Genomic DNA, 115343 nt, shown 5'->3' with positions numbered 1-115343 from the left:
CGTCCCGTTCGCCGGCCACCGCCGACACGATCGCCACCGATGTGGGCAGCAACAGGGCGCCGCCGACGCCTTGGATGGCGCGCGTCGCCACCAGGAATTCGAATGTGGGGCCAGCCCGGCGGCCAGCGATGCGGCTGCGAAAACGATGGAACCGAGGGTGAACACCCGTCGAAGGCCGAAGAGGTCGCCGAGTCTGCCGCCGAGGACCATGAGCCCGGCGAGCGGCAACAGACTCGCGGTCGGGACCCACTGCACACTGCTGGAACCGACACCGAACTCGTCCATGATCGCCGGCAGGGCGAGGGGAACGGCCGTCTGGCTGACCAGGATGACCGCGTTGCCGACCGTCATGGCGAGGATGACGAGCCCGAGTCGCGATGTGGCGTCCGGCGACGGCGTGCCGACCGTGCTCATGTCGCCTCCTCCGCGCGGCGCTCGGAGCGCCCGGGCCGCGACGCGTCCAAAGATCGCACGATCGCCGGCGGAGTGCCCGAATACGGGAGAATCTCGATCGATCGGGCTAACGCAGATCGCCGGTGCACACAGCACGACGCCCCGGATGACAAGTCATCCGGGGCGTCGGTTGGGGCTGGGACTCGGAGTCGTCAGGCGACCCGGAACCCCTTGTAGGCGTCGAGCGACCCGATCCGGTTGAGGATCGGCTTGATGTTGGTGCCGGTCTCCGGCCCGATGCATCCCAGGAAGTAGTAGGCGTTGACCATGCCGACGAGGCGATCACCGACGACCACCGGACTGCCGGAGTCGCCTTCGATCACGCACATCTGACTGACGTGGATGTCGCCGTCGGAGAACCACGCGATGCCGCAGGTGTTGCCGGTGGTCCGGCCTTCCTTGCAGGCGATGGTCGGGAACGCGAGCGGACGGGGATCGACCGAGCGGATCGTCACTCCGCGCACCGTGCGCAGCGGCACCACCCGCGACTGGTTGAACTCGATGACCGCCATGTCGAGGTCGGGTGCCGAGTAGGTGATGGTGCCGGCCTGACCGCGGTCCTGGAAGGTCTCCGAGTAGACCTTCTGGCCGGGGTTGCCACAGTGCCCGGCGGTGACGCCGATGAGCTTGTTGGTCTTCGACCGGCCGATTGTGGTGAGCGTGCACGCCGCCGCGGAGTTGCCACCCTTGAGCACCAGGATTCCCGAACCACCCCCGAGGAAGATCTTCGCCGGTGCGGCGACCGCGACGCCCCCTCCCCAGCCGGCCAGCACCGTCGCAGCCAAAACCGCCAACAGTACTGTCAGCTTCTTCGTCATCCGCACTCCACTTCTCAGTTCAGGGCACCGAAATGCCTGCCGGGCCATATCGGCAGTCGGCCAAGCACACCGTACCGGGCGCCATCGCCATTCGCGCCGGCGTGGGATCGACCCGGGGTCGCTTTGCAACACTTCTGTGATGCTCAGGGCAACCTATCCGTAATGCCCGTCACACTCTACCCAGCAACGCGGACTCGCCTGGGGTTTCGGGGTAGACCGCCTCCTCGACGGCGTGTACCACACCTCTAAGCTGTCGTCAGGAGACGTCGACGACCTCTCCGCACCGTCGTTGGTGAAAAATCGTATGCCCCGAACCTGGAGAAAAGACTGTGAGCTCTGCTGGCCGACCGGTTGTACTCATCGCCGACAAGCTGGCGCCGTCCACCGTGGAAGCACTCGGTGACGGTGTCGAGGTGCGATGGGTCGACGGCCCAGATCGTCCCAAGCTGCTCGAGGCGGTCGCCGACGCCGACGCGATCCTCGTGCGTTCCGCGACGACCGTCGACGCGGAGGTGCTCGACGCGGGCAAGAAGCTGAAGATCATCGCACGCGCCGGAGTCGGTCTCGACAACGTCGACGTTCCCGCGGCCACCGAGCGCGGCGTCATGGTGGTCAACGCGCCCACCTCCAACATCCACACCGCCGCCGAGCATGCGGTCGCCCTGCTGATGTCGGCGGCGCGCCAGATCCCGGCCGCCGATGCGACCCTGCGTGAGAAGACCTGGAAGCGTTCGTCGTTCAACGGCGTCGAGATCTTCGACAAGACCGTCGGCGTCGTCGGGCTCGGCCGGATCGGTCAGCTCGTGGCGGCTCGTCTGGCCGCTTTCGAGACCCACGTCATCGCCTACGACCCCTACGTCTCGCCCGCGCGTGCGGCGCAGCTGGGCATCGAGCTGGTGTCGCTCGACGAGCTCCTCGAGCGCGCCGACTTCATCACCGTGCACCTGCCCAAGACCCCGGAGACGCTCGGCCTGATCGGCGCCGAGCAGCTCGCCCGCACCAAGAAGGGCGTGGTCATCGTCAACGCCGCCCGCGGCGGGCTCATCGACGAGCAGGCGCTGGCCGACGCCATCAAGTCCGGACAGGTCCGTGCCGCAGGCCTCGACGTCTTCGCCACCGAGCCGTGCACCGACTCGCCGCTGTTCGACCTCCCGCAGGTCGTGGTGACCCCGCACCTGGGGGCCTCGACGAGTGAGGCCCAGGACCGCGCCGGCACAGACGTCGCCAAGAGCGTGCGTCTGGCACTGGCCGGTCACTTCGTGCCCGACGCCGTCAACATCACCGGCGGTGCCGTGGACGAAGAGGTCGCGCCCTGGCTCGAGGTGGCCCGCAAGGCCGGTGTCCTCGTCGGCGCCATCAGCAAGGAGCCGCCGACCTCGCTGGTGGTCGACGTGCGCGGCGAGCTCGCCGCCAACAATGTCGAGGTACTCGGACTCTCGGCGCTGCGCGGCCTGTTCTCGGCCGTGCTCGACGAGCCGGTCACCTTCGTCAACGCCCCGGCCGTCGCCGAGGGACGCGGCGTCACCAGCGAGGTGACCACCGCACCGGAGAGCCCCAACCACCGCAGCGTCGTCGACGTGAAGGCAGTCTTCGCCGACGGCTCGGTGCACAACGTCTCGGGCACCCTGTCCGGGCCGCGCCAGGTGGAGAAGATCGTCAACATCAACGGACGCAACTTCGATCTCCGCGCCGAGGGTCACAACCTCGTCGTCAGCTACGACGATCAGCCGGGTTCGCTCGGCAAGATCGGCACCCTGCTCGGCGAGGCCGGGATCGACATCCTCGCAGCAGGCCTGTCGCAGGACGCCGAGGGTGGTGGTGCCACGATGATGCTGCGGGTCAGCAGTGCGCTCGACGACGATGTCGTCACCGCGATCGGCGACGCCGTCTCGGCCACCCTGATCGAACAGGTCGACCTGTCGTGAAACTCGCAGTCATCGCCGGCGACGGCATCGGACCCGAGGTCATCACCGAGGCGCTGGGCGTCCTCGAGGCGGTCGTACCGGCGGTGAGCACCACCGAGTTCGATCTCGGTGCGCGCCGCTATCACCGCAACGGAGAGCTGCTGACCGAGGACGACCTCGAATCGCTTCGCCGCCACGATGCGATCCTGCTCGGCGCCATCGGCGATCCGTCGGTGCCCTCGGGAGTCCTGGAGCGCGGCCTGCTGCTCACCATGCGGTTCGCGCTGGATCATCACGTCAACCTGCGGCCGTCGCGCCGATTCCCCGGTGTCTCCTCGCCTCTCGCCGGTGACCCCGACATCGACTTCGTCGTCGTGCGCGAGGGCACCGAGGGTCCGTACACCGGCAACGGTGGAGCGATCCGCGTCGGCACCCCGCACGAGGTGGCCACCGAGGTGAGCGTCAACACCCGCTTCGGCGTGGAACGAGTGGTGCGCAACGCATTCCAGCGTGCGCAGCAACGCCGTAAGAAGCTGACGTTGGTCCACAAGACCAACGTGCTGACCTTCGCCGGGTCGATGTGGAGTCGCGCGGTCGCCGAGATCGGCGCCGAGTTCCCCGACGTGTCCACCGATTACTGCCACGTCGACGCGGCCACCATCTATCTGGTCACCGATCCCGGCCGCTTCGACGTGATCGTCACCGACAACCTGTTCGGCGACATCATCACCGACATCGCGGCCGCGGTGAGCGGCGGCATCGGGCTGGCCGCATCGGGCAACATCGACGCCACCGGCGCCAACCCGTCCATGTTCGAGCCCGTGCACGGTTCGGCCCCCGACATCGCGGGTCAGGGCAAGGCCGATCCGACCGCCGCGATCCTGTCGGTCGCGTTGCTTCTCGAGCACCTCGGCGAGCGGGACGCCGCCGCGCGGATCGAGAAGGCGGTCACCGAGGACCTCGCCGACCGGAGCGGAACGTTCAGCACCGCCGAGATCGGCACGCGAATCCGCAAACGCCTGAGCTGAGAGTTCCGCTACGCGGATCCACCACTGATGGCGGAACCCACCACCCCGAATCGGGCGGTGGGTTCCGCCATCAGTGCATGGGTGGTGCACCGGCGGTCGCCGGCGGGTTTGCGTCGGATTCAGGCGTCGACGGGTTCGCCGGCTCGCAGCGGCGGATCGCGGGGCACCAGGGGCGCGGCGATCAGTGGCGCGAGAGCGGTCACGGCGAAGGCGACCGGGAACCCGATCGCGGCGATCAGCGCCCCCAGCGCCGGGGTGGTGGCCGCGGTCACCAGATACTGGCCGGTGTTCTGTACGGCCAGTCCGCGTCCGCTCCACTCGGGTCCGGCGAACTCGGCGATCGCCGTGAACGCCAGGCCGTTGTCGGCGACAGAGATCACGCACGCCACCGTCATCAGTGCCGGCGCGAGCGGACTGTCGAACCAATCTGCAAGTGCGAGAGCGCACATGGAGGCCACCCCGGCCACGGCGATCACCCGGACCGGACGCATCCGCGACAGCCACGCGTCCGACCATCTGCCCGCGACGATCCGGCCGAGCGCCCCGGTCACCTGCGACACCGTGATCAGGATTCCGGCACCGGCGGGAGACCACTCGTGTGCCACGATCAGCCAGGTCGGTATGAAGGTCCACATCATCGACTGCGGTATCACCAGCAGCATGCTGACGGTGTGCACGCGCGCGAGGAACAGGCTGCCGCGGTAGGGGTTCGACGGTGCGTGGGCGGGCTCGTCGGATGCCGCACGGTGCTGTGGCCGTGGTGGGTCGGTGATGCCGACCATCACTGCGATGAGGCCTGCGGCGGTCACGATCGCCGGGATCGCCAGTGCGGCAGCAGGTCCCTTGCCTGCCGCGATGACCGGCATGGTGAGCGCGCACACGCCGATCCCCAGTGGCTGCGCCATCTGCCGGATGCCCATGGCGGTCCCACGCTGGTGGGCGGGGAACCAGCCGACCACGATCCGGCCACTCGCCCCGTTGGCGGCTCCGGAGCCGATTCCTCCCACCAGCAGTGCGGCGCCCACGACGACATAGGACGCGCAGACGGCTGCGGCGACGGCTGCGCCGGTCGCCCCGATCAGTGAGATGGACAGCGACAGCAGCAGGATGCGTCGTTCGCCGTAGCGGTCCAACAGGATTCCCCACCCGATGGTGGCCGCCGTCAACCCGATGACCGGGACCGCGGCGAGCGTCGACGCGGCGGTCAGCGTGAGTCCGGCGTCGGTGTGCAGGGCCGGAATCAGATATGCGATACCACTGACGACACACGTGGTGGTCAGCGCGGCGAGTAGGGAGCAGCCGAGGATGACCCACCTTCTGGCGGTGGAGATATCGGCGGTGACACCCATGCGAAACCCCCCTCGAAGACTCGCTCACGGCGGCACGCGGTCTCATGATGTGGAACAGGCTGCCCATATTCTAGAACCGGGTGTGTCATGCCCCAACTCGGCTCCCAACGGGTGGGATCGGCGGTGCGCTAATGTCTGCACATGCGCTTAGGTCGAATTGCGAGTCCCGACGGAGTGGCTTTCGTGTCCGTCGAAGGGGTCGGCGACGACGCCGTCGCCAAGGAGATCGCCGAGCATCCGTTCGGCACCCCGACGTTCACCGGACGCTCCTGGAAGATGGCCGACGTCCGAGTACTGGCCCCGATCCTTGCGAGCAAGGTCATCTGTATCGGCAAGAACTACGCGGCCCACGCGGCGGAGATGGGCGGTGAGGCACCGGACACTCCGGTCATCTTCCTCAAACCCAACACCTCGATCATCGGACCCGAGGTCCCGATCGTGCGCCCGCCGTCGTCGGAACGGGTCGACTACGAGGGCGAGCTCGCCATCGTCATCGGCCGACCGTGCAAGGACGTGAAGGCTGCGCAGGCCAAAGATGTGATCCTCGGCTACACCGTCGCCAACGACGTCACCGCACGGGATCAGCAGAAGGCCGACGGTCAGTGGACGCGCGCCAAGGGATACGACACGTTCTGCCCGCTCGGCCCCTGGATCGAGACCGACTTCGACCCCACCGACGCCGAACTCGTCACCGAACTCGACGGTGAGGTCAAACAACGCACCCGAACGTCGTTGATGCTCCACGACATCGGCGCGATCGTGGAATGGATCACGCGGGTGATGACCTTGCTCCCCGGCGATGTCATCCTCACGGGCACCCCGGAAGGCGTGGGACCCATGGTCGCCGGCCAACGCGTGTCGGTGACGGTCGACGGCATCGGCACCCTCTCCAATCCGGTGGTCGACAAGTGACCGCGCCCAACACTGCGCACGTCAACGGCATCGACATCTCCTACAGCCTGGTCGGCAGCGGCCCGCTGGTGGTCATGGTCATGGGGACGGGAAGCCCCGGACGCGTGTGGAAGGCCCATCAGGAACCGGCACTCGTCAAGGCCGGATTCACCGTTGTCACCTTCGACAACCGCGGCATCGCCCCGTCGTCGGAGTGTGCGGAGGGTTTCACCCTCGACGACATGGTCGCCGACACCGCGGCCCTGATCGAGCACCTCGGTCGCGGCCCCGCGATCGTCATCGGGACCTCGCTGGGGGGCCGCATCACCCAGGAGCTGGCCCTGGCGCGTCCCGACGTCGTCAAGGCTGCGGTGCTCCTCGCGACCTACGGACGCAACACCCCTATGCAAGAAGCGATCTCGGCAGGCGAGCGCGCTCTGTACGACAACAAGATCAAGCTCCCGCCGGAGTACGAGGCCGCGATCACCGCCCACCTCAACCTCTCTCCGCACACGCTCGACGACGACCGCGCCGCACGGGACTGGCTCGACATCATCGGCTTCTCGCCGCAGGTGGTCACCCCGGGCGTGCGGGCCCAACTCGAACTGCACAACCACGAGGCGGACCGGCTCGCGAAGTACCGCGGCATCAGCAGGCCCACGCTGGTCGTCGGGTTCGCCGATGACCGGACGCTGCCGCCGAAACTGGCCAGGGAGGTCGCCGAGGCGATTCCGGGGGCCGAGTACCTCGAGATCGAGCGCGCGGGCCACTTCGGGTATCTCGAGCAGCCCGCCGAGGTGAACAGGGTTCTCGTCGACTTCTGCGGTCGCCACCGCGCCTGACGAAGGCAGCCGCCCTCGACGCGGTGCCGGGCGGTGAAGCGGCTTCGATACGCTGAGCCTCATGACCAGTAGTGAGGCTGTACGAGTCCGATTCTGCCCATCTCCGACGGGGACGCCCCACGTGGGACTCGTGCGGACCGCGCTGTTCAATTTCGCCCAGGCCCGCCACGACGGCGGCACCTTCGTGTTCCGCATCGAGGACACCGACGCCTCGCGGGACAGCGAGGAGTCCTATGAGGCCATCCTCGACGCCCTGCGCTGGCTCGGTCTCGACTGGGACGAGGGCCCCGAGGTGGGCGGTCCCTACGGTCCGTACCGCCAGTCGCAGCGTCGCGACCTGCATGCCGACGTCGTCGCACGACTGCTCGAGGCGGGGGAGGCCTACGAGGCGTTCTCCACACCGGAGGAGGTCGAGGCGCGTCATCGCGCGGCCGGACGCGACCCCAAGCTCGGTTACGACAACTTCGATCGTGACCTGACCGCCGAGCAGCGTGCGGCCTACCTGGCTGAGGGACGCAAACCCGTTGTGCGCCTGCGTATGCCGGACACCGATCTCACCTGGGACGACCTCGTACGCGGTACGACGACGATCAAGGCGGGCACCGTGCCGGACTTCGCCCTCACCCGGGCGTCGGGCGATCCGCTCTACACGCTGGTCAACCCGGTGGACGACGCCACGATGAAGATCACGCACGTGCTGCGCGGCGAGGACCTGTTCTCCTCGACCCCCCGCCAGCTCGCCCTGTACGACGCGCTGATCCGCATCGGCGTCGCTGATGCCGTGCCGGCCTTCGGGCATCTCCCGTTCGTGATGGGGGAGGGCAACAAGAAACTCTCCAAGCGCGACCCGCAGTCCAACCTCTTCCACCACCGCGACCGCGGTTTCATCCCCGAGGGCCTGCTCAACTATCTCGCGCTGCTCGGGTGGGGCTACTCCGGTGACGTCGACGTGTTCAGCCTCGACGAGATGATCGCGGCTTTCGATGTGCGGCAGGTGAATTCGAATCCGGCGCGGTTCGATCAGAAGAAGGCCGACGCCATCAACGCCGAACACATCCGCAGGCTCGAGGTCGGCGACTTCACCGCGCGGCTGAAGTCCTACCTGATCACGCAGGGCAAGCTCGCCGAGCCGATCGACGACGTGGTCTTCGCCGCGCTGGCCGAACTCGTGCAGACACGAATCCAGGTGCTCGGTGACGCCTGGGACCTCATCGCGTTCGTCTACGTGCCCGATGGCGAGTTCACGATCGACGAGAAGGCGGCGAGCAAGAACCTGGGCGCCGATGCGGTGCCCGTTCTCGACGCCACGATCGCCGCTGTGGAGTCTCTGGACTCCTTCACCACCTCTGCCCTGCAGGACGCTCTGAACGCCGCTCTGGTGGACGATCTGGGGCTCAAACCACGCAAGGCGTTCGGTCCGGTGCGAGTCGCTGTCACCGGCTCGCAGATCAGTCCTCCGCTGTTCGAGTCGATGGAGATCCTTGGCCGCGACAAGACCCTCGCGCGGTTGGCCGCAGCACGGGAGATGGCGGCCAAATAGCGGCTCTGACCTGCACGTTTGTGGACTTCCGGTAACCCTTTGATACTCTCTTTCTCGGCAGTTTTCCCCGGGGAAAACCAAGCCAATGGGGTATGGTGTAATTGGCAACACAGCGGTTTCTGGTACCGCCATTCTAGGTTCGAGTCCTGGTACCCCAGCGGACAGAAAGAGATCGAGACCGTGCTAAGGTCTTGATCGCCGGAAGTTCCATGGCCCCGTCGTCTAGCGGCCTAGGACGCCGCCCTCTCAAGGCGGTAGCGCGGGTTCGAATCCCGTCGGGGCTACAACAAACACCCTCCCTCTGCAGCGCAGAGGGAGGGTGTTTTGCTGTGCGGGACATGGGTTGTCGGGCATGTCGCGAAGGTCACACGCGACATGCCCGGTCGGCGGGCAGGTATGGCTCAGGGCATGGGGCTCACAAGAATTCGGCGGTGCTGCCCGACGCCGGCATCTCGGGAATGCCGAGTTTGCGATGATCCCAGGAGCGCGTCCGCGACGGTACGACACGGACGGCCACGCGCTTGTGCATCATCTGCTCGACGAACGGCCGCGACTCCTCGGTGTAGGGGGCCGTGTAGCGCTCCCAGACGCTGATGCCGACCCGCAGGCACGAGTCCGGGTCGTCGAGGATCTCGGCGGTCCCCTCGAAGGCGACGCCGCGGAGTGTGTCGTAGGTGTCGCCGTCCTCGATCATGACCGAGCAGCGATTGTTGCGGCGGAGGTTGACCGCCTTCTGTGACTTGGCCTTGGTCTCGAACCAGATCTCGCCGTCGATGATCCCGTACCACATCGCGACGAGGTGGATGCCGCCGTCGGGGCCCGTGGTGGCGAGGGTGGCCGTGCGGCTGCGGGTGACGAACTCGTCGATCTCCGTCTCGGACATGACGATCTGATTGCGTTGATTGACTCCCATTCCTCGACGCTAGCCGACGGCGCGGACGGGTGGAACCGTAAGTGCCTCAGGCGCGGGAGGTCTGCAGTCGCTTGTGGATCGCGTCCGCGGCGGCGAGCAGATCGGCTGCCCACCGCGCGCCGGGGCGGCGACCCATCCGGTCGATGGGGCCGGAGACCGAGATCGCGGCGACCACATCGCCGTTGCCGTCGCGGACCGGTGCGGAGACGCTCGCCACGCCTGCGGCTCGCTCACCGGCGCTCTGCGCCCAACCGCGCCGCCGGATCTCGTGCAGGGTGCGCTCGCTGAAGACGGTGTCGTGCAGCAGCGCGCGCTGGGTGCTCGGCTCGGCCCAGGCGAGCAGGACCTTGGCCGCCGAGCCCGCGCTCATCGGAAACCGGGTGCCGACCGGGACCGTGTCCCGAAGTCCGGTGGGCGGTTCCATGGCGGCGACGCACACCCGCTCGGCGCCCTCGCGGCGATAGACCTGAACGGACTCGCCGGTGATGTCGCGCAGTCGGGGAAGGACCATCAGTGCCGATTCGGTCACCGAATCGTGTGCCGAGGAGGCGAGTTCGCCGAGGACGGGGCCGGGCTGCCAGCGCCCGGTGACGTCGCGGGTGAGGAAGCGGTGGGTCTCGAGGCCGACGGCGAGTCGATGTGCGGTCGCGCGGGGGAGGCCGGTGCGTTCGCACAGCTCCGAGAGGTTGCGCGGAGCTTCGGCGATCGCGTGCAATACAGCCACGGACTTGTCGAGCACACCGATTCCGCTGCTGATCTCGGATGCGCTATCCTTTCCCATAGGACGATACTAGCTGTCCAAATAGTGAGATGCACGTCGATCGCCAGCCGAGAGCGTGCGCCGTCCGTGGAACCCGAGAAGATATCGAGTGCAGCCATGAGCAACAGCCCAGCCCAGCCGCTTACTCTCGCCGAGAAGGTGTGGCGTGACCACGTCGTCGTACCCGGCGATGCCGATGCGTCCGGGAACACCGATCCCGACCTGATCTACATCGACCTCCATCTCGTGCACGAGGTCACCAGTCCGCAGGCGTTCGAAGGCCTCCGCCTGGCGGGTCGGCCGGTCCGACGCCCCGACCTGACCATCGCGACCGAGGACCACAACGTCCCGACCGTCGACATCGACAAACCCATCGCCGATCCCGTGTCCCGCACGCAGGTCGACACGCTCCGCAGCAACTGCGCGGAGTTCGGAATCCGCCTGCACCCCATGGGCGACGCCGAGCAGGGCATCGTCCACGTGGTCGGCCCGCAGCTGGGTCTGACCCAGCCCGGGATGACGGTTGTGTGCGGCGACAGTCACACCGCGACCCACGGTGCCTTCGGGGCGATCGCGATGGGTATCGGTACGAGTGAGGTCGAACATGTGCTTGCGACCCAGACCCTGTCGCTGCGCCCGTTCAAGACGATGGCGATCAATGTCGACGGCGAACTGCCGCCGGGGGTCACGAGCAAGGATCTGATCCTGGCGATCATCGCGAAGATCGGCACGGGCGGAGGCCAGGGCTACGTGCTCGAGTACCGCGGCGAGGCGATCCGGAAACTGTCGATGGAGGCCCGGATGACGGTCTGCAACATGTCGATCGAGGCCGGTGCCCGTGCCGGGATGATCGCGCCCGACGAGGTGACCTACGAATTCCTCAAGGGTCGGCCGCATGCCCCGCAGGGTGCCGATTGGGATGCTGCTGTTGCCTATTGGGACAGTCTGCGCACCGATCCGGATGCCACGTTCGATGCCGAGGTCCACATCGACGCCACGGAACTGACCCCGTTCGTCACCTGGGGTACCAACCCGGGTCAGGGTGCGCCGCTGGGTGCGACGGTGCCGAACCCGGCCGACTACGGCGACGAGGTCAAGGCGAGCGCCGCGGCGAAGGCGCTCGAGTACATGGATCTGGAGCCGGGAACTCCGCTGCGCGACATCAGGGTCGACACCGTGTTCGTCGGTTCGTGCACCAACGGCCGCATCGAGGATCTGCGTGCCGTCGCCGGCATCCTGAAGGGCCGCAAGGTCGCGGACGGGATGCGGATGCTCATCGTGCCCGGCTCGATGAGGGTGCGCGCGCAGGCCGAAGAGGAAGGGCTGGGCGAGATCTTCCTCGGCGCCGGTGCCGAATGGCGTCAGGCCGGGTGTTCGATGTGCCTGGGGATGAACCCCGACCAGCTCGCCCCCGGCGAGCGCTGCGCGTCGACATCGAACCGCAATTTCGAAGGGCGACAGGGCAAGGGTGGGCGAACACACCTCGTCTCCCCGGAGGTGGCGGCCGCCACTGCCGTTCGCGGCACGCTGTCCGCCCCCGCCGATCTCGGTTGAGTCACGGAACCGAGACAGTTTCGCCTTGCAACCAATGGCTCGGTGCGACAACGGCCAGGGCGGCCAATGTCGCTGACTGCCAACGTGTTGCCTCGACCGTCGCCGGGTATCGCGGCGGCACGCACCACGAACCTCCATCCCAGACAGATCATTCGAACAGGGACTTGAACAATGCAACCGTTCACCGAACACACCGGCATCGGCGTCCCGCTGCGACGCAGCAACGTCGACACCGACCAGATCATCCCGGCCGTCTACCTGAAGCGGGTGACGCGCACCGGCTTTGAGGACGGTCTGTTCGCCGGGTGGCGCACCGATCCCGACTTCATCCTGAACAACGAACCCTGGAGCCGCGGGTCTGTCCTGGTGGCCGGGCCCGACTTCGGGACCGGCTCCTCGCGGGAGCACGCCGTGTGGGCCCTGTCCGATTTCGGCTTCCGCGTGGTGATCTCGTCGCGCTTCGCCGACATCTTCCGCGGCAACGCGGGCAAGGCCGGCCTGGTGGCCGCCCAGGTCGAGCAGTCCGACGTCGAGCTGCTCTGGAAGCGTCTCGAGGAGAGTCCCGGTCTGGAAGTGACGGTGAGCCTTGTCGATAAGACCGTCACTGCCGGAGACCTCGTGGTGCCGTTGGCAATTGATGACTACACGCGGTGGCGTCTGCTGGAGGGTCTGGACGACATCGGCCTGACGTTGCGCCAGGTAGAGAGCATTTCCGAGTATGAGGCGTCACGTCCGTCGTTCAAGCCGCGCACCCTCTCCGACTGATCGACGCGCCGCGCGGCGGGCGGTCTCGTAGCGGTCGGGACCGGCGTGAGCTCCCATGCGATTTCGCAACACGGCGTCTTAATTGGCGTGGAAGATGGACGTTTTCAAATTCGACGTTTACCGTGTGTGGATAGCTGGCCGAAAACTCGGTCAGATCAGCTTGCGGAGGTACTCATGAACAAGGCGGAGCTCATTGATGAGCTGACCAAGAAGCTCGACGCGGATCGCAAGACTGCGACAGAAGCCGTCGAGCTCGTCGTCGACACGATCGTGCGCGCGGTCAACAAGGGCGAGAGCGTGACGATCACCGGCTTCGGCGTATTCGAAAAGCGGAAGCGCGCACCGCGCGTCGCTCGCAACCCGCGCACCGGCGAGACCGTGAAGGTCCGCGCCACGTCGGTCCCGGCGTTCCGTCCGGGCGCGCAGTTCAAGGCCGTCGTGGCCGGCAAGCAGAAGCTCGCCGCGACCGGTCCGGCTGTGAAGCGCGGTAGCGGCACGACCACCACGGCGGCGAAGAAGGCTGCACCGGCCAAGAAGACCGCGGCCAAGAAGGCCACCCCGGCCAAGAAGACCGCGGCCAAGAAGGCTCCGGCGAAGACCACCGCGGCCAAGAAGGCCACGCCGGCCAAGAAGACCACGGCGGCCAAGAAGGCCACCCCGGCCAAGAAGACCACGGCGGCAAAGAAGGCCACCCCGGCCAAGAAGGCGGCTCCGGCAAAGAAGGCCACCGCGGCAAAGAAGGCTCCGGCCAAGAAGACTGCGGCAAAGAAGGCTCCGGCCAAGAAGGCCACTCGCCGCTGACCCACCCGCTCACGCGGCCAGCACGTTCGTTCAACCCCTGGTGTACTTCCCCCGCCAGGGGTTGAACTGTATGTGGGGGTGGGCGAATCCGGGGGCGGGGAGCGCCGGGTGAGCACGGTTCAGTCGGTCGGCAGCGGACTGGCGATGTGATCGGCGGCCACCAGTCGGCCGTCGTCCAGGGACAGAACCCACACGCTGCCCTTGCGATTCGATGCCTTGGGCAACGAGATTCCGTCCTGTTCCGCCCACCAGTCCATGAGCGGCGGGATCACCTTGCCCTGGCTGCAGACAGCCAGGGTTTCCGGCATTTCGGACGCGAGCTCGCGGATTCGACGTTGCGTCGCTGTCGGATTCGTGCGGTAGGCCTCTTCGGACAGGTCGGGCTCGATGTGCAGTTCGGTGTCCAACCGCGCGCGCAACGGCTCCAGGGTCTGTTCGCATCGCACCCGGTCGGCGGCATGGATGCGCGCCGCCCCGAAAGCGAGCAGGAGCGGAACCAGCGCCGCCGCCTGGGCACGGCCGACCTTGTCCAGGGGCCGCAGGCGGTCGTCGCCCTTGTACCTCGACCGCCGCCCGGCCTTCGCATGCCGCACCAACAAGAAGGTGTGCAGGTCCGCCGGCAACCGCGTGAACTCCTGCAGGATCGCCCGGTCGAGAGGGTAGCTCAGCAACTTTCGTGCCTTGTCCACCGAGACCCAGCGGAGGTCGTCGACCTCGTGACCGGCGGTGAACGTCCCCCCGGTGGCACGCGCCGACCAGTAGCGCACGTGCTTGCGCGTGCTGCCGAGGTCGTAGTGGACGTCGTCGAGGTACCGGCCCAGGACGACGTGTTGCCCGGTCTCCTCGGCGATCTCACGTACCGCGGTGTCGATCAGCGTCTCGCCCGACTCGCCCTTGCCCTTGGGCAGGGTCCAGTCGTCGTACCGGGGCCGGTGGACCACGGCGAGCTCGAGATCCGCGGCCGCAGTGGAACCCGACATTCCCGGCCGCCAGACCACTCCGCCAGCGGCCCACACACTCTTCGTTGTCTTCGCCATCGTGGGTGATGTTAGGCGTCGAAGGTTACAGACCGGTGCGGGTCACGAGTTGGTGTCCGGCCGACGACGATTGCGGCGCATCATCTGTCGCTGATGATCGCGGACCTCTTCACCTTCGGCGGGTGAGGCCACCCAACTGCCGTCGGAGTGCAGGACCCAGCAGCGCGTACGCGGGTCCAGCGCCGAGGCGAAGATCTCGCCGAGTTCGCCGGCGAGCCGGTCGTCGCGAACGTTCACCATCACCTCCACGCGCCGGTCGAGGTTGCGGTGCATCATGTCGGCGCTGCCGAACCAATACTCGTTCTGCGCACCGAAATGCAGGATTCGCGAGTGCTCGAGGAACTGGCCGAGAATCGATCGCACGTGAATGTTGTCACTGACCCCCTCCATGCCCGGCCGCAGCGCGCAGATGCCACGAACGACGACGTCCACGGGCACGCCGCTCTGCGAGGCGCGATACAACGCGTCGATGACCTGCTCGTCGACGAGAGCATTCGCCTTCAGCTGGATTCGCGCGCGTGTGTCACCCTCACGGAAGAGTTCGATCTCACGATTGATCCGGGCGATGATGCCGGCGCGGATGCCGTGGGGCGCAACGAGGATGTTGCGGTACTCCCGTTTACGCGAGTATCCGGTGAGGGTGTTGAACAGGTCGGTCAGGTCGGCGCCGATGTCGGGCGCGGCCGTCAGCAGGCCCACGTCCTCGTAGAGTCGTGCGGTCTTCGGGTTGTAGTTGCCGGTGCCGATGTGGCAGTACCGCTTGATGGTCGAACCCTCGCGGCGCACCACCAGACAGGTCTTGCAGTGAGTCTTGAGCCCGACGAGCCCGTAGACGACGTGGACGCCCGCCTGCTCGAGTTTGCGCGCCCACTTGATGTTCGCCTGTTCGTCGAACCGCGCTTTGATCTCCACCAGGGCGACGACCTGTTTGCCGGCCTCCGCGGCGTCGATGAGCGAGTTGACGATCGGGGAGTCGCCGGAGGTGCGGTACAGCGTCTGTTTGATGGCCAGTACCTGAGGATCTGCTGCGGCCTGTTCGACGAACCGTTGCACGCTGGTCGAGAACGAGTCGTAGGGGTGATGGACCAGGACGTCGCCGTCGCGCAGCGTCGAGAAGACACTCTTGGGCGTCTCGCGCTCACCGAAGGCCGGATGGGTCGCGGGGACGAACGGGCGGTCCTTGAGGTGGGGCCGGTCCAGGCCGTAGATCTCGAAAAGCGATGACAGATCGAGGAGTCCGGGGACCTGGATGACGTCGGCGGGGTTGACCTCGAGCTCGCGCAGGAGCAACTCGAGCATGTGCTCGCTCATGTCGTCGGCGACCTCGAGCCGGACCGGCGAACCGAAACGACGTCGCGCGAGTTCTCGTTCGAGGGCCTGGAGGAGGTCCTCGTCGCGGTCCTCCTCGACTTCGAAGTCGGCGTTCCGGGTGATCCGGAACGCGTGGTGCTCAACGACTTCCATGCCGGGGAAGAGAGTGCCGAGGTTGGCCGCGATGAGGCTCTCCATCGGCAGATACACCGCACGCTTCTTGGTGTCGTCGGGGCCGCGATACGGCGCGTGCCGGTCCACGCGGATGAAACGGTTGACGTTGTCGGGGACCTTGACTCGGGCGAAGTGCTCGCCGGTCTCGTTGATGTCGCGCACGGTCACCGCGAGGTTCAGGGACAGCCCGCTGATGTAGGGGAAGGGGTGTGCGGGGTCGACCGCCAGCGGGGTGAGGACCGGGAAGACCTCGTCGGAGAAGTAGTCGACCATCCGGGCGCGCTGCTCTTCGGTGAGCTGCGACCACGTCACCACGTAGATGTCGTTGTCGGCCAACGCGGGGCGGACCGAATTGAGGAAGACCCGGGCGTGGCGATCGGCGATGGTCTGGGTACGCCCGGCGATGCGCATCAGCTGTTCGCGCGGCGACAATCCGTCGGCGGACCGCACCGACAGTCCGGTCTCGTCGCGTCGTTTCAGGCCGGCGACCCTCACCATGAAGAACTCGTCGAGGTTCGAGGCGAAGATCGCGAGGAACTTCGCGCGTTCGAGCAGTGGCAGCGAGGTGTCCTCGGCGAGTGCCAGCACGCGCGAGTTGAAGTCCAGCCAGCTCAATTCCCGATTGAGGTACCGATCCTCGGGGAGGTCTGCGGACTCGTCGGGCAGCAGGGTCGCGGCGGGCGGTGCGTTGGGGATCGGTGTCGTGGTGACCACGGGGGTCTGCGAAGCGTTGTCGTCAGCGGGGCTCACCCGACAATCATGACCCATCGTCAGGACCGGCGTGCATGGTCAGGGGTCGACTGAGGTCCGGGGCGTGCGGGTCGACGGATTCGCCGGGTCTGCCCGGCGTCGCTCACTCAGAGGTGACGCAACGCCTCGATGGTGTGTGCCCCGAGACCCAATTCGTGCGCCGCGGCGAGATCCGTTGCGGTGTCGACATCGGTGCGCAGGTCGGCCCAGCGCCGCCGGCCCGGATCGAGTTCGACCGCGCCCGCCGCCCGGTGTGCCGCCGCGGAGTCCGGACCGAACCGCGGCGTCCAGTCGAGAACGGGCGACCCGTGCGGATCGGCGGCCCCCTGCAGTAGAGACTTGTGGAGTAGAGACCCGTGGAGCAGAACCGTGCCGGTGCCGTCCCGGTCGGTGACGAAACCGGACCGGTGGTGCGGTGTCTCGCGCAGCACCTCGATGAACGAGGCGCTCGTCGCCGCGGGCAGGTCGGCCTGGACGAACAGGAGGTCGGTGGACTCCTGCCAGGTCTCGTGGGCCCAGCGTGCGCCGTAGCCGAAGGCGGCGTTCAGCCCGGACGTCGTCGACGAGCCTGCCGGCGCCTCGGGTAGACCGTGGATGTCCGACCGGCGTGCGGTTGCCAGAACCTCGTCGTCGGGGCTGACGACGACGATCCGTGTGACACCCGCGCCACGCAGGGCGGCCACGGTGTCGAGGAACATGGCCAGCACCAGGGATCCCCGGGTGGTGGGGTCATCGCCCTCGGACGCGGTCGACAGCGTGGCGGCCAGCCGCGATTTCGCGCGGTGCAGATTCTTGACCGCGAGCACCGCCGCGACCGTCGTCGCCGCGGGTGGGGCGGCGCCGCGGTTGATGTCCACCGGGTGGATGTCCACCGGGTCGACCTCGACAGCGCTGTGTTCCATGCAGACCATCATGGAGCACCGGGCGGTGGTGGGTGACATTCCGGGTAGGTCCTCGGGTGCGGGGCATTAGGGTGAGCAGGGATCAGACGGTCTGCGGAGACCGCGAGTGGCATTCGGAGTGGTTGGACCCCATGAGGAGGTTGCGGTGCGCGCGGCGGTGATGGGAGCGGGTTCCTGGGGGACTTCGGTGGCGAAGGTCCTCGTCGACGCCGGGACCGACACGGTCATCTGGGCACGACGCCCCGAGCTGGCCGAGGCGATCAATACCGAGCACACCAACGCCGACTATCTCCCCGGCATCGAGTTGCCGCCGGAACTGACCGCGACGAGCTCGCCGGTGGACGCACTCATGGGCGCAGACATCGTCGTGTGTGGTGTGCCGTCGCAGTCGCTGCGCGACAATCTCGTGCAGTGGACTCCGTACATCGGGTCGGAGGCGTCGCTGGTGTCCTTGGCCAAGGGCATCGAATCCGGCAGCTTGCTGCGGATGAGCGAGGTCATCGCCGAGGTGACCGGGGTCGCCGACGACCGGATCGCGGTGCTGACCGGCCCGAATCTCGCGCGCGAGATCGCCGAGGAGCAGCCGGCGGCCACGGTCATTGCGTGCGTGGACGAGTCCCGCGCGGTCACCCTGCAGAGCGCGTTCAGCACCCGCTACTTCCGGCCGTACACCAACACCGACGTGATCGGCTGCGAGATCGGCGGCTCGGCCAAGAACGTGATCGCGCTGGCGTGCGGGATGGCCAGCGGTGTGGGTTTCGGGCAGAACACGCTCGCCACCATCATCACGCGCGGGCTGGCCGAGACCATCCGGCTCGGTGTCGCGGTGGGCGCGCAGATCGAGACCCTGGCAGGGCTAGCGGGGATCGGCGATCTCGTGGCGACGTGTTCGTCACCGCTGTCGCGCAATCGCTCGTTCGGGGCTCGTCTGGGGGAGGGGGCGACGATGGCCGAGGCCCAGGAAGCCACCAACGGGCAGGTCGCCGAGGGGGTGAAGTCGTGTTCGTCGGTGCGTGCCCTCGCGGAGAAGCATCAGGTGCCGATGCCGTTGACGGATGCGGTTCACGGGGTCTGTCACGACGGGACGTCGGTCGCCGACGCCATCAGCTCGTTGCTCGGCCGTAGCACCAAGCCGGAGATCTACCGAGACTGAGACTCCGGGCTGTCGCGAGAGAGGCCCCTCAGCCGAAGTCCAGCGGCCCGCGATCGAGGACGCGGGCGATCAGGCCGGAGATGTCGGTGATCGGTCCGTTGCCGGCCGTCGCGGGCACCCACATCGCGACGTACGGGCGATGGTCGACGCAGACATACGCCTGACCGGCGCCGTCGATGGTGTCGGTGATGAACCACTGCACGCCTGGCTGCCCGGACGCGTGGATCTCCTGCAAGTTGCTGGTCGGTGCCAGCTCGGCGGGCCGCGCCACTCCGCATCGCAACGTCATGTTGTCGCCGGCGCCCGCTGCGGGCCAGGTCGCGCGGTCACCGGAGATCTCCTTGGCGCCGAAACCCTCGAAGGTCTCCGGCGCTTCGGCGAGCAGCCGCGTGCACTCCGCGGACACCGGGCCCTGCGAGGCATACGACTCGATGGGGGTCGCCGGGTCGGGCCGGAGCGCGGCGAAGGTGATGAAGCCCGCGATGACCATGATCGGGACGGCCACCAGGGTCGCCACCAGTGCGGGGCTCAGCCGGCCGCGAGCGTCGTGGACATCGCCGTCGTCGGGGTCATGGCTGTCGTGGGGGTCATGGCTGTCGGGATCATCGTTATCCGGGCCCTTGGGGGTGTCATCGGAACCTGCTGACATCACGCCACCACACTAGGAGCAGCCGGACTCGGCGTGTTCGCCGGGATCTGCGGTGGCCGGGTCGGCCGGGGACGATCAGCGAGTCTTGGTCACGATCGGGCAGGTCAGGGTGCGGGTGATCCCGTCGACCTTCTGGATCTGCGGAACCACGTTCTCGGTGAGGTGTGTGACATCGGCGGCATCCACCCGGACGATCACGTCATACGGTCCGCTGACCTCTTCGGATGAGGCGACCCCGGAGATCTCCGCGATGGTCGCCGCCGCCAGCGCGGCCCTTCCGACCTCGGTCTGGATCAGTATGTATGCCTGAACCACGGACATCCTCTCAGTCTGTGCCGCATTGCCGACACGGGCTGTCGGATCCGTCGGTGCAGCGCGTGCGCGATCGTGTGGCAGTGCATGCGCCGCGCCGGACCTGGTCCGCCGCGAGCCCCATACACTGTGGCACACATTGTCACCGACAACCCCGTGCGCGCGCGACCGGAGAGAGTGAGGCCGGACAAGTGACCTTCGCCGACGACGTCGCCCCGAGCGGGGGGATCGACGGTCCCGGAACGGTCGGGTTGAACCGTTCCGCCACGGTGGGGGCGATCGGGGAGCGTGCGGTGATCGCCGCGCTGACCGCAGCCGCGACGTCGGGAGAGCCTGCCGACGACATAGTCATCGGATCGGGCGACGACGCAGCGGTTCTCGACATCGGCGGGTCCGCGGTGATCAGCACCGACACGATCGTGGAGGGACGGCACTTCCGGTTCGACTGGTCGACACCGCGACAGGTCGGGGCCCGGGCGGTGGTGCAGAGCGCCGCCGACGTCGCCGCCATGGGTGGGCGCACAACGGGTCTCGTCGTCTCGATCGCCTGCCCGGCGGACACCGCCGTGGGGGTCATCCTCGATCTCAACGACGGTGTGGTCGGCGCCGCGCACGCGCTCGGCGCCCGGGTGCTCGGCGGCGACCTCGTCGCCGCGGGTCAGGTGGTGGTGAGCGTGACCGCGGTCGGTGCGCTCGAGGGTCGCCCACCGGTGTCGCTGGGTGGGGCGCGCAGCGGCGACGTCCTGGCGGTGAGTGGTCCACTCGGTGCCAGCGCTGCCGGCCTCGCGGTGCTGTCGGCACCGGCGGTCGACGCCGATCGGTGGTCCGAAGTGGTTGCTGCGCATCGTGTTCCGTCGCCGGACCTGAGTCAGGGGCCGGTCGCCGCGGCGGCCGGGGCGCATGCCATGACAGACATCTCCGACGGGCTTGTGGAAGAACTGATCACGATGTCTCGGGCCACGAACGTGGCGATGTCCGTCGAGGCCGAGGCCGTGCCACGACGGCCCGACCTCGCAGTGCTCGCAGGTGAACTCGGGGCCGATGTGAACGAGTGGGTGCTGGCCGGCGGGGAAGACCATGAGCTGCTCGCCGCGTTCGAGGCCGCATCGGTGCCCGACGGGTGGACCGTGATCGGCTCGGTGGGCGAGCGCACGTCGTCGGCTCCCGAGGTGTGGGTCGACGGCAGCCGCGTCGGCGGACCCCACGGGCTCGACCTGCACGGGTGGCAGTCCTTCGCCGACCCGTCCGGTGTCTAGAGTCGTCCTATGGCGATTTACGCACTCGATGATCGGGAGCCCGTCCTGGGCGAGAACTGTTACGTGCATCCGGATGCCGTGGTGATCGGAGCCGTCACCCTCGGCGACGGCGTCTCGGTGTGGCCGGGGGCCGTCCTGCGGGCCGACTACGGAACCATCACCGTGGGCGCGCGTTCCAACATCCAGGACGGAACCGTCATCCACTGCACCATCTCCGACGCGACCGTCATCGGTGAGCGATGCGTGGTGGGACACAATGCGCACATCGAGGGCGCGACGATCGGCGACGACTGTCTCATCGCGTCGGGCTCGGTGGTCCTCAACGGTTCGACCGTCGGCAACGGCGCGATCGTCGGCGCCGGCGCCGTGGTCCCGTTCAAGTTCGACGTGCCCCCGCGGCGTATGGCACTGGGCGTGCCCGCCCGCCTGCGCGAGGGCTACGAGGTCCCCGAGGGCCACACCGAGCTCAATTGCGAGATGTACTTCCACAACGCCCAGCACTACCGCGAGTCGCTGCGCAGGCTCGATTGAGGAACATGCGCACCGGATCGCCAGACCAGACACACATCGGGGGACCAGCGTGACCGCACCACAGAAGCCGCTCGCCGAGATCATCGACCCCGGTTGGGCGGAGGCGCTCGCGCCGGTCGAGCCGATCATCACCGAGATGGGCCGGTTCCTGCGCAACGAGGTTGCCCAGGGGCGCCGCTATCTGCCTGCGGGACAGAACATCTTGCGGGCGTTCACCCGCCCCTTCGACGACGTCCGTGTCCTGATCGTCGGACAGGATCCGTACCCGACTCCCGGACATGCCGTCGGACTGAGCTTTTCGGTGGCGCCGGATGTACGGCCGATCCCGCGGTCGTTGACCAACATCTACACCGAGTACTGCAGCGACCTCGGATATCCGATGCCCGGCAACGGGGATCTGACGCCGTGGGCCGACAACGGTGTACTCCTGCTCAACAGGGTGCTCACCGTGGCCCCGGGTGAGCCCGCCTCGCATCGCGGGAAGGGGTGGGAAGAGGTCACCGAGTGCGCGATCAAGGCGCTGGCGTACCGCGACGAGCCACTGGTCGCGATCCTGTGGGGCCGGGATGCGGCGGGACTGGAGAAGTGGCTGCCGGATGTGCCGACCATCGTCTCGGCACATCCGTCACCGCTGTCCGCGTCGCGGGGCTTCTTCGGCTCGAAACCGTTCAGCCGCGCCAACGAGGAGCTCCTCGATCTCGGCGCCGAACCGGTGGACTGGCGCCTGCCCTGAGTGCGCAGGGGCGCCGTTGCGCTCCTCGGTGAGCGGGTCAGCGACCCCGCGTGAAGTCGGGGGCGCGCTTCTCGGTGAACGCGTCGACGCCTTCGACGCCCTCGGGGAGTCCGGCTCGTTCGGAGATGGAGCGGGCCTCGAGGGTGAGCTGTTCGAGCAGTGAGTTCCCGGCCGAGACCGAGAGCAGGTGCTTGGTGGCGGCGTCGGCGTGGCGCGGACCCGCGGCGATCTTCTCGGCGGTGGCGCGCGCGGTGGCCTCCACGTCGTCGTCGGCGACGATCTCGGACAGGATGCCCCACTGCAGGGCCTCGTCCGCGGAGATGATCCGGTCGGTCAGGATGATCTGGCGCGCGCGGGCGGCCCCGACAACCCGCGGCAGGGTCCAGGTCAGCCCGCCGTCGGGGGTCAGGCCGATTCCGCGGTAGGCGGGTCGGAGCCGGGTGGAGGAACCGCCGATGGCGACGTCGGCGTGGAGGACCAGTGACATGCCGGCTCCGGCGGCCCAGCCCTTGGCCGCGACCACGACGGGGCGGTCGGCCTCATGCAGTGCACTGACGAGCAGATGGAAGTTGTCGGCGATCTCACGCAGATAGGTGGGCCGGTCGTCGGCGGCGGCGAAGGCACGCACGTTGCCGCCGGCACAGAAGTTCTTGCCGAGGCCGGTGAGCAGGATCGCGCCCACGTCGCGTCGGCCGCGGGCCACCTCGCGCAATGCCTGCCGGCCTGCGGCGACAGCGGCGTCGTCGAGCGAATTGCCGGCGCCGGCGGTCGAGACCGCGACGGTGAGGACGCCGTTCTCCTCGGTGACGAGTGCGGCGTCCGGGCTTGCTTCGGTGGTGGGTGATGAGGTCATGCGCGAAACAGTATCCCGCGCACACCAAAGACCCGACGCCGGGGAGCTCTCGCTCGTGGCATCGGGTCTTGTGCTCTCGGACTCCACACCCGCAGGGCGGGTGAGGGATCAGACAGCTGCGGTCTTGCCGGCCTTCAGGCAGGAGGTGCAGACGTTCTTACGCTTGCGGTTGCCGGGGGCGACCTCCACGCGAACGGACTGGATGTTCGGGTTCCAGCGGCGGTTGGTACGCCGGTGTGAGTGAGACACCGACTTGCCGAAGCCCGGGCCCTTGCTGCAGATATCGCAGACGGCAGCCATCGTCGAACTCCCTTGATAGATGAATATGGTCTGTGTTCAGCCTCTCGGATCGATCGGCACCACCAACAGGTGTGCGCGTTGAGCGAAAGGCAACCCTGCAAGGATAACCAGGTCTGCCGGATGCCACCAAATCCGGGCCGTCTCGGCACGCGAAGGGCGCGCTCCGACCAGGCGGTCGTACACCCCGAGTAGCCTTGCCACATCCTCCCAGCCGGTCCTCCTCGCGCGCGACATCCCCTCGTCGCGCGCGCGGCACAGCGAGAAAGAGTCACCGTGATCGCCCGCACCGTCCACCCGCAGTTGCTGCGCGACTGGGCCCGTGTCTCGGTCGAGCAGCTCGAGATCCTGCGCGGCGAGATCAACGACCTCAACGTCTTCCCGATACCCGACTCCGACACCGGCAGCAACATGCTCTTCACGATGCGTGCCGCGGCCGAGGCGGCGGAGGCGACGCCGCCGGATGCCTCGCTCCCGGAGGTGGGGCGCGCACTCGCCGACGGTGCGGTGTCGGCGGCCCGCGGGAATTCCGGGATCATCCTGTCCCAGGTTCTCGTCGGCCTCGCCGACGGCGCGGAGATCCTCGGCGACACCCCGTCCCTGACCTTCGCCGAGCTGGCGACACTCGGCCTACGACTCGGTTCGCTCGCCGCGACCCGTGCCGTCAGCGAACCCCGCGAGGGCACCGTCCTCACCCTGGTCCGGGTGGCCGCGGAATCGGCGGCCGCGCACGAGAGCGAATCGGCCGCCGACCTCGTCCGTGCGATCGCCGACGACTGCGCCGAAGCTCTTGAGCGCACCCCGGAGCAACTCTCGGTACTCGCCGACGCCGGCGTCGTCGATGCCGGTGGTCGCGGCTTCCTCGCGCTCCTGGACTCGATGGTGCGGGTGATCACCGGGGTGTCGCACCGCCGGCGCCGCTACCGCGGCATCCTCACCGACAGCGCGACGCTCGGTCACGGCGTCGACGACACCTGCGCGGACGGCAGCGACCAGGACTTCGAGGTCATGTACCTGCTCGACGGCGCGGCCGGTGAGCAGATCGCCGAACTGCGCGAAAGCCTCAACCGCCTGGGCGACGCCGTGGTCATCGTCGGCGACAGTTCCAACGGCGAGGGCGAACGCTTCTCGGTGCACGTCCACACCTGCGAGCCCGGTGCGGCGGTGGAGGCCGGTGCCGGACTCGGTCGGCTCTCCGAGATCAGGATCAGTTGCTTTGCCCTCGATGCCATTCGCGCACAGGTCGATTCGTCCGAACCGCCACCGCGGCGCAAGCGAGCGGTGATGGCCGTAGTCCTCGGAGACGGCGCGGCCGAACTCTTCGGCGAGGCGGGGGCGACCGTGCTCCGCGCCGACGACGGACTCTCCGCCCAGGCGCTCGGACAGGCGATCCGCGACACCGACAGCGCCCACGTCGTGGTGATGGCCAACGGCGCGTTGGCATCTCAGGAACTCGTCACGGTGGCCACCGAAGTGCGGTCCACCCAGCGGTCGGTGCTGATGCTCCCGACGTCGTCGATGACGCAGTGCCTCGCGGCGCTCGCGGTCCATGATCCCAGCGAGGTGCCCGACGCGGACGCCTATGCGATGGCCGAGGCCGCCGCCGGGGCGCGTTGGGGATCGCTCCAGCTCGCCACCACCAAGATGATGACGCTGGCCGGTATGTCCGATGTCGGCGACATACTCGGCCTCATCGGCGACGATGTCCTCGTCGTGGCGCCCGACCAGACCTCCGCGGGAACGGCACTGATCGACCTCATGCTCGCAACCGGCGGTGAACTGGTCACCGTGCTCGCCGGCATCGACGTCGACGATGCGGCTCTCGCGGCCATAGCCGAGCAGATGCGACGCTCCTACCCGGGAATCGAGCTGGCGGTCTACCGCACCGGGCAGCGCAGCGACCTTCTCCAGGTGGGTGTGGAGTGAGCGGTTTCGCATTGTCGGACTCACTCGCCGACGTACTCGGGTCGAGGCCGGCCGAGATGCTGGCCACGCTCGGGGTGCACACCGTCGGAGAATTGTTGCGCTACACGCCCCGTCGCTACGTGCGTCGCGGGCACGTCGCCGATCAGGAGCGGCCGGAGACCGGGGAGTGGCTGACCATCGTCGGTCGGGTCACCAAGTCCGATCTCGTCCAGATGCGGAGCCGTAAGGGGGCGTTCCTGAAGGTCAAGGTGACCGACGACAACGACGTCTACGAGGCCAGCTTCTTCAATCCCTACAAGATCAAGGGACAGCTGCGGCCCGGCGCGCGCGTGATGATGGCCGGCACGGTCAAGTACTTCCGCGACCAGATCCAGCTGTCGCATCCGGAGTGGATGATCCTGCCCGACGGCGCACCGGAGATCGACCAGATCGTCGGCTCCAAGATGCTCAAAGAGATGTACGCCATCGAGGAGCAGGTCACCCGGGAGGTCGGGGGCAGCGCAACCGGCGACGGTCTCATCGCGATGTTCGATCGCGAGATCCTGCCGATGTACCCGGCCAACAAGAACGTTCAGACCTGGGACATCCTCGGCGCCGTCCGGCAGGTGCTGAACCAGAGCGCACCGATCCCGGACGCGCTGACCGAGGCGCAACGCCGAGACCGCGGACTCATCTCCACCGACGAGGCGATCCGCAAGATCCATCTGCCCGACTCCGACGACGATGTGAAGATCGCCTCGTACCGGCTGAAATTCGACGAGGCGATGGCCATCCAGACCGTGCTCGCCCAGCGACGGCTGGCCGGCCGCAGTGAGTCGGCGCCACCGTGTCCGCGGGTGCCCGGTGGACTCGAGGACAAGCTGCGCGAACGTCTTCCGTTCACGCTCACCGACGGCCAGCTCGACGTCGGCGAGGAGCTTGCCGAGGATCTGGCCCGCGCGCAACCGATGTCGCGGCTGCTCCAGGGCGAGGTCGGTTCCGGTAAGACCCTCGTGTCGTTGCTGGCGATGCTACGGGTGGTCGACAACGGCTACCAGTGCGCGATCCTCGCGCCGACGGAAGTGCTTGCCGCCCAGCACTACCGGACCATGAAGACGATGCTCGGCGATCTGGCTGAGGCCGGCGAGCTGACCGCCGCGGAGGGGGCCACCCGGATCGCGCTGCTGACGGGATCGATGAAGACCAAGGGCCGTCGCGAGACGCTGCTCGACGTGGTGACGGGGACGGCGGGGATCGTCATCGGTACCCACGCGCTGCTCGAGGAGAGGGTCGAGTTCTTCGACCTCGGACTCGTGGTCATCGACGAGCAGCACCGCTTCGGCGTCGAACAGCGGGATGTGTTGCGAGGCAAAGGCCGTGATGGTCGCGTGCCGCATTTCCTGGTGATGACCGCGACGCCGATCCCACGCACGGTCGCGATGACCGCCTTCGGCGATCTCGAGACATCGGTGCTGCGGGAGCTGCCGCGCGGCCGGCAGCCGATCAGTACATCGGTGGTGCCGGTGGGTCTGGCGTCGTGGGTCGAGCGGGTGTGGTCACGTGCCAACGAGGAGATCGACGCGGGGCGTCAGGTCTACGTGGTGTGCTCGCGCATCGGCGACGGACCCGAACCCGAGCCCGATCCGGACGGCGACGCCGACAAGGCGCCGAAGACCACATCGGTGCTCGAGCAGTACGAGGCGCTCGTCTCGGGTCCCTTCGCGCACCGCCGGGTGGAGATGCTGCACGGGCGGCTGCCCGCGGACGAGAAGAACGCCGTCATGGACGAATTCGGGCGCGGCGAGATCGACGTGCTGGTGTCCACCACCGTCATCGAGGTGGGTGTGGACGTACCCAACGCGACCACCATGGTCATCGTCGACGCCGAGCGATTCGGCGTGAGCCAGCTGCATCAGCTGCGCGGCCGCGTGGGTCGTGGGCAGCACGCCGGGTTGTGCCTGTTGATGACGCAGAGTCGCGACGGCTCACCGTCGATGCAACGACTCCGCGCGGTGGCCGCCTCCAACGACGGTTTCGAACTCGCGCGGGTCGACCTCGAGCAGCGTCGCGAAGGTGACCTGCTGGGGTCGCTGCAGTCCGGTGTCAACACCTCGCTCCGCTTCCTGTCGCTGCTCGACGACATCGAGGTCATCGAGGACGCCCGCGGGCTCGCCGAAGATGTGGTGAGCGAGGACATCACACTCCTGGAACACCGGGCGCTGGCCGACCTGGTCGACGGAATCCTGGTGCCACAGAAGATCGCATACCTCGACAAGTCCTGAGTTCAGCAGGCGGAACCGGAATCGGCCCGCGCGCGTCTGAATCAGCATGGTGCTGCGCGATGTGATCCTGCGGTCGCCGGCTTTGCGGCGCATTCGGATGCGGGTGCGCTGGATTCGATGGAGCCACCCGAGTGCGGTCACCTGGTCGGCCCGGCAGTGGTGGGTGCTCATCGTCGCGGTGGTGACCGCGGTCGTGGTGGCCGTCGGGGCCGGTGGGGTCGGCTCGGGTCCCGAGGTCGATCAGCGCGTTCGTGCGCTTGCTCATCAGGCCCTGTCGGGTCTGGGATCGATTCCGGTGGCCGGTGTCCGAGCCGACCGAGGAGATTACGACCGCAGCGCCTTCGGTTCGGCCTGGACCGACGCGGTGACGGTTCCCGGCGGCGGCAACGGCTGTGACACCCGCAACGACGTGCTGGCACGAGACCTACACGATGTGCGCGCAGGCCCGGTGTCGAGTTGCCCGCGAGCGGTGCTGGCGGGGGAGTTGCGCAGTCCGTACACCGGTGACTTCGTGGTGTTCCGTCGTGACCGCGGTGCGTCGAGCATTCAGATCGACCACATCGTGCCGCTGGCCTACGCATGGGACATGGGTGCCTGGTCGTGGCCGCCGGACAAGCGCCAGAACTTCGCCAACGATCCGGCCAATCTCGTTGCGGTCGACGGCCACTCGAACCAGGACAAGGGCGACTCCGAACCGGCGCGCTGGATGCCGCCGGCCCGCGGGTTCTGGTGTCAGTATGCGATCCAGTTCGTAACCGTCAGTGCGACATACGGTTTGATGCTCGACGCCGCGTCGCGCGAGGTGCTTGTGGATGCGCTGCGGCAGGCCCGCTGAGGGAACGTCCTCGTGGACAGTTGCCCATTGCGTCCTCGGCTGCTTGCGGAGGATGCTTGATGTCGAGCGCGGCTGCGCTGGAACTCGAGTCTTCGGAGGTCGCCATGACCCAACTGCCCGACCCGGTCGACACCGCTGTCAGAGCGTTGACCGCCATGGGGAGCGGGACGCGGGCCGACGTGGAGGCGGTCACGCATCCCGAGAACGTCAACAGGGAGGCGAAGGACGAGCCGCCTGCGTGCAGGGGCCTGGGGCCCGATGCGACGTGGGCCACCGCGATCTGGCTCCGCACGGCGTTCATCAACCTCCGGCACACTCCACACGACGTCGTCGCCGACGGGGATCTCGTCGTGGTCCACGCGACGATGTCGGGGACCCAGACCGGCCCGTTCGTCGCCTACGGCGAGAATGCCGCGATCACCCAGGTATTCGCGCCGACCGGACGCGATTTCGCGGTGACACAGACGCATTGGTTCCGGTTACGTGACGGTCTGTGTATCGAGCACTGGGCGAATCGTGACGACCTGGGTATGGCGCAGCAACTCGGCTGGGTGCCGCCGACACCGCTGTACCTGTTTCGGTGCGCGAGAGCCAAGCGCACGGCGATGCGAGCAGAGCGGGCGTGACCCGGCGCCGATCAGTCCGAGAAACTCGGCGGCCCACCGGCCGGCCGCTTGATCTGTGAGAAGACCGACGTGCCCGCCAGTGTGACGAGCGAGGTGTAGAGCGCGGCGGCGTCCTCTCCGGTTGGGAATCCGGAGAGGACCGGACCGAAGAAATGCGTGCCGTCGATGCCGATGAGCGGGCTGCCGCCGGTCTCTCCCAGTGCATCCTGGCTGCGTTGATGCGATGTGCGTAGCGGCTCGTCGAACGTCTCGTCGTCCATCGCCTCGGCCAACTCCGCGGGGAGCCCGGCCTCGGTCAGGATCTCGGCGACGACGTCTGGGGTCATCTCATCGCCCGCGTGGTGGAGACGTCGGCCGGTCGCCGAGTACAGGGGCCCGATCGATTCGGTGCCGTTCTTCGCGACGGCGGCCATGAAGACTCGTCCGAGTCGCCGCGACGTGTCGAGTTGGCGGCGCTGGCCCTCCGAGTCCGGCTGCTGGTCCTCGTTCAGAACGGCCAGGCTCATCACGTGCCAATCGACGGAGGCGCCGTGGGTGCCGGCCTGGTCGATGAGCCAGCGGGATGCGGCCCAGGCGAACGGGCACACCGGGTCGAAGTGGAAATCGAAGTGGGTCATGGAGCTCCTGTGTTCGTGGGTGTTCTGTTCGTCCGGGTGTCTCCGCGGGTCAGGACTGCTTCGACAACGCGTCGATCGCGGCGCGCAGCTTCTCCGCGGCGTCACGCGCGACCGGCTCGAGGTCGGCCTCACCCGAAACCTGAACCATCAGATCGGGATTCATCGCCTCCACGAGAGTCGTGCCGGGGTTGTCGGGGTCCGATCGGACGACGACGTTGCACGGCAACAGCAGTCCGATCTGGCGCTGGACGCCGAGCGCACGGTGCGCCAACGGCGGATTGCAGGCGCCGAGGATCAGATACGGTTCCATGTCCTCGTCGAGCTTGGTCTTCAGCGTCGCCTGGACGTCGATCTCGGTGAGGACGCCGAAACCCTGGTCTGCGAGTGCGGCGCGGGTTTTCTCGACCGCCTCGGCGAAGGGGACCGCCAGCGTGGTGGCCAGTGCGAGTGTCATGGTGTTCCTTTCTTTTCGACTCGACTCGACTCGACTCGACTCGGTCGGGTCTGAGTCCCTGTGTACCCGGTTGTGCAGATCTCAATGCGAGAAGCTGATCGAGGGCAGGATTCGGCGCAACCAGCCCGGTGTCCACCACGCCGCGCGCCCGGTGATGCGTAGCAGCGCGGGCAGAAGCGTCAGCCGGATCAGGACAGCGTCGAGCAGGACCGCCACGCCGAGGATGATCCCCATCTCCTTCGGAGGTAGCGGTTCGGCCAGTGCGAAGGTGAAGAACACCGCCACCATGACCGCGGCCGCGGCGAAGATGATGCGGCCGGAGTGTGCCATTCCGTCGATCTGTGCGGTGGCGGCGTCACCGGACCGCTCGAAATGCTCCTTGGCTGTGGCGAGGAGGAAGACGGTGTAGTCCATCGCGATCGCGAAGATCATGGCGAAGAAGAACACCGGCGCCCACCCGTCGAGGAAGCCCTGCGGGCTGAAACCCAACAGGTCCGCGAGGAACCCGTCCTGGAAGATCAGCTTCGCGACGCCGAAAGCGGCTGCCGTGGACAACAGGCTCACCACCGTGCCGATCAGGGCGATCAACGGTGCCTGCAGGGACACCAGGAGCAGCAGGAAGCCGAGGATGAGGATGACGGAGACGATCAGGGGGAAATAGTCGTTCAGCGTCTGCTGAAGGTCGAGGTTCTCGGTGGGCGCCCCGCCGACCACTGCGCCGTCGGGCAGGGTGTTCCGGAGATCGCCGACGATGGTGCTCATCTGTCCATCGGACGGGTCGACCGACGGAAGGGCCTGCATGAGAACGTATTCCGAGCCGTCCACGGCAGGCATCGGGGGAGTGACCATCTCGATGCCAGGGGCCTGTGCCGCGATCTCGGCGGTCTCGCGCGCCTCGTCGGCGGGTGCGACGATCTGCAGCATTCCCGGTGCGCCCTCACCCATCTGGGATTGGACGAGTTCGTAGCCCTGGCGGACCGGGGCGTCGGACGGGACGACGCCGATCGACGGCATCGCAACCTTCAGCCCGAAGACCGGGATCGAGAGTGCGATGAGAACGACCAGGGAGCCGGCGGCAACGGTCCACGGGTGGCGGTGCAGGAAGCCTCCCCAGCGCGCGAACATCGGCGACCGGTGCTGCTGGCGGCGCGCGTACGGCATCGAGACCGCGTTGACCTTGCCGCCCAGCTTGCCCAGCGCAGCGGGTAGGAGGGTCAGCGTGGCCGCCAGGACGAAGAACACCGCCAGCATGATGCCCACCGCCATGGTGCGCACCGCCGGTGCGGGGACGAGCAGCACGGCCGACAGGCTCACCAGAACCGTGATGCCGGAGAGCAACACGGCCTTTCCTGCGGTGTCCATGGTCTCGGCGACCGCGGCGCGCATGTTCTCGCCGCGTTCCCGGATGGAGTCGCGGAAGCGAGACACGATGAAGAGTGCGTAGTCGATGCCCAGCGCCAGCGCGAACATCATGGCGAAGTTGATCGCCCACACCGAGATCGGCGTCACCTGGTTCAGCAGGACCAGGCCCCCTGCGGACGCGACGAGTCCTGCGATGGTCAGCAGCAGGGGCAGTCCGGCCGCGACCAGGGACCCGAAGGCGAGCACCATGATCGTCAGCGTGACCGGCCAGGAGAACAGCTCTGCCTTGATCATGGCGTCGTGGTTGGCCTTGTTGAAGTCGCTCCACAGAGCCGAGGCCCCGGTCGGGTAGACCTCGACCCCGTTTCCGGACATCCCGGTCAGCGCGTCTTTGTGCTCGTCGACGGCGCGAACCATGTCGTCGGTGTTGGCCGCTGCGCCCATGATGACGATCCCGGTGTGGCCGTCGGGACTGATGGACATGCCGGGTTGCGGGGGTAGGACCTGGGCGAACCGGTCATCGGTTGCGGCGAGCTCGGTGATCTGTGCGACCACGGCCTGGACTTCAGGGCTCTCGACGCGAGTGTCATCGGAGTGGACGACCACCTGCACGGCAGCCGAGGAGTTCCCGCCGAAATGTTGCTGCGTCAGGTCTCGGACCTGGACGGACTCGGACCCGTTGGCTTGCCAGCCCGCGCCCGCGAGCGAGGAGAACACCGACGGTGCTGCGGCGCCCAGGACCAGCAGGGCCAGTAGCCAGAGACCGAAGACCCAGCGGGCGTGGCCGGCCATGGCCGCACCCCATCGGCCGAGTAGGCCGGCCGATGGACTCGATGAGTCTGGTGTTGCTTCGTGTTCGGACAGGGCCGACTTCGGCGCCATGGTTTCCTTCCTTAGATACCCCATGGGGTATATGTCTGGTCGCGAACATACCCAAGGGGGTATGTTGTCGTCAAGAACCAGCGGTCGCGCTTCCGGGAATCTGCCGGTGGCCGCACACCCGGTGGTCGATGACGAGGAGAGTCGCGATGACAGTTGAAGCGAGGCCCCACATGGCCGTTGGTGACGAGGCGATGGGTGCCGTCCTGAATCGGTTGCGACGTGCTCAAGGGCAGCTCGCGGGTGTGATCGCGATGATCGAGGCCGGTCGTGACTGCAAGGATGTGGTCACCCAGCTCGCCGCGGTGTCACGCGCGCTCGACCGCGCAGGCTTCAAGATCGTCGCCTCCGGGATGCGGCAGTGCATCGAGACCGCCGACGGTGAACAGCCGCCGTTGTCCGAGGCGGAGCTGGAGAAATTGTTCCTCGCGCTCGCGTGAGCACCGGGTCTGTCGGTGTCTGTTGGGCGACGAGGTGGCGAGAAACCGACCTCGTCGCCGGCTCAGGCGTATCTCTTTGGGGGCGCGTCCGGGCCGGCGCTACTCTTGGGGACGGCACATCTCCCGGGCGGTCTCGTCTCGGGACCACCGCGAAGTCGAGGATGTAGATGAGCGCACCCACCGCAGAGCAGGCCGTCGCCGAGGGCGGTTCCGACACCGAGATGGTCGTCCTCGGACTCGCCCGGGCGGCCAAGTCGGCGTCCCGGTCGTTGAGTGCGCTGACCACCGCGGGCAAGAACGAGGTGTTGCTCGCTGCGGCCGATGCGATCGAGGCCGCGTCGGAGACGATCCTCGCCGCGAACGCCGAGGACATCGCGCGCGCGGAGGAGGCCGACACCGAGGCCAGTCTTCTCGATCGGCTGCGGCTCGACGAGTCGCGTGTGGTCGGGATCGCCAACGGACTTCGGCAGGTGGCTGTCCTGCCCGACCCGATCGGTGAGATCGTGGCGGGCAAGACCCTGCCCAACGGCTTGCAGCTCCGCCAGCTCCGCGTCCCGCTCGGCGTTGTCGGCATCGTCTACGAGGCGCGTCCCAACGTGACGGTCGATGCGTTCGGGATCGCCTTCAAATCGGGTAACGCGGTGTTGCTGCGCGGCTCGTCTTCGGCGGCGTCGTCGAACGCCGAACTGGTGCGGGTGCTGCGGGAAACGTTGTCGTCGAAGGGGATCAGCGCCGACGCCGTGGCGCTGCTGCCCAGTGAGGACCGCTCGAGCGTGACCGCGCTCATCCGCGCACGCGGCCTCGTCGACGTGGTCATCCCGCGTGGTGGGGCGGGTCTCATCGAGGCCGTCGTCTCCAACGCGACCGTGCCGACCATCGAGACCGGCGTCGGTAACTGCCACGTCTATGTCCATGCCCTCGCCGACCTCGACGTCGCGGCGCGGGTGATCCTCAATTCCAAGACCCGCCGGCCCAGCGTCTGCAACACCGCCGAGACCGTCCTGATCGACAAGGCTGTCGCGGCCGACGCCCTGCCCCGCATCACCTCGGTGCTGCAGACCCAGGGTGTGGTGATCCACGGCGACGAACCGGGCATGGAGCCGGCCACCGAGGACGACTGGTCCAAGGAATATCTGACCATGGACATCGCGATGAAGGTCGTCGACGGCCTCGACGCCGCGATCGCCCACATCGACACCTACGGGACCGGGCACACCGAGGCGATCATCACCACCGACCTCGCGGCCGCCGACGAATTCACCCGCCGCGTCGACGCCGCTGCGGTCATGGTCAACGCCTCGACCGCCTTCACCGACGGTGAGCAGTTCGGCTTCGGCGCCGAGATCGGCATCTCCACCCAGAAGCTGCACGCCCGCGGCCCCATGGGACTGCCCGAACTGACCTCGACCAAATGGCTGGTCTGGGGCAACGGCCACGTTCGGCCGGCGTGATGACGGGCGCCACGGACCACACCGGGGCGGGCCCCCAGGTGGTCCCCTCGTTCACTGCTGTCGACGACGTCGTCTCACGGCTCCGCGAGACCGGATACCTCGCCGACGACGCCACCGCGACGTCGACCTTCCTCGCCGACCGACTCGGCAAGCCGCTGCTCGTGGAGGGCCCGGCCGGGGTCGGCAAGACCGAACTGGCCCGGTCGATCGCGGCGGCGACCGACGCCGAACTCATCCGGCTGCAGTGTTATGAGGGCATCGACGAGGCGCGCGCGCTCTACGAGTGGAACCACGCCAAGCAGATCCTGCACATCCAGGCCACGGGCACCCGGGCGTGGGACGAGGCCAAGACAGACATCTTCTCCGATGAGTTCCTGCTGCCGCGCCCGCTGCTGAAGGCGATCTCCCGTGAGGGCGCCACCGTGCTGCTCATCGACGAGGTCGACAAGGCCGACGTCGACATGGAGGGCTTGCTGCTGGAAGTGCTCAGCGACTTCGCGATCACCATCCCGGAGATGGGAACTGTTGTCGCGCAGCGTCGTCCGATCGTGCTGCTCACCTCCAACGCCACCCGTGAACTGTCCGAGGCGCTCAAGCGTCGCTGTCTGTACCTCTACATCGACTTCCCGGATGCCGAGCGTGAGAAGGAGATCCTGGCATCGCGGGTGCCGAACCTGTCGGATTCGCTCAGCGCCGAACTGGTCCGGATCGTCGGTGTCCTGCGCACCCTCGACATCCGCAAGAAGCCGTCGGTGGCCGAGACGATCGACTGGGCCAACACGCTGCTCGCACTCGGAGCCGGTGAGCAGGGCGCGGCGAAGGGCGGTGGCCTTGACGACGGTCTCATCGCGCGGACCCTGGGCGTCGTGCTCAAACATCGCCCGGACCTGAAGACGGCCCTCAAAGAACTCAAGCTGGGCTGATGACCGTTCCGCTCGTCGCGCACCTCACCGACTTCGTCGATGAGCTGCGCCGACGCGGGATCGTCGTGGGTCCGTCGTCGCTGATCGACGCGGCGAGCGCGATGGAGGTCCTCGATCTGCTCGAGCGCTCGCGACTTCGCGAGGGACTCGCCACGACGCTGCTCGTCGACCACGCCCACCGCGGGGTGTTCGACCGTGTCTTCGACCTGTGGTTCCCGGTCGGCGCCGGGATGCGCACGGTCACCGAGGATCTGCCGCGTACGCCGGAGGGCTCCCTCGATATCGAGGCGGTGCGGGATGCGCTCGCCGAGATGCTCGCCGACGACGCCGCGGCCAATGATGGTCGGCTCGAGCAGGCGATCGCGATGATCGTCGACGAGTTGGGGCGTTACGGCTCGACCAAAGGTGAGGCGTTCTCGGCCTACCAGGCGATCTCGGCGGTCAGCCCCCAGACGCTGATCGCGAAGATAGCGGCGGCCATGGACACCGGTGAGCCCGATGGCGGGCGCGCCGGCACCGATCCGCTCTACCGCCAGGCCGCACGGAAGAAGGCCAGCGACCTGCGTGCCGCGATCGAGCGGGAGACGCAGCGCCGGATGGCCGACCGCAACGGTCGCGACAAGGTCGGTGCCTACGCCGTGCCGCCGCTGCCGGAGAACGTCAATTTCCTCTCCGCCGGCGCGAAGGAACAGGTGGAGATCCGCAAGACCATCGAACCGCTGGCGCGGTTGCTCGCCGCGAAGCTGGAGACGCGCCGGCGGCGTGCGCATCGCGGAGCGGTCGACGTCCGCAAGACCCTGCGGGCGTCGATGTCGACCGGCGGCGTGCCCATCGAGCTCAGCCACCGCAAGCCGCGTCCGGGGCGTCCTGAACTCATCATCATCTGTGACGTCTCGGGGTCGGTCGCCGGGTTCAGCCAGTTCACGCTGCGGCTGGTCTACGCCCTGCGTCAGCAGTTCTCGAAGGTCCGGGTGTTCGCCTTCGTCGACACCGTCGACGAGGTGACCGACTACTTCGACCACGGCGAAGAGGATTTCGGCGCGGCGATGCACCACATGATCTCCACCGCCCGGATCTCCACCCGCGACGGTCACTCCGATTACGGCAACATGCTCGCCGGTTTCGTCAGCGACTACGGCGACTCGCTGACCCATCGCGGGGCCCTGCTGATTCTCGGCGATGCGCGCAACAACTACCACGATCAGCACGCCGACGCGCTGGCCGAGCTCGTCGAGCGCGCCCGGCATGCGTACTGGCTCAATCCCGAGGCCAAGCAGCACTGGGGGACGGGCGACTCGGTCGCCACCGACTATGCCGGGGTGATCGACATGTTCGAATGCCGCAACGCGACGCAGCTCGGGACCGTGATCGCCGACCTGTTGCCCATCTGACCAGCGCCCGACTCTGTTCGCCGACCCCCACGCGTAGACTGACCGTCCATGTCACCCGACCGCCCTCGTGCGCGCCGTATCGGCGTCATGGGTGGCACATTCGATCCGATCCACAACGGTCACCTCGTCGCGGCGAGTGAGGTGGCCCACCGCTTCTCGCTCGATGAGGTCATCTTCGTCCCGACGGGCAGGCCGTGGCAGAAGTTCGGCGAGCATGCGACGGTGAGCCCACCCGAGGACCGCTATCTCATGACGGTCATCGCGACGGCATCGAATCCGCAGTTCAGTGTGAGCCGCGTCGACATCGACCGCGACGGCGACACCTACACCGTCGACACGCTGCGAGATCTGCGTGCGCTCCTTCCGGATGCGCAGCTGTACTTCATCACCGGCGCCGATGCGTTGGAGTCGATCCTGTCGTGGCAGGACTGGGAGGAGCTGTTCGAGCTCGCCCGGTTCGTCGGTGTGAGCCGGCCGGGCTACGTACTCGACGCGAAGCATCTGGCCCACCGCCTCGACGCGATGCCCGAGGACACCCTGCATCTGCTGGAGATCCCGGCGCTGGCGATCTCGTCCACCGAATGCCGTACGCGCGCCGTGCAGGGTCGCCCGGTCTGGTACCTGGTGCCCGACGGCGTCGTGCAGTACATCGCCAAGCGCAAGCTGTATCGTGCGCCTCGTGCGTCGTCGCCCGGGACGACCGCGCCGGGAGCGCAGCGAGCGGGCGAAGAGGGTGCCGCGCCGGGAGCGCAGCGAGCGGGCGAAGAGGGTGCCGCGCCGGGAGCGCAGCGAGCGGGCGAAGAGGGTGCCGCGCCGGGAGCGCAGCGAGCGGGCGGAGAAAATACCGCGCCGGGAGCGCTGCGAGCGGGCGGAGAAAATGCCGCGCCGGGAGCGCTGCGAGCGGGCGGAGAAGATACCGCGCCGCCCGGCGAGAGTGTGCGGCGGGCCGAGGATCAGGTGGTAAGCGAATGAGAGGACTTGTGTGACTGCGTCAGCTGAAGCGTTGGAGATGGCCAAGGTGGCCGCTCTGGCGGCCGCGGAGAAGCTCGCCCATGAGGTGACCGTGATCGATGTGTCGGAGCAGCTGGTGATCACCGATCTGTTCGTGATCGCCTCGGCGGACAATGAACGACAGGTGAACTCGATCGTCGACGAGGTCGAGGAGAAGCTGCGGGAGGCCGGTCACAAGCCGCTGCGGCGTGAGGGAACTCGTGAGGGGCGTTGGGCGCTGCTGGATTACGCCGACATCGTGGTGCACATTCAGCACACCGATGAGCGACGTTTCTACGCGCTGGAGAGCTTGTGGAAGGACTGCCCGGTGGTCGAGGTGGAAGGGCTGTCGTGAGTGGTGGTCCCGACTCACACGACACCGCTGTCGAGCGGCTGACCCCGGTTGTGCGTCGTCTGATCCTGTTGCGGCACGGTCAGACCGAGTACAACGCGGGCAGTCGCATGCAGGGCCAACTCGACACTGATCTCTCCGAACTCGGTGTGCGCCAAGCCGCTTCGGCGGCGGTGGAACTGGCCAAGCGGCAACCGCTGGCGATCTGGTCGTCGGATCTGAGGCGCGCCCGCGACACCGCGGAGGCCTTGGCGCAGCGGACCGGTCTGCCGGTGACAACCGATGTGCGGCTCCGCGAGACGCATCTGGGTGAATGGCAGGGTCTGACCCATCTCGATGTCGACAAGGTCGCGCCGGGTGCGCGTGCGGTGTGGCGTGACGACGCGACCTGGACGCCGCCCGGCGGGGAGAGTCGTGTCGACGTCGCCGGGCGTGCGACGCCTCTCGTCGACGAGCTCATCGAGCAGTTGCCGGAGTGGGGCACCGGGGACAGTGCGGAGTCGCCGGTCGTGCTGGTGGCCCATGGTGGGGTCATTGCGGCGATGACGGCGGCGTTGCTCGGCCTGCCGGTGGAGAACTGGCCTTCCTTCGGGGGTCTCGCGAACACCAGCTGGGTGCAGCTGTCGGGTCACGGCAAGCCGGGTGTGCTCCCGCGGTGGCGCCTCGACGTGTGGAATGCCTCCGCGGAGGACTCCGACCCCGCGATTCAGTGACGGAACGGGCTCCGGCGGACGGTCGGACGTCGGATCGGTGTGTGCTGGTCCTGTCGGATTCGCTGGCGTATTACGGGCCGAAAGGCGGTCTGCCGGCGGACCACCCGGAGATCTGGCCGTCGATGGTCGGGGCCGATGTGGGCCTTGGAGTGCGCCTGTTCGGGCGGATCGGCTGGACGAGCCGCGATGTGTGGTGGGCGCTGACCCAGGATCCGAACATCTGGGCCACGGTGCCGCACGCCGATGTCGTCGTGCTCGCCTTCGGCGGGATGGACACGTTGCCGTCGCCGTTGCCGACCGCATTCCGTGAGCAGATCCGCTATGTGCGGCCGAATAGGTTGCGGCAGTGGGTTCGTGAGATCTATTCGTGGGTGCAGCCTCGCGGCTCTCGCCTCGGGTGGCCGCTGGCGCTGCCGCCTCGTGTGACGATCGAGTATCTCGAGAAGGTGCGTGAGGCACTCACCCAGCTCCGTCCGGACCTGCCCATCGTCGTCTGTCTGCCGCCGACGCATCGCAGTCCTTACTACGGCTACGTGCATGCGGGACGGATCCCGACGACGGCGGCGATGTCGAGGTGGGCGGCCCGTCACGGATTGCGTTGTGTCGACTTCTATCCCGTGACCCGCGACGCGTTCGACGACCCGGCCGCGGAGATGAACCCCGACGGCATCCACTGGGGTTTCTCGTGCCACCGGCAGATCGCCGATCTGGTGGCGCCGGCCGTCGAGGAGAGCCGGCGTGCGTGACGCCGGCGTGAACGGGTTAACGTAGACGCGTGCCTGTCGTCGTCGTCACAGACTCCTCCTCTCGGTTGCCTCGCTCGGTGACCGAGCATTACCGGATCCGGCAGGTTCCGTTGCATGTCAATGTCGAGGGCTCTGATTACCGCGAGGGTGTCGACGACATCCCCGACGACGTCGTGTCGACGCCCGGGGTGACCACGTCCGGCGCCAATCCGAACGAACTGTCCGAGGTCTTCTCAGCTGCCCTCGACGACAGTGAGGGCCACGGAGTCGTTGCCGTGCACATGTCGCGCCGCCTGTCGGGGACGTGGAGTTCGGCGCGGATGGCGGCCGAGAAGTTCTCCGGTCAGGTCCGCGTCGTCGACTCCCGGTCTGTCGGTCTCGCAGTCGGTTTCACCGCCATCGCGGCGGCTCAGGCCGCTGCCGGCGGTGCCGATCGTGATCGTGTGTACGAGTCCGCGATCCGTCAGGCCGCGACGGTCGATTCGCTGCTGTGTGTGCAGCAACTCGACAACCTGCGTCACAGTGGGCGGATCAGCGCGGCAGGCAAACTCTTCGGTTCGGCGTTGTCGATCAAGCCGATCCTGCACATGGTCGACGGCACGCTCCAGCTCAAGGAACGCCACCGCACCTTCTCCAAGGCGCTCGACAAGATGGTCGACGCCGCGGTCGAGTCGGCGGGCGGCCGTGCGGTCACGGTCGGCATCCAGCACTGCCAGAGCCCCGACGTCGCCGAGGAGCTGCGGGCGACCGTCAACGGTCGGCTGCGCGTGGTGACCTCCGAACTGACCGTCGACCTCGGCCCGATCCTCGGCAGCCACGTCGGCCCGGGCGCCGTCGGCGTCGTGATCGCCGCTCACCTGGACCCGATCGAGGGGATCGAGCCGGCCGAAGGCTTCTGACCGGTCGGGACGAGATCCCCTGGGCTCGCTGTTCATCCACAGGCCCGGTCGCGCTCCACAGATTCCGCGATTCGACGCCGCGACCGCGCAGCAGTGGTGGTGAACGGGCCTAGCGTGTTGTCCCATGAGCGCATCAGGACGGCGGAATCCGCTGGACCGTCTGGGGCCGGTCGTCGAGATGCCGGCGCGCCGCGGGGAGATGTCTCCGGCGTCCGCCCAACCCGATCCGCCTCCGGAAGCGGCCGACCCCGACGACTTCGTCGGACCGGTCGAAGAACCCGAACACCCGGGATGGGGGATCGCCGGGATGCCGACGTGGCTCGACTCGCCACCCCCCACGCGCACGCCCGACCCTCGGGAACGGGCCGGATTCCTCGACGATCACCCGCACGACGACGACCCCCTGTACGACGACGACCCCATCCCGCGACGCCGCTTCGCGGTCGCCCCGCCGGCGGCGATTGCCTTGATCGCCGTAGGCGTGATCGCCTGTGTGATAGCCGGATTCGGCCTGTTCGGTGATTCCGGTTCCGCGCCTGTGGTCGATTTCGGGTCCGTTGCGGGATCGTCGGCGGCGCCCGGCATGTCGGTACCCCCGTCGACACCTCCTTCGGCTCCCGGTCCGACGCCGACGCCGACGCACATGGTGGTCAGCGTGGTCGGACTCGTGCACAAACCGGGTCTGGTGCGGTTGACGCCCGGTGCTCGCGTGGCCGAGGCGATCGATCATGCCGGCGGTGCACGCAAAGGGGCCGATCTGCTCACACTGAATCTCGCGCAGGTATTGCGCGACGGCGATCAGATTCTCGTCGGCTATGCCGGCGGCGGCCAGATGTCGTTGCGCAGTGCGGTGGTGTCGGCCGGCGGGCCCGGCGTGTCGGGGGCCCCGCCGGCCTCCGGTTCCTCCGGTGCCTCCGGGGGCGAGCCGGGGAGCCCGGCGCCCGCCGGGGGTTCGGATGGGCTCGTGAATCTGAACACTGCGACCGAGGCGGATCTCGACGAGCTGCCGGGTGTCGGGCCGGTGACGGCGAAGGCGATCCTGGCCTGGCGAGAACGCAACGGCCGCTTCACTTCCGTGGATCAGCTGGCCGAGGTCGACGGGATCGGGCCGGCCCGGCTTGCGCGGTTACGCGACCTGGTGACGGTCTGACCGCGCGTGGACTTCCGGCTTCTGCTGCCGGCTGCGGTGGTGTGGTCGACCACCGCAACGGGGCTTGCGGCCCCGGTCGGTGTCACCATCGGGCTCGCGATCATGTCGGCTCTGATCGCACTGTCCGGGGCCGCACTGTCCGGGGCCGCACTGTGCGGGGTCGCGGCGTGCGGCACACGTCGACTCGGATGGGATGCAGTCGGTCTCGTCGTCGTCGCTGCCGGACTTGCCGCGGTCTGTGCGACGTCCCTCGCGGTGCGGCAGGAGATACGCGCTGACCATCCGTTGACCGACGGGACGTCCAAGGCGACCGTCGTGATGACCTTGCGCAGCGATCCGACGGTCATCGGGAGGCCCGGCCAGGGCCGGGTCCGCGTGCAGGCGGACACCGAACAGGTTGGGGATCGGGGGGTTTCACCCGCTCGGGTCGAGGTCATGGGTGATGCGCAGGCGTGGGCGGGGTTGCTGCCGGGACAGCGGGTGATCGCGGTGGTGCGGGTGCGGCCCCCGCCGCCGCGGTCACTTCTGGTAGCGACCCTGACGGCCCAGACGCCGAAGCTCGTCGGCGGTCCGCCGGCGTATCAGCGTGGTGCGGGGGCGGTCCGGGAACGGTTGCGGTTGCTGGCGGCGCGCGGTCTGAATCCGGAGTCGGCCGGTCTGCTGCCGGGTCTCGTACTCGGCGACGAGAGCATGTTCGACGAGGACCTGCGCGAAGACTTCCGCGATGCGGGTCTCTCTCACCTGACGGCTGTCAGCGGCGCCAACTTCGCGATCGTGTGCGGGGCAGCACTTCTGATCGTCCGCAGCGTGGGTGTGCCGCCCCGCGCAGCGGCAGTGGTCGGGCTGGTGGTGATCGTCGGGTTCGTGGCTTTGGTGCGTCCGTCGCCGAGTGTGCTGCGAGCCGCGCTGATGGGTGCTGTCGGAGTGTTCGCGTTGTTCGCTTCGCGGCGATCCCAGGCGTTCCCGGCGCTGGGTGCGGCGGTGATCGGTGGCCTGCTGTGGTGGCCCGAGCTCGCACTGGAACCAGGCTTCGCGCTGTCGGTGGCGGCGACGTGGGCCATCGTGCTGTGGGCGCCCCGGCTCCGGGACCGGCTGCGGCAGTGGCATTTTCCGTCAGGGGTCGCCGAGGTCGTGGCGATGGCCGTCACCGCGCAGCTGGTGACCGCGCCGATCGTGGTGCTGGTGACCGGGCAGTTCTCGGTCGTCGGGGTCGTGGCGAATCTGCTCGTCGCGCCCGTGGTCGCGATCATCAGCGTCGTCGGAACATCGGCCGCGCTGATCGGTGCACTCGGACCGCCCGACGGTGTCGGGGCATTGGTGGCGGAATTGTTGATACGTGCGCTCGCGCCCGAGTTGTGGTGGATGGTCGCCTGTGCGCAGACACTCGGAGGAGTGGACTGGGCGAGTGTCGACGTGCCGTCCCCGTTCGGGTGATCCTCGAGGTGTGGGTGCCGTGGCCGTCGAGCGACGAGGCGACGCACCCACCACGAGCACCTCGACGGCACCGGCTATCCGCTGGGCTGACCGGCCCGGCGCTCGGGCCCGGAACGACTTCTCGCCGCAGCGGTGGCCTATCGGTCCGCGGTCGAGCCCCGTCCGTACCGGGAGGCGATGTCGACGTCGGATGCGGTTGCCCGGCTCAAACGCCGGGCCGGGCGCGGGGAGCTCGACGGCGACTGCGTCGAGGCGGTCCTCAGTGCGTCCGGGCACGCGCGGACGCGGGCTCGCCGGACCGACGGCGCTCACGCCCCGGGAGACCGAGATCCTGGGGCTCGTCGCCCGGGGTCTGTCCAACCGGGAGATCGCCGCACGACTGGTGGTGAGCGAGAAGACGGTGCGCAATCACGTCGAGCGGACCTACACCAAGATCGGTGCGTCCAACCACGTCGGCGCGAGCCTGTACGCCCTGGAGAACGGGCTGGCAGACCAGTCGTGAAGTCGACAACCCAAAACCGCCCCGAAAATCCACCCTCGAGGACCCCACCAGCGCCGATATGTCTTCGATGGCCTTCCTGAGGGCGGTTTGTGGTGGAGGTCGGCGGGGTCGCCTGGCGCCGACACCGCAGGCGTAGCCGTCGCGTCGCTGTCGGCCTCATCTGGCACGATGAGCACGTGACCGATCGCCTGCACCTGCTCCTCGGAGATGACGACTTCCTCACCGGCCGGGTGATCTCGGCGGTGGTCGACGCCACGACCAAGGAGGCCGGCACCACGGTTCCGGTGACCCGGGTGCGCGCCGGCGATGTCAGCGAACACGAGCTCGCCGAGTTGCTGAGTCCGTCGCTGTTCGCCGAGGAGCGCGTCCTGGTCCTCGAAGCCGCGGCCGAGGCGGGCAAGGAGCCTGCCGCGCTGATCACCGCGACAGCGTCGTCGTTGCCGGAAGGCATCACACTGATGGTCATCCACCACGGGGGAGGCCGGGCCAAGTCGATGGTGCCCGCGCTGAAGAAGGCGGGTGCGGTCGAGCACGCCACCGCCGCGCCGAAATGGCCATCGGATCGGATCACGTTCGTCCGCAACGAGTTTCGCTCACTGGGTGTCAAGGTCAGCGCGGATGTCGTCGAGCAGGTGGTCGAGAGTGTGGGTTCGGAACTGCGTGAGCTCGCCGCAGCGTGCGCCCAGCTCGTCGCCGACACCGGGGGCAAGGTCGACCGCGACAGCGTGCGCCTGTACTACCAGGGACGCCCCGAGGTGACCGGTTTCGAGGTCGCCGACCGCGCGGTCACCGGCGACCGCGCTGGAGCGCTGGAGTCGCTGGCCTGGGCATTGCATCACGGCGTCCCGCGTGTGCTGCTCGCCGACGCTCTCGCCGAGGCGGTCCATGCGATCGCGCGGGTGCGTCCGATGGGCTCGATCGATCACTTCGCCGCGGCCAGCGAACTCGGCATGCCGCCCAACCGCGTCAAGAACGTACAGGCGAAGGCCAAGGCGTGGGACTCGGAGTCGATCGCACGGGCGATCGGGGTCGTCGCCGCACTGAACGCCGACGTCAAGGGGCAGGCCGCCGACCCCGACTACAGCCTCACCTACGCGGTGGCGGCGGTGGCGGACCTGCGTCCCGACGGGCGTCGGCGGAACTGAGACGACAAACACCCCGGCAACCGCGCGTGGACGCTGCCGGGGTGAACGACGTATGAAGATGTGGCGGCACACCCACAGACGAGACGTGGGGCCGAAACCGACCTGGGGTCGGGCAGTGTCAGATCAGAGCTTGTTGACCGCGAGAGCGATCGCCGACTTCTTGTTGGCGGCCTGGTTGGCGTGGATGACGCCCTTGCTGGCGGCCTTGTCCAGCTTGCGGCTGGCGACGTTACCGAGCTCGGCGGCCTTGTCCTTGTCGCCGGAGTCGACAGCCTCGCGGAAGCTACGAACAGCGGTGCGCAGTGCCGACTTGACCGACTGGTTGCGCTGACGGTTCGCTTCGTTGGTGCGGTTGCGCTTGATCTGAGACTTGATGTTTGCCACGCGTGATTACCTCTGTCGTTGCTGGTGGATATGTGTGTCGGGTCGGGTCGGGGCGGCAGGCCGGGTGGCCTGGACTCGCACCGGGCGGTGTCTGCGCGTGAAGGGTCTCCACTGCGTCACCGCAACAGCGCACAACATTACCAGTCGGGTTCATCCAGCCCAAAATCCGCTGCGCGCCGGCTCCCGCGTCGAAAAGAATCATCGTGATCCGATGCCCTAGGCTCGGAGGATCATGTCTGTCGTCTACGTACACATCGGCCTGCCCAAAACCGGCACGACGCACCTGCAGGATCGACTCTGGCGCAATCGTGATCTGGCGTTGCAGACCTCGGGCCTGTTGTATCCGGGCAACGTGATCTCCGATCACTTCCACGCCGCGGTGCACCTGCAACCCGAGCGCTACCTCGATTGGGCCGATCCCGCGTTCGCCGGCACCTGGCCGAAGCTCCTGGGACAGATCCGGGCCTGGCCGCAGACCTCGCTGCTGTCGCACGAGCTCTACAGCACCGCCACGAGCGAACAGATCGAGCGGTTGCTGGCCGACCTGTCTTTCGCCGACGAGGTCCACGTGATCGCCACTGTTCGTGACCTGGCGCGGCAGCTCCCCTCGGTGTGGCAGGAGAACGTCAAGAACCAGCGACGCGCCTCGTTCGACGAGTTCGTCGACTCGGTGGCGTCAACGGCACGGGGCGACGCGGTCGCCGGCGTCGAGGAGGAACCCTTCTGGGAGTTCCAGGATCATGTCGGCATCCTCGGGCGCTGGGCACGGTTCGTCGGGCCCGAGCGAGTCCACATCGTCACCGTGCCGGCGAGGGGCTCCACGGGCGACACCCTGTGGGATCGGTTCCTGCGAGTCATGGACGTCGACGCCGCGCCGCTGAACATCCCCGTGCCGAGCCTCAACAGCTCGCTGTCGGCCTCCCAGGCCGAGTTCCTCCGCGGCCTCAATCAGCGGCTCCAACCCGAGACCATCGAGTGGCGCCGTTACGAACGCATCATCAAGGGGCAGCTGATCGGGGAGATCCTGTTCGAGGCCCCGTCGGGTCCACCCCAGGGGCTGTCGGGCGCACATCGGGAGTGGGCGGCCGGACAGGCGGCATCGATGGTCGCCGCGGTCCGGGAAGCGGGTTACGACGTCGTCGGCGACCTGACCGATCTCCAGGTCCTCGCCGAGAGCGTCGCCGGCGACGTGCCGGCCCCCTCGGACCGGGAGGTGCTCGACGTCGCTCTCGACACGATCGCGGCCATGGTGCTCGCTGCACCGCTACCGAAGGTGGGGCCGCGGGCACGGACACGGGCGGCCAATGTGCTCAGGCGGGTGAAGCGACGCGCGATCGCGGTCCGGCGGTCATTGTGAACGTCGGCGCACCGGGCGCGGCGAGTGGTGTGGGAGACACGGCGGGTCGACGTCGTGCCGATTGCGCCGTTATCGTGCACCATGGCAGGTTATGACCTCCGCATCGACAAGCGCGCCGGCCAAGAAGGCGGCGCGTAAATCCTCCGCCGCCAAGGCGGCGTCACCGAACTCATCCGCCAAGTCAACGTCAGGCCGCTCGAGCACGGCGAGAGGGTCGGGGTCGTCGAGCAAGTCCGCGAAATCGACGTCTGCGGACAACTTCACCGGAAACTTCGCCGGGTACTCAAAAGGCGCGTACGGCAAGGCATATGACGAGATGTTCGACGCGGCGGGTGAGGTGCGCACCCCATACCGCGGCATCTACAAGGCCATGGCCGACGAGGGCCAGTCCGACCTCCTCGAGGCCCGGGTGGAAGCGCTCGGCCGGGCCTACCTCGACCAGGGTGTGACCTTCTCGCTGTCCGGCCAGGAGCGTCCCTTCCCGTTGGACGTTGTGCCACGGGTTATTTCGGCCTCCGAATGGAGCAAACTCGAGGCCGGGATCACCCAGCGCGTCCAAGCCCTCGAACTCTTCCTCGACGACATCTACGGCGAGCAGGAGATCCTGCGCGACGGCGTTCTGCCCAAACGACTCGTCCACTCCTGCGAGCATTTCCATCGGCAGGCCGCAAACATCCGCCCGCCCAACGGTGTTCGCATTCACGTCGCCGGTATCGACCTCATCCGCGACGAGACCGGCGACTTCCGGGTCCTCGAGGACAACCTGCGTTCGCCGTCGGGCGTCTCCTACGTGCTGGAGAACCGTCGTGCGATGGCGCGGGTGTTCCCGGACCTGTTCTCCAAGCACAAGGTGCGTGCGGTGGCGGACTACCCGAGCCATCTGCTGCGTGCGCTGCGTGCCTCGGCGGCATTCAACGAGGCCGATCCGAACATCGTCGTGCTGACTCCCGGTGTGGCCAACTCCGCGTACTTCGAACACTCACTGCTCGCCCGCCTCATGGGCGTCGAACTCGTCGAGGGCCGCGACCTGTTCTGCCGCGACAACATCGTGTACATGCGGACCACCGAGGGCGAGCAGCGGGTCGACGTCATCTACCGCCGCATCGACGACGAGTATCTCGACCCGATGCAGTTCCGGCCGGATTCGATGCTCGGAGTCGCCGGCCTGCTCAACGCCGCCCGGGCGGGCAACGTGGTGATCTCGAGTGCCGTCGGCAACGGCGTCGGCGACGACAAGCTCATCTACACCTATGTGCCGGAGATCATCCAGTACTACCTCGGTGAGAAACCGAGCCTGCAGAACGTCGACACGCTGCGTTGCTGGTTGCCCGAGGAGTGCGAGGAGGTACTCGACCGAATCGACGAGCTGGTCGTGAAACCCGTTGAGGGGTCCGGTGGTTACGGCATCGTCTTCGGACCTGACGCCACCAAGGCCGACCTGGACACGCTGGCGCGCAAGGTCCGCAACGATCCGCGTGGATGGATCGCGCAGCCGGTCGTGCAGCTGTCGACGGTGCCCACCAAGATCGGCGACGACATCCGCCCCCGCCACGTCGACCTGCGTCCGTTCGCGGTCAACGACGGCGAATCGGTGTGGGTCCTGCCCGGTGGCCTGACCCGCGTCGCCCTGCCGGAGGGATCACTCGTGGTGAACTCCAGTCAGGGTGGTGGTTCCAAGGACACCTGGGTGCTGGCCTCCCGCACCTCGGAGGGCGACCGCGAGTTCTCCGGCGCCAAGGTCGTCACCACGAGCGGTGTGGCCGCGGCGCGTCCCGCCGAGAGCGCACCCGATCCGCTGCACACCCAGACCCAGCAGCAGCAGCAGGGTTCGATGTCGCAACAGCTGGGCACCATGTCGCAGACGCAGACGCAGACGCAGACGGCGACACAGACACAGACGCAGGGCGGTGATGTCCGATGATGTTGGCGCGTAACGCCGAATCGCTCTACTGGATCGGCCGGTACGTGGAGCGCGCCGACGACATGGCGCGCATTCTCGACGTCGCGATCCATCAACTGCTCGAGGACACCACGGTCGACGTGGACCGACAGGCTCGCCTGATCATCCAGGTGCTGGGTCTGGCGGCGCCCGAGACCGACGACGAACTCGACGTGTGGTCGTTGACCGAACGCGTCGCCTACGACGCCGATGCCGTCGGATCGATCGTCGACCTCATCCGGGCGGCGCGCGAGAACGCGCGTGGTGCACGAGAAGTCACCTCCAGCGAGCTGTGGGAGTGTCTGAACACCACCTACAACGGCCTCGACGCCGCCGAGCGGCGTTCGCGTCGCCTCGGTCCGCACGAGTTCCTGTCGTACGTGAAGAACCGGGCCGCGATGTTCGCCGGGCTCGCCGACGCCACCCTGAGCCACGACGACGGATACCGCTACCTGTTGCTCGGCCGGTCGGTGGAGCGGGTCGACATGACGATCCGAATGTTGTTGTCGCGGGCAGGGGATCGCACCAACTCGCCGGCCTGGGTCAACGTGCTGGTCTCCGCCGGAGGGCACGACACGTTCCTGCGCACCTACCGCGGCTCGCTCGACGCGGAGAACATCGTCGAGTTCATGTTGTTGGACCGGCTCTTCCCGCGGTCGATCTTCCACGCGCTCAGCGTTGCCGAGCGCAACCTCGGGCAACTCGAGAAGGGACCGAGCCGCGTCGGTGCGCAAGCAGAGGCGCAGTTGCTCCTGGGTCGCGCCCGCAGTTCGCTGGAGTTCCTCGAAGCCGGAAAGTTGCTCGACGGCCTGCAAGACCGCCTCGTCGACCTGCAGGACACCTGCCAAGAGGTCAACGAGGCCGTCACCAGGCAGTATTTCCATGTGTCGCCGTATGTCTCGTGGGCTGACGCCCGAGTCAGCGACGGTCAAGTCATCGAGGAGAGTGAACTGTGAGCTGGCGTCTGCGCGTCGTCCATTCCACCGGTTTCGCCTACCACAGTCCCGTCACGTCGTCGTACAACGAGGCACGCCTGACCCCGCGCAGTGATGCTCGGCAGAACGTGATCGTCAACCGCGTCGAAACGGTCCCGGCGACAAGGTCATACCGCTACACCGACTACTGGGGTACCGCGGTCACCGCATTCGATCTGCACGCGCCGCACGAAGAGCTCGAGGTGTCGGGGCTGTCGGTGGTCGAGACCGAGGCGGGACAACGTCCCGCGGAGGAAGACCAGGTGTCGTGGGACGAGATCGTCGGCGAACCAGTCATGGACCGCTACGACGAGATGCTCTCGTACACCGGGTATGTGGCCAGGAACCGCCAGCTCCTCGCCACCGCCAAGAAGTTGACGAAGGGGCTCACGCCGGGCGAGTCGGTGGAAGCCGTCGCACAGTTCATCCACGCCGAGATGGAGTACGTACCCGGTACCACCGGTGTGCACACCACCGCGGTCGACGCCTGGAGTGACCGCAAGGGCGTCTGCCAGGACTACGCACACCTCACCCTCGTGATGCTGCGTGGCCTCGGTATCCCCGCCCGCTACGTCTCCGGCTACCTGCATCCCGAACCCGACGCGGCCATCGACAAGGTGGTTCAGGGACAGAGCCATGCCTGGATCGAGGCGTGGACCGGCGGTTGGTGGGGCTATGACCCCACCAACGACACCCCGATCACCGAGCAACACGTGTCGGTGGGTGTGGGGCGCGACTACGCCGACGTGTCACCGCTCAAGGGCATCTACACCGGGGGCGGCGCAACGGATCTCGACGTGATCGTCGAGGTCACGCGGCTCGCGTAGAGGGGTCTCGAACGCGGACCCCGGCCGGCGGTGAAACCGCCGGCGGAGGCTATCGCCAGCCGTAGCGCTCCCTGAGTTCGTCTGCGACGGTGTCGAATCGGCGAGGGTCGAGAATGGCACCTTCGCGACGGATTCCGTCGGCGTCGACGACGAGGACGCGATCGAGCCTCACGAAGCTCGGCCGGTTCTGGGAGTCCCAGGTGCCGGTCCCGACGGCCAGCCAGTTCTCGTCGGTCCCGTGATGGTCCTTGCTCGACAGCATCAGGCCCAGCACGTGGTCGGCCGCCTCGGTGCGTGCATCCCGTCCGACAACCAGCACCGGGCGGTCCTTGCCCTGGTTCGGATCGTCCTCGTAGGCCACCCACGTCCAGACGATCTCGCCGGGGTCGGCGTCGCCGTCGAGATCAGGGGAGTAGCTGATCGAGCGGGCCACCTCCGCGGTGGGGCGGGCGGAGGATCGGATGCTGCGGCTCGTCACCGGTGGGTCTCCTCCATCAGGAATTCCTCCACCGCGTCGGCGGTCAGCGACGCGGTGGGCTTCTTCTTCGGGTTCAGATCGTGGCCGACCTTGTCGAGTTCGACGATCCGCGTCGGACCCGCGACGAGATCGAACGCGTGGTTCATCTCCTCGGTGGTGCCGAACGGGTCGGAGCTGCCGTGCACCACGAGCGTCGGGACGGTGATCGCCGGCAGATGTTCGGTGCGTAACTTCTCCGGCTTGCCGGGCGGATGCAGCGGATACGAGGTGAGCAGCAGGCCGTCGGCCAGGCCGGTGCCGTCTGCTGTGTCGGAGTCCTCGGCGACCGCCATCGAGGCCTGCCGGCCGCCGTAGGAGTGCCCGCCGACGAACAGCGGGCCGTCGGACTCGCCGCGGAACATCGCGCAGGCGGCGCGGATGCCGCCGCGGTCGGCGGGCGACGTCGACGGGCTGGGCGGACCCTTGGGCCGGCGCCGACGGTAGGGCAGGTCGATCCGGGCGACCACGAACCCGCGTCCGCACAGTTCGTCGGCGAGCGCGCGCAGAATCACGGCGTGGCGATCGCCGCCGGCACCGTGCGCGAGGACGATCGTGGCCCGGGGCGTGGAGCCGGGCCGGTGCACGTCGGCGGCGACGTCGACGGTCTCGACGATGGTGACGGAGTTCGCGGACACGGCTGCCACGGTAGCGCCTCGACGGGTCCGCTCGGGGCGTCTGGGACGTGGCCGTGGGCGCGAGTCCCTGCGGTCATGAGAAACTGATGGTCAACCTGTATCGACCTGCGGCGAGCTGCTGTGAGGTCCACACACTGTTCGTATGAGGAGTAGTTCCAATTCCCACCTTCGCCGACAAGACCTTCACCGACCCGGCGCGCATCCGGAACTTCTGCATCATCGCCCACATCGACCACGGCAAGTCGACGCTGGCCGACCGGATGCTGCAGCTCACCGGCGTCGTGGAAGAACGTCAGATGCGGGCGCAGTACCTCGACCGCATGGACATCGAGCGTGAGCGCGGCATCACGATCAAGGCGCAGAACGTGCGGCTCCCGTGGACCGTCAGCACCCCTGACGGCGACGAGGAATACGTTCTGCACCTCATCGACACACCCGGCCACGTCGACTTCACCTACGAGGTGTCGCGTGCGCTCGAAGCGTGCGAGGGTGCTGTGCTCCTGGTCGACGCCGCGCAGGGGATCGAGGCGCAGACGCTGGCCAACCTGTACCTGGCCATGGAGAACGATCTCACCATCATCCCGGTGCTGAACAAGATCGACCTGCCGGCCGCCGATCCGGACCGCTACGCCGCCGAGCTGGCCCACATCGTGGGTTGTGAACCCGAGGACGTCCTGCGGGTGTCGGGCAAGACCGGCGTCGGCGTCACCGAACTGCTCGACGAGGTGATCCGGTCGGTCCCCGCCCCGGTGGGTGACTCCGACGCCCCGGCCCGCGCGATGATCTTCGACTCGGTCTATGACACCTATCGCGGCGTGGTCACCTACGTCCGCGTCGTCGACGGCCGCATCGTACCGCGCGAGAAGGTGATGATGATGTCCACCGGCTCCACCCACGAGCTGCTGGAGGTGGGCATCGTCTCGCCTGACCCCAAGCCATCGGTGGGGCTCGGCGTCGGCGAGGTGGGCTACCTCATCACCGGTGTGAAGGACGTGCGTCAGTCGAAGGTCGGTGACACCGTGACCACCGCCCGTCGCGGTGCCACCCAGGCGCTGACGGGTTACCGCGAACCGCGCCCGATGGTCTATTCGGGTCTGTACCCGCTCGACGGCTCGGACTATCCGGTGCTGCGTGAGGCGCTCGAGAAACTGCAACTCAACGACGCCGCTCTCACCTTCGAGCCGGAGACCTCGGTCGCGCTCGGTTTCGGCTTCCGCTGCGGATTCCTGGGTCTGCTGCACATGGAGATCACCCGGGAACGGCTCGAGCGCGAGTTCAACCTCAACCTCATCTCCACCGCACCGAACGTGGTGTACCGCGTGGTGATGGAGGACGGCTCGGAGCACGTCGTCACCAACCCGTCGGACTGGCCCGAGGGCAAGACCCGCCACATCTACGAGCCGATCGTCAAGACCACCGTCATCGCACCCAGCGAGTTCATCGGCGCGATCATGGAGCTCTGCCAGTCACGTCGCGGCGAGCTCGGCGGCATGGACTACCTGTCGGAGACCCGTGTCGAACTGCGGTACACGCTGCCGATGGCGGAGATCATCTTCGACTTCTTCGACGCCCTGAAGTCCCGCACCCGCGGCTACGCCAGCCTCGATTACGAGGAGGCCGGCGAGCAGGAAGCCGACCTGGTCAAGGTCGACATCCTCCTGCAGGGTGAGGCCGTCGACGCCTTCAGTGCGATCGTGCACAAGGACGCCGCCTACGCCTACGGCAACCGGATGGCCATCAAACTCAAGGAACTGATCCCGCGTCAGCAGTTCGAGGTGCCGGTGCAGGCCGCCGTGGGCTCCAAGATCATTGCCCGCGAGAACATCCGGGCGATCCGCAAGGACGTTCTCGCCAAGTGCTACGGCGGCGACATCAGCCGTAAGCGCAAGCTGCTCGAGAAGCAGAAGGAAGGCAAGAAGCGGATGAAGACGATCGGCCGCGTCGAGGTTCCGCAGGACGCGTTCGTGGCCGCGCTCTCCACCGATTCGCAGGGTGACAAGCCGAAGGGGAAATGATGACCGGGCAGAAGAACTCGAGCTCGACGAATCCGGTACTGGCTCAGAGTGATCTGCCCTACGAGCTACCTGATTTCGCCTCGATCTCCGACGACGACTTCCTCCCCGCGTTCACCGCGGCCATGGCATCCCATGTCGCCGAGGTCGAGGCGATCGCGGCCGACACCGCCCCGCCGAGTTTTGCCAACACCGTCGAGGCGCTCGAACTCTCGGGTCGTGACCTGGCCCGCGCGTCGGGGATCTTCTTCAACCTCGTCGGTCCCGACACCAATCCCCGGCGCAACGAGATCTCCCAGGAACTCTCGACGCTGCTGACCGACCACGCCAACACCATCGCGATGAACCCGGTGCTGTTCGAACGCATCTCGGATCTCCATTCGCGAGCCGACGAACTCGACCTCACCGAGCCGCAGCGCCGCCTGCTCGACAAGCGTTACCGGGAGTCGGTGCGTGCCGGTGCCGGACTCCCCGCCGACGCGCAACAGGAGATGCGCCAGATCGCCTCGCGCCTGGCCTATCTCACGACGACGTTCTCGCAGAAGGTCCTCGACGACGCGAATGACTCGGCCGTGTTCGTCGAGGACGCCGCCGATCTGTCCGGCCTCTCGGCCGGACAGATCGCCGCAGCGCGCCGCGCGGCCGCCGACGCCGGCCACGACACCGGCCACCTCCTCGCGCTCGAGCTGCCCACGAGTCAGTCGGTGCTGACCGAGCTGACCGATCCCGCTGTGCGACAGCGGGTCTTCGACGCCTCGGTGAACCGCTGCGCGCGGGGAAACGAGCACGACACCCGCGAACTCGTCCTCGAGATCGTCCGGCTGCGGGCACGACGAGCCGCGCTGCTCGGTTACCGCGACCACGCCGAGTTCGTCATCGCCGAACAGACCGCACCGGATCCGGCCTCCGTCGACGACCTGTTGCGGGAACTCAACGCGTCGGCGATGCGCGCCGGCGGACGGGAACTCACGCGTCTCACCGAGTTCGCCGGTGACGTGCGGATCGGCCCCGCCGACCTCACATACTGGCTCGAACGTGAGAAGAAGGCGCAGGCGGCGACGCCACTCGACGATTTCGCCGACTACTGCGAACTCGACACGGTCCTGACCCACGGAGTGTTCCACGCGGCGACCAAGCTCTATGGCCTGCGATTCGTCGAACTGTCCGGCCTGCCGGTGTATCACCCCGACGTGCGGGTCTGGGAGGTGCGCGACGAATCCGGCACCGGTATCGGACTGTTCCTCGGGGACTTCTTCGCACGACCGTCGAAACGCGGTGGCGCATGGATGAACAACATCGTCGACCAGTCGTCGGTACTGCAGACCCAGCCGATCATCGTCAACGTGCTGAACCTGACCAAACCCGACACGGGGGAACCGTGCCTGCTCACGATGGACCAGCTCACCACGCTGTTCCACGAGTTCGGGCATGCGCTCCACGGGCTGCTGTCCGCGGTGGACTACCCGTCGCAGTCGGGTACGTCGGTGCCGCGGGACTTCGTGGAGTTCCCCTCACAGGTCAACGAGATGTGGGCACTGCACCCGGACGTACTGGGAAACTACGCTCGTCATCACCGAACCGGCGAGGCCATCCCGGCCGAACTCGCCTCGGCGGCAAGGGAATCCGCGGGTGCCGAGACGGCACACGCGACCATCGAATACCTGGCGGCGTCGTCGTTGGACCTCGCCTGGCACCGGCTCACCGAGGACGAGGCGAAGGCGGTCACCGACGTCGAGGCCTTCGAGGCGCAGGCGCTCACCGATGCGGGGTTGCACAGCGAGCTCATCCCGCCCCGCTACCGCAGCACGTATTTCAACCACATCTTCGGCGGCGGCTACTCCGCCGGTTACTACAGCTACATCTGGTCCGAGGTCCTCGACGCCGAGACCGAGCAGTGGTTCCTCAGCGAGGGCGGGCTGCTCCGGGAGAACGGTCGACGCTTCGCCGCTGCGACCCTCTCGCGCGGGGACAGCGTCGATCCGCTTCTCGCGCACGAGGAGCTGATCGGCCGTAAGCCGCAGGTCGATCCGCTGTTACGCCGCCGGGGCCTCGCGGCCTGATCGGGGGACCCGCGGTGACCACGCGCAACCCACGGCACGACCTGTCGCGTTTCGCGATCCTGAGCATCGCGACGGCGATCGCGGTGATCGCGCTCAAGCTCATCGCCTGGCGGATCACCGGGTCGGTCGGCCTGCTGTCCGACGCACTGGAATCGGTGGTCAATCTCGTTGCCGCGGTCGGGGCATTCGTCGCACTCCGCGTGGCGGCGAAGCCACCGGACAGCGGACACAATTTCGGGCACACGAAGGCCGAGTACTTCTCGGCGGTGTTCGAGGGCGTGCTGATCGTGGTTGCGGCGGTCACCATCATCGTGACGGCCGTGGACCGATTCATCCATCCCCGTGAGCTCGAGGAAGTCGGCGTGGGCCTGGGGATCTCGCTGGTCGCGACCGCGATCAACGCGGGTGTCGGATGCATACTCATCCGCGCCGGTCGCCGGCACCGGTCGCTCACGCTCGAGGCCGACGGAAAGCACCTGATGACCGACGTGTTGACGACCGTCGGCGTGGTCGTCGGCGTCTTCCTCGTCGCGGTGACCGGCTGGTTGCCGCTGGACCCCCTGATCGCCGTCGCCGTCGCCGTCAACATCATCGTCGTCGGCGTACAACTGGTGCGGCGATCAGGTGCGGGTCTGATGGATTCCGCGTTACCCGACGAGCTGCGTGCCGCCATCGACGAGGTACTCGACCGGCACCGCGGCGACGGTATCGACTTCCATGACATCCGCACACGGGAAGCGGGGCATGAACGGTTCGTGCAGCTGCACATGCTCGTTCCCGGGAACTGGTCGGTGCAGCGCGCCCACGATCTGACCGAGACGGTCGAAGGAGAGCTGCGCGCCGCGGTCGCCGACCTCAACGTGACGATGCACGTCGAACCGGTCAACGACCCGCGGGCGTATGAGGACTGGCGGCTGGACTGATCGCCGGCAAGACCGAAGTCTGCCGCCAGAGTGCTCGCGGTCAGTGATTCGCCGGCTGGAACGTGCCGTGGTGTGCCGCCTCCTCGGCGCGGATGACGTGCATGACGGCGTTGATCAACGCGAGGTGGGTGAACGCCTGCGGGAAGTTACCCAGGTGCGCACCGGTCTTGGCGTCGATCTCCTCGGCGTAGAGCTTGAGGGGACTCGAGTAGTTGAGCAGGCGCTCGCAGAGCGTCTTGGCGCGTTCGAGTTCGCCGATCTCGACCAGCGCGGACACCAGCCAGAACGAACAGATGGTGAAGGTGCCCTCCTCGCCGGTGAGGCCGTCGTCGGTCTCTTCGACCTTGTAGCGAAGCACCAGGCCGTTGTCGGTGAGCTCGTCGGCGATCGCGAGAACCGTTGCGCGGACCCGGTGGTCATCCGGCGGCAGGAACCGCAACAAGGGCACGAGCAACAACGACGCGTCGAGGGCGTCGTCGCCGTAGCGCTGGGTGAACACCCCGCGGTCGTTGACGCCGTGGGCGAGGATGTCGGCTTTGATCTCGTCGGCGATCGCGGCCCATTTCCGCGCGTGGGTCGCCTCGCCGTGCATGGTCGCCAGACGCGAACCGCGGTCGAGGGCCACCCAGCACATCACCTTCGACGAGGTGAAGTGCTGGGGCTCGCCGCGGACCTCCCAGATGCCGCGGTCGGGGTCGCGCCAGTGTTTGACGGCCTCCTCGACCTGAGCCTTGAGGACCGGCCACAGTGTCTCCGGAACCGACTCGTGTGACTTGATGTTGAGATACACCGAGTCGAGCATCGTGCCCCAGATGTCGTGCTGCGCTTGGTTGTACGCGCCGTTACCGATCCGTACCGGACGGGCGCCGTCGTAACCCGAGAGGTGGGTCAGCTCCTCCTCCTCGAGGGTGCGCTCACCGCCGACGCCGTACATCACCTGCAGGGGATGGCGTTCACCGTTGGTGATGCCGGAGACATCGGCGATGAAGGAGAAGAAGTCGTCGGCCTCACGGTCGAGGCCGAGGGTGTACAGGCCCCACAGCGCGAAGGTCGAGTCGCGTACCCACGCGTACCGGTAGTCCCAGTTGCGTTCGCCCTGAGGGGTTTCCGGCAGCGACGTGGTGGCCGCGGCGAGCAGCGCGCCGGTCGGGGAGTAGGTGAGTCCCTTGAGCGTGAGAGCCGACCGCTGCAGATGGGTGCGCCACGGGTGATCCGGGAAGGTGCCGATGTTGATCCACTGTCGCCACGACTCGCTGGTGGCCCACATCTTCTGGGCGGCCTCCTCCCAGTTCTGCGGCGCGGGCTGACGCGACCAGCTGAGCGCGACGAATCGGTTGTCACCTTCGACGAGGCGGGTGCGGGCACGTGCCTCGCGACCCTCGAGGCCGAGCCGGAGGTCGGTGGTGAGCTTGAGCGTGGGGGTGTCGACATCGGTGTCCCGGGCGGTGGCGACGGCCTCCCCGTACGCCGGGCCGGTGTACTCCCAGCTGGTCATCGCACGGTGGTAGTCGAAGGCCGGCTCGCAGCTCATGTGCAGTTCGACTGTGCCGGACACACATCGCACGGTGCGCAGCAGGATGTGCTCTGCGTCCCAGTCGGTGGGCGTGCGGCGGTGGGTCCGTGATCGTTTGTCGTTGTCGTGCCACGGCCCCATGACCAGGGCGTCGCGGACGATGATCCACCCGGTGTCGGTCTGCCACGTCGTCTCGACCATCAGGCTGCCCGGCAGGTACCGGCGATCGACGGGCACGTTCACGCCGTACGGCGCGAGACGGAAGTGGCCGGCGCTGCGATCGAGCACGGCGCCGAAGACACTCGGGGAGTCCGGGCGCGGTACACACATCCACTCCACCGAGCCGTTGCGTGCGATGAGGCAGTTGGTCTCGGTGTCGGAGAGGAAGGCGTAGTCGCCGATGGGCGGGAAGCTGCTGGTGTGCGACGGGATCACGGGGGACACGGGCGTCGGTCCCGGATCGCTGACCCGCGCGTCACCGGTGGGGGCCTCGGGTGCCCCGGCAGTCGCCGCCGGCAAGGGCGTTACGGTGGAGTCATCAGCGGGAGACATGGCATCTATCATTGCGACGGGCGCCTCTCGATGCCAATCGGCCCCCGTGTGGGTCGGGCCCCCTCGGGCCGGGCGTGTGAATACAGCCGAGAGCGGACGGATGAGGTGATGAGGTGACGGCGTTCTTCGCCTGGTGGGACGGCGTGGAGGAGTGGCTTACCGGCCTGTCTTTCGTGCCTCAGCTGCTGGTGACAGTCGCCGTGGTGATCCCGGTCGCGATCCTCATCGCCTATGTTCTTAATCTCCTGGTCGACGCCGCCGCAACGCTGTTCGACCGACGCCGCTTCGCCGACGATGACGGGACCGGATTGTGAAACTGCTTCGTTCGCCCGTGACCCTCGCCCTGCTGGCGTTGCTGATCCTCGTCGTGATCGCCTGGCTCGTCACCGCCTGACCGACGCCGAGCGCTGACGCACTCCCGCCGACGGCCGTCTCAGCGTCCGGCGATCACCGCGCGCCGGCGGGCCGCAGTGCGGTACAGCGCGCAGATCGCGTCCACGACATCGGGATGTGCACCCAGGGGACCGGCGACAAGGCTCTCGTCGACCATCGCGTCGAGGGCTGATTCGACGCGCTCGATCAGCAATCCCGCCGACAGGAAATACGGACTCAGGGCGATCCGTCGTGCACCCGCGAGGCGGAGTCGACGCACCGCCGACGCCACTGCGCGACCGTCCGGCCCGAGCCTTGTGGCGAACACCACCTCGACGGGACGACGGAGGCGGGTCGACAACTCGATCGCCCGTCCGTGAACGGAGCGGTCGGCGTCGGTGTCGGAGGAGCCGACTGCGGTCAGGATCACACCGTCCTGATCGCCCAGGCCGGCCTCGAGCAGCCGATCGGCAAGGGCGGAGGCCAGCGACCGCCTCCCCACGACATCGGTCTGATGGGCGAACGGGCGGTGCTCGGCGAGGATCGCCGGCAGATCGACCTTGTGGTGATAGCCCGCCGTCAGCAGCATCGGCACCACGACCGGGTCGGCGGCGGTGGGGTCGACGCCGCGGAGGGCATCACCGACCAGCGGCTCGTCGAGGTCGAGGTAGGACAGCACGACCTCGACGCCGGGAAGGCTCGACGCCACGGCCTCGCGCACACGGCGTGCGGTCACGCCGAAGCGCGGATCGCGACTGCCGTGTGCGACGAGGACGAGCGTCGGGCTCACACCAGCTCTTTGAGATGCAGCGGGGCGAGAGCGTCACCCACGAGCCCCGCGGCCAGCGTGTTGCCACCCTGCGGATCGATGAGCAAGAAGCTGCCCGACTCGCGGTTGACCTGGTAGTCGTCGGCCGGGATCGGCTCGGCGGTCTGCACCGAGATCCGCACGATCTGGTTGAGCTCCACCGACTCCGGGGCCTCGACCAGCGCCAGCTCCTGCTCGTCGAACAGTGCATCGAGCGCGCCGACGATGGCCTGGGTGGTCTTGGTGCCGTGCTTGAGGAGCAGACGCGCACCCGGGCGCAGCGGCTTCTCGGCCAGCCAGCACACCGTCGCGGTGAACTGCTGCACAGGTTCCGGGGCGTCGGATACCGCCGCGATCAGGTCGCCGCGGGAGATGTCGACATCGTCCTCCAGCAGGATGGTGACGCTGCGTCCGGTGTGGGCGGTGGCGAGTTGTCCGTCGGCGGTGTCGATCTGGCTGACGGTGGATCGCCGGCCCGACGGAAGGATGACCACTTCGTCGCCGACCGACACCCGGCCGGCCGCGATCAGGCCCGCGTAGCCGCGGTAGTCGGGATACTCCGGCGTGCGCGGACGGATGACGTACTGGACGGGGAACCGGAGGCCGACCTCGCTGCGCGCCACCAGGTTCGGCACCGTCTCGAGATGTTCGATGAGTGTCGGTCCGTCGTAGAACGCGGTGGTCTCCGAGCGGTTCGCGACGTTGTCACCATGCAATGCCGACACCGGGATCGCGGTGACCTGCTCGTCGGACCAGCCCAGCGAGCGGGTCAGTTCGGCGAACTCGGCCGAGATCTCGGCGAACACCGACGCCTGATCTGAGACGAGGTCGATCTTGTTGACCGCCAGCACCAGCTGCGGCACACCGAGGAGCGCCATCACCGCGGCGTGGCGACGGGTCTGGGCGACGACGCCGGTGCGGGCATCGACGAGCAGGATCACCAGCTGTGCGGTGGATGCCCCGGACACGGTGTTACGTGTGTACTGCACGTGGCCGGGGGTGTCGGCGAGCACGAACGACCGTGCGGGCGTGGCGAAGTAGCGGTAGGCGACATCGATGGTGATGCCCTGTTCGCGCTCGGCGCGCAAACCGTCGACGAGCAGTGACAGGTCGGGGGTGTCGAGACCGCGGTCGACCGATGCCTTGGTGACCGCGTCGATCTGGTCGGCCAGAACGGATTTCGTGTCGAACAACAGCCGGCCGACGAGCGTGGACTTACCGTCGTCGACGCTGCCCGCGGTCGCGATGCGGAGAAGGTCGGGTGCGTGCTTCATCAGAAATATCCTTCGCGCTTACGGTCTTCCATGGCGGCCTCGGAGACCCGGTCGTCGCCACGGGTGGCGCCGCGTTCGGTGAGTCGCGACGCGGCGACCTCGGCGAGCACGGCCTGGTTGTCGGCGGCGTCGGAGAGCACCGCGCCGGTCGACGAGCCGTCGCCGACGGTGCGGTAGCGCACCGAAAGTCGTTGCAGCTCTTCGCCGTCGCGGGGGCCGCCCCATACGCCGGGGGTCATCCACATGCCGTCACGCTCGAAGACGTCGCGCTGGTGCGCGTAGTAGATCGCGGGCAGCAGAACCTGCTCGCGGGCGATGTAGCGCCAGATGTCGAGCTCGGTCCAGTTCGACAGCGGGAACACGCGCACGTGCTCGCCGGGTGCGTGGCGACCGTTGTACAGGTTCCACAGCTCCGGGCGCTGCCGCTTGGGGTCCCACTGGCCGAAGGCGTTGCGCAGCGAGAAGATCCGTTCCTTGGCGCGCGAGCGCTCCTCGTCGCGCCGGCCGCCGCCGAACACCGCGTCGAAACGGTTCTCGGTGATCGCGTCGAGCAGCGGGATGGTCTGCAGCGGGTTGCGGACACCGTCGGGACGCTCGGTGAGCCGGCCGTCGGCGAGGTAATCCTCGACCTTGGCGACGTGCAGGCGCAGATTGTGACGTTCGACGACCTTGTCGCGGAACTCGAGGACCTCGGGCAGGTTGTGGCCGGTGTCGACGTGGAGCAGCGAGAAGGGCAGTGGCGCAGGCCAGAACGCCTTCAGGGCGACGTGCAGCAGGACGGTGGAGTCCTTGCCGCCGGAGAACAGGATCACCGGCCGCTCGAATTCGCCTGCGACCTCGCGGAAGACGTGGATGGCCTCGGACTCCAGCGCGTCGAGCGTGGTGAAGTCCTCGGTGTCGAGCGCGGGGTCGGTCAGTGCGGGGGTGCTCGACAGGGAGTCGGTGACGGTCATGCGTGGAGCCCACATTCTGTCTTGGCGCGGCCGGCCCAGCGGCCACTGCGCGGATCGGATCCGGGTTCGGGTTTGACGGTGCACGGTGCGCAGCCGATGGACGGGTAGCCCTCGTCGACGAGCGGGTTGACCAGCACGCCGTGGGTGTCGATGTAGTCCTGCATGGTCTCGTCGGACCAGGCCGCGATCGGGTTGATCTTGACCAGGCCGAACCCCTCGTCGAAGGAGATCAGCGGCGCGTTGGCCCGGGTCGGCGCCTCGACGCGGCGGATACCGGTGATCCAGGCGTCGAATCCGGCGAGGCCGGCCTTGAGCGGCACCACCTTGCGCAAGCGGCAGCATTCACCGGGGTCGCGCGCGAACAGGTTGCGCCCCAACAGTTCATCCTGCTCGGCGACCGTGTTCGGCGGGGTGAGGTTGACCATGTCGACCCCGTACACCTGCTCGACGGCGTCACGGGTGCCGATGGTCTCGGCGAAGTGGTATCCGGTGTCGAGGAAGAGCACCTTGACCGGATCACCGCCGAGGAGGTCGCGATCGATGTGCTTGACGGCGAGGTCGACGAGGGCGGCGTCCTGCATGTTCGACGCCACGACGAAATTGGTGCCGAAGGTCTGAGCCGTCCACCGGATCAGTTCCTCGGGGGTGGCGTCGGATCCGAGGTCGGCGGCGCCCTTCTCCGCGATCTCGCGGAGCTCGTCCTCGCTGAACCGGTGGCCGGTGGCCGGCGCGGTGGTGCTGATGGTCATCGCAAGGCCTCCTCGTCGGCGCGCACGGCCCACTGCGCGAACCGTTCACCGTCCTCGCGCTGATCCACGAAGTTGCGGACGACGCGATCGATGTAGTCGCCGATGTCGGTGGAGAGCACTTTGTGCTGGCGCAGTTTGCGGCCGAACGCGGAATCGAATCCGAGGCTGCCGCCCAGGTGGACCTGGAAGCCCTCGGTCTGGCCGCCGGCGCCGTCCTCGACGAGCTGACCCTTGAAGCCGATGTCGGCGATCTGCGCCCGCGCGCACGAATTGGGGCAGCCGTTGATGTTGATCGTGATCGGCACGTCGAGTGAGTCGTTGATGTCGGCCAGGCGCTCCTCGAGCTCGGGCACCAGGCGCTGCGACCGCTTACGGGTCTCGGTGAAGGACAGCTTGCAGAATTCGATGCCGCTGCACGCCATCAGGTTCCGGCGCCAGTTGGACGCGCGGGCCGACAGGCCCAGCTTCGACAGCTCGGCGATGAGCTGCTCCACCTTGTCGTCGGCGACGTCGAGGATGACCAGCTTCTGGTACGGGGTGAAGCGGATGCGGTCCGAGCCGGCACGCTCGGCGGCGTCGGCGACGGCGCTGAGGATGGTGCCCGAGACGCGTCCGGCGATGGCGGCGAAGCCCACCGAGTTGAGGCCGTTCTTGAGCTTCTGGACACCGACGTGGTCACGCGGCGCGGTCAGCTGCTCGGGGGCCGGGCCGTCGATCAGCTTGCGCCCGAGGTACTCGTCTTCGAGGACCTGGCGGAACTTCTCGACACCCCAGTCCTTGATGAGGAACTTCAGGCGCGCCTTGGTGCGCAGGCGCCGGTAGCCGTAGTCGCGGAAGATCGAGACGACGCCTTCCCAGACGTCGGGCACCTCGTCGAGCGGAATCCACGCGCCGACACGCTGCGCGAGCATCGGATTGGTCGACAGCCCGCCGCCGACCCACAAGTCGAGGCCGGGACCGTGCTCCGGGTGGACGACGCCGATGAAGGCGACGTCGTTGATCTCGTGGGCGACGTCCTGCAGACCGGAGATCGCGGTCTTGAACTTGCGCGGCAGGTTCGAGTACTTCGGGTCGCCGATGTAGCGGCGCACGATCTCGTCGATGGCCGGGGTCGGGTCGAGGACCTCGTCGACGGCATCGCCGGCCAGCGGTGAGCCGAGCACGACGCGGGGGCAGTCCCCGCATGCCTCGGTGGTCTTGAGGCCGACGCCCTCCAGGCGCTCCCAGATGGTGGGGACGTCCTCGATGCGAATCCAGTGGTACTGGACGTTCTCGCGGTCGGAGAGATCTGCGGTGTCGCGGGCGAACTCGGTGGAGATCCCGCCGATGGTGCGCAGCTGCGCGACGTTGAGCGCGCCGGCGTCGCAGCGCACCCGCATCATGAAGTGGTTGTCTTCGAGGAGGTCGATGTTCTCGTCGCCGGTCCAGGTGCCGTCGTAGCCCTCGGCGCGCTGGGTGTAGAGACCCCACCAGCGCATCCGGCCGCGCAGATCCTGCTTGTCGATCGAGTCGAAGCCCTGCTTGGAGTAGATGTTCTCGATGCGGGCGCGCACATTGAGCGGGTTGTCGTCCTTCTTGACCTGCTCATTGGGGTTCAGCGGCTCGCGGTAGCCGAGCGCCCATTGGCCCTCGGCGCGGCGCTTGGCCGGGCGCGCCTTGCGGGCGGGACGCGCGCGCTTCTCGGCGGCGGGATCGGGCTCGGAACCCACGCCGGACACGGCGGGGGCATCGGTTGTGGACGTCATGAAGTCTCCTGTGCCGGCGCACAGGGCCGGCGTTCATCGCACGAATTACGGGCTGAAACGTGCCGGCATCCCTCGATGAGGGATCAATCGGGGCCGAGACGTCGCTAGATGCGACAGAAAGCGCTGTTGACGCGCTTGAGATCAATGTGGCGGCGAGCTGCGAGCCACACCCCGGGGAAAATCACGAGGTCCATAGTGCCACGCCCCCCATCGACTCGTCTACTTGGGGTTATTTTCCATCACGATGATGGAAAACTGGCCGGGGTCGGTCCCTGCCTGTGGCCCACAACGCATGCAGCCGAAGGACTGTTCCCGCCGGGAGCGGGGATGGCCCGAGTCTTGCGGGGCGGATTTGCCACGGTCGGCATGATGGAGTGGTGAACGTCGACCTCCAAGCGCCCGCACCCGAACTGATCGCCGGTGCGTGCGGTGGCGTCGACCCCGAAGTTCCCTTCGGTCTCTACCTGCACGTCCCGTTCTGTGCGACACGGTGCGGGTACTGCGACTTCAACACCTATACGGCCGGCGAACTGGGGTCGAGCTCGTCGCCGGAGTCGTGGCATCGGGCCGTCGCGGCCGAACTCGAGTCGGCGGCGCGGATGCTGACCCCGAGCCGGCCGGTGTCGACGGTGTTCGTCGGGGGCGGTACCCCGTCGCTGCTGGGCGGGGACGGTCTCACCCGTCTGCTCGACGCCGTGCGCGCGAACTTCGACCTCGCCGACGACGCCGAGGTCACCACCGAATCCAATCCGGAATCGACATCGCCGGAGTTCTTCGCCCAGCTGCGTGCGGCCGGTTTCACCCGGATCTCGCTGGGCATGCAGTCCGCGGCCCAGCACGTGCTCAGGGTGCTCGACCGGACCCACACCCCGGGCCGGGCGGTCGCCGCCGCCCGCGAGGCCCGGGCCGCGGGTTTCGACCATGTCAACCTCGACCTGATCTACGGCACGCCGGGGGAGACCGACGACGATCTGCACGCCACCCTCGACGCGGTCCTCGCGGCCGGGGTCGATCACGTCTCGGCGTACGCGCTGATCGTCGAGGACGGCACAGCCCTGGCGCGTCGTATCCGGCGCGGCGAGATGCCCGCACCCGACGACGACGTCCTCGCCGACCGTTACCAGATCCTCGACAGCCGACTGGGCGGCGACGGGCTCGGCTGGTACGAGGTGTCGAACTGGGCCCGCGACGACGCGTCGCAGTGCCGTCACAACATCGCCTACTGGCACAGCCACGACTGGTGGGGCATCGGTCCCGGAGCGCACTCCCATGTCGGCGGCGTGCGCTGGCTGAACGCGAAACACCCTGCGCGCTATGCACAATCGCTTGCGGAGGGCGCCCTCCCGATCGCTTCGTCGGAGCAGCTGACCGACGCCGACCGCCATCTCGAGGCCGTCATGCTCACCACCCGTTGCCGCAGCGGGCTACCTCGCGATCTCCTCGACGACGCCGAACGCGCGAACGCCGAACAGCTCTGCACCGACGGGCTTCTCACGCAGACGCCGAGCGCGTACGTCCTGACCGATGCGGGACGTCTGCTGGCAGACGGGGTGATCCGGCGAGTCCTCTGGGGCTGAACGCGCGACACGCACCGCCCGGCGTTCGTCAGCCGGGCTGTCGCACCACGGCGAGGTGGATCACCAGGTCTGGTCTCCACGCGCGGGGCTCGTCCACCCCGTCGACCGGACGCCGCGCCGGTGGGAGCCGCCACCCTCCGGCGGCGCAGGCGGGCGGCGCGCCGGAATCTCGGCGGTGTCCTCGAGTTGTTCGTCGAGCGGTTTCGCCGAGTTCGACAGATCCAGACTGTCGAGGTCGAGGGTGCGCGCATGGATGACGGAGCGATTACGCAACGCCGACCGCACGGCGCGATGCAACCCGTCTTCGAGGTAGAGCTCGCCCTCCCAGCGCACGACATGGGCGAACAGATCGCCGTAGAACGTGGAGTCCTCGCTCAGCAGCTTGTCGAGTGCGAGCACCTTGGTGATCGGCGTCAGTTGATCCAGACGCAGCTGACGCGGCGGGATCTTGGCCCACCCTCGCGACGACAAACCGTGGTCAGGGTAGGGCTTGCCCTCTCGGACCCGCTTGAAGATCATGCCGAACTCCTCCGACGCCCGCGCCTCGTCGATCGTGCGTGATCGACGACGCCTCGACGGTCCATGCGCAGCGGCCGCGCCGCGAAGCCGCGATGCCGTGCAAATTTCGTAGTATGGAACTCACCCACTGTATGGCAGTGCTCTGAGCCAGGAGGTGTACCGCGTGTCAACCACCGATGATCGTCGCTTCGAGATCCTGCGTGCGATCGTGACCGACTTCGTCGACACGCAGGAACCCATCGGCTCCAAGGCGCTCGTCGAGCGGCATCAGCTCGGGGTGTCGAGTGCGACGGTCCGCAACGACATGGCCGTGCTGGAGGCCGAGGGCTACATCACCCAACCGCACACCAGCTCGGGTCGCGTGCCCACCGACAAGGGCTACCGGATGTTCGTGGACCGGATCAGCGAGATCAAGCCGTTGTCGTCGGCGGAGCGCCGCGCGATCCTGTCGGTACTCGACTCCGGCGTCGACCTCGACGACGTCCTCCGACGATCGGTCAAGTTGCTCGCCCAGCTCACCCGGCAGGTGGCGGTCATCCAGTACCCGGTGCTGTCCGCGGCAACCGTGCGCCACCTGGAGGTCGTCGCGCTGTCGCCGTCGCGCCTGCTGCTCGTGGTGATCGTGGACAACGGGCGCGTCGAGCAACGCATGGTCGCCCTGAACGAAGACCACGACGAGGACGACATCGCCCGCCTGCGGGATCTGTTCTCGGCGGCGCTGCACGGCAAGAGACTCGAGGCGGCCTCGGCGGCGGTGGCCGAACTGGCCAACAGCGCACCCGACGACATCCGGGGCGCCGTGCTCAACATCGCGACCGTGTTGGTGGAGACCCTCGTCGAACGCGGCGACGACCGTCTCGTTCTGGGCGGGACTTCGAATCTGGCGCGCTCGGCTGCCGATTTCACACCCGTGGTCGGGGGCATGGACACCGTGCTGGAGGCGCTCGAGGAGCAGGTCGTGGTTCTCAAGATCCTCGCGACGACGCAGGACATGGGGCAGGTCACCGTGCAGATCGGGGAGGAGACACAGACCGAGAACCTGCGTGGGACCTCGGTGGTGTCGACAGGGTACGGTGCATCGGGAACCGTGTTCGGCGGCGTCGGTGTGCTCGGCCCCACACGGATGGACTATCCGGGAACCATTGCATCGGTGGCAGCCGTTGCCAAATACATCGGTGAGGTGCTCGCCGAACGATGACGCCCGTGTCGACGACGCCGGCCTCGCAAGGACCCGGCCGGTCGTCGGCGGTGCGGATGGTTCCCCATACTCGTACTGCGCGGTCGTGCGAGCGCACACCGCCCGGCACCAACTGAGACCGAAGGATCACTACGACCGTGGCACGTGACTACTACGAAATCCTGGGTGTGGCCAAGGGCGCCGGCGACCAGGAGCTCAAGCGCGCCTACCGCAAGAAGGCCCGCGAACTGCACCCGGACGTCAACCCGGGCAAGGAAGACGAGTTCAAAGAGGTCAGCACCGCGTACGAGGTGCTGACCGATCCCGAGAAGCGCCGCATCGTCGACGCCGGTGGCGACCCGCTCGCCGGCGCGGGTGCCGGCGGGTTCGGGGGCTTCGGCGGGGGCGGCGGAGGCTTCGGCGACGTCTTCGAGGCGTTCTTCGGCAACGGCGGCGGCTTCGGTGGGGGCGGTGGATTCGGCTCGGGTCGCGGACCCAAGTCCCGTGTCCAGCCCGGCGAACCGGCACTCGTCAACATCAAGCTCGACCTCGCCGAGTGCGCGAAGGGCGTCAACAAGGAGATCACCGTCGACACGGCGATCCTGTGCGACGTGTGTACCGGATCGGGCACCAACGGCGACAGCAAGCCGGTCACCTGCGACATCTGCAAGGGCGCCGGCGAGATCCAGTCGGTGCAGCGCTCGTTCCTCGGCCAGGTGATGACGGTTCGTGAATGCCCGACCTGTCACGGCGTCGGCGAGGTCATCCCCGACCCCTGCCACAAGTGCGGCGGCGACGGCCGATTCCGTTCGCGCCGGACCATGACCGTGCGCATCCCGGCCGGTATCGAGAGCGGCATGCGTGTCCGCCTCACCGGTCAGGGCGAGGTCGGACTCGGCGGTGGGCCCGCAGGCGACCTCTACGTCGAGGTCTCCGAACGTCCCCACGAGGTGTTCCTGCGGGACAAGGACGACCTGCACTGCACCGTCAAGGTCCCGATGGTCGACGCGGCGCTCGGCGCCGAGTTCGAGGTCGAGACGATCCTCGGCGACCCGGTCACCGTCACGATCGCACCCGGCACGCAGCCCGGCCAGATCGTGAAACTGCGCGGGCAGGGCATGCCGCACGTCAGTTCCGGGGTGCGCGGCACCATGCACGTGCACCTCGACGTGGTGGTCCCGACCAAGCTCGACGCCGCGCAGACCGAGGCGCTGCAGAAGCTGAAGAAGGTCGGCGACGACGAGATCGAGGTGGTCAACTCCTCGGCGGCCGCGGCGCCCGGTGGGCTGTTCTCGCGGCTGCGCAACGCCTTCGCCGGGAAGTAGGCGGCGTGACCCGGTCGGCACTCGCCCCGTCGGCGGAGCGATGAGTCCGCCGCTCTTCTGGGCGGACTCTGTTCCGGCCCCGGGGGCCGAGGTGATCCTGACCGGTTCGGAGGGTCGCCACGCGGTGACCGTCGCCCGGCTCGGCATCGGTGAACGCATCTTCGTCGGCGACGGCGCGGGTTCGGTGGCCGGATGCGAGATCAGCGAGATCCGCGGCAAGGACACCCTGGTGGCGTCGGTGCGTGAACTCTCGTTCGAGGCTCGCCCGACCCCGCAGGTGACGCTGGTGCAGGCGCTGCCGAAGTCGGAGCGCTCCGAGTTGGCTGTCGATCTCGCCACCGAGGCCGGCGTCGACGTCATCGTGCCGTGGCAGGCGATGCGCTGTGTTTCGCGCTGGACGGGTAAGGCGGACAAGGGCGTTGCCAAGTGGCGGGCTGCCGCATCGGCGGCTGCCAAGCAGAGTCGCCGACCATGGGTACCCGACGTGACCGACCTCGCGGGCACCATCGACGTCCGCGCGCGCTGTGCCGATGCGGTGGCGGCCGGAGGTGTTGTCGCGGTCCTCCATGAGGAAGCCGCACGCCCGCTCGCCGAACTGCCCCTCGGCGATGCCGGCGAGATCGTGCTCGTCGTCGGGCCCGAAGGCGGTCTCGACGACACCGAGGTGGCGGATCTGACCGCGCTCGGCGCGCATGCGGTGGTCCTGGGCCCCGAGGTTCTGCGTACCTCCACTGCCGCGGCCGTTGCCCTCGGCGCGATCGGGGTCCTCACCCGGCGGTGGTCGCGGTGAGCGCCGTCCCACGTTGCGCGGTGCGCCGAACCAAGATCGAATATGGCTGCGAGCCTTCCCAATTCGGCCACCTGTACCAGCCTCGAGACAGTCTGGACGAGGAATCGCCCGCGCGCATCGTGGTCCTGATCCACGGCGGGTCATGGTCCGTCGAATACGGCTCCACGATCCAGACCGCAGTCGCCCGCATGCTCGCCGAACGCGGCGCGGTCGTCTGGAACATCGAGTACCGCCGGGTCGGCGAGGCCGGCGGGGGCTGGCCCAACACGGGTCGAGACGTGGTCGATGCCATCCGCGCTCTCGACGGTCCGGTCCGGGAGGCGCTTCCCGCACGCGGTGTCGACTTCTCCTCGACCGCGGTGGTCGGACATTCCGCGGGCGGACAGCTCGCGGTGTGGGCCGTCGGGAAGCTCGGGGCGCGCACCGAGTCGACGACCATCACCACCGTCGTCGCCCAGGCAGCCGTGCTCGACACGGTCGGCGCCGCGAACAGTGAGTCGCTGCAGAGGTTCATCGGCCGGCCCTACAGTGAGGCGCCGCGCGCCTACCAGGACGCCTCACCGATGCTGGCGCCGGTCTTCGACGCGCACGTGGTGGCGATCCACGGCGACGACGACGACCTCATCCCCGTCGAGTCGAGCAGGCGATACGTCGACGACGCGGCGTCACGGGGGCAGTCCGCCGAGCTCATCGTCGTCCCCGGCGAAGGCCACCAGGCGTTCGTCGACCTGCGCAGCGGGTGCGTGCGGCAGACGGTCCGGGTGCTGGGGATCTGACGGGGGGCTTCGACAGGCTCAACCGGCAAGGGGGCAGGCGCGGCCGGCAGAGGCGCGGGCTCAGCCGGCAGAGGGGTGGGCCGGAATATTGCCTGCTGATCGGGAGTTGCAGCGCGATACACTGGCCTCACGCCTGCGTGTCGCGATCGTGAAGCGCCGCGTAGCAGACGACCAGAAGACGCAGAACCCCCGAACACCAGGAGTGATTTCATACGTGAGTGACGACAACCCCGACCCGAGCGGGCAATCCAGCCGTACGCAGCCGCGCCGGTCTGGGGTCACATCCACTGTCGAAGTCTCTCCCGGAGTCGTGTTCGGGTTGCTCGGCGCGAGTGACATCAACCTCCGGACGCTCGAACAGCTGTTGCCCGCCGACATCCACGTCCGCGGCAACCAGGTCACGCTGTCCGGCGAACCCGCCGACGTCGCCGCATCCGAACGCGTCATGGCAGAGCTGGTCGACCTGGTCGGACGAGGCACCCCGCTCACGCCGGACCTGGTGCGGCACAGCGTGTCCATGCTCTCCGCCGGCGGCAACGAATCACCCGCCGACGTCCTCTCGCTGGACATCCTGTCGCGGCGCGGCAAGACGATCCGGCCGAAAACGCTGAACCAGAAGCACTATGTCGACGCCATCGACGAGTACACCGTCGTCTTCGGGGTGGGCCCCGCCGGAACGGGCAAGACCTATCTGGCGATGGCCAAGGCCGTGCAGGCCCTGCAGTCGAAGTCGGTCAACCGCATCATCCTGACCCGGCCGGCCGTCGAGGCCGGTGAACGCCTCGGCTTCCTGCCGGGCACGTTGAGCGAGAAGATCGACCCCTATCTGCGCCCGCTGTACGACGCGCTCCACGACATGATGGATCCGGAGGCCATCCCGAAGCTGATGGCTGCCGGGGTGATCGAGGTGGCGCCGCTGGCGTATATGCGCGGCCGCACCCTCAACGACGCGTTCATCATCCTCGACGAGGCGCAGAACACCACGACCGAACAGATGAAGATGTTCCTGACCCGCCTGGGCTTCGGCTCCAAGGTCGTCGTCACCGGCGACGTGACCCAGGTCGATCTGCCCGGCGGCGCCCGTAGCGGCCTGCTCGCGGCGACCGAGATCCTCGGCGGTATCGACGACATCCACATCGCGCGGCTGACCAGCCAGGATGTGGTCCGCCACCGTCTGGTCGCCGACATCGTCGACGCATACGGTCGCGCGGAGGAGTCGCAGCGCTCACTGTCGGACAGCACAATCGTCGGCAACCGCGCGTCGCGTCGTGCCGCGGCCCAGGGGCGTCGTTCATGAGCATCGAACTGGCCAACGAGTCAGGCGTCGAGGTTCCGGCCGACCTGATCATCGACGCCGCGCGCTTCGCCGTGAACGCGATGGACGTCAACCCCGCGGCCCTGCTCTCGGTCCTCTGCGTCGACGAGGACACCATGGCCGACATGCACGTGCAGTGGATGGATCTGCCCGGCCCCACCGATGTGATGAGCTTCCCGATGGACGAACTCGTCCCCGGTGGCCGGCCCGACGCCGCCGACCTCGGACCGGCGATCCTCGGTGACATCGTGTTGTGTCCGGAGTTCGCCCGCAAGCAGGCCCGCGAGGCGCGCCGCTCCTTCGAGCACGAGCTCGCCATGCTGACCATCCACGGAGTTCTGCATCTCCTCGGCTACGACCACGCCGAGCCGGAAGAAGAACGCGAGATGTTCGGCCTCCAGAACGAGATCCTCGACGCGTTCTACGCGCAACGTCATCGGCGTGCGCAGGAACAGCGTCAGACCGACCGCGACTCGCGGTTGCTGTCCAACATCGGGTTCACCGGCCTCGAACGCGGCGCCGACGGGCCCGGGATCGCGGCCCCGGGGAATGCCCCGCGGTCCGAGGAGGACTGAGTGCCTGCCGACTACTGGTTCATCGTGGCCGCAGTCGTACTGATCGGGATCGGTGGGGTCTTCGCCGCGGTGGACACCGCGGTCTCGACGGTCTCCAACGCCCGCGTCGACGACATGGTCCGCGAGGGTCGGGCCGGTGCCCGTCGACTGGCGATCATCCTCGACGCCCGGGCGACCTACGTCGGTCTGGTCGTGCTGCTGAGGGTGTCGTGTGAGACGGCGGCCGTCGCGCTCATCACCGTCGCGACGACCCGTCTGATCGGAGTCGGCGGGGGGTTGGTCGTGGCGATCGCCGCGATGGCGGTGATCTCCTATGTCGCCATCGGCGTCGGCCCGCGCACGCTCGGCCGTCAGCACGCGTACACGATCGCGCTGGCGTCGTCGCATCTGTTGTCGGCGCTGGGTGTGCTCCTCAAACCGCTCACCCGCCTGCTGATCCTGATCGGTAATGCGTTGACGCCCGGCCGCGGGTATCGCAACGGCCCGTTCGCCACCGAGATCGAGCTCCGTGAGGTCGTCGACCTCGCGGAGGCCAGCGGTGTGGTCGCTGCCGACGAACGACGCATGATCCACTCGGTGTTCGATCTCGGTGACACCAGCGCGCGCGAGGTGATGGTGCCGCGTCCGGAGATGGTGTGGATCGAGGCCGACAAGACCGCGCTGCAGGCCACGAACCTCGCGACCCGATCGGGTCATTCGCGCATCCCGGTCATCGGTGAGAACACCGACGACGTGCTCGGCATCGTCTACCTCAAGGACGTCGTGGCACGGACGGTGGCCCGGCGCATCGACCCGGCGACACTGCGCGTGGTCGACGTCATGCGCGACGCCGAGTTCATCCCCGACTCCAAGCCGCTCGACAAGGTCCTGGCAGACATGCAGCGCGCCCGCAACCACATGGCGATGCTGGTCGACGAGTACGGCGGCATCGCCGGTCTGGTGACCATCGAGGACGTGCTGGAGGAGATCGTCGGGGAGATCACCGACGAATACGACACCGACGAGGTCGCCCCGGTCGAGGATCTCGGCGACGGCTCGTTCCGGGTGTCGGCGCGACTCCCGGTCGAGGACCTCGGTGAGCTGTTCGACGTCGAGATCGACGAGGAAGAGGTCGAGACCGTCGGTGGACTGGTCGGTCTCGAACTCGGACGCGTCCCGCTGCCCGGCGCCCGGGTCAAGTCCCACGGACTGCAACTGGTGGCCGAAGGCGGGCCCAATCGCCAAGGGCGCCAGCGCATCATCACCGTCCTGGTCACCCGGGTCCCCGGGGCCGAGACCGACCGGAGGTCCGACCGCGACGACACGTCGAATGGGCGTGGACATTCCGGCAGACCGCACGGGCGCCACGACCGCACCGCGGGTCGTGAACACGAAGAAGAGCGTGTGCGCGCCGACCGGACCGACCCCGGAACCCCCGATCACGACGGCCCAGATCGCAACGGCCCAGATCGCAACGGCTCAAATCGCAACGGCTCAGATCGCAACGGCTCAGATCGCAGAAGCGCCGAGCAACCGACAGCAAGGATGAATCAGTGACCGAGACCCTCGCCGACGAGGATCGCAAGCTCGTGGTGCTCGCCCGTGGCGCCCTGGCCCGCGCCGAGGCGCGTTCGGGCGCTGCCGTGCGGGACGGTGACGGCCGCACGTACGCCGGCGCCGACGTGCGCACCGCCACGCTCACACTCAGCGGGTTGCAGGTCGCGGTCGCGTCGGCGATCTCGAGCGGTGCCCGTACTTTCGAAGCCGCGGTGATCGTCAACGGCGACGCCGACGATCCCGGCCTGGCCACCCTGCACGAGATGAGTCCGCAGGCCTACGTCGTACTCACCGACACCGCGGGCCGGCCGCAGCAACGTCTGGGGCGAGCCGATGTCTGAGTTCCGTTCGGGATTCGTCTGTTTCGTCGGACGACCCAACACCGGCAAGTCGACGCTGACCAACGCGCTGGTGGGGGAGAAGATCGCGATCACCTCCAACCGGCCGCAGACCACCCGCCACACCATCCGCGGGATCGTCAACCGGCCCGACGCCCAGCTCATCCTCGTCGACACGCCCGGCCTGCATCGTCCGCGAACCCTGCTCGGCCGCCGGCTCAACGATCTGGTGCGCGACACCTACTCCGAGGTCGACGTGATCGGCATCTGCATCCCGGCCGACGAGGCCATCGGTCCGGGCGACCGATGGATCATCTCGCAGGTGCGTGAGATGGCCCCGCGCACAACGATTATCGGCGTGGTCACCAAGATCGACCGGGTCGGTCCCGAACAGGTCGCCAAGCAACTCCTCGCCCTGTCGCAGTTGTTGGGCCCGACGTCGGAGGTGGTACCCGTCTCGGCGAAGTCGGGCAAACAACTCGACGTCCTGAGTGACGTGCTCGTCGGCCTGATGGAAGAGGGGCCGGCGTTCTACCCCGACGGTGAACTCACCGACGAACCCGAACAGGTCCTGATGGCGGAGTTCATCCGCGAGGCCGCACTCGAGGGTGTGCACGATGAGTTGCCGCATTCGCTCGCGGTGACCATCGAAGAGGTGATCGATCGCGAGGACCGCGGCCCGGATCTGCCGCCGATGGTCGATGTCCACGCCGTGCTCTACGTCGAACGAGACAGCCAGAAGGGCATCATCATCGGCCACAAGGGAGCCCGCCTCAAAGAGGTCGGTACAGTGGCCCGCGCACAGATCGAGCGGTTGCTGGGCACCAAGGTGTACCTGGATCTGCATGTGAAGGTCGCCAAGGACTGGCAGCGCGACCCCAAGCAGCTGCGTCGACTGGGCTTCTAGGTCGACCCGCTTCTCGGTCGATGTCGTTGTTCGGTCGACGAGGTCGGCGGCCGAGAGGTTGCGGTCACCCGCGCTGACGCGTGGGCCTGCGGGGGAGGTACGTCGATGGGTACGCACGAGTCGCAGGTCCGGTCCGGGGTCGACGAGGACTCCGGCAGAGGTGCGCACGAGGCGCCCGAGGCCGAGCAGCCGACCGGGCGGACCATCGCCGGAGTCCTCGGTTCGCCCCGGTTCTGGCTGGCGCCGGTGGTGCTGGTCGCGATCCTCTTCTCGTTGATGGCGGCGTTGTACATGTCGGCGGTGGTCGACCCGCAACGGCATCTGCACGACTTCCCGGTGGCCCTGGTCAACGAGGACTCCGGTGGCGAGATCGAGAACGCCGACGGGGTGGCGACCGAGCAGAACCTCGGTGACCAGGTGGCCGACGGCATCATCTCCTCCGCCGCCGACAACGGGATCATCATCACACGCACCGACCGGTCGACCGCTCTCGGTGAGCTCAACAGCGGCAAGGTGTACGGCGTCATCGTCGTGGGTTCCAACTTCACCAACCGGGCGGTTGCGCTGGGCCGTGCCACCGTGCTGACGGCCGAGCCGACGAGACCGACCATCGACATCTTCATCAACCGGGGTTCGGGTGCGTTCGCGTCGTCGATCACCACAACGCTGGCCGACACGGTCCGCACACGCGTCAACGAGGAGGTCGGGGCGCAGCTCACCGAGCAGGTCCGCACCCAACTCGAGCGCAACGACATCTCGTTCAGCGGCGCCGCGCAACTGGCACTCGCGACGCCGGTGGCCGTCGAGGTCTCCGAGCCGACGCCGCTGCCGAATGGTGCCGGAAACGGCCTGTCGGCGTTCTACTTCACGCTGCTGCTGGTGCTCGCGGGCTTCACCGGCGCGATGATGGTGAGCATCGTCGTCGACGGCATGCTCGGCCAGACGCCGATCGAGTACGGGCCGTTCTATCAGCTGCGGGAGCGGCTCGCGATCAGCCGCTGGGCGACCCTCGCGGCCAAGTGGACCATCATGTTCGTCGTGGCGGTACTGCTCTCGGCGCTGTTCATCGGCGTGGGAGCGCTCGTGGGGACATCACTGCCCAACGGGTTCGTGCTGTGGATGCTCTCGGTCCTCGCGATCTTCGCGGTCGGGGTGAGCGCCAGCGCGATGATGGCGGTGTTCGGCAACGCGGGCCTGTTGTTCAACCTCGTCTTCTTCGTCGTGTTCGGTCTGCCCTCCTCGGGTGGCACCCTGCCGCTCGAGGCCAGCCCGCGGTTCTTCGAGTGGATCGCCGCCGTCGAACCGATGCACGTCATCTATCTCGGCGTGCGAGCGGTGCTCTACTTCGACGCGGATCTGTCGGCCGGGCTGGGCCGGTCGATCATCCAGTGCATGATCGGGTTGCTCGTCGGAGTGTTGCTGGGTCTGCTCGGCACCAAGTACTACGACCGCAAGGGCTGGCACCGGTTCCCCGGCGGGATGACGCTGCCGCCCAGGCTCGACAAGATCGTCAACGCCGGCTGAGCCCTGTCGCGAGCGGCGCCCTGAACGACCGGCAGGCCGGCACGGCATGTCCCGGTCATCTGGTTCTGGCACGGTGTAGGCATGGGTAGCCCGGTCCTCATGTCGATCCCCGAAATCTCCACGGCCCTGCACGACCTGCGGGACCGACTCGACCGAGCCGAGGCGCGGGCCGAGTCCGTCATCGGCGGCGTCGCCCGGACGCATCGGGGGAGCGCCCGCAATCTGGTCCACTACGTCGCCGTGCGGCGTCACGATCTGCGGCCGCTCCAGGCCGCGATGGCCGCGCACGGTCTGTCGAGTCTCGGACGGATGGAATCGATCGTCCACCCGTGGATCGACACGGTCATCGAGACCGTGGACGCGCTCGCCGAAGGACGACGACGGCACCCGATCCGGGACGACCTCGCCGACGGCGAGCGGACTCTGATCCGCAACCGCGACGACCTGCTGGGGACTGTGCACCCCGGCGCGGGCGACCCCACCGCCGACGGACCGGACGACGAACACGGTGAACGGGCCGGCCGGATCATGGTCACCATGCCCACCGAGGCGGCAGGCGATCCCGAACTGGTCGGTCGGATGGGGGCGGCGGGGATGGACGTCGCGCGGGTGAACTGCGCGCATGACGGTCCCGCCGAGTGGACGCGGATGATCGACGCGGTCCGCGCGCTCCCCGGGGACGTGCGGGTGGCGATGGATCTCGCCGGACCCAAGATCCGTACCGGCCCGCTCGAACCGGGTCCCGAGGTGCGCAAGGTGAAACCGGTACGCACCGACACCGGCACCGTCGAGAGGGCTGCCCGTGTCCGCTTCAGCGCGACGACACAGACCGGACAACGCCCGCCCGACGGGATCGACGCGGTGATCCCCGTGCTCGACCTCGACCCAGACTGCCTCAACACCGTCGACGTGGGCGCTCGCTTGTCCCTGCGCGACGCCCGCGGCCGGCGCCGGCGGTTGCGGGTGGTCGGGGTGTCGGAGGCCGGGATCGACGCCGAGTGTGACCGCACGGTGTACTACCAGACCGGGATGTCGATCACGGTGAGTCGCCCCGGCCAGGGTGAGAACAAGGGTGAAGGCAAGGGGCGCAACAACACCGGCGAGGAGCGGTCCCTCGTCGTCGGCGAGCTCGACGAGGTGCCGCAGCATCTGTTGGTGCGCACCGGCGACGAGATCCGGCTGCAACGGGACCTCGCGCCCACCCCGGCGACCCGGGTCGGCCCGCACCGCATCGGCTGCGAACTCGGCGAGGCCTTCGACGACGTCCTGACCGGTCACCGCGTGCTCTTCGACGACGGGAAGATCGCCGGCCGGGTCCGGGAGAAGCTCGACGACGAGATCGTCGTCGACGTCGAGCGGGCCGGCCCCGGCGGCACCAAACTCCGGGCGGGGAAGGGGATCAACCTACCCGACACCACGCTCCACATCCCGGCACTCACGGCCGAGGATCGGTCGGATCTGGAGTTCGTCGCCGAACACGCCGACATCGTCAACTACTCGTTCGTGCGGTCACCCGATGACGTCGCCGATCTCATCGACGAACTCGAGCGACTCGGCGCGCACCACGTCGGCATCGTGCTGAAGATCGAGACGCGTGCGGCGTTCGAATCCCTGCCGCAGATGTTGCTCGAGGCGATGCGGTGGGAGCGGGTCGGGGTGATGATCGCCCGCGGTGACCTCGCCGTGGAGGTCGGGTTCGGCCGTCTCGCCGAGGTCCAGGAGGAGATCCTCTGGTTGTGCGAGGCCGCGCACACCCCGGTGATCTGGGCGACCCAGGTGCTCGACGGGCTGGCGAAGAACGGCGTCCCGTCACGTGCGGAGGTCACCGACGCGGCGATGAGCCGCCGGGCCGAGGGCGTGATGCTGAACAAGGGGCCCTTCATCGTCGAGGCGATCGAGGCGTTGACGTCGATCCTGGATCGGATGGGCGGCCACGTCGAGAAGAAGCGATCGCTTTTGCGTCCGCTGAGCTCATTCGACCTCGCCGAGCACTGAGGCCTGATGCCTCGCGGCACCGGACCTGATGCCTGATGCATGTCGCGTCGGTCGGTGTCGGTGAGCGGTGGGAGAATGTGCCGGTGAGGTTCTATCAGGATGAGGCCGTCGTGCTCCGCCAGCACAAGCTGGGCGAGGCCGACCGCATCATCACCCTGCTGACCGCCGAGCACGGTCTCGTGCGGGCGGTCGCCAAGGGCGTGCGCCGGACGCGGTCGAAGTTCGGGGCCCGGCTGGAACCCTTCGCCCACATCGACGTGCACCTCTATCCGGGTCGCAGCCTCGACGTGATCACGCAGGTGCACAGCCTGCATGCCTTCACCGATGCCATCGTCGCCGACTACGGGCGCTACACGACGGCCTGCGCGGTCCTCGAGACCGCTGAACGTCTCGCGGGTGAGGAACGGGCCCCCACCCGCCAGCTACACCGGCTGACCGTGGGCGCGCTGGAAGCGCTGGCGCAGGACCGCCGTCCGCGAGAACTGATCCTCGACGCCTATCTGCTGCGTGCGATGTACAGCGCGGGCTGGATGCCGGCGTTGGAGGAGTGCGCGCGGTGCGCGACGCCCGGGCCCCATCGCGCCTTCCATGTCGCCGCAGGCGGTGCCGTCTGTCTGCACTGCCGCCCGCCCGGGTCGGCGACCCCCTCGCCCGGCGTGCTCGACCTCATGGAGGCGTTGTTCCGGGGACAATGGGAAGACGCCGTCGACGCGACCCCGTCGCTGCGCCGCCAGGCCAGCGGACTCACCGCCGCCCATCTGCAATGGCATCTCGAACGCCAGCTCCGAACCCTGCCTCTGATCGAACGCACCGCGCCTCATAGGCTGATGGAGACGGGTGTGGACACTGGTGTGAGGAGAGTCGACGATGGCGTTGCGGCCGGGTAGTTCCGCAAGAGGGCGGAAGTCCGCGAGCCCTCGTCCGGAGGTCCGCCCGCCCGACCCGCATCCCAGCGGCGCCCGCCCGCCCGCCATTCCCGCCCAGTTCGTACCCAACCATGTGGCGTTGGTGATGGACGGCAACGGACGGTGGGCCACCGACCGGGGATTGCCCCGCACCGAGGGACACAAGCGCGGTGAGGCCGTTCTCATGGACACCGTCTGCGGGTGCATCGAGTTGGGTGTCGGGTGGCTGTCGGCCTACGCGTTCTCCACCGAGAACTGGTCGCGCAGCCCCGACGAGGTGCGCTTCCTCATGGGGTTCAACCGCGATGTGATCCGTCGCCGCCGCGACGAGATGCACGAGATGGGTGTGCGTGTGCGCTGGGCCGGCCGCCGACCCCGCCTGTGGCGCAGCGTGATCCGCGAACTCGAGATCGCCGAGGAGATGACCAGGGACAACACCGTGATGACCCTGACCATGTGCGTCAACTACGGTGGCCGTGCCGAGATCGCCGACGCCGCCCGCGAGATCGCACGACGCGCCGCGCGTGGCGAGATCGATCCCGAGCGCATCACGGAGTCGACGTTCGCGCGCTACCTCGACGAGCCGGACATGCCCGACGTCGACCTGTTCCTGCGTCCGTCAGGGGAACAACGCATCTCCAATTTCCTGCTCTGGCAGTCCGCGTACGCCGAGATGGTCTACCAGGAGAAGCTGTTTCCCGATTTCGACCGCCGCGACCTGTGGGCGGCCTGCCTCGAATATGCCGAGCGCGACCGCCGTTTCGGCGGGGTGAAGCCGTCGTGACCGACACCCCGAAACTGCTCGATCGTGCCGCGGAGATCGTGGCCGAACTCGGCCCCACCGACCGTCCCGACGCGGAATCGGTTGTGGTGCAGGTCGGTCCCACCCGCGCCTCGATCCGCGTGCTCACGCTGGCCGATGGGCTCGACGTCCTGGCCGTGACCCAACTGGTCGCGATGGACCTGCCCAACACCCCGACGCTGCGTGACGATGTCGAGGCATGCGCCGCGCAGCTGAGCTTCGGCAGTCTCCGACGCTCCGATCGTGGCGGGGTGACCACAGATGTGTTGCAGTACTACACGTTTCCCGCCGGCCAACTCGACGATGTGCCGCTGCTGACGGTCCTGCACATCGTCCTCGCGGCAGGTGTCGACGCCGCCGAGCGACTGGTGGGTCCGGCCGCGGGCTGAGCCGTTCCGCCGAACGGGTACGTCCGCGGGCCTACTCGGCTGACGACGAGCCTTGTGCGGCATGACAATCGGCGCACCGACCGAACACCTCGACGGTGTGGTTGATGTCGGTGAAGCCGTGTTCGGCCGCGACCTTCGCCGCCCACTTCTCGACCGGATCGGCCTGGACCTCGACGGTGGTACCGCAGCCACGACACACCAGATGGTGGTGGTGGCCCGATGAGCAATGGCGATAACGGGTTTCGCCCGATCCGTCCCACAGCACATCGATCTGCCCGGCCTGGCTCAGCGCCTGCAGATTGCGGTAGACGGTGGTCAGGCCGATGGATTCGCCCCGTGCCTTGAGGATCTCGTGGAGTTCCTGGGCGGAGCAGAAGTCGTCGGTCCCGGCCAGCGCGTCGGCGATCGCGGCACGTTGCCGTGTCGAACGGATGCCGGTGACCGGCTGCGGTCCCGACTCGGTGACGCCGGTCATTCGTCGGCCGCCGGAGGTGCATCGGTGTCAGTGGGACCCGAGCAGCTGGAGGGGGCGGGCACAGTGCGCGCGGGCCGGGCGTCCCTCGTGGTCTCCATCGAGTGGGCCAGGGCGTCGACGACGATGTGGGCGATGTGGTCGTCGAGCAGTTCGTAGGTGATCTCGCGGCCGTTGCGCTCGCCGCGGACGACGCCGGCATCCTTGAGGACGCGGAGGTGCTGGCTGACCAGCGGCTGGCTCAGGCCCAGATGTCCGACGAGCTCGTGGACGCACTGGACGCGTTCGCGCAGGGACAACACGATGGCGACGCGGGTGGGTGAGGCCAGGGCGCGCAGCAGATCGGCGGCCGCTTCGCGGGCGGCCTGATCGGCGTCCCCGACGGGCCCGTCGACCGGCTTGGCCCCGCCGAACTGTTCAGACGACATCGCACTCCTCCCGGCTGGGTCGCGATCCATGGTGCCGACCATTCTAACGGAAATGGTTTTCAAAGAGTTGGCGGCGGGTCGGCGAGATTGTCACCCACCCTCGGCGCGCCGCCGCTGATCGACCGCCGGCACGCCGTCGGGGCCGCCGCTCGACAGTGCGTAGGTGGCCACCGTATGGGCCGCGGCCGCGGAGGTGACGGCGAGGAGCTCGGTGTTGACGTTGTCGATGGTGTCGCGGGGGCTGTGGTAGTCGGGATCGAAGGCCTCGCCCGCCTTGCCTCCCCACATCTGCGCCTGCTCGGTGGACTTCTTGCGTTCGGCGCCCGCGAGGACACCGCCGGCCGGTATCCCGACGGCGATGAACGGGCCGTAGTCGGACCGGCCGTCGAAGTCGGTGGGCTCCAGCGGAATTCCGCGGTCGGCGTAGAACTTCTCGAAGACCCGCTCGATGCCCTCGGAACCAGCTGGGCCGGCACCGGCTCCGCGGCGTGCGGAGTCGTCGCCGTCGTAGGCGAAATAGCCGCCGTTCGGTGAGGCGAGCATGTCGAAGTTGAGGTACAGCGCGATCGCGCGTCGCCCGCCGGCGTCGAGGCCCCGGACGTACTCCGACGAGCCGACGAGCCCGTCCTCCTCGCCGCCCCAGAACGCGAACCGCACGCGGTGGGGCACCCGCGGCGACGACCCCAGTCGTAGCGCGGTCTCGAGCACGGCGCCGACCCCGCTCGCGTTGTCGTTCATCCCGGGTCCCGCGGGCACGCTGTCGAGGTGTGCCCCGGCCATCACGACGTCGTCGGGGGTGCCGGTGCGGGTCTCGGCGAGCAGGTTGCGGGTGGTGACCGGCGTCGTCTGCGCCTCGACCGTGAGCGTCACCGAGTCCGCCGCCCGGATCATTTCGCCGTCGTCGCCCGACACCCCGACCGCGGGGATCGCGGGACGGTCATCGACGCCGAGCGTGGCGCCGGTGAGCTGTCCGTCCTCGTTGTTCACCATGATCGCGGCGACGGCCCCGGCGGCCTGCGCGTTACGGGCCTTGTCGGCGAAGGTGCATGTCCCGCGGGTGATCACCGCGACGGCACCGCGCACCGCAGGTGGGTAGTCGACTGCGGCGCAGCCGAGTTCGCCGACGGCGACCGGTCTGGCCGTGACCGGTGTGTCACCGGTGCCTGCCGAGTACTCGAGGACCCGGGTCGCGACCTTGTGATCGTCGGCGGTGAGGGTGACCGGACCGGCGTCGAAGCGCTGATACTCCACGGTCGGGGTGGTGACGTCGAATCCGGCCGTGCGGAGCAGTCCGGCGGCGTAGTCGAGGGAGGCGTCGTAGCCGGGGGTGCCGGCCGCTCGGTTGCCGCCGTGGTTGTCGGCGATCTGCTGCAGGGCACGGATGTGACCCATGACGCCGGTGACGCTGACGGCGTCGGCGAGCGCGGCGGGGGTGACGTCGGTGATCGGCGGAGCGACAGCCGGCGTCGAGACCGGCGCCGAGGAGCGGGGACGCGCGGCCTCGCCCGGCTCGTCGGTGGTGCAGCCGGAGACGAGAACGGCCGCGATCGCGACGGTCGCGAGCAGCGTGGCGGACCGGAAGGGACCGGACCGGGTCGGTGTCGAGCGGCGGCGAGGGCTCACCTGGCCACTGTGGCAGTCCCCGCGCCGGTTTTCTCGACCGGGCGCGCACAAACATCCGTGTGGTGGTGAGCTGACGCCACTGCATTCGGGAACGGAACATCTGCTCGGTAGTCTGTAGGGGTTGCCGTGCGCTCGGCCGGTCCCGGTGGGATGGCGGGGCGCACGCGCAGGACAGTCCTAGCCGAACACCGAACTCGTGGAGAGCAGTTAACTGTGGCCGCCCAGTCCAATGTCGAATCCGTCGTCAACCTCGCCAAGCGTCGAGGCCTGGTGTACCAGTGCGGTGAGATCTACGGCGGCACCAAGTCGGCGTGGGACTACGGGCCCCTGGGCGTCGAGCTCAAGGACAACATCAAGCGACAGTGGTGGCGGAGCATGGTCATCAGCCGCGAGGACGTCGTCGGCCTGGACTCGTCGGTCATCCTGCCGCGTCAGGTGTGGGAGGCCTCGGGTCACGTCGAGGTGTTCACCGATCCGCTCGTCGAGTCGCTGCACACCCACAAGCGTTACCGCGCCGATCACCTCATCGAGGCCTATGAGGCCAAGCACGGCCACCCGCCGGAGAACGGCCTGGCCGACATCAACGACCCCGAGACCGGGCAGCCGGGCAACTGGACCGAGCCGAAGGCCTTCAGCGGTCTGATGAAGACCTACCTCGGACCGGTCGACGACGAAGAGGGCCTGCACTACCTGCGCCCGGAGACCGCCCAGGGCATCTTCGTGAACTTCAAGAACGTGATGACCACCGCGCGCAAGAAGCCGCCGTTCGGTATCGCGCAGATCGGCAAGAGCTTCCGCAACGAGATCACGCCGGGCAACTTCATCTTCCGCACCCGCGAGTTCGAGCAGATGGAGATGGAGTTCTTCGTCAAGCCGGGCGAGGACGAGGAATGGCACCAGTACTGGATCGATCAGCGCTTCGACTGGTACGTCGACCTCGGCATCGACCCGGAGAACCTGCGGCTCTACGACCATCCCAAGGAGAAGCTGTCGCACTACTCCAAGCGGACCGTCGACGTGGAGTACAAGTTCGGTTTCACCGGTAACCCGTGGGGTGAGCTCGAAGGTGTGGCCAACCGCACCGATTACGACCTGACCACCCACAGCAAGCATTCCGGCGAGGATCTGTCGTTCTTCGACCAGGCCACCGGTGAGCGCTACACGCCCTACGTCATCGAGCCCGCGGCCGGCCTCACCCGTTCGCTGATGGCGTTCCTGTGCGACGCCTACACCGAGGAAGAGGTGCCGAATGCCAAGGGCGGCACCGACACCCGCACGGTGCTGCGGCTCGACCGACGCCTCGCGCCGATCAAGGCCGCGGTGCTGCCGCTCTCGCGCAACGAGAAGCTCTCGCCCAAGGCCCGCGACCTCGCCGCCGAACTCCGCAAGCACTGGAACGTCGAGTTCGACGACGCGCAGGGCATCGGCAAGCGGTACCGCCGTCAGGACGAGATCGGCACCCCGTTCTGTGTCACCGTCGACTTCGACACCCTCGACGACCAGGCCGTCACGGTGCGCGAACGCGACACCATGAGTCAGGAGCGGGTGGCGCTCGACAAGGTCGCCGAATACCTCGGTGGCAAGCTGCTCGGCGCCTGAGTACTCCTCGGCGGAGATCCGGTGCAGGTCGCGATTGAGCCTGACCTGCGGTTGTCTGTCACAATTGATGGCGAGTTGTCGTGCGCCGTCGGGCAAGGGGTTCGTCGAGCGCGCGACGAGAGAGTGAGTGGAGTCGTGTCTGTCAGCGGGAAAGTCGTCCATTACGACGCGAATCGGGGATTCGGATTCCTGGCACCTGAATCGGGCGGTGCCGATGTGTTCCTGCACATCAACGACATCGACATCGACGAGAACTCGTTGAAACCCGGTGCCAAGGTGTCCTTCGACATCGAGGAGACCGACCGCGGTTCCAAGGCGATCAACCTCGAGGTGACCGAAGCCGCGCCCGCCGACGATTCCGCGGGTGCGCGTCCGAATCGCCGGGATGAGCATCACGGCCGCGACCGTGGCGATCGGGGCAGTCGCGACGACCGCGGCAGCCGCGACGACCGTGGCGATCGCGGAGGTCGTCACGATGACCGTGGCAGCCGTCGGCCGCGCGGTGGCGGCTCCCTCGACGCCGGGGCGTTCACCGAGGAGCTGACCGAACTGCTGCTCGACGCCGACGACGACCTGACCGCCCGTCAGATCGTGGCCATCCGTCAGCGGGTCACCGACTTCGCCGTCGGCCGGGGCTGGGTGCTTGACTAGCACCCACAACGGATCGGCGGCTCCGGGCCACGTCTTCCCCGCCATGGCCTCCTATGGTGAGGAGGCCGTGGAACGGGTTGTCCCCGAAGGTGCCAAGGTGGCAAGCCTGCCGGGCACCCGTACCGACCACCGCAGCGACTTCGCCCGTGACCGGGCCCGCGTGCTGCACTCGGCTGCCCTGCGGCGTCTCGCCGACAAGACGCAGGTCGTCGGTCCTCGTGAGGGTGACACCCCGCGGACGCGTCTGACGCATTCGCTGGAGGTCGGCCAGATCGGTCGGGGCATCGCGATCGGGCTCGGTGCCGAACCCGACCTCGTCGAACTCGCCGGGCTCGCACACGACATCGGCCATCCGCCCTACGGCCACAACGGGGAGCGGGCGCTGGACGAGGTCGCCGCCGACCACGGCGGCTTCGAGGGCAACGCGCAGAACCTGCGCATCCTCACCCGCCTGGAACCCAAGCTCCTCGACGCCGAGGGCAACAGTGCCGGACTCAACCTGACGCGGGCGTCGCTCGATTCGACCCTGAAGTATCCGTGGGCTCGTCGACAGCCCGGCGGAAAGTTCGGTGCCTACGACGACGATGTCGAAACACTCGAGTGGGTCCGGCGTGGCGCACCCGGCACCCGCCAGTGCGTCGAGGCGCAGATCATGGACTGGTCCGACGACGTGGCCTACTCCGTGCACGACCTCGAGGACGGTGTCATCGGAGGCCGCATCGACCTGCGCAGCCTCGGCGACCGGCAGGAGCAACGGGCGCTCGCCGAGATCGGCGCGACGGAGTTCCCCGGACTCGACCCCGAGGCGCTCGTCGACGCCGCGCAACGCCTGTACGAGATGGACATCGTGCGGTCGGTCGGCGTCTTCGACGGGACACTCGATTCCTACGTCGCGCTCAAGCGGCTCACCAGCGAGTTCATCGGACGCTTCGCGTCGGCGGCCATCACCGGCACCCGCGCGGTGGTCGGGGACCGGCCGGTGTCGCGCTACGACGCGGACCTCGAGGTACCTCCCCTCATCGCGGCCGAGGTCTCGATGCTCAAGACCCTCGCACTGCGATTCATCTTCTCCAACGAACGCCACAAGGCGATCCAGCGTCGCCAGCGTGAACGCATCCATCGCGTCGCCGACTGGTTCGCCGAGGCCGCGCCCGGTGGGCTCGACCCGATCTTCGTGCCGTGGTGGAACGCCGCCACCGACGACACCGCCCGCATGCGGGTCATCGTCGACCAGATCGCGTCGATGACCGAGGGGCGGCTCGAGCGCACCGACAAACACAACTCCGGGGCTCAGGCGCACCTGGGGTGAATCCGGCCCGGGTGAATCCGGCCCGGGTGAATCCGGCCCGCGTGAATCCGGCCCGGGTGAATCCGGCCCGCACTGAAAACCGCCCTCCGCAGTGACGTTGGCGACATAGTGCGATCGGCGGGGCGCTCCGGGGTCGTTTTCAGGGGCGGTTTTCGGCGTGTGGGCCCGACGAGGCGTCGTGCCACGCCCGTAGTCCCGGGTGTGTGAAGCGCCCGGTCATCCCCGCGACGGGAGGTCACTACACTGGACGCGTGGCAGGCCGAATTCCCGATCGCGACATCACGGCGATCCGTGAGCAGACGATGATCGAGGACATCGTCGGCGACTATGTCGCACTGCGTCGTGCCGGGGCGGACAGTCTGAAGGGACTGTGCCCGTTCCACGACGAGAAGTCGCCGTCGTTCCACGTCCGGCCCAACCACGGACACTTCCACTGCTTCGGCTGCGGCGAGGGTGGCGATGTCTTCAGCTTCCTGCAGAAGCAGGAGCACGTCAGCTTCGTCGAGGCCGTCGAGCAGCTCGCCGACCGCATCGGGTACCAGATCAACTACGAGGGCGGCGGTACCGCGATCAAGCGGGACCGCGGCACCCGCGCCCGGCTCGTCGCCGCGAACGCCGCCGCCGCCAAGTTCTACGCGGCCGCGTTGCAGACGCCGGAGGCGCAGGCCGCACGCGACTACCTCACCGAACGCGACTTCGACGCCGCCGCCGCAGCCCGATTCGGTTGCGGCTACGCGCCCGCCGGCTGGGACACGATGACAAAGGCGCTGCTGTCGCAGGGGTTCGAGTTCAGCGAACTCGAGGCGGCGGGGTTGTCGAAGCAGGGCCGCAAGGGGCCGATCGACCGTTTCCATCGCCGACTGCTGTGGCCGATCCGCAACCTCGGCGGCGACATCATCGGCTTCGGTGCCCGGAAACTGTACGACGACGACAACCTCGGCAAGTACATGAACACGCCAGAGACCATGTTGTACAAGAAATCTCAGGTGCTGTTCGGTCTCGATCACGCCAAGAAGAGCATCGCCAAGGGGCATCAGGTGGTGGTCGTCGAGGGGTACACCGACGTCATGGCCATGCACCTGGCCGGTGTCACCACCGCCGTGGCGTCGTGTGGCACGGCCTTCGGCGAGGATCACCTGGCACTGATCCGGCGACTGATCATGGACGACTCGTACTTCCGGGGCGAGGTGATCTACACCTTCGACGGTGACGACGCCGGAAAAGCGGCCGCACTCAAGGCCTTCGAAGGTGAGCAGAGCATATCCGGGCAGACCTTCGTGGCGATCGCGCCCGACGGTATGGATCCCTGCGAGCTGCGGCAGGACAAGGGCGACGCCGCGGTGCGCGACCTCATCGCCCGCCGGGTGCCGATGTTCGAGTTCGCGATCAAGGCGCTGCTCTCCGAACACGATCTCGACACCGCCGAGGGACGCGTGCACGCGTTGCGGGACACCGTCCCCGTCGTCGCGCGCATCAAGGACATCGCACTGCGCGACGAGTACGCCCGCCAGCTCGCCGGCTGGGTGGGGTGGGAAGAGGTCGGCCAGGTCCTCGGCCGGGTCCGTGAGGAGGGCGCCCGAATCCGAAAGGCGCAGGGCGCGGGCGACTCCGGGGGCCGTGGCGCGCGTCGTGGTTCCACACGCAACCGTCCCGAAGCCGAGTCGGCGCCCACCTCGGCGCGGCCCCAGCCCAACGATCCGCGGCTCTGGCCGCAGCGCGAGGCACTCAAGGCCGCCCTGCAGTATCCGGCGATCGCGGGAACCGTCTTCGACTCGCTTCCCGTCGAATGCTTCGACGAACCGGCCTATGCCATCGTCCGGCAGGCCATGACCGGACTGGGCGGGACGTCATCGGGTATGGGCGGTGCCGCGTGGGTTGACGCGGTGCGCAACGCCGTCGACGACCCGGTCATCGACCCCCTGGTCACCGAGCTCGCCGTCGAGTCGATGCGCGTCGACGAGGACAACATTCCCCGGTACATCTCCAGCGTGCTCGCGCGGCTGCAGGAGGTGTGGGTGGGATCGCAGATCGCCGACATCAAGTCGCGGCTGCGGCGGATGGCCCCGGCCGACGACCCGGACGGCTACAACGCCGTGTTCGGAGACCTCGTCGCACTCGAGGCCTATCGTCGTAGCCTGCTGGAACAGGCCCTGGACCCGACGGTCGACGCGGGCTGACGCGTACGTCGCCGCGCGCGATGAGTTTCCGGCAATGGCCGGGTCTGTCCCTCCGACAGTGGTTCTCGCACACAACCCGCCGGCCGAGCCGGTCGAGGGTGTCACCTTCGCCACCGACCTGCGTCAGGCGGTCGAGCTGGCCGCCGAGCGCGCGGGCGAATCGTATGTGACCGTCATCGGCGCCGACGTCGCGAGACAGATGATCGAGCACGGCATGCTCGACGAGGTGCTCGTGTTCTACGTTCCGGTGTTCCTCGGTGACGGCATCCGGTTGTTCGACCGCCCCGGCGGTGACGAGGTGCGTCTGACACCCATTTCGGGTGAGACCCGATACTGGTGCCGCGTCGACAGGAGTGCTGTCGACACGGCGCGGCCGTCGTCGGTGGGGAGTGCGGGACTTGAACCCGCGACCAAGCGATTATGAGTCGCCGGCTCTAACCAACTGAGCTAACTCCCCGCGCAGACATCAGTCCGCGGGTGGAGATTACCGCACCGCAGCTCAACCGCTGCAGGCAACGTGGCGTGCGGCCGCACGCCGAGGTGAGCCGAACCGTCGTGAAGTCCTCCGGGCTACACTGGCCGCAAAATCGGACAAGCGGAACGGAGCGGGACAAGGATGTCGGTCGGGGAGGGGTCGATTGGTGACGATCTGCCCGAGAGCCTGGTGGACGTCGCCGGCCGCCGAATCCGTGACGCCATTCTGAGCGGCGCGCTCGAACCGGGTCAGAAGATCGTCGAGGAGACGTTGTGCGCCGACCTCGGCATCAGCCGGGCGCCGGTGCGGGAGGCGTTGCGACTGCTGGCCCAGCAGGGGCTCGTCGAACATCAACCCCGACGCGGTGTCCGCGTCGCCGAGTGGTCGCCGACCGACATCCTGCAACTGTTCGAACTGCGGCAGGTGCTGGAGCGGCATGCCGTCGAAGCCGCGTTGCCACTGACCGACCCGGACACCCAGCTCGCGCCGGTGCGCGCGGCGATCGACGCAATGCGCCGCGCGGCAGACGATCTCGCCCGCGATGACGCTCATCGTCGATTCCACGCGGCGGTGGTCTCGCTGGCGGGGAACCGCCAGCTCGACATCACCCTCGAACCGATCCTCCTCAAGCTGCAACTGCCGATGGCGGTCAATCTCCGCACGGAATCGGCCGACCATCACGGACCGGCCGACGGGGTCACCCGGCATCAGGCGATCCTCGACGCCCTCGAACGCAACGACTCCGAGGCGGTGATCGCTGCGCTGCGCGATCACGGGCACCTCCACTACCTGGGACTCGTGTCCGCCAGTACCGGTGACGCCTCTGGACACACGCATCGGTGATCAACTGGCGCAGACGAGCTGACACGGCGACGAGCTAACACAAACGACACAGAGCCGTTCCTCAGACGCCATCATTCTGTCGACAATCGACGGTATGACATTCTCTGCCGGGCCGACGACGGGACCCACGGTCGCCGAACTCCTCGACTCTCACCTGCACGGAAGTGGTTCGCCGACCCGGACCGCACGCATGGTGCTCGACGCCATCGACGCCCGAGGTGACGACGGCACCTGGTTGTCGACGGTCCCGCGGAACGAACTGATCGACGCGGCCGCCGACCTCGAGAGGCGACCCGGCGCGCGTGATCTGCCGCTCTACGGCGTGCCCTTCGGGGTCAAGGACTCCATCGACGTGGCAGGTGTCCCGACCACGCTGTCGTGTCCGGGCTACGCCTACGTGCCCGAGACCACCGCCCCGGTGGTGCAACGACTGCTCGACGCCGGGGCGCACTACGTCGGCAAGACCAATCTCGATCAGTTCGCCACCGGCCTGAACGGGACGCGCACGCCCTACACGATGCCGCGGAGCGTCTACGGCAACGACGTGATCTCCGGCGGTTCGAGTTCGGGGTCGGCGCTCGCGGTGGCCCACGGAGACGTACCGTTCGCGGTGGCCACCGACACGGCCGGATCGGGACGGGTTCCGGCCGCGCTCAACGGGGTCATCGGCTACAAGCCGTCACGGGGACTGATCAGCACGGTGGGCCTGGTGCCCGCCTGTAAATCCCTGGACTGCGTCACCGCGATGACCTCGACCGTCGAGGACATGGACCGGATCATGGACGTGATGATCGGCCGCGACGACGCCGACGCATGGTCGCGCGACCGGGGTCCCCGCTTCGGCGGCGGCACCGTCACCATCGGCCTCCCGCCGATCACCGAACTCGAGTTCTTCGGCGACGACGCCATGCGCGAGGCGCACCTCGCGTTCCGGAACCGGTTGTCGCACCTGGTCTTACCCAGCGGAGTGGAGATCGTCGAGGTGTCTCTCGCGCCGTTCCTCGCCGCCGGCGAACTCTTGTACTCAGGCCCCTGGGTCGCCGAGCGCCTCGTCGAATTCGGTGACTTCCTCGCCGAGAAACCGGAGGAGATCCATCCGGTGGTTCGTGACATCCTGCGCGGTGGTGAAAGGTACACGGCGGTCGATGCTTTCGCCGCACTCCAGCGACTGCAGGAACTTCGGGCCGAGGTCGGCCGGCTGTGGACACGGATGGATGTCCTGGTGGTGCCCACCATCGGCCGGACCTTCACCGTCGACGAGGTCCTGACGCAACCCATCCTCACCAACACGATGCTGGGTCACTACACGCACTTCGGAAATCTGCTGGACCTCACCGGGGTGGCCGTTCCGCAGGGTGTCACCTCCGACGGACGACCGCACAGCGCGATGCTGCTCGGTGCGGCGCTCACCGACGACACCGTCCTCCATCTGGCGGCTGCCCTGCTCGACGAGCCGCGAGACCGGGTGCCCGCCACCGCAGCGACTTCCAGTCCCGCCTCGATCCCGTTCCGACCCCTCTGACAGTCCGTCCCGAACCCCGGAAGGCTCGCGATGTCCGAACCCGTCACGCTCGACGCACTACCCGGACCGATCCAACTCGACCTGGACCACACGGCCCTGATCATCATCGACATGCAGCGAGACTTTCTGCTGCCCGGGGGTTTCGGTGAAACCCTCGGCAACGACGTCGCGCAACTGCAGCGCGTCGTCGAACCGCTGGGGAACCTCCTCGCCGCCGCACGTGCGGCCGGGATGCTCGTCATCCACACGCGGGAAGGTCACCTCCCTGATCTCTCGGATTGTCCGCCGGCCAAGCGCAACCGTGGTGCGCCGTCGAAGCGGATCGGTGACCCCGGTGCCTTCGGCCGCATCCTCATCCGTGGCGAGTACGGGCACGACATCATCGACGAACTCGCCCCTCTGGACACCGAGGTTGTCATCGACAAACCCGGCAAGGGTGCGTTCTATGCGACCGAACTGTCGAAAGCGCTCGCCGACAATGCAATCACACAGCTCCTCGTCACCGGCGTGACCACCGAGGTGTGCGTGCACACGACCACCCGTGAGGCCAACGATCGCGGCTTCGAATGCGTCGTCGTATCCGATTGTGTCGGTTCGTATTTCCCGGAGTTCCAGCGAGCCGGGCTGGAGATGATCGCGGCGCAGGGCGGCATCTTCGGGTGGACGGCCCCCGCCGCTGCCCTCATCTCGTTGCTGGACGAACGGGCAACCACGACGGCAGAGCCCGTCGCCGGCACCGCGTGACGCACCGACCCGGTCCCTGAGGCACAACACAACTTCACCGAGACACCGGCGTCTCACCCCCGACCCATCCCACGATCCCGGAGGAATTCATGAGCGCCACCACCGATCCAGCACCACCCGCAGACCCGCCGGTGCCCACGAGGTCACCGAAGATCGCTTGGTGGACGCGGGGGGACACCAACGCGTTCTTCGGGCTGGGTTTCAACATCCTGGTCAACGTTCTGACGTTGACCGGCTTGATGATCGGCGTTGTGGGGCTCAGCTCCGACAACGTCCTCGGGACCGTCCTGCCGGCGCTCGGCGTCGCGCTGATCCTGGGCAATCTGTACTACACGTTCCTGGCTCGACGCCTCGCCGCGCGTGAGGGACGCGACGATGTGACAGCCCTGCCCTACGGGCCGAGCGTGCCGCACATGTTCATCGTGGTGTTCGTCGTGATGCTGCCGGTGTATCTGAACACCCAGGACGCGATCCAGGCGTGGCAGGCCGGTTTGGCGTGGGCGTTCATGATCGGCGTGATCGTGATGATCGGTGCGTTCGTGGGACCCTATGTGCGCAAGCTGACGCCGCGCGCGGCGATGCTCGGCACCCTGGCCGGTATCTCGATCACGTTCATCTCGATGCGTCCGGCCGCGCAGATGTGGGAGGCCGCCTGGATCGGTCTGCCGGTTCTGGCAATCATCCTGATCGGGTTCTTCACCGACGTGAAGCTGCCCGGCAACATCCCGGTCGGCTTGGCTGCACTGCTCGTGGGCACGGCGATCGGCTGGGCGGGCGGTTTCATGTCGGTGCCCGACCTGACCTCGGCCGTCGAGAACGTCGCCATCGGCATTCCCGACCAACGCTTCGACCTGTTGTTCAACGGGCTCGGCGACCTGGCGCCATTGCTGGGGACCGCGATCCCGCTGGGCGTCTACAACTTCACCGAGGCGATGAGCAACGTGGAGAGCGCCGCCGCGGCGGGGGACAACTACAACCTGCGCAGCGTACTGCTGGCCGACGGTGCCGGCGCCTGCGTCGGTGCCGCGTTCGGTTCGCCGTTCCCGCCGGCTGTCTACATCGGGCATCCCGGCTGGAAGGACGCAGGCGGACGGGCGAGCTACTCGCTGGCGAGTGGCGTCGCGATCGGGCTGCTGTGTTTCCTGGGCATGTTCGGTGTGCTCAACGCACTGCTACCGGTTCCCGCAATCGTGCCGATCCTGCTGTTCATCGGTCTGCTGATCGGTGCGCAGGCATTCCAGGCGGTGCCGCGCCTGCACGCGGTCGCGGTGGTCGCCGCGCTGCTGCCGAACCTGGCCGAGTGGGGACGTGGACTCATCGACAACGCGCTGGCGGCAGCCGGCACGACCGCCGACGAGGTCGGTATGGACGCGCTCAACGGTGCGGGCGTGATCTATGAGGGCCTCAAGACGCTGGGTGAGGGTGCGGTACTCGTCGGCCTGATCCTGGGCACGATCGTGACGTTCATCCTGGAGAAGAAGTTCCACTTCGCGGCGATCGCCGCGCTGGTGGGTGCAGCGCTGTCGTTCATCGGCCTGGTCCACGCACCCGAGGTGGCCTGGGCCGCCGCACCCGAGGTGGCGCTCGGCTACCTGTTCTTCGCTGTGGTGTGCTTCGCCTACTGGTTCCTGCCGGGAGCGCGGACACCGGTAGAGGTCGACGAGGCGGAGGTGGTGGCCGGTCACTGAGCGGGTAAGGATGCGGCATTGTGGTCCGGATACCGGACTCAACTGCCGCATCCTTGTGGCGCTGACCGTGCGTTTTGTCCTGTGGAGGCACCGTGCGCTAAAGTCTGTTCTCGGTCCTGGTGACGCACCCGAGGGTGTCGACGGGACCGGAGCAATCCCCCATAGCTCAATTGGCAGAGCATTCGACTGTTAATCGAACGGTTACTGGTTCGAGTCCAGTTGGGGGAGCAGACAAAACCCGCAGGTGACTGCGGGTTTTTCTGCTATCTGGGGTCTCGTGGGACTGCTCCGTGGGACTGCTCCGTGGGACGCGCACCGGTGGACGCCGTGATTGCCGTACGTTGCGCCTAGTTGCGGTACCAGTTCTGGCCGTGTCCCGCCCCGCTGGCGGCGTTCCATAGGAAGCTCCACCGGTCAGGGTCGCCGCTGACGGTCTTGGCGGCCTCGCGAACGAGCTTCTCGTAGCCTGGCGGCTTGTTCTTAGGTGATTCTCCGACTCCCAACTCGGTCGCCCGGTCCACGGTGGTCTGCATACGTGCACGCACGCCGTCGGTCCCGAGTCCGCCTGCCTCGTGCGCCTTGAGCTGGTATTCGAAGTCCTTATACATCAGTCGCAGATGTCGACGGACGCAGTCGCGTGGATCGTCGACGTCAGCGAGCAACCAGACTGCATGGGCGCCGGACTCGATCCCGGCCCGGCCCATCAGAAGGTAGGGCCTGAAACGGACTCGGTTCACGTGCGAGCCATCGAACTCGTACGGGGCGACAAGGTCTGACCACAGCATCATGTGCTCGATGCCCGCGGTCAAGTAACTGCGCAACCAGGCCGACACTTTCTCCCACTTATAGAGCTTGTCAGCGAAGTCCGGTCGGCTCCCTGGCATCGGGTCGACGGCGGCTGACAGCGCCAGGTCGCACGCTCTGATCGCGTAAGTCACCTGTGCCCAACGTTGGCGGTGCTCCTCGGTGAGGAAACCCTCCGGTGTAGTCATTGCATCCCTCTGCTGTGGATCATGCGCCAGTCCCTCTGCAGCTAGTGACCAAGAAGCGCCCCGACGGCACCCTTACCGGCATCGACATCAGCATGCACGCCAACTTCGTACCGAACGCCGGGGACGACGTGACCGAGAGACGCCCAATGCGCACGGTGCGGACGCCCCGACTGACTGCCTGCGAGGCAGTACCAAGTGTGTTTGCCGTATCCTGCAGTCGACTGCGCACGCCGTTGAACGTCCGATCTGCGGACACCTCGATCTATCTATCAGCTCGGGTAGCTGACGTTTTTGCGACGGCGGGGATCTTTGATCGGATCTGCTGCGATGATCATTAGGGTGATCCAGGCCAGAATCGAGAGCGTGCCGACGATGATCCCTACGGCGGGCGGGATCCCCCACAGGAGCTGTCTGTCCTGGATCGCTCCGAAGATCCCTCTCAGCAGAAATATTCCTCCGCCGACTGTGAGTATTACGCTGGCGACGTAGAGTGGCCAGCCGACTGATTTCTTGTGGCCGCGCGCGAGCTGTTTCGCGAACTCTCTTGGTGTTCCGAAGACATCTGCCGGTTCATCCCCGCCTTCGGCGACATGGCTTTCAACTTGAGCTACCGCATCGCCGATGACCTTGCCTGCAACCCCGTTCTCTCTCAGCTCCTTGACGAGTTCGGCAGTGTATTTTTCAACTGGTTCGTGCGTCATTTGGTGTGTCCTTCGGGGTTGATGATTGACGTGACTCGGCCGCTGAAAGACAGCCACTGTTGGCGCTCTAATGAGAGGCGGGCAAGCCCTTCGTCGGTCATCCGGTAGAACTTCCGACCGGGACCGCCATCTCCTTGACGCCACTCGGCGGTAAGGGCACCGCTATCTTCAAGGCGATTGAGGATTGGGTAGAGGGTGCCGCCCTTGATCGTGCCGAGTCCGGCCTCGGCTAAGCGGGCGCCGAGAACATATCCGTAAGTTTCGCCCTCGGCGGCGATGGCTAATACCGCGAGTTCGATCACGCCACGCAGCCACCCTGAAGGCCAATTTCCTTGACTCACAACTAGATTGTGACACATGCTAGTCAGTGTCACAACTTAGTGATTCATTGCTGGGCACGCTTACGAGTCCCAGGCTCGGAAGAGTCGATGGACGAAGCCATCGAGCACGGATTACCTTGAGGGGCAGGATTGCCCTGTTCCATGGCCGAGAATCTTCTTTCGGTATCTCATCGGAGCACTGCTTCAAGTTCGACCTTGGTCTCAACGGGTCAGCGCATCGTTCGCGACCAATCGCGTAGCAACTGGGCAACAAAGGGGTGGTCATTCATCTTGACTTCCAGATCTTGTCCACATAATCGAATGCGAGCTCATCCGCGAAAGTCAGCGTGAGGGCATCGCCCTGGCCAAGCAACGGGGCATCTACAAGGGCGGCAAGCCGAAGCTGGACAGCTCCCAGGCCGCCGAGGTCGCGAGTCGGGTCGCCGCCGGCGACTCCGTCGCGGCCCTGGCCCGCGAACACGGCGTCTCCCGGCAGACGATCTACCGCTACGCGGCTCAGACGCCAACGCCCTGACCTGCGAGCTCCGACCGGGAGGAGCCAGCAACGCCCCGCACTCTTCGGTGCGGGGCGTTGTCGTTGGTCTACGCGGGGCCCCGCACTTGCCGAAGGCCCCGCCACAGAGATACCGCCAAGGCATCCGGGAACAGGGTATCCGTTCACCGCCCTCACTGCTCCTGGCCGTCGATCTGACCAGGTATTTCTATGGATTGATCAGATACCCGTCTGGTTCGAGTCCAGTTGGGGGAACAGAACAGCCCGCCACCTGTGTGGACAGGTGGCGGGCTTCTTCGTGTTCGCGACTCGACGCCCCGAGCTCGCTGAAGCAAGCAGCGCCGGTACCCCTCTGCGTCAGGCCGAATCTCCACTGTCCGCATCGTGCGGGTATGCGTCGGCCTCGTCGTTGACCGGGTCCGCCTGCTCGGCGACGTCGGCGTCGTCTGCTTCGAGTGGCGCGTCGCTGGTCTGCTCGGGAGTCGACTCGGGGTCGACCGGTTGCGACTGTTCGATCGCGTCGGCCTCGTTGGCCTCGAGGGGAAGTTCGGACTCCTGTGACATGACCGATCACGCTCCTTTGGTGGTCAAACGCTGACAGATGTAGTCATACCCCAGACGCCGCCAGATATGCCCACGTGCCGAAGGCGCCGTTCGCGCGACTGCCGCACCCGACGGCCCATCCGATCAGCTCGGGGCGCCCTGACGTTCGTCGTACTGCGCCTGCGCTTCTCTGATCGTCGGCATGCTGCCCTGGACCAGATCGATCAGTCCGTGCAGCTGATCGGCGACCTGCCTGCCGAGCGGGGTGAGGGTGTACTCGACCTTCGGCGGGATCGCCTCGAGGACCGTGCGCACGATCATCCCGTCGCGTTCGAGGTTCCGCAGCGTCTGCGAGAGCATGCGCTCGCTGACACCATCCACTCGTCGACGTAGGGCGCTGAACCGATAGGCGCTCTCGCCCAGGGCGAGCAGAACGAGAAGGCCCCACCGTCCGGTGATCGTCTGCAGTGCCTCACGCGATGAGCAGTCGCGTGCGAAGACGTCCGATTCGAGGGACTCGTCACTGATCTCGGTCACTCACCCACGGTAACCGAACTGATCGTGCGGCGCTAACCGCGAATGTGGCACTTACGATTAGTTAGTGCATACTGGTGGCGCCAGCGACAGACGAATGGGAAAGGTTGACCGATGACGACAGCAGTGACAGGTGCGACGGGGCACCTCGGCAGGCTTGCGATCAGCGAGCTCCTCTCGCGAGGCGTCGACGCGAGTGACATCGTGGCGGTGGTGCGCGACGAGGCCAAGGCGGCCGAACTTGCGGCGCAGGGCATTTCGGTCCGGGTGGCAGAGTACGGGGATCCGGTCGCGCTGAGGAGTGCGCTGAGCGGCGTCGACAAACTGCTGTTGATCTCGGGTTCCGACGTCGGACAGAGGCTCCCGCAGCACACGAACGTCATCGAGGCGGCCGAGGCGAACGGCGTCGCACTCATCGCCTACACGAGCCTCCTCAACGCAGACACCAGCGGCTTGGGCATGGCTCCCGAACACGTCGCCACCGAAGCGCGACTGAACGAGTCGTCGATCCCGGCGGTGATGCTGCGCAACGGGTGGTACTGGGAGAACTTCGCCGCGGCGATCCCGCAGGCGATCGCGACCGGCACGCTGTTCGGTGCGGCGGGCGACGGACGTGTCGCCGGGGCCGCCCGCGGCGACTACGCCGCGGCTGCGGCGGCCGTACTGACCTCCGAGACCGACCAAGGCGGCAAGATCTACGAACTCGGCGGCGACGAACGTCTGACCTACACAGAGTTCGCGCGAGTGATCAGCGAGGTGTCCGGCACGACCGTCGAATACCAGGACCTGCCCGAAGCCGAGTATGCAGCGATCCTGGCCGGCGCCGGCATCCCCGAACAGTTCGCAGTGATGCTGGCGGGATCCGATGCCGGGATAGCCCGTGGTGAACTCGACACGGATTCGGGTGACCTCCAGGCACTGATCGGCCGTGCGTCGACGCCGGTAGCCGAGGTGATCCGGGACGCGATCGCCTGAACGATGAGTTTTGCTGCGGCCGGTGGTCCGTACTGATCAGATTGTTTCAACCTGACGACGACGGAAGTGGATGGTCATGGCGCAGCTACTCAGGGTGCAGAATTTCTCGGTCTCCCAGGACGGGGTCGGCGCGGGTGAGAACCAGAGCTTCGAGCGTCCCTTCGGAGATGGCGTCGAACCCTGGGACCTGATGTCCTGGGCCGGTGCCACGGCCAGCTGGCCCAACCGGACCGACCCCGGAGGTAGTCGCGGGCTCGACGACTACTTCACCCGCGACTTCACCCACAACATCGGTGCCGAGATCATGGGCCGCAACAAGTTCGGGCACCAGCGCGGGCCGTGGACCGACCACGAATGGCAGGGGTGGTGGGGCGATGAGCCGCCCTTCCACTCACCTGTCTTTGTCCTGACCCACCACCTCCGTCCGTCGTTCACCCTGAGTGACACCACATTTCACTTCATCGACGCCACTCCGGCCGAGGCTGCCGAACAGGCCAAGGCGGCCGCCGGTGGCAAGGATGTGCGGATCGGTGGTGGTGTCAGCACCGTGCGCGAGTTCCTCGACGCCGACCTCATCGACACGATGCACGTGGCCGTCGCGCCCATCACGATCGGAAGTGGCCTGCGGCTGTGGGAGTCGTCCGACGACCTGGCAGACCGTTTCCACATCGAGAAGATCCCGAGCCCCAGCGGTGTCACCCACCATCTGTTCTGGCGCAAATAGGTGACTCACCGACGATGAATGCACCTGTCGGCGAGCGCGTTCGACGAACACGCGGAATGCGGGAACCGGCAGGCGTAGTTGTAGAGACCATGACTGCACTCGCCGGCAAGGCCACCGCTCTGCTCGAACTCCACCAGCCCGGGAACCCGGTGATCCTGCCGACGGTCTGGGACGCGTGGTCGGCGAGCCTGGCCGTATCGGCGGGCTTCACCGCGCTCACCGTGGGCAGCCACCCGGTCTCGGACTCGATCGGCAAGCCCGACAACGAAGGTCTCACCTTCACCGAGCTCACCACCCGGATCAAGCAGATCACCGACGCCGTCGACGTCCCCATCTCCGTCGACATCGAAGCCGGTTACGGCGAGGACCCGAAAACCCTCATCGACGGCCTGCTCGACGCCGGGGCCGTCGGCCTCAACATCGAAGACACCGTCCACAGCGAGGGCGGACGCCTCCGCGAGGCACAGGAACATGCCGACTTCGTCGGGGCGCTGCGCGCGGCGTCGGATGCCACCGACGTCCACATGGTGATCAACGCCCGCACCGACCTTTTCCTCAAGCAGGTGGGGGATGAGTCCGACCGCGTCGACCGAGCCATCGCGCGCCTGACGCTGTGCGCCGACGCCGGTGCCGACGTGCTGTACCCCGTGGGCTTCCACGACGACGCCACCTACAAGCGACTCGTCGACGAACTGCCGTTGCCGATCAATGCGATCGGGCACCCCGTGAACCACACCAAGGCCGCTTTGGCCGCACTCGGGGTGGGTCGGGTCAGCTTCGGACCGCTTTTCCAGATGGTGCTGGCCGAGCGTGCCGCGGAAGTTCTCGCGCCCTGGAAGTAGGTCCGCGCGAAATCGCGGCGTGCGTGTCGGTGATGCGGTTTACCGTCGGAACATGGCACTCACCACAACCGAACGAGAAGCGTTTCTGGCCGAGCCGCACGTCGCCGCGCTGTCGGTGGAGGCCGAGCCCGGCCGCGCACCGCTGACGGTGCCGATCTGGTACCACTACGAACCCGGCGGCCGCCCGTGGCTGCTCACCGGCACCGAGTCGCGCAAATTGCAGCTGATCCGGGCGGCCGGCCGGTTCACGCTCATGGTCGACGAGGTGTCGCCGCGGCTGATGTATGTGTCGGTCTCCGGCGACGCCGTGGACATGGTGGCCGGTACCCGTGGTGACCTGCAAGAAATGGCGTCTCGCTACCTTCCGCCGCAAGCGGTGGACCCGTACCTCGAGATGGCCGAGCGGGACCACGGACCGCAGACCAAGCTGTACCTCGAGCCCAAGCAGTGGGTGTCGCTGAACCTCGGGAGTCTGTGACGCGAGCCCCGCCGATTGGACAGGGAGACGTAGCTCTCGGCAGCGTCTCGCTACATTGAACCCATGCCGAAGTCGCACCCCACCTCCGAAGCCCCCGATACCGCCGATGTGGACTCGGGCGTCGAGGCCGACGAGCAACCGGTCGTCGAGCCGTCGTCGGAGGAAGCGGGTGTGACGCCACTCGACGGCGACCAGTTCCTGCAGGCGAATCGCACCAACCGGGAAAAGTACCGCGCCGAGGCCGATGAGAAGGCCGCGAAGGCCGCGCGCAAAGCCGCGAGATCCCGACGCGGAGCCGAGGGCGAGACGCAAGGCAGGACTCAAGACACCGCGGGGGCCGTGGACGAAGACCGCACCCCCCGGAAACTGGTCGCCGGCGGCGGTGGTGGCGGTGCACGATGGACGCGCTGGGCGTCGAAGATCGGCAGCCGCTCGTGGGCCGTGGCGGTGATGGTGGCGTCGGTCGTCGTGCTCGTCGCGTCGACGGCAGTCCTGGCGGTGCTGTACGTCGATGCCGAGCGCCGCGCCGACGCCGCGTCGGCCGGCACCGCCGACACGACGACGATCCTCGACACGGCCCGCCGCTACGCATCGGAGATCTCCACCTACAACTCCGCCGACTACTCCGACCTCGATCGGCGCATCCGTGAGATCTCGACACCTGCGTTCACGCAGACCTACATCGAGTCCTCGCAAGACGCTCGACGCGGCTCCACCGAAGCCGAGGCGGTCTCCACCGCCAAAGCCGACAACGCCGGGGTCATGTCGTCCGGAGACGGCAAGGCCGTTGTCCTGGTGACGCTCGACCAGACCCTGAAATCACCGCAGACCGCACAGCAGTTCCCCGAGGGATTTCCGTACCAGTCGAGAGTGAAAGTGACTCTCGTGCAACAAGATGGACGCTGGTTGATGGAGGACTTCGCGGTGCTGTAGCGCGTGGGTGGACGGGTCGCTTCGACGCGGCCCAACCACCACCCGGGCGATCAATCGGCGACGGAGTTGGTGCCCAACAGGATTCGGGTCGACAGTGTCTCGATGCGCTCCGGGGAGGGTTGCGGCGACTGACGCGAGAGGTCGGTGACCACGTTGAGCGCCGCGTGGACCAGGAACCGGGTCTGCGGGATCGTGAGCCCTTGCCGTTCGCGACTGACCCAGGTGGCGAACTCGTCGACGGTGATGCGCTGCTGGTTGTGCAACGCCGCACGCGCCTCGGGGCTGGCGTGGCCGATCTCGGTTTCGTAGATGCTGATCAGTTCGGTTGTGCTGCAAGCCAACCGGACGTAACGGTCGACCATGGTGACAATCGCCTGGTGCGGGGTCGTCGACGCGGCAAGGGCGTCGGAGATCGTGGAGGTCACCCGATCGGTGGCCCGCCAGAACGACGCCTCGAGAATCGCCACCTTGCTCGGGAAGTGCCGGTACACCCCGGACGCCGGGAGGTCGGCGGCGTGGGCGATGTCCTCGATGGTGACGTCCCGGAAACCCCGCGCGGCAAACAAATTGATCGCCTCGGTCAGGATCACCTCGCGTTTGGCGGCGGGCGCCAGACCGGCCACCGCGGGCTCGCCGGGTGCGGCCGGTCCGGGGAGCTCGGCGTCGAGCAGGCCGAGGGCGGCGTCGGGGATCAGCACGGCGACCTCGCGCAACGGCAGTGCGGCGCGATGGGTCGTCGGACTGGCCGCGACGCTCGTCATCGCCGCGGTGATCAGATTCGCGTCGGCGTCGGACAACGATGGCCGGAGTCGACGGGCCGCGGCGCGCACGCGGCGGTGCTGATGGACCACGACGTCGCGCACGATGGCGGAGTCCGCGGCCTCGAGGTACCGCGACTCCCAGCGGTAGAGACCGCCTTTGCGGCGGTTCTCGAACGACGTGGTCGTGATCGCCTCGATCAGCGAGCGAAGTTCACCCGGACCCTCGGTGTCGACCGTGTCGAGGGTGGTGCGCAGGTCCGTTGCCAGTTGGGCCGTGGTCTCGGCGAACAACGCGTACTTGTTGGGGAAGTGGCGATACAGGGCCGGTGCGGAGATGCCGACCGCGTTGGCGATGTCGTCGAGACGGACCGCGTGATAGCCGCCGTCGCTGAAGGCCTTGGCCGCGGCGTCGACGATGAGCCGGCGCCGATCGGCGGGACGGCGACGCCGCGTGCCCGACCCGTCGGGCGGCGACGTCTGGGGGTGCGCGGTCATGGCGACCAAGCGTAGCCGGAGACGTCGTTCACCAGGAGGAATTCCATGTCGGTACCGAAAACCCCAGCACATGCGGATGTCTGCGGACCATAAGTTAATGAGAATTCGCGTGATCTACGTCGCATTGTGGTAGTAGTCTAAGCGATGACACAGATGCAATCGGCTGTGTCTGGCGATCCGGTGACAAGTGGGGAGAGTTGTGAGCGACGAGATCACAGACGGTGGAGTCGTGACGGAGGTGGACGACCGGGGCGTTGCTCGGCTGACCATTTCCCGGCCCGAGCGGATGAACGCCCTCGACACCGGCGCCAACCTCGCGATCAGGGAGGCCATGGCCGAGTGGTCGGCCCGCGATGACATCCGGGTGGTCGTCATCGACGGCGCGGGCGGCAGCTTCAGCGCCGGTGCCGACGTCCTGGGATTCGCCGACCAGTCCACCGCCGACGGCGCGTCCGGATTCACCGCAGGCCAGGCCCGCCAGATCATCTCCGCCGGTTCCGAACTCGTGCGCGCCGTGCGTTGCGTCCCGGTCCCGGTCATCGCATCGGTCGACGGCGCGGCCGCCGGGATCGGAGCGTCGCTGGCCCTCGGTGCCGACCTCATCTACGCGACGGCGCGATCGTATTTCCTCCTCGCGTTCATCAACATCGGGCTCATGCCCGACGGGGCGGCGTCGATGTCGTTCGCCACCGCGGTCGGCCGCGTGCGCGCCAACGAATTGGCACTGCTCGGCGAGAAACTGCGTGCCGGTGAGGCCCTCGACGCCGGACTCGTCAACGGCGTCTACGACGATCGTGAAGCTCTCGATGAGGCCGTCGAGAAGGTCGCGCTCAAGATCGCGGGCAAGAGCCGCGCGGCGCTGCGCCTCACCAAGTCTGCGCTCGACGCCCACACCATGGCCGGATTCGACGCCGCGATCGAACGTGAACTCGACGGTCAGACCGAACTGCTGCAATCCCCGGAGTTCCAGGCGGCGATCACCGCCTTCGCCGGCACCTCCAAGTGAGCCCTGGCTGAGCACAATCGGCGCGCCGCAACCGTTTTCGACACCATCATCACCACGAAAGACAACGAGGAGACCGATCGTATGACCGCGACCGTCGACACCGTCAGCGACCTGGCCACCGAGCCCCTGCGCTCGCGCCGCAATCACTGGAACAACCAGATCCGACGCCACGCCTTCATGACCCCGGACTCACCCGCGCTGAAGTTCCTGGGCAAGGTCACCACCTGGAAGGAGCTCGACGAGCGCAGCCGCGCCTTCGCCGCGGCACTGAGCCGCCGCGGGGTCGGATTCGGTGACCGTGTCCTCGTCGTGCTGCTCAACCGCTCGGAGTACGTCGAAGCGGTTCTGGGCGCCAACCTGATCGGCGCGATCCCGGTACCGGTCAACATCCGCATGAGTCCCGCGGAGATCGCGTTCCTCGTCAACGACAGCGGGTCCAAGGTCATCGTCACCGAGACGTTGCTGGCACCCCTGGCCGACGCGGTGGCCGCGTCGACCAATGCGATCGACCACATCATCGTTGTCGGCGGATCGGACAAGGAGACCCACCTCGACTTCGAGGCGCTGGTCGCCGAGGATTCCTCGGATCTCGAGGAGATCGACGTCCCCGAAGAGACCGTCGCACTCATCATGTACACCTCGGGTACCACCGGAAAACCCAAGGGCGCCATGCTGACCCACGCCAACATGCAGGCGCAGGCCGTCACCTGCCTGCAGGCGCTGCAGACCCGGTCCGACGACATCGGCTCATGTGTCGCACCGATGTTCCACATCGCCGGACTCGGCGCGATGGCGCCGCTGTTCTACATGGGCGCGCTCTCGGTGATCCACCCCCTCGGTGCGTTCGACCCCAACGACATGCTCGACACCATCGAGAAGGAGGGCACCACCTCGATCTTCCTGGTGCCCGCCCAGTGGCAGGCCGTCTGCGCGGCACAGCAGGCCAAGCCGCGCGACCTCAAGCTGCGTGTCATCAGCTGGGGTGCGGCCCCGGCGTCTGACACCGTCCTGCGCGCGATGAACGAGACCTTCCCCGATGCGCTGAACGTCGCGGTCTTCGGCCAGACGGAGATGTCGCCCATCACCTGCGTGCTCGAGGGCAAGGATGCGCTGAGCAAGATTGGGTCCATCGGCAAGGTGGTGCCCGCGGTGACCGCCCGCATCATCGACCCGGAAGGCAACGACGTCGCGCAGGGTGAGATCGGCGAAATCGTCTACCGCGGTCCGAACATGATGAAGGGCTACTGGCAGAACGAGCAGGGCACCGCCGATGCGTTCGCCGGCGGCTGGTTCCACTCCGGTGACCTCGTGCGACAGGATGAGGAGGGATTTCTCTACGTCGTCGACCGCGCCAAGGACATGATCATCTCCGGTGGCGAGAACATCTACTGCGCCGAGGTCGAGAACGTCCTCTTCGGGCATCCGAGCATCACCGAGGCCGCGATCATCGGTCGGGCACACGAGAAGTGGGGCGAGGTCCCGGTGGCGGTCGTCGTGCTCGCCGAGGGCGTCGAGGATCTGACCCTCGCCGATCTCGAGCCCTACCTGAACGAGAATCTCGCGCGTTTCAAGCATCCGAAGGACATCGTCATCGTCGAGGAGTTGCCCCGCAACGCCGGCGGCAAGGTCGTCAAGCCGACGCTGCGGAAGAGCTACGGCAGCAAGGACGCCGGCCTGGCCAACTGAGGCCAGGTGCCGAGCGCCTCGGGGCAGAACACGTTCGACCTGGGCATGGACACCCGCGTCCGGGTCGTCGTGTTTTGTGCTGGTCAGTCGCGCACGCCGGCCGAGACGCCACGAAGACACACGCACTAGAACACGTTCCACTTTTGTGGTTGAGTGACTACTGTCACAAGAGTCGGCAACCGTCGGAGTGTGGAAAACCTCCCGGGGCGAGATGTTGCCGGGTTCGAACGGAGGAGATCAGTGAAGACAAAGGGTGCGCTGCTGCGCGAGCACAACAAGCCGTGGGCGATCGAGGAGATCGAGATCGGCGATCCCAAGGCCCACGAGATCAAGATCAAGATGGAAGCGGCCGGTATGTGCCACTCCGATCATCACCTGATGACCGGTGGCATCCCGATGGCCGGGTTCCCGATCCTCGGCGGCCACGAGGGCGCGGGTGTCGTCGCCGAGGTCGGCGAAGGTGTCACCGACTTCGAGGTCGGCGACCACGTCGTGCTGTCGTTCATCCCGTCGTGTGGCAAGTGTCCGTCGTGTCAGTCGGGCATGGCCAACCTGTGTGACTTCGGTGCCATGCTGCTGCAGGGCGAAGCGGTGTCGGACAACACTTTCCGTATCCAGACAGCAGCCGGCGAGAACGTCTACCCGATGACCCTGCTGGGCACCTTCGCCCCGTACATGGTGGTGCACGAGGCGTCGGCGGTGAAGATCGACAAGGACATCCCGTTCGAGGTCGCAGCACTGTGCGGCTGCGGCATCCCCACCGGCTACGGCTCGTCGACGCGGAGCGGCGACGTGCGCCCGGGCGAAGACGTCGCGATCGTCGGTGTCGGTGGCGTCGGAACCGCAGCCCTGCAGGGTGCGGTGATCTCCGGTGCCCGCAACGTGTTCGCCATCGATCCGGTGGAGTGGAAGCGTGAGCAGGCACTGAAGTTCGGGGCCACCGCGGCGTACGCGTCGGTCGAAGAGGCCGGCATGGCGATCGCCGAGACCACCCACGGCGGCATGTGCCAGAAGGTGATCGTCACCGTCGGCGAGGTCCACGGCAAGGACGTCGACACGTGGATGGGCATCACCGCCAAGGGAGGCACCTGCGTGCTGACCGGTATGGGCAACATGCTCGAGAGCGATGTGACCCTCAACCTCGCGATGCTGACGCTGCTGCAGAAGAACCTGCAGGGCTCCATCTTCGGCGGTGCCAACCCCAAGCTCGACATCCCGAAGCTGCTGTCGATGTATAAGATCGGCAAGCTCAACATCGCCGACATGATCACCCGCCAGTACCGCCTGGACCAGATCAACGACGGCTACCAGGACATGTTGGAGGGCAGGAACATCCGCGGTGTCATCCGCTACACCGAAGAGGACTGGTGACTCTGTCGCCATCCGCCGGTCGCGTGCCCACGGGTAACGTGACCCGATGTGACGGTCCTTGATTCTCTGACGGAATGGCCCGTCGACCATGTGTCGGCGGCGATCATCACCCGCGACGGGGTCGCCGAGCAATTCGGCGACCCCGCTCGCGTCTACGAACTCGCCTCGGTGACCAAACTCCTCGTGGCCCACGCAGTTCTGGTGGCAGTCGAGGAAGGGGCGGTGGAGCTCGACGACCCTGCCGGCCCGCCGGGCGCGACGATCGCGCACCTGCTGGCCCACGCCTCGGGGCTCGGCTTCGACTCGCGAGAAGCCGAAGCGGGAGTGGGGGAGCGTCGCATCTATTCGAGTGCAGGCTTCGAGGTCCTCGCGGAGGTGGTCGCCGAGGCCACCGGCATCGCTTTCGCCGAGTACCTCGCCGACGCCGTCTGCACGCCACTGGGGTTGTCCTCGACGACGCTCGACGGGCCGGCAGGTCACGGCGCCCGGTCCAGCGTGGCCGACCTGGCCCGGTTCGCCCAGGATCTGCTGAGTCCGCAGCTGCTGGCACCGGAGACGCTGCGGACCGCGACGTCGGTGCAGTTCCCGGGACTCGACGGCTTTGTCCCCGGGTACGGCAAGCACCGGCCCAACGACTGGGGACTGGGATTCGAGATCCGGTCGGAGAAGTCACCGCACTGGACCGGGGCGGGCAACTCGCCGCGCACCTTCGGGCACTTCGGCCAGGCCGGAACCTATCTCTGGGTGGACCCCGACCTCGATGCGGCCTGCGTCGTGCTCACCGACCGCGCCTTCGGTGGGTGGGCGAAACCGCTGTGGAGCGACTTCAACGACAGCATCGTCAGTAAACTTTCGTCACAGAACTGAACATTTCTCGCACGAGAAACTAGCGCAACACGTGCATCATGGGGCACAATTGGCGATACGACTGTGATAGCGGTGTCGCGAGGTGTGTTGGGGAAGACGTTCCTCGTCGACAACCGGAGGTGAACAAGGTGCGCAATCTGAACCAGTTTGCGGACATGACAACAGGAGTGGTGTACATCCACTCGGCGCCAGTGGCGCTGTGCCCACATGTGGAGTGGGCTCTGTCGTCGACCCTGAATGCGCGCGCAAACCTGAAATGGTCGGCACAGGATGCCGAGCCGGGTATGCAGCGTGCGACTGTCGACTGGGCAGGGCCGGTGGGCACTGCTGCGCGTCTGGTGACCGCCCTGCGCGAGTGGTCGGCACTTCGCTTCGAGGTGACCGAGAACCCCAGCGAGGGCGTCGACGGCGAACGTTACTGCTACGTCCCCGGACTGGGCCTCTGGCGCGGTTCGACGAGCGCCAACGGTGACGTCATCATCGGCGAGAACCAGTTGCGTTCGATGATCGAATCGCAGCCCGACAGTGCCGGCCTCGCAGGCGAGTTGGAGGGTGCGCTCGGCACCGCATGGGACAACGCTCTCGAGCAATACCGCATGGGCGGCGCAGGGGCCGAGGTGACCTGGCTGCAGCAGCGGGTGGGCTGACCCGCGCAGGACAGAACGGCAATCGCCCCGGTCGACGACCGGGGCGATTTGCGCTGTCTGTCAGTCGATCCCTACATCACAGCGGGATCACTCCGTCACAGCGGGATGTTCTTGTGCCGCCCGCGACGGGCGGGTGCGGCGGCGAGCGCCTCGGCGATGATGCTGCGGGTGCGTGCCGGGTCGATGATCTCGTCGACGACGCCGATCGACTGTGCGCGGCCCACGCCACCGGCGATGGCCTCGTGCTCGGCGGCGAGACGCTCATGCAGAGCCTCACGCTCGTCGTCGGGTGCGGCGGCGAGTGCCTTCTTGTGCAGGATGCCGACGGCGGCCTTGGCGCCCATGACGGCGACCTCGGAACCCGGCCACGCGAAGACCGCCGTGGCCCCGAGGGCGCGTGAGTTCATCGCGATGTAGGCGCCGCCGTAGATCTTTCGCGTCACCAGCGTGACGCGGGGGACCGAGCACTCGGCGAACGCGTGCAACAGCTTGGCGCCGCGTCGGACCACGCCGTTCCACTCCTGACCGACGCCCGGCAGGTACCCGGGAACGTCGGTGATGACGATCAGCGGGATGCCGAAGGCGTCGCAGAGACGAACGAAACGAGAGGCCTTCTCGGCGCTCTCGGAGTTGAGGCAGCCGCCCATGCGCAGTGGGTTGTTGGCGATCACGCCCACGCTGCGACCCGCGAGCCTGCCGAAGCCGATGACGATGTTCGGCGCCCACTTGGCCTGCAGCTCTTCGAAACTGGAGATCTCGGTCTCGCCGTCGGCGGCCAGACCACGGTCGAGCAGCTGCTCGACGACGGGGTGGACGTCGTAGGCGCGTCGATTGGATTCGGGCAGTAGGGCTTTGAGATCGGTGTCGCCGGCCTCGGCCCGCTCCCGGTTGAAGTGTCCCTGCTGGGTGAACGTCGACACGAGACGACGGGCGCGCCACAGGGCGTCGGGCTCGGAATCTGCGACGATGTGGCAGACACCCGACTTCTTGCCGTGGGTGTTGGGGCCGCCGAGCGACTCCATGTCGACGTCCTCGCCGGTGACGCTCTTGACGACGTCCGGGCCGGTGACGAACACGCGACCGGCGGGCGCCATGATCACGATGTCGGTCAGCGCCGGTCCGTAGGCGGCACCGCCGGCGGCGAAACCGACGACCACCGAGATCTGCGGGATGTAACCCGAGGCGCGCACCATCGCCTCGAAGACCTGACCCACCGCGTGCAACGCCTCGACACCCTCGGCGAGGCGAGCACCACCCGAGTGCCAGATGCCGATGACCGGCGCCTGCTCGGTGATGGCGGTGTCGATGGCGTTGACGATGTGGGCACACCCCACCACACCCATGGCCCCGCCCATCACGGTGCCGTCGGTGCAGTAGGAGACCGTGCGCACGCCGTGGACCAGGCCGATCGCCGCCTGGACCCCCGACTTGTCACGCGGATGGAGCAACGACATCGTGCCCTCGTCGAAGAAGTTCGTCAGCCGCAACAGCGGGTCGCGGGGATCGGCGGCCTCTTCGCGGCCAGGGGTGGGAGCCAAGGTCGTCATCGCGGTCTCCTGGGTGTCGGGGGTGCTGCCGGGTCACACGGCGGCGACGTCGTTGTCGCCCACCTGCTCGTGAATACTCGGCGAGGTGGCCACCGTCGTGGTGGCCACCCGCCGAGTGGTGAGTTCGGTGGCGACTGCGTCAGTAGCGACCGAAGGCGAGCGCCACGTTGTGCCCACCGAAACCGAACGAGTTGTTGATCGCGTACTCGAACTGTCCGTACCGCGGTTCACCGTGGACGACGTCGATGTCGCATTCCGGGTCCTGGTTCTCGAGATTGAGGGTCGGCGGGATGACGCCTTCCTCGATGCTCTTGATGGTGAGGACCGACTCGAGCGCCCCGACTGCACCGATGGAATGGCCGAGCGCAGACTTCGGCGCGTAGACCGCTGCGTGCTGTCCGATCGCCGAGATGATGCCCGCCGCCTCGGCGGTGTCACCGATGGGCGTCGACGTGGCATGCGCGTTGATGTGGGTGATGTCGGACTTCTGCAGACCTGCGGACTGCAGGGCCCTGGCCATCGCCCGGGCATTGCCCTGGCCGCTCGGATCCGGTGCCACGAGATGGAAGCCGTCGGAGGTGATACCCGAGCCGAGCAGACGTGCGTGGATGTGCGCGCCGCGTGCCCTGGCGTGTTCCTCGCGCTCGATGATCAGCATGGCTGCGCCCTCGCCGAAGACGAAACCGTCGCGGTCGGAGTCGAACGGACGCGAGGCGGCCTTCGGGTCGTCGTTGCGGGTGCTCATCGCACGCATCATCGAGAACGCTGCGATCGGCACGGCGTCGATGTGTCCCTCGACGCCGCCGGTGACGACCATGTCGGCGTCACCCATGACGATGTGACGCCAGGCGTGCGCGATGGCCTCTGCGCCGGAGGAGCAGGCCGACACCGGGGTGATGACACCGGCGCGTGCACCGACGTTCAGCCCGACGACGGCGGCCGGCCCGTTGGGCATGGCCATCGACACGGCAAGCGGGGACACCTTGCGGTAGTTGCCGGTGCTCTCCATGGCCTTGACCGCGTCGATCATCGCATCGCCGCCGCCCTGGCCGGTGCCGATGACGACAGCAAGGCGATCCTTGTCGACCTCGGGCTCGCCGGCCTGCGTCCACAGGCGCTTGCTCAGGATGTGCGCGATGCGCTCGACGTAGGCCATACGCCGCGACTCGACCCGCGTGACCTCTTCGGACGGGTCCTTGAGCAGACGACCACCGATACGCACCGGCAGGTTGTATTTGGTGATGAAGTCGTCGGTCAGCTCACCGATGCCGGACTCGCCGGCCAGCAGGTTCTTCCACGTCGAGTCGAGGTCCTCACCCAACGAGGTGGTGGCCACCATGGAGGTGACCACCACGCTCGGGAAGTTCCCACCCAGCGTGGAGTACTCGCGGAGGGAAGGGGAGGTCATCAGTTCTGGTCTGCCTCGACCTGTGCCTTGATGGCAGCTGCGGCGTCGGGGTTCTCGTTCTCGAGCTTCTGGATGTACGCGACGGCGTCGCCGACGGTACGCAGGCCGGCGAGATCCTCATCGGGGATCTTCACGCCGTACTTGTCCTCGGTCTGCACGGCGATCTCGACCATGGACAGCGAGTCGATGTCGAGGTCATCGACGAACGACTTCTCGAGGGTCACCTCGGACGGCTCGATGCCGGTGACTTCCTCGATGATCTCGGCGATGCCGGCAATGAGTTGTTCCTGGGTGGCAGCCACTGTGTGGTTCCCTTTCGTTTTTGCTTCGTTGACTTACATACTTCCGGAGCGCAGAACGGACCGAAGGAGTCCGCGCGCTTGGACACGCCTGCATGTGAGCCGGCGTTCCGGGGGCCGCGGATTACCCGCGACCGCTATCCAAGTTCTGTGATCTTCGCGATGTCGCCGGGCTCCTTGAGAGCCAGCGCTGGGGTGCCCTTCAGCTCACGCTTGGCAATCCCCACCAGGGTGCCCGCCGGTGGCAGCTCCACGAGGGCGGAGGCGGCGTGCTCACGCAGGTACGCCGAGCAGAGGTCCCAGCGGACCGGCTTGGTCACCTGTCCCACCAGTTTTGTCAGAGCTTCGGCGCCATTCGTTACAGGCTGCCCGTCGGAGTTGGACAGGAGTGTCCGGGTGGGCTCGCCGGGGGTGATCCGCGCGGCCGCGGCGGCAACGGCCTCCTGGGCGGGAGCCATGAAGTGCGTGTGGAAGGCGCCGGCGACGGCCAGTTTGCGGACGCGCGCCTTCTCCGGCGGGGAGGCGATGAGTGCGTCGATCTTCGCCACCGCACCGGCCGCGACGATCTGACCGGCCGCATTGCGGTTGGCCGGGACCAGTTCGAGTTCGTCGAGACGGGCGAGCACGGCTGCCTCGTCGCCGCCGAGGACGGCGGCCATGGTCGTGGGTTCGAGCGCACAGGCCCTGGCCATCTCCGCACCGCGGAGGGCGGCGAGGGTCACGGCCTCGTCGGCGGAGATCACGCCGGTGATCGCCGCGGCAGCGAGTTCGCCGACCGAGTGACCGGCGACAACCGCATCTGCGGGCAGTTCGCGATTCTTGCGGACCTCGTCGAAAGCCAGCAGGGCAGCGACCACGACGAGCGGTTGGGTCACCGCGGTGTCGGTGATCTCCTCGGCTGTGGCAGTGGTGCCGAGCCGTTCGAGATCCAACCGGGTCATCTTCGACCACGTCGCGATCTGGTCACGTGCGCCGGGCAAATCGAGCCACGGCGTGAGCATACCGGGTGTCTGAGAACCCTGGCCTGGAGCAAGCATGGAGAGCACGTGACCAGAGAACACTGTTTGAGCGCTCTGTGTGGGTGTGGAACAGCATGAACCTTGTCGCCGTGTTTTGTGGGGTTCCCACAAACGTCACCGCGGGGTCACCTGGTTTGTCATCAGTCTGAGATTTGTTACCGAACCGTTGTCTTAAGGCTCCTATCAGCGGAAACGGTAAATCGGACAGTTACGCCTGGTGCTCAAGTGACAGAAGGTTGTGATTTGTGCCGTAAGTGTGTCAAACGACCTACCGTCGACGCGATCCTCAGAACGTAGGCATCGCGAGGGTTGGTTGGGTCACGCCGTGTGATTTCCGCAATTTTCTTCAGTCGGTAGCGGACGGTATTTGGATGTATGTACAGAACGCGCGCGCACGACTCGACCGAGCCGCCGGAGTCGAGGTAGGCCTCCAGCGTCGTGGTCAGGGTCGTGCCGCCCTCGGCAAGCGGTTCGACCAGAGATTCGATCAGAGTGGTCACCGCTGACTCGTCACCGTTGAGGGCTCGTTCGGGTAACAATTCGAGGCTGTGAACCGGCCGCGGAGCGCTCGGCCAGCCCACCACGGCCTCGATCGCGGCCATCGCCTCGACGGCGCTCGCGTGTGCGCTGCCGAGGTTCGGCATCGTCGGACCGATCACCACCGGCCCGTCGGCGAAGTGCGAGAGCAGGGCGGAGACGAACTTCTCGGTCGGCCGTGCGGGACCGCTCACGATCGCCACCAGCACCGACCCCTGGACCACCGACAAGGCCGACCGGTCGAACTGCTTGGCAGTGTTGTGGATGGCCAGGGGTACCGACACGTTCTGTTCGGGCGGCGGTGTCCCGACGATGACGGTGGCCGGTGCGTCGGAGTCCCAGTTGAGGGCGGCGGCCCGGGAGAGCAGCTGCGGACCGGAGTCGCCGCGGACCACGGCGTCGACGACCAGCGCCTCGAGCCGGGAATCCCACGCGCCCCGTGACTCCGCGGCCGAGGCGTAGATCGACGCCGCGGCGAAACCGATCTCGCGGCCGTAGCGCAGCACCGACTCGGTCAGTGCACGGAGCTGGTCGTCGTTGCGGGCGAGAAGCGGCAGCCACTTCTCGAAGAACTCCATCGCCACCCGGACCATCTCGACGGTCTGCAGCAGCGTGATGCGCCGGGCCAGATCCTGCGGGACCACCTGAAAGGCCTGCACCGTGAACTTCACGTTGCCCTCGGGATCCTGGATCCACTCGACGAAGCTCACCACCGCGGTCTGCACGACCAGCTGCACGCTCGCCCGCTGGGCGGCGTCGAGATCGGAGAAGTACGGCAGCTGATCCTGCATCGAATGAACGGCCTCGGTCGCCAGGCGGCCGCTGTACTGCTTGACCCGCCGCAGGAGGGTGTCCGGCAGCGCGTCGTGGACGGTGGCGGGGGCCGGCACATGGGCCCCTCGCGCACCGAACACGTCAGCCTGTGGTGGCTTCTGATTCACGCGCGCATCGGACACGACCTCAAATCTAGACCTTCGGCGTCGGCGCGCACACGCCGAAGGTCGACCAGTACCCGTCGGGCAGCGGCGTCAGGCGACGCCCGGATCGCTGGTCTGCTCGGGTGCTGCCGAGACGTCGGTGATCTGGTACTTCTCGGCGGCCTCCGCCGCCACCGACATGTCGATGTTCCCGTCGCGGGCGAGCGCGACGAGCACCGCGACCACGATCGACTCCGCGTCGACGTTGAAGACCCGTCGTGCTGCCGGCCGGGTGTCGGAGAATCCGAACCCGTCGGTGCCGAGCGTGAGGTAGGTCCCCGGCAGGTAGGCGCGGATCTGCTCCTGCACGCCCCGCATGTAGTCGCTGACGCCGACGAACGGGCCGGCCGCATCGGCGAGCAGCTCGGTCAGGTAAGCCGGGGCGGGTTCGGTGCCCGGATCGCGCACCGCCTCGCGGTCCGCGCGGATGCCATCGCGGGCGAGCTCGCTCCACGACGTCACCGAGTACACGTCCGCGCCGACGTTCCACTCCTCGGCGAGCATCTGCGATGCGCGCAGTGCGTCGGGCATCGTGACGCCGGACACCAGGATGTTGGCCGGATGCTCCTTGCCCTCCGGCGCCTTCTGGAACCGGTACATGCCCCTGACGATGCCGGTCGGGTCGAGGCCCTCGGGCATGGCGGGCTGGCTGATCGGCTCGTTGTAGACCGTCAGGTAGAAGAAGACGTTCTCCGGGGAGTCGCCGTACATCCGCTTGAGGCCGTTGTCGACGATGTGGCCGAGCTCGTAGGCGAATGCCGGGTCGTAGGCGACGACGGCGGGGTTGGTCGCCGCGAGCAGCGGCGAATGCCCGTCGGCGTGCTGCAGCCCTTCACCGGTGAGCGTCGTGCGACCGGCGGTCGCGCCGATGACGAAGCCGCGCGCCATCTGGTCTGCGGCCGCCCAGAAGCTGTCGCCGG

108 protein-coding genes, 4 tRNA genes and 5 pseudogenes (2 of these 117 only partly in view) are annotated in these 115343 nt (G+C 67.5%); 75 read left to right on the top strand and 42 right to left on the bottom strand.

The window, feature by feature from the left end:
• Together H1R19_RS15680 and H1R19_RS15670 are read right to left on the bottom strand one after the other, a co-directional pair.
• Positions 1 to 285: pseudogene (locus H1R19_RS15680) on the bottom strand (MFS transporter); it reaches 1265 nt to the left of the window's first position.
• Positions 286 to 605: 320 nt separating this feature from the next.
• Positions 606 to 1271: a chymotrypsin family serine protease gene (locus H1R19_RS15670; RefSeq protein ID WP_188327647.1), complete on the bottom strand. Its 666-nt coding sequence runs from the start codon at positions 1269 to 1271 to the stop codon at positions 606 to 608.
• A gap of 329 nt (positions 1272 to 1600) precedes the next feature.
• On the opposite strand from H1R19_RS15670, the gene serA reads away from it, so the two are divergent.
• Positions 1601 to 3196: a phosphoglycerate dehydrogenase gene (gene serA / locus H1R19_RS15665; RefSeq protein WP_188327648.1), complete on the top strand. Its 1596-nt coding sequence runs from the start codon at positions 1601 to 1603 to the stop codon at positions 3194 to 3196.
• Positions 3193 to 4203, top strand: a complete 1011-nt coding sequence (locus H1R19_RS15660) for a 3-isopropylmalate dehydrogenase (protein WP_188327649.1) — start codon at positions 3193 to 3195, stop codon at positions 4201 to 4203. Before serA ends, H1R19_RS15660 begins: the two co-directional genes overlap by 4 nt.
• Before the next feature lie 119 nt (positions 4204 to 4322).
• Here the strand turns inward: H1R19_RS15660 and H1R19_RS15655 are convergent, their stop codons facing one another.
• Positions 4323 to 5552 (bottom strand): MFS transporter, encoded by a 1230-nt coding sequence (locus H1R19_RS15655; protein WP_188327650.1) that lies wholly within the window; start codon positions 5550 to 5552, stop codon positions 4323 to 4325.
• A 141-nt stretch (positions 5553 to 5693) separates the two neighbouring features.
• Here H1R19_RS15655 and H1R19_RS15650 point away from each other — a divergent pair, with 141 nt between their 5' ends.
• The 5 genes from H1R19_RS15650 (at position 5694) to H1R19_RS15630 (ending at position 9109) form a co-directional block, all read left to right on the top strand.
• Complete coding sequence (locus H1R19_RS15650; RefSeq protein WP_188327651.1) at positions 5694 to 6464, top strand: fumarylacetoacetate hydrolase family protein; 771 nt, start codon at positions 5694 to 5696, stop codon at positions 6462 to 6464.
• A complete protein-coding gene (locus tag H1R19_RS15645) occupies positions 6461 to 7285 on the top strand; it encodes an alpha/beta fold hydrolase (protein WP_219849506.1) in 825 nt (274 codons plus the stop codon). Before H1R19_RS15650 ends, H1R19_RS15645 begins: the two co-directional genes overlap by 4 nt.
• Before the next feature lie 61 nt (positions 7286 to 7346).
• Positions 7347 to 8825, top strand: a complete 1479-nt coding sequence (gene gltX / locus H1R19_RS15640; RefSeq protein ID WP_219849505.1) for a glutamate--tRNA ligase — start codon at positions 7347 to 7349, stop codon at positions 8823 to 8825.
• Between the two features lie 86 nt (positions 8826 to 8911).
• Positions 8912 to 8983 (top strand) — tRNA-Gln (locus tag H1R19_RS15635).
• 53 nt (positions 8984 to 9036) lie between these two features.
• Positions 9037 to 9109, top strand: a tRNA-Glu gene (locus tag H1R19_RS15630).
• A 131-nt stretch (positions 9110 to 9240) separates the two neighbouring features.
• Here H1R19_RS15630 and H1R19_RS15625 read toward each other — a convergent pair.
• Positions 9241 to 9738, bottom strand: a complete 498-nt coding sequence (locus H1R19_RS15625; protein WP_188327654.1) for a PPOX class F420-dependent oxidoreductase — start codon at positions 9736 to 9738, stop codon at positions 9241 to 9243.
• Positions 9739 to 9784: 46 nt separating this feature from the next.
• On the bottom strand, positions 9785 to 10519 hold the full coding sequence (locus tag H1R19_RS15620; RefSeq protein ID WP_188327655.1) for an IclR family transcriptional regulator: 735 nt from the start codon (positions 10517 to 10519) through the stop codon (positions 9785 to 9787).
• Positions 10520 to 10615: 96 nt separating this feature from the next.
• Between H1R19_RS15620 and leuC the strand changes: the two genes are divergently transcribed.
• The 3 genes from leuC (at position 10616) to H1R19_RS15605 (ending at position 13618) form a co-directional block, all read left to right on the top strand.
• Positions 10616 to 12052 (top strand): 3-isopropylmalate dehydratase large subunit, encoded by a 1437-nt coding sequence (leuC, locus tag H1R19_RS15615; RefSeq protein WP_188327656.1) that lies wholly within the window; start codon positions 10616 to 10618, stop codon positions 12050 to 12052.
• Between the two features lie 171 nt (positions 12053 to 12223).
• Positions 12224 to 12817: a 3-isopropylmalate dehydratase small subunit gene (gene leuD / locus H1R19_RS15610; protein ID WP_188327657.1), complete on the top strand. Its 594-nt coding sequence runs from the start codon at positions 12224 to 12226 to the stop codon at positions 12815 to 12817.
• A 174-nt stretch (positions 12818 to 12991) separates the two neighbouring features.
• Positions 12992 to 13618, top strand: a complete 627-nt coding sequence (locus tag H1R19_RS15605; RefSeq protein WP_219849504.1) for an HU family DNA-binding protein — start codon at positions 12992 to 12994, stop codon at positions 13616 to 13618.
• Positions 13619 to 13737: 119 nt separating this feature from the next.
• Here the strand turns inward: H1R19_RS15605 and H1R19_RS15600 are convergent, their stop codons facing one another.
• The 3 genes from H1R19_RS15600 to H1R19_RS15590 form a co-directional block, all read right to left on the bottom strand.
• Complete coding sequence (locus H1R19_RS15600; protein ID WP_219849503.1) at positions 13738 to 14655, bottom strand: NUDIX hydrolase; 918 nt, start codon at positions 14653 to 14655, stop codon at positions 13738 to 13740.
• A gap of 42 nt (positions 14656 to 14697) precedes the next feature.
• Positions 14698 to 16890 carry an RNA degradosome polyphosphate kinase gene (locus tag H1R19_RS15595; RefSeq protein WP_188327660.1) on the bottom strand — a complete coding sequence of 731 codons (2193 nt, stop codon included), beginning with the start codon at positions 16888 to 16890 and terminating at the stop codon, positions 14698 to 14700.
• Positions 16891 to 16997: 107 nt separating this feature from the next.
• A complete protein-coding gene (locus tag H1R19_RS15590; protein ID WP_219849502.1) occupies positions 16998 to 17792 on the bottom strand; it encodes a CofC family guanylyltransferase in 795 nt (264 codons plus the stop codon).
• A 145-nt stretch (positions 17793 to 17937) separates the two neighbouring features.
• Between H1R19_RS15590 and H1R19_RS15585 the strand changes: the two genes are divergently transcribed.
• Positions 17938 to 18945, top strand: a complete 1008-nt coding sequence (locus H1R19_RS15585; protein WP_188327662.1) for an NAD(P)H-dependent glycerol-3-phosphate dehydrogenase — start codon at positions 17938 to 17940, stop codon at positions 18943 to 18945.
• A gap of 28 nt (positions 18946 to 18973) precedes the next feature.
• On the opposite strand, the gene H1R19_RS15580 is transcribed toward H1R19_RS15585, so the two are convergent.
• Together H1R19_RS15580 and H1R19_RS15575 are read right to left on the bottom strand one after the other, a co-directional pair.
• The gene (locus H1R19_RS15580; protein WP_219849501.1) at positions 18974 to 19597 is read right to left on the bottom strand and encodes a DUF3515 domain-containing protein; all 624 of its coding nucleotides are present in this window, start codon (positions 19595 to 19597) and stop codon (positions 18974 to 18976) included.
• 72 nt (positions 19598 to 19669) lie between these two features.
• A complete protein-coding gene (locus tag H1R19_RS15575) occupies positions 19670 to 19915 on the bottom strand; it encodes an Lrp/AsnC ligand binding domain-containing protein (protein WP_219849500.1) in 246 nt (81 codons plus the stop codon).
• A gap of 218 nt (positions 19916 to 20133) precedes the next feature.
• On the opposite strand from H1R19_RS15575, the gene H1R19_RS15570 reads away from it, so the two are divergent.
• From H1R19_RS15570 to H1R19_RS15560, 3 genes are read left to right on the top strand one after another with little or no spacing between them, the layout of a single operon-like run.
• Positions 20134 to 21162 (top strand): thiamine-phosphate kinase, encoded by a 1029-nt coding sequence (locus tag H1R19_RS15570; protein WP_244970998.1) that lies wholly within the window; start codon positions 20134 to 20136, stop codon positions 21160 to 21162.
• A gap of 9 nt (positions 21163 to 21171) precedes the next feature.
• Entirely contained in the window at positions 21172 to 21693 is a 522-nt protein-coding gene (locus H1R19_RS15565; protein WP_188327666.1) for a gamma carbonic anhydrase family protein, read from the top strand.
• Positions 21694 to 21742: 49 nt separating this feature from the next.
• Positions 21743 to 22426 carry a uracil-DNA glycosylase gene (locus tag H1R19_RS15560; protein ID WP_188327667.1) on the top strand — a complete coding sequence of 228 codons (684 nt, stop codon included), beginning with the start codon at positions 21743 to 21745 and terminating at the stop codon, positions 22424 to 22426.
• Positions 22427 to 22463: 37 nt separating this feature from the next.
• On the opposite strand, the gene H1R19_RS15555 is transcribed toward H1R19_RS15560, so the two are convergent.
• Both H1R19_RS15555 and rpmB read right to left on the bottom strand, forming a co-directional pair.
• Positions 22464 to 23279 (bottom strand): enoyl-CoA hydratase/isomerase family protein, encoded by an 816-nt coding sequence (locus tag H1R19_RS15555; protein WP_219849499.1) that lies wholly within the window; start codon positions 23277 to 23279, stop codon positions 22464 to 22466.
• Positions 23280 to 23387: 108 nt separating this feature from the next.
• Complete coding sequence (rpmB, locus tag H1R19_RS15550; protein WP_065632754.1) at positions 23388 to 23579, bottom strand: 50S ribosomal protein L28; 192 nt, start codon at positions 23577 to 23579, stop codon at positions 23388 to 23390.
• Positions 23580 to 23852: 273 nt separating this feature from the next.
• Here rpmB and H1R19_RS15545 point away from each other — a divergent pair, with 273 nt between their 5' ends.
• The 4 genes from H1R19_RS15545 to H1R19_RS15530 are packed head-to-tail and all read left to right on the top strand — an operon-like array spanning position 23853 to position 29224.
• Positions 23853 to 25502 (top strand): DAK2 domain-containing protein, encoded by a 1650-nt coding sequence (locus H1R19_RS15545; protein ID WP_219849498.1) that lies wholly within the window; start codon positions 23853 to 23855, stop codon positions 25500 to 25502.
• Positions 25499 to 27763 (top strand): ATP-dependent DNA helicase RecG, encoded by a 2265-nt coding sequence (recG, locus tag H1R19_RS15540; protein ID WP_219849497.1) that lies wholly within the window; start codon positions 25499 to 25501, stop codon positions 27761 to 27763. The genes H1R19_RS15545 and recG overlap by 4 nt, the downstream gene beginning before the upstream one ends.
• Before the next feature lie 46 nt (positions 27764 to 27809).
• On the top strand, positions 27810 to 28598 hold the full coding sequence (locus tag H1R19_RS15535) for an HNH endonuclease family protein (RefSeq protein ID WP_219849496.1): 789 nt from the start codon (positions 27810 to 27812) through the stop codon (positions 28596 to 28598).
• A gap of 59 nt (positions 28599 to 28657) precedes the next feature.
• The gene (locus H1R19_RS15530) at positions 28658 to 29224 is read left to right on the top strand and encodes an ester cyclase (protein WP_308258774.1); all 567 of its coding nucleotides are present in this window, start codon (positions 28658 to 28660) and stop codon (positions 29222 to 29224) included.
• 11 nt (positions 29225 to 29235) lie between these two features.
• Here the strand turns inward: H1R19_RS15530 and H1R19_RS15525 are convergent, their stop codons facing one another.
• From H1R19_RS15525 to H1R19_RS15515, 3 genes are all read right to left on the bottom strand, one after another.
• The gene (locus H1R19_RS15525; protein WP_219849495.1) at positions 29236 to 29841 is read right to left on the bottom strand and encodes a mycothiol-dependent nitroreductase Rv2466c family protein; all 606 of its coding nucleotides are present in this window, start codon (positions 29839 to 29841) and stop codon (positions 29236 to 29238) included.
• 49 nt (positions 29842 to 29890) lie between these two features.
• Entirely contained in the window at positions 29891 to 30295 is a 405-nt protein-coding gene (locus tag H1R19_RS15520; RefSeq protein WP_188327673.1) for a DUF302 domain-containing protein, read from the bottom strand.
• 81 nt (positions 30296 to 30376) lie between these two features.
• A complete protein-coding gene (locus H1R19_RS15515; RefSeq protein ID WP_219849494.1) occupies positions 30377 to 32539 on the bottom strand; it encodes an MMPL family transporter in 2163 nt (720 codons plus the stop codon).
• 170 nt (positions 32540 to 32709) lie between these two features.
• Between H1R19_RS15515 and H1R19_RS15510 the strand changes: the two genes are divergently transcribed.
• The 13 genes and pseudogenes from H1R19_RS15510 (at position 32710) to holA (ending at position 44672) form a co-directional block, all read left to right on the top strand.
• Positions 32710 to 32976: a metal-sensitive transcriptional regulator gene (locus H1R19_RS15510; protein WP_188328029.1), complete on the top strand. Its 267-nt coding sequence runs from the start codon at positions 32710 to 32712 to the stop codon at positions 32974 to 32976.
• Positions 32977 to 33143: 167 nt separating this feature from the next.
• Positions 33144 to 34427, top strand: coding sequence for a glutamate-5-semialdehyde dehydrogenase (locus H1R19_RS15505; RefSeq protein ID WP_188327675.1), 1284 nt, complete (start codon positions 33144 to 33146; stop codon positions 34425 to 34427).
• A complete protein-coding gene (locus H1R19_RS15500) occupies positions 34427 to 35350 on the top strand; it encodes an AAA family ATPase (protein ID WP_188327676.1) in 924 nt (307 codons plus the stop codon). The genes H1R19_RS15505 and H1R19_RS15500 overlap by 1 nt, the downstream gene beginning before the upstream one ends.
• A complete protein-coding gene (locus tag H1R19_RS15495; RefSeq protein WP_219849493.1) occupies positions 35350 to 36741 on the top strand; it encodes a vWA domain-containing protein in 1392 nt (463 codons plus the stop codon). The genes H1R19_RS15500 and H1R19_RS15495 overlap by 1 nt, the downstream gene beginning before the upstream one ends.
• 48 nt (positions 36742 to 36789) lie before the next feature.
• Positions 36790 to 37581 (top strand): annotated as a pseudogene (gene nadD / locus H1R19_RS15490) (nicotinate-nucleotide adenylyltransferase); the annotation flags it as partial.
• 142 nt (positions 37582 to 37723) lie between these two features.
• Positions 37724 to 38086 (top strand): ribosome silencing factor, encoded by a 363-nt coding sequence (gene rsfS / locus H1R19_RS15485; protein ID WP_188327678.1) that lies wholly within the window; start codon positions 37724 to 37726, stop codon positions 38084 to 38086.
• Positions 38083 to 38796, top strand: coding sequence for a histidine phosphatase family protein (locus H1R19_RS15480; RefSeq protein WP_219849492.1), 714 nt, complete (start codon positions 38083 to 38085; stop codon positions 38794 to 38796). The genes rsfS and H1R19_RS15480 overlap by 4 nt, the downstream gene beginning before the upstream one ends.
• Positions 38793 to 39542 carry a diglucosylglycerate octanoyltransferase gene (octT, locus tag H1R19_RS15475; RefSeq protein WP_219849491.1) on the top strand — a complete coding sequence of 250 codons (750 nt, stop codon included), beginning with the start codon at positions 38793 to 38795 and terminating at the stop codon, positions 39540 to 39542. The genes H1R19_RS15480 and octT overlap by 4 nt, the downstream gene beginning before the upstream one ends.
• 29 nt (positions 39543 to 39571) lie before the next feature.
• Positions 39572 to 40441, top strand: coding sequence for a DegV family protein (locus tag H1R19_RS15470; RefSeq protein ID WP_219849490.1), 870 nt, complete (start codon positions 39572 to 39574; stop codon positions 40439 to 40441).
• Positions 40442 to 40565: 124 nt separating this feature from the next.
• The gene (locus H1R19_RS15465) at positions 40566 to 41591 is read left to right on the top strand and encodes a ComEA family DNA-binding protein (RefSeq protein ID WP_219849489.1); all 1026 of its coding nucleotides are present in this window, start codon (positions 40566 to 40568) and stop codon (positions 41589 to 41591) included.
• A 6-nt stretch (positions 41592 to 41597) separates the two neighbouring features.
• Positions 41598 to 43025 carry a ComEC/Rec2 family competence protein gene (locus H1R19_RS15460; protein ID WP_219849488.1) on the top strand — a complete coding sequence of 476 codons (1428 nt, stop codon included), beginning with the start codon at positions 41598 to 41600 and terminating at the stop codon, positions 43023 to 43025.
• Positions 43026 to 43067: 42 nt separating this feature from the next.
• Positions 43068 to 43527: pseudogene (locus tag H1R19_RS15455) on the top strand (LuxR C-terminal-related transcriptional regulator); the annotation flags it as partial.
• Between the two features lie 176 nt (positions 43528 to 43703).
• Complete coding sequence (gene holA / locus H1R19_RS15450; protein ID WP_188327683.1) at positions 43704 to 44672, top strand: DNA polymerase III subunit delta; 969 nt, start codon at positions 43704 to 43706, stop codon at positions 44670 to 44672.
• A 123-nt stretch (positions 44673 to 44795) separates the two neighbouring features.
• Here holA and rpsT read toward each other — a convergent pair whose 3' ends face one another.
• A complete protein-coding gene (gene rpsT, locus H1R19_RS15445; protein ID WP_188327684.1) occupies positions 44796 to 45056 on the bottom strand; it encodes a 30S ribosomal protein S20 in 261 nt (86 codons plus the stop codon).
• 232 nt (positions 45057 to 45288) lie between these two features.
• Between rpsT and H1R19_RS15440 the strand changes: the two genes are divergently transcribed.
• From H1R19_RS15440 to H1R19_RS15425, 4 genes are all read left to right on the top strand, one after another.
• The gene (locus H1R19_RS15440; protein WP_188327685.1) at positions 45289 to 46413 is read left to right on the top strand and encodes a sulfotransferase family protein; all 1125 of its coding nucleotides are present in this window, start codon (positions 45289 to 45291) and stop codon (positions 46411 to 46413) included.
• Positions 46414 to 46504: 91 nt separating this feature from the next.
• The gene (locus H1R19_RS15435; protein WP_219849487.1) at positions 46505 to 48334 is read left to right on the top strand and encodes a circularly permuted type 2 ATP-grasp protein; all 1830 of its coding nucleotides are present in this window, start codon (positions 46505 to 46507) and stop codon (positions 48332 to 48334) included.
• The gene (locus tag H1R19_RS15430; protein WP_188327687.1) at positions 48331 to 49308 is read left to right on the top strand and encodes an alpha-E domain-containing protein; all 978 of its coding nucleotides are present in this window, start codon (positions 48331 to 48333) and stop codon (positions 49306 to 49308) included. The genes H1R19_RS15435 and H1R19_RS15430 overlap by 4 nt, the downstream gene beginning before the upstream one ends.
• Positions 49305 to 50153, top strand: coding sequence for a transglutaminase family protein (locus H1R19_RS15425; protein WP_219849486.1), 849 nt, complete (start codon positions 49305 to 49307; stop codon positions 50151 to 50153). Before H1R19_RS15430 ends, H1R19_RS15425 begins: the two co-directional genes overlap by 4 nt.
• 49 nt (positions 50154 to 50202) lie before the next feature.
• Here H1R19_RS15425 and H1R19_RS15420 read toward each other — a convergent pair whose 3' ends face one another.
• Positions 50203 to 50631 (bottom strand): type II toxin-antitoxin system PemK/MazF family toxin, encoded by a 429-nt coding sequence (locus H1R19_RS15420; protein ID WP_219849485.1) that lies wholly within the window; start codon positions 50629 to 50631, stop codon positions 50203 to 50205.
• Positions 50628 to 51314, bottom strand: a complete 687-nt coding sequence (locus tag H1R19_RS15415) for an alpha/beta hydrolase family protein (RefSeq protein ID WP_188327690.1) — start codon at positions 51312 to 51314, stop codon at positions 50628 to 50630. The genes H1R19_RS15420 and H1R19_RS15415 overlap by 4 nt, the downstream gene beginning before the upstream one ends.
• Positions 51315 to 51463: 149 nt before the next feature.
• Here H1R19_RS15415 and lepA point away from each other — a divergent pair, with 149 nt between their 5' ends.
• From lepA to H1R19_RS15400, 3 genes are read left to right on the top strand one after another with little or no spacing between them, the layout of a single operon-like run.
• A complete protein-coding gene (gene lepA, locus H1R19_RS15410; protein ID WP_188328030.1) occupies positions 51464 to 53320 on the top strand; it encodes a translation elongation factor 4 in 1857 nt (618 codons plus the stop codon).
• Positions 53320 to 55377, top strand: coding sequence for a M3 family metallopeptidase (locus H1R19_RS15405; protein ID WP_219849484.1), 2058 nt, complete (start codon positions 53320 to 53322; stop codon positions 55375 to 55377). The genes lepA and H1R19_RS15405 overlap by 1 nt, the downstream gene beginning before the upstream one ends.
• Positions 55378 to 55391: 14 nt before the next feature.
• Positions 55392 to 56300, top strand: coding sequence for a cation diffusion facilitator family transporter (locus H1R19_RS15400; protein WP_219849483.1), 909 nt, complete (start codon positions 55392 to 55394; stop codon positions 56298 to 56300).
• Positions 56301 to 56340: 40 nt separating this feature from the next.
• Here H1R19_RS15400 and H1R19_RS15395 read toward each other — a convergent pair whose 3' ends face one another.
• Positions 56341 to 58365 carry a glycoside hydrolase family 15 protein gene (locus H1R19_RS15395; protein WP_188327693.1) on the bottom strand — a complete coding sequence of 675 codons (2025 nt, stop codon included), beginning with the start codon at positions 58363 to 58365 and terminating at the stop codon, positions 56341 to 56343.
• 113 nt (positions 58366 to 58478) lie between these two features.
• Here H1R19_RS15395 and H1R19_RS15390 point away from each other — a divergent pair, with 113 nt between their 5' ends.
• A complete protein-coding gene (locus H1R19_RS15390; protein WP_188327694.1) occupies positions 58479 to 58679 on the top strand; it encodes a hypothetical protein in 201 nt (66 codons plus the stop codon).
• A gap of 119 nt (positions 58680 to 58798) precedes the next feature.
• On the opposite strand, the gene H1R19_RS15385 is transcribed toward H1R19_RS15390, so the two are convergent.
• Genes H1R19_RS15385 through H1R19_RS15365 form a run of 5 tightly spaced genes read right to left on the bottom strand, consistent with a single transcriptional unit; the run spans position 58799 to position 64266 of the window.
• Complete coding sequence (locus H1R19_RS15385; RefSeq protein ID WP_219849482.1) at positions 58799 to 59527, bottom strand: sirohydrochlorin chelatase; 729 nt, start codon at positions 59525 to 59527, stop codon at positions 58799 to 58801.
• Complete coding sequence (locus H1R19_RS15380) at positions 59524 to 60819, bottom strand: sulfate adenylyltransferase subunit 1 (RefSeq protein WP_219849481.1); 1296 nt, start codon at positions 60817 to 60819, stop codon at positions 59524 to 59526. The genes H1R19_RS15385 and H1R19_RS15380 overlap by 4 nt, the downstream gene beginning before the upstream one ends.
• On the bottom strand, positions 60819 to 61772 hold the full coding sequence (cysD, locus tag H1R19_RS15375) for a sulfate adenylyltransferase subunit CysD (protein ID WP_188327697.1): 954 nt from the start codon (positions 61770 to 61772) through the stop codon (positions 60819 to 60821). Before cysD ends, H1R19_RS15380 begins: the two co-directional genes overlap by 1 nt.
• Positions 61769 to 62521, bottom strand: coding sequence for a phosphoadenylyl-sulfate reductase (locus H1R19_RS15370; RefSeq protein WP_219849480.1), 753 nt, complete (start codon positions 62519 to 62521; stop codon positions 61769 to 61771). Before H1R19_RS15370 ends, cysD begins: the two co-directional genes overlap by 4 nt.
• Entirely contained in the window at positions 62518 to 64266 is a 1749-nt protein-coding gene (locus tag H1R19_RS15365; RefSeq protein WP_244970721.1) for a nitrite/sulfite reductase, read from the bottom strand. Before H1R19_RS15365 ends, H1R19_RS15370 begins: the two co-directional genes overlap by 4 nt.
• A 377-nt stretch (positions 64267 to 64643) precedes the next feature.
• Between H1R19_RS15365 and hemW the strand changes: the two genes are divergently transcribed.
• Positions 64644 to 65843 carry a radical SAM family heme chaperone HemW gene (gene hemW, locus H1R19_RS15360; protein ID WP_188327699.1) on the top strand — a complete coding sequence of 400 codons (1200 nt, stop codon included), beginning with the start codon at positions 64644 to 64646 and terminating at the stop codon, positions 65841 to 65843.
• Positions 65844 to 65903: 60 nt separating this feature from the next.
• Here the strand turns inward: hemW and H1R19_RS15355 are convergent, their stop codons facing one another.
• The gene (locus H1R19_RS15355; protein ID WP_188327700.1) at positions 65904 to 66362 is read right to left on the bottom strand and encodes a type II toxin-antitoxin system VapB family antitoxin; all 459 of its coding nucleotides are present in this window, start codon (positions 66360 to 66362) and stop codon (positions 65904 to 65906) included.
• A gap of 163 nt (positions 66363 to 66525) precedes the next feature.
• On the opposite strand from H1R19_RS15355, the gene hrcA reads away from it, so the two are divergent.
• From hrcA to H1R19_RS15320, 7 genes are all read left to right on the top strand, one after another.
• On the top strand, positions 66526 to 67560 hold the full coding sequence (gene hrcA / locus H1R19_RS15350) for a heat-inducible transcriptional repressor HrcA (protein ID WP_188327701.1): 1035 nt from the start codon (positions 66526 to 66528) through the stop codon (positions 67558 to 67560).
• A gap of 137 nt (positions 67561 to 67697) precedes the next feature.
• A complete protein-coding gene (gene dnaJ / locus H1R19_RS15345; protein WP_188327702.1) occupies positions 67698 to 68864 on the top strand; it encodes a molecular chaperone DnaJ in 1167 nt (388 codons plus the stop codon).
• Between the two features lie 40 nt (positions 68865 to 68904).
• Positions 68905 to 69654 carry a 16S rRNA (uracil(1498)-N(3))-methyltransferase gene (locus H1R19_RS15340; RefSeq protein WP_219849479.1) on the top strand — a complete coding sequence of 250 codons (750 nt, stop codon included), beginning with the start codon at positions 68905 to 68907 and terminating at the stop codon, positions 69652 to 69654.
• Complete coding sequence (locus tag H1R19_RS15335; protein WP_219849478.1) at positions 69651 to 70430, top strand: alpha/beta hydrolase family protein; 780 nt, start codon at positions 69651 to 69653, stop codon at positions 70428 to 70430. Before H1R19_RS15340 ends, H1R19_RS15335 begins: the two co-directional genes overlap by 4 nt.
• A 214-nt stretch (positions 70431 to 70644) precedes the next feature.
• Positions 70645 to 71727, top strand: a complete 1083-nt coding sequence (locus tag H1R19_RS15330; protein WP_188327705.1) for a PhoH family protein — start codon at positions 70645 to 70647, stop codon at positions 71725 to 71727.
• The gene (gene ybeY, locus H1R19_RS15325; protein ID WP_188327706.1) at positions 71724 to 72320 is read left to right on the top strand and encodes an rRNA maturation RNase YbeY; all 597 of its coding nucleotides are present in this window, start codon (positions 71724 to 71726) and stop codon (positions 72318 to 72320) included. The genes H1R19_RS15330 and ybeY overlap by 4 nt, the downstream gene beginning before the upstream one ends.
• Complete coding sequence (locus H1R19_RS15320; protein WP_219849477.1) at positions 72321 to 73856, top strand: hemolysin family protein; 1536 nt, start codon at positions 72321 to 72323, stop codon at positions 73854 to 73856.
• On the opposite strand, the pseudogene H1R19_RS23465 reads toward H1R19_RS15320, so the two are convergent.
• Positions 73780 to 73965, bottom strand: a pseudogene (locus H1R19_RS23465) (hypothetical protein); the annotation flags it as partial. The gene H1R19_RS15320 and the pseudogene H1R19_RS23465 sit on opposite strands and share 77 nt — an antisense overlap.
• Here H1R19_RS23465 and H1R19_RS15315 point away from each other — a divergent pair.
• The 7 genes from H1R19_RS15315 (at position 73889) to H1R19_RS15285 (ending at position 80716) form a co-directional block, all read left to right on the top strand.
• The gene (locus H1R19_RS15315) at positions 73889 to 74197 is read left to right on the top strand and encodes a cytidine deaminase (RefSeq protein ID WP_372631536.1); all 309 of its coding nucleotides are present in this window, start codon (positions 73889 to 73891) and stop codon (positions 74195 to 74197) included. The pseudogene H1R19_RS23465 and the gene H1R19_RS15315 overlap by 77 nt on opposite strands.
• A complete protein-coding gene (era, locus tag H1R19_RS15310) occupies positions 74190 to 75101 on the top strand; it encodes a GTPase Era (protein ID WP_188327709.1) in 912 nt (303 codons plus the stop codon). The genes H1R19_RS15315 and era overlap by 8 nt, the downstream gene beginning before the upstream one ends.
• A 105-nt stretch (positions 75102 to 75206) precedes the next feature.
• On the top strand, positions 75207 to 76625 hold the full coding sequence (locus tag H1R19_RS15305) for a YhgE/Pip domain-containing protein (RefSeq protein WP_219849475.1): 1419 nt from the start codon (positions 75207 to 75209) through the stop codon (positions 76623 to 76625).
• Between the two features lie 81 nt (positions 76626 to 76706).
• Positions 76707 to 78620: a pyruvate kinase gene (locus H1R19_RS15300; protein ID WP_219849474.1), complete on the top strand. Its 1914-nt coding sequence runs from the start codon at positions 76707 to 76709 to the stop codon at positions 78618 to 78620.
• Positions 78621 to 78703: 83 nt separating this feature from the next.
• Entirely contained in the window at positions 78704 to 79507 is an 804-nt protein-coding gene (gene recO / locus H1R19_RS15295) for a DNA repair protein RecO (protein WP_219849473.1), read from the top strand.
• A complete protein-coding gene (locus H1R19_RS15290) occupies positions 79488 to 80309 on the top strand; it encodes an isoprenyl transferase (RefSeq protein WP_219849472.1) in 822 nt (273 codons plus the stop codon). Before recO ends, H1R19_RS15290 begins: the two co-directional genes overlap by 20 nt.
• Positions 80306 to 80716, top strand: a complete 411-nt coding sequence (locus H1R19_RS15285; RefSeq protein ID WP_188327714.1) for a hypothetical protein — start codon at positions 80306 to 80308, stop codon at positions 80714 to 80716. The genes H1R19_RS15290 and H1R19_RS15285 overlap by 4 nt, the downstream gene beginning before the upstream one ends.
• 31 nt (positions 80717 to 80747) lie before the next feature.
• Here H1R19_RS15285 and H1R19_RS15280 read toward each other — a convergent pair whose 3' ends face one another.
• From H1R19_RS15280 to H1R19_RS15270, 3 genes are all read right to left on the bottom strand, one after another.
• Positions 80748 to 81191, bottom strand: a complete 444-nt coding sequence (locus tag H1R19_RS15280; RefSeq protein ID WP_188327715.1) for a Fur family transcriptional regulator — start codon at positions 81189 to 81191, stop codon at positions 80748 to 80750.
• Entirely contained in the window at positions 81188 to 81616 is a 429-nt protein-coding gene (locus tag H1R19_RS15275; protein ID WP_244970720.1) for an ArsR/SmtB family transcription factor, read from the bottom strand. Before H1R19_RS15275 ends, H1R19_RS15280 begins: the two co-directional genes overlap by 4 nt.
• 90 nt (positions 81617 to 81706) lie before the next feature.
• Entirely contained in the window at positions 81707 to 83239 is a 1533-nt protein-coding gene (locus H1R19_RS15270; RefSeq protein ID WP_219849471.1) for a M28 family peptidase, read from the bottom strand.
• Between the two features lie 213 nt (positions 83240 to 83452).
• Here H1R19_RS15270 and H1R19_RS15265 point away from each other — a divergent pair, with 213 nt between their 5' ends.
• From H1R19_RS15265 to H1R19_RS15245, 5 genes and pseudogenes are all read left to right on the top strand, one after another.
• A complete protein-coding gene (locus tag H1R19_RS15265) occupies positions 83453 to 84838 on the top strand; it encodes a glycine--tRNA ligase (protein WP_188327717.1) in 1386 nt (461 codons plus the stop codon).
• Positions 84839 to 84973: 135 nt separating this feature from the next.
• Entirely contained in the window at positions 84974 to 85489 is a 516-nt protein-coding gene (locus tag H1R19_RS15260; protein WP_219849470.1) for a cold-shock protein, read from the top strand.
• Positions 85482 to 86798 (top strand): deoxyguanosinetriphosphate triphosphohydrolase, encoded by a 1317-nt coding sequence (locus H1R19_RS15255; RefSeq protein WP_223204576.1) that lies wholly within the window; start codon positions 85482 to 85484, stop codon positions 86796 to 86798. The genes H1R19_RS15260 and H1R19_RS15255 overlap by 8 nt, the downstream gene beginning before the upstream one ends.
• A 251-nt stretch (positions 86799 to 87049) precedes the next feature.
• Positions 87050 to 88975 (top strand): DNA primase, encoded by a 1926-nt coding sequence (dnaG, locus tag H1R19_RS15250; RefSeq protein WP_219849469.1) that lies wholly within the window; start codon positions 87050 to 87052, stop codon positions 88973 to 88975.
• Positions 88917 to 89399: pseudogene (locus tag H1R19_RS15245) on the top strand (dihydrofolate reductase family protein); the annotation flags it as partial. The gene dnaG and the pseudogene H1R19_RS15245, both read left to right, overlap by 59 nt.
• Here H1R19_RS15245 and H1R19_RS15240 read toward each other — a convergent pair.
• Positions 89359 to 89432, bottom strand: a tRNA-Ile gene (locus H1R19_RS15240). The pseudogene H1R19_RS15245 and the gene H1R19_RS15240 overlap by 41 nt on opposite strands.
• 159 nt (positions 89433 to 89591) lie before the next feature.
• Between H1R19_RS15240 and H1R19_RS15235 the strand changes: the two genes are divergently transcribed.
• The 5 genes from H1R19_RS15235 (at position 89592) to H1R19_RS15215 (ending at position 94475) form a co-directional block, all read left to right on the top strand.
• Complete coding sequence (locus H1R19_RS15235) at positions 89592 to 90293, top strand: GntR family transcriptional regulator (RefSeq protein WP_219849468.1); 702 nt, start codon at positions 89592 to 89594, stop codon at positions 90291 to 90293.
• A gap of 94 nt (positions 90294 to 90387) precedes the next feature.
• Positions 90388 to 91815, top strand: a complete 1428-nt coding sequence (locus tag H1R19_RS15230; protein WP_219849467.1) for an allophanate hydrolase — start codon at positions 90388 to 90390, stop codon at positions 91813 to 91815.
• A gap of 30 nt (positions 91816 to 91845) precedes the next feature.
• Entirely contained in the window at positions 91846 to 92559 is a 714-nt protein-coding gene (locus tag H1R19_RS15225; RefSeq protein ID WP_219849466.1) for a cysteine hydrolase family protein, read from the top strand.
• Positions 92560 to 92648: 89 nt separating this feature from the next.
• On the top strand, positions 92649 to 94247 hold the full coding sequence (locus H1R19_RS15220; RefSeq protein WP_219849465.1) for a regulator: 1599 nt from the start codon (positions 92649 to 92651) through the stop codon (positions 94245 to 94247).
• Positions 94248 to 94402: 155 nt separating this feature from the next.
• Positions 94403 to 94475, top strand: a tRNA-Asn gene (locus H1R19_RS15215).
• Positions 94476 to 94594: 119 nt separating this feature from the next.
• Here H1R19_RS15215 and H1R19_RS15210 read toward each other — a convergent pair.
• From H1R19_RS15210 to H1R19_RS15200, 3 genes are all read right to left on the bottom strand, one after another.
• On the bottom strand, positions 94595 to 95185 hold the full coding sequence (locus tag H1R19_RS15210) for a hypothetical protein (protein WP_219849464.1): 591 nt from the start codon (positions 95183 to 95185) through the stop codon (positions 94595 to 94597).
• 323 nt (positions 95186 to 95508) lie between these two features.
• Positions 95509 to 95940 (bottom strand): hypothetical protein, encoded by a 432-nt coding sequence (locus tag H1R19_RS15205; protein WP_188327726.1) that lies wholly within the window; start codon positions 95938 to 95940, stop codon positions 95509 to 95511.
• A complete protein-coding gene (locus H1R19_RS15200) occupies positions 95937 to 96242 on the bottom strand; it encodes a PadR family transcriptional regulator (RefSeq protein ID WP_219849463.1) in 306 nt (101 codons plus the stop codon). Before H1R19_RS15200 ends, H1R19_RS15205 begins: the two co-directional genes overlap by 4 nt.
• Before the next feature lie 331 nt (positions 96243 to 96573).
• Between H1R19_RS15200 and H1R19_RS23370 the strand changes: the two genes are divergently transcribed.
• Positions 96574 to 96795, top strand: a complete 222-nt coding sequence (locus H1R19_RS23370) for a helix-turn-helix domain-containing protein (RefSeq protein WP_219851707.1) — start codon at positions 96574 to 96576, stop codon at positions 96793 to 96795.
• A 336-nt stretch (positions 96796 to 97131) separates the two neighbouring features.
• Here the strand turns inward: H1R19_RS23370 and H1R19_RS15190 are convergent, their stop codons facing one another.
• Together H1R19_RS15190 and H1R19_RS15185 are read right to left on the bottom strand one after the other, a co-directional pair.
• The gene (locus H1R19_RS15190) at positions 97132 to 97338 is read right to left on the bottom strand and encodes a hypothetical protein (protein ID WP_219849462.1); all 207 of its coding nucleotides are present in this window, start codon (positions 97336 to 97338) and stop codon (positions 97132 to 97134) included.
• A 123-nt stretch (positions 97339 to 97461) separates the two neighbouring features.
• Positions 97462 to 97854, bottom strand: a complete 393-nt coding sequence (locus H1R19_RS15185) for a winged helix-turn-helix transcriptional regulator (RefSeq protein WP_219849461.1) — start codon at positions 97852 to 97854, stop codon at positions 97462 to 97464.
• 111 nt (positions 97855 to 97965) lie between these two features.
• Here H1R19_RS15185 and H1R19_RS15180 point away from each other — a divergent pair, with 111 nt between their 5' ends.
• The 5 genes from H1R19_RS15180 (at position 97966) to H1R19_RS15160 (ending at position 101803) form a co-directional block, all read left to right on the top strand.
• Positions 97966 to 98826, top strand: a complete 861-nt coding sequence (locus H1R19_RS15180) for an SDR family oxidoreductase (RefSeq protein ID WP_219849460.1) — start codon at positions 97966 to 97968, stop codon at positions 98824 to 98826.
• 76 nt (positions 98827 to 98902) lie between these two features.
• The gene (locus H1R19_RS15175; protein ID WP_219849459.1) at positions 98903 to 99550 is read left to right on the top strand and encodes a dihydrofolate reductase family protein; all 648 of its coding nucleotides are present in this window, start codon (positions 98903 to 98905) and stop codon (positions 99548 to 99550) included.
• Between the two features lie 89 nt (positions 99551 to 99639).
• On the top strand, positions 99640 to 100392 hold the full coding sequence (locus H1R19_RS15170; RefSeq protein ID WP_219849458.1) for an isocitrate lyase/PEP mutase family protein: 753 nt from the start codon (positions 99640 to 99642) through the stop codon (positions 100390 to 100392).
• Positions 100393 to 100444: 52 nt separating this feature from the next.
• Positions 100445 to 100870 (top strand): pyridoxamine 5'-phosphate oxidase family protein, encoded by a 426-nt coding sequence (locus H1R19_RS15165; protein ID WP_219849457.1) that lies wholly within the window; start codon positions 100445 to 100447, stop codon positions 100868 to 100870.
• 63 nt (positions 100871 to 100933) lie between these two features.
• Positions 100934 to 101803, top strand: a complete 870-nt coding sequence (locus H1R19_RS15160; RefSeq protein ID WP_219849456.1) for a hypothetical protein — start codon at positions 100934 to 100936, stop codon at positions 101801 to 101803.
• Between the two features lie 50 nt (positions 101804 to 101853).
• Here the strand turns inward: H1R19_RS15160 and H1R19_RS15155 are convergent, their stop codons facing one another.
• Entirely contained in the window at positions 101854 to 103059 is a 1206-nt protein-coding gene (locus tag H1R19_RS15155) for a TetR/AcrR family transcriptional regulator (protein ID WP_219849455.1), read from the bottom strand.
• A 199-nt stretch (positions 103060 to 103258) separates the two neighbouring features.
• Between H1R19_RS15155 and H1R19_RS15150 the strand changes: the two genes are divergently transcribed.
• The 5 genes from H1R19_RS15150 (at position 103259) to H1R19_RS15130 (ending at position 108636) form a co-directional block, all read left to right on the top strand.
• On the top strand, positions 103259 to 104065 hold the full coding sequence (locus H1R19_RS15150; protein WP_219849454.1) for an enoyl-CoA hydratase-related protein: 807 nt from the start codon (positions 103259 to 103261) through the stop codon (positions 104063 to 104065).
• An 81-nt stretch (positions 104066 to 104146) separates the two neighbouring features.
• On the top strand, positions 104147 to 105751 hold the full coding sequence (gene fadD5 / locus H1R19_RS15145) for a fatty-acid--CoA ligase FadD5 (RefSeq protein ID WP_219849453.1): 1605 nt from the start codon (positions 104147 to 104149) through the stop codon (positions 105749 to 105751).
• 240 nt (positions 105752 to 105991) lie between these two features.
• A complete protein-coding gene (locus H1R19_RS15140; RefSeq protein ID WP_188327738.1) occupies positions 105992 to 107122 on the top strand; it encodes an NDMA-dependent alcohol dehydrogenase in 1131 nt (376 codons plus the stop codon).
• Between the two features lie 48 nt (positions 107123 to 107170).
• Positions 107171 to 107989, top strand: coding sequence for a serine hydrolase domain-containing protein (locus tag H1R19_RS15135; RefSeq protein ID WP_219849452.1), 819 nt, complete (start codon positions 107171 to 107173; stop codon positions 107987 to 107989).
• A 128-nt stretch (positions 107990 to 108117) separates the two neighbouring features.
• Complete coding sequence (locus tag H1R19_RS15130; protein WP_188327740.1) at positions 108118 to 108636, top strand: DUF3145 domain-containing protein; 519 nt, start codon at positions 108118 to 108120, stop codon at positions 108634 to 108636.
• A 95-nt stretch (positions 108637 to 108731) separates the two neighbouring features.
• Here H1R19_RS15130 and H1R19_RS15125 read toward each other — a convergent pair whose 3' ends face one another.
• From H1R19_RS15125 to aceE, 6 genes are all read right to left on the bottom strand, one after another.
• Positions 108732 to 110183, bottom strand: a complete 1452-nt coding sequence (locus tag H1R19_RS15125; RefSeq protein WP_219849451.1) for an acyl-CoA carboxylase subunit beta — start codon at positions 110181 to 110183, stop codon at positions 108732 to 108734.
• Positions 110184 to 110322: 139 nt separating this feature from the next.
• Positions 110323 to 111591, bottom strand: coding sequence for a KasA/KasB family beta-ketoacyl-ACP synthase (locus H1R19_RS15120; RefSeq protein ID WP_188327742.1), 1269 nt, complete (start codon positions 111589 to 111591; stop codon positions 110323 to 110325).
• Positions 111591 to 111893: a meromycolate extension acyl carrier protein AcpM gene (gene acpM, locus H1R19_RS15115; protein WP_188327743.1), complete on the bottom strand. Its 303-nt coding sequence runs from the start codon at positions 111891 to 111893 to the stop codon at positions 111591 to 111593. The genes H1R19_RS15120 and acpM overlap by 1 nt, the downstream gene beginning before the upstream one ends.
• A 134-nt stretch (positions 111894 to 112027) precedes the next feature.
• The gene (locus H1R19_RS15110) at positions 112028 to 112936 is read right to left on the bottom strand and encodes an ACP S-malonyltransferase (RefSeq protein ID WP_188327744.1); all 909 of its coding nucleotides are present in this window, start codon (positions 112934 to 112936) and stop codon (positions 112028 to 112030) included.
• A 194-nt stretch (positions 112937 to 113130) separates the two neighbouring features.
• On the bottom strand, positions 113131 to 114402 hold the full coding sequence (locus tag H1R19_RS15105; protein WP_188327745.1) for a PucR family transcriptional regulator: 1272 nt from the start codon (positions 114400 to 114402) through the stop codon (positions 113131 to 113133).
• A 72-nt stretch (positions 114403 to 114474) separates the two neighbouring features.
• Positions 114475 to 115343: the 3' end of a pyruvate dehydrogenase (acetyl-transferring), homodimeric type gene (aceE, locus tag H1R19_RS15100; RefSeq protein WP_188328033.1), read on the bottom strand. It continues 2026 nt past the right edge of the window; 869 of the gene's 2895 nt are visible here — the last part of the coding sequence; the start codon falls outside the window, past its right edge — the gene reads right to left on this strand; the stop codon is at positions 114475 to 114477.

The sequence above is a fragment of the Gordonia jinghuaiqii genome (assembly GCF_014041935.1).
In the GTDB taxonomy this organism is placed as follows: domain Bacteria; phylum Actinomycetota; class Actinomycetes; order Mycobacteriales; family Mycobacteriaceae; genus Gordonia; species Gordonia jinghuaiqii.
This window is presented reverse-complemented; position numbering and strand designations above follow the sequence as displayed.

Bases quoted from the DNA above. Each gene is read 5' to 3' on its own strand.
- ybeY (WP_188327706.1), top strand. From the start codon at position 71,724: ATGAGCATCGAACTGGCCAACGAGTCAGGCGTCGAGGTTCCGGCCGAC.
- H1R19_RS15535 (WP_219849496.1), top strand. From the start codon at position 27,810: ATGGTGCTGCGCGATGTGATCCTGCGGTCGCCGGCTTTGCGGCGCATT.
- H1R19_RS15290 (WP_219849472.1), top strand. From the start codon at position 79,488: ATGGCGTTGCGGCCGGGTAGTTCCGCAAGAGGGCGGAAGTCCGCGAGC.
- H1R19_RS15405 (WP_219849484.1), top strand. From the start codon at position 53,320: ATGACCGGGCAGAAGAACTCGAGCTCGACGAATCCGGTACTGGCTCAG.
- H1R19_RS15395 (WP_188327693.1), bottom strand. From the start codon at position 58,365: ATGTCTCCCGCTGATGACTCCACCGTAACGCCCTTGCCGGCGGCGACT.
- H1R19_RS15510 (WP_188328029.1), top strand. From the start codon at position 32,710: ATGGCCGTTGGTGACGAGGCGATGGGTGCCGTCCTGAATCGGTTGCGA.
- H1R19_RS15220 (WP_219849465.1), top strand. From the start codon at position 92,649: ATGAGCGCCACCACCGATCCAGCACCACCCGCAGACCCGCCGGTGCCC.
- H1R19_RS15505 (WP_188327675.1), top strand. From the start codon at position 33,144: ATGAGCGCACCCACCGCAGAGCAGGCCGTCGCCGAGGGCGGTTCCGAC.
- H1R19_RS15600 (WP_219849503.1), bottom strand. From the start codon at position 14,655: ATGGCGAAGACAACGAAGAGTGTGTGGGCCGCTGGCGGAGTGGTCTGG.
- H1R19_RS15180 (WP_219849460.1), top strand. From the start codon at position 97,966: ATGACGACAGCAGTGACAGGTGCGACGGGGCACCTCGGCAGGCTTGCG.
- H1R19_RS15340 (WP_219849479.1), top strand. From the start codon at position 68,905: ATGAGTCCGCCGCTCTTCTGGGCGGACTCTGTTCCGGCCCCGGGGGCC.
- H1R19_RS15125 (WP_219849451.1), bottom strand. From the start codon at position 110,183: ATGACGACCTTGGCTCCCACCCCTGGCCGCGAAGAGGCCGCCGATCCC.
- H1R19_RS15305 (WP_219849475.1), top strand. From the start codon at position 75,207: ATGGGTACGCACGAGTCGCAGGTCCGGTCCGGGGTCGACGAGGACTCC.
- cysD (WP_188327697.1), bottom strand. From the start codon at position 61,772: ATGACCGTCACCGACTCCCTGTCGAGCACCCCCGCACTGACCGACCCC.
- H1R19_RS15520 (WP_188327673.1), bottom strand. From the start codon at position 30,295: ATGACACTCGCACTGGCCACCACGCTGGCGGTCCCCTTCGCCGAGGCG.
- H1R19_RS15515 (WP_219849494.1), bottom strand. From the start codon at position 32,539: ATGGCGCCGAAGTCGGCCCTGTCCGAACACGAAGCAACACCAGACTCA.
- H1R19_RS15435 (WP_219849487.1), top strand. From the start codon at position 46,505: ATGACCTCCGCATCGACAAGCGCGCCGGCCAAGAAGGCGGCGCGTAAA.
- gltX (WP_219849505.1), top strand. From the start codon at position 7,347: ATGACCAGTAGTGAGGCTGTACGAGTCCGATTCTGCCCATCTCCGACG.
- H1R19_RS15205 (WP_188327726.1), bottom strand. From the start codon at position 95,940: ATGACGCACGAACCAGTTGAAAAATACACTGCCGAACTCGTCAAGGAG.
- H1R19_RS15190 (WP_219849462.1), bottom strand. From the start codon at position 97,338: ATGTCACAGGAGTCCGAACTTCCCCTCGAGGCCAACGAGGCCGACGCG.
- H1R19_RS15365 (WP_244970721.1), bottom strand. From the start codon at position 64,266: ATGACGTCCACAACCGATGCCCCCGCCGTGTCCGGCGTGGGTTCCGAG.
- H1R19_RS15440 (WP_188327685.1), top strand. From the start codon at position 45,289: ATGTCTGTCGTCTACGTACACATCGGCCTGCCCAAAACCGGCACGACG.
- H1R19_RS15575 (WP_219849500.1), bottom strand. From the start codon at position 19,915: ATGTCCGTGGTTCAGGCATACATACTGATCCAGACCGAGGTCGGAAGG.
- fadD5 (WP_219849453.1), top strand. From the start codon at position 104,147: ATGACCGCGACCGTCGACACCGTCAGCGACCTGGCCACCGAGCCCCTG.
- H1R19_RS15300 (WP_219849474.1), top strand. From the start codon at position 76,707: ATGGGTAGCCCGGTCCTCATGTCGATCCCCGAAATCTCCACGGCCCTG.
- H1R19_RS15430 (WP_188327687.1), top strand. From the start codon at position 48,331: ATGATGTTGGCGCGTAACGCCGAATCGCTCTACTGGATCGGCCGGTAC.
- H1R19_RS15625 (WP_188327654.1), bottom strand. From the start codon at position 9,738: ATGGGAGTCAATCAACGCAATCAGATCGTCATGTCCGAGACGGAGATC.
- H1R19_RS15670 (WP_188327647.1), bottom strand. From the start codon at position 1,271: ATGACGAAGAAGCTGACAGTACTGTTGGCGGTTTTGGCTGCGACGGTG.
- H1R19_RS15175 (WP_219849459.1), top strand. From the start codon at position 98,903: ATGGCGCAGCTACTCAGGGTGCAGAATTTCTCGGTCTCCCAGGACGGG.
- leuD (WP_188327657.1), top strand. From the start codon at position 12,224: ATGCAACCGTTCACCGAACACACCGGCATCGGCGTCCCGCTGCGACGC.
- H1R19_RS15555 (WP_219849499.1), bottom strand. From the start codon at position 23,279: ATGACCTCATCACCCACCACCGAAGCAAGCCCGGACGCCGCACTCGTC.
- H1R19_RS15165 (WP_219849457.1), top strand. From the start codon at position 100,445: ATGGCACTCACCACAACCGAACGAGAAGCGTTTCTGGCCGAGCCGCAC.
- rpmB (WP_065632754.1), bottom strand. From the start codon at position 23,579: ATGGCTGCCGTCTGCGATATCTGCAGCAAGGGCCCGGGCTTCGGCAAG.
- H1R19_RS15605 (WP_219849504.1), top strand. From the start codon at position 12,992: ATGAACAAGGCGGAGCTCATTGATGAGCTGACCAAGAAGCTCGACGCG.
- H1R19_RS15280 (WP_188327715.1), bottom strand. From the start codon at position 81,191: ATGACCGGCGTCACCGAGTCGGGACCGCAGCCGGTCACCGGCATCCGT.
- H1R19_RS15170 (WP_219849458.1), top strand. From the start codon at position 99,640: ATGACTGCACTCGCCGGCAAGGCCACCGCTCTGCTCGAACTCCACCAG.
- H1R19_RS15495 (WP_219849493.1), top strand. From the start codon at position 35,350: ATGACCGTTCCGCTCGTCGCGCACCTCACCGACTTCGTCGATGAGCTG.
- era (WP_188327709.1), top strand. From the start codon at position 74,190: ATGTCTGAGTTCCGTTCGGGATTCGTCTGTTTCGTCGGACGACCCAAC.
- H1R19_RS15500 (WP_188327676.1), top strand. From the start codon at position 34,427: ATGACGGGCGCCACGGACCACACCGGGGCGGGCCCCCAGGTGGTCCCC.
- H1R19_RS15230 (WP_219849467.1), top strand. From the start codon at position 90,388: ATGACATTCTCTGCCGGGCCGACGACGGGACCCACGGTCGCCGAACTC.
- H1R19_RS15530 (WP_308258774.1), top strand. From the start codon at position 28,658: ATGTCGAGCGCGGCTGCGCTGGAACTCGAGTCTTCGGAGGTCGCCATG.
- H1R19_RS15275 (WP_244970720.1), bottom strand. From the start codon at position 81,616: ATGTCGTCTGAACAGTTCGGCGGGGCCAAGCCGGTCGACGGGCCCGTC.
- H1R19_RS15155 (WP_219849455.1), bottom strand. From the start codon at position 103,059: ATGACCGCGCACCCCCAGACGTCGCCGCCCGACGGGTCGGGCACGCGG.
- H1R19_RS15225 (WP_219849466.1), top strand. From the start codon at position 91,846: ATGTCCGAACCCGTCACGCTCGACGCACTACCCGGACCGATCCAACTC.
- H1R19_RS15620 (WP_188327655.1), bottom strand. From the start codon at position 10,519: ATGGGAAAGGATAGCGCATCCGAGATCAGCAGCGGAATCGGTGTGCTC.
- leuC (WP_188327656.1), top strand. From the start codon at position 10,616: ATGAGCAACAGCCCAGCCCAGCCGCTTACTCTCGCCGAGAAGGTGTGG.
- H1R19_RS15160 (WP_219849456.1), top strand. From the start codon at position 100,934: ATGCCGAAGTCGCACCCCACCTCCGAAGCCCCCGATACCGCCGATGTG.
- H1R19_RS15565 (WP_188327666.1), top strand. From the start codon at position 21,172: ATGGCGATTTACGCACTCGATGATCGGGAGCCCGTCCTGGGCGAGAAC.
- H1R19_RS15650 (WP_188327651.1), top strand. From the start codon at position 5,694: ATGCGCTTAGGTCGAATTGCGAGTCCCGACGGAGTGGCTTTCGTGTCC.
- H1R19_RS15370 (WP_219849480.1), bottom strand. From the start codon at position 62,521: ATGACCATCAGCACCACCGCGCCGGCCACCGGCCACCGGTTCAGCGAG.
- H1R19_RS15590 (WP_219849502.1), bottom strand. From the start codon at position 17,792: ATGGAACACAGCGCTGTCGAGGTCGACCCGGTGGACATCCACCCGGTG.
- H1R19_RS15120 (WP_188327742.1), bottom strand. From the start codon at position 111,591: ATGACCTCCCCTTCCCTCCGCGAGTACTCCACGCTGGGTGGGAACTTC.
- H1R19_RS15465 (WP_219849489.1), top strand. From the start codon at position 40,566: ATGAGCGCATCAGGACGGCGGAATCCGCTGGACCGTCTGGGGCCGGTC.
- H1R19_RS15235 (WP_219849468.1), top strand. From the start codon at position 89,592: ATGTCGGTCGGGGAGGGGTCGATTGGTGACGATCTGCCCGAGAGCCTG.
- H1R19_RS15525 (WP_219849495.1), bottom strand. From the start codon at position 29,841: ATGACCCACTTCGATTTCCACTTCGACCCGGTGTGCCCGTTCGCCTGG.
- H1R19_RS15655 (WP_188327650.1), bottom strand. From the start codon at position 5,552: ATGGGTGTCACCGCCGATATCTCCACCGCCAGAAGGTGGGTCATCCTC.
- H1R19_RS15355 (WP_188327700.1), bottom strand. From the start codon at position 66,362: ATGATCTTCAAGCGGGTCCGAGAGGGCAAGCCCTACCCTGACCACGGT.
- H1R19_RS15380 (WP_219849481.1), bottom strand. From the start codon at position 60,819: ATGAAGCACGCACCCGACCTTCTCCGCATCGCGACCGCGGGCAGCGTC.